Here is a 114428-nt window from a genome sequence, read left to right on the forward strand (position 1 = left end):
GAAAAAAGCCCTAAAAGAGCGAGAGGAAGTGAGTGAAACCAAGGAAATTAAAGTGAGCACCACAGATCCAGAGAGCGGCTATATGGTTCGTGACGGAAAGCCAGAAGGGTTCTTTTATCTCGACCACCGGACGGTGGATCTCAAATACAATCTCATTACCGATGTCCACATCACGCCGGGAAATGTCCATGATTCGGTTCCGTATTTATCTCGTTTAGACCGTCAGAGAGAACGTTTTGGTTTTCGAGTAGAAGCTGTAGCGCTGGATTCGGGTTATTTAACGACGCCGATTTGCCGTGGTTTACAAGAACGAAAAATTTTTGCAGTGATTGCACACCGGAGATTTCACCCCAAGCAAGGCCTATTTCCGAAGTGGAAGTTTATTTACGACGCCGAAAACAACACTTATATCTGTCCAGCAGAGCACCGTCTGACATACCGGACGACCGACCGAAAGGGTTACCGACAGTATGCGTCGGACCCGGAGCATTGCAAACAATGTCCTATGCTTGCGCAATGCACTCATTCCCGTAACCACCGAAAGGTGTTGACCCGTCACGTATGGGAGGACAGCAAAGAGTGGGTACGAAACAACCGGCTGAGCCGTGACGGCAAACAGTTGTACCGCAAACGAAAAGAAACGATTGAGCGAAGCTTCGCGGATGCCAAAGAGCTCCATGGGTTTCGCTATTGCCGTTTACGCGGATTGGCTAACGTCAAAGAACAAGCTTTGATGACGGCCGCTGTGCAGAACATGAAGAAGATGGCGATCCATCTGGATCGCCTGGAAAAGTGGGGATGATCCCCTCTTTATAAACCTTGAGAGTACACTGCAAATAAAAAAGAGAAACCCACCGTCTCAAAGACGTGGGTTTCTCGACAATCTGAGGTTGGACAAGAAACACTTGTCCAACCTTTTTTCTATTCGGATATCCGGCGCAAAACTTCCCATGCCTGCTCCGAGGCAAAACCTCGGGTCCAGGTGGCCACTCCGGCCAAATCCAGGGACTTCGCCAGATCCACACGCCGGGAAAGCGAATCGGCGTCCTCCAGCCAAATCCGGTTCAGCGCACCGTCCTCCTTGTACTCCACGTAATTCTGACCGGTTTCTTCCGACAATACCGGTGTAAGTTTTTTCTCTTTAATGATATCCTGGGCTTTCTTCATCCCTATGGCTTTGGACTTCACTTCGGTTTTACCGTCCTTCACGGTTTCCGTCCATACGCGGGTGTACAACGGAATTCCGAGAATAAGCTGGTCGGCGGGGACCTCATCCTCTTCGAGGATCCGTGTCACGGAAGAACGGGTCCATGGCAATGAGGCGACCGATCCCGACACGGGACTAGCAGCCCAATGTTCGTCATAAGCCATAACGATGATATAATCGACGGCTTGGGACAATGCCCTGCGATCGAGAAAAGCGGACCACATCTCGCTATTCGACTTTGGGGTTACGTCGATGGAAACGACGAGCCCGTACTCTAAGGCGAGCGGCCTTAATTCTCTCATAAACTGAGTTAAATTAGGCCCGTCTTTGGTATGGACGTTTTCATAGTCGATATTGATCCCGTCCAAATCGTACAATTTCGCATAATGCAGCATTTGCAGGATCGTCGTCATCCGGTTTTCAAAACTCGATAATGCCTCCGTTGTCAGGTCCGGCTCAAAGCTGTTATTGAACAACCCCCACACCTGCATACCTTGCCCATGGGCCCATTTCACGTAGGCGGAATCCGCCTTGCTTTTGACGTTTCCGCTTCCGTCAACCAGCGAAAACCAAGTCGGACTTACCACATTTACGCCGGGCAGTTTTCCGATCGACGATGGATTAGGTGCCACCTGATAGACGGCCTCCCAGGTCATGTTAATCTTTTTGGAGCTCCACTTCTCTTTGGCCGGTGACAGCACCGGTTCCAATTCCGGCACATCTCTGCTCTCTCCGGGCACGGTGTCTTCCTTTTTTACAAATCCTGTATAACCGTTATATAACTGTACATAATACCAATCATTCGCGTTTTCCATAATGCGGAGCTTCGTCCCCGGCTTCATATCCGCCAGAATCGGGGTATGAATGCTTTTTCCTGCCCGAAGAGGAACCGTGAAGTCCTTTTTGCGCGAAGAATCCCTGACCGTAACATGCTCCAGTCTTTCCCCCGGGTGCATCAACAGCACGGCCCCCGAAGCTGCATCTTCATGAACCTCCATCCCGTAAAGCTCTTCCAGCAGGTATGCGGGCAGATAAAGAACATCGTTTTTCTGTTCCGGGGCAATGCGCAAATTCACCGGCTTGTTGTTGATTTTCCCTGTTTTCTCATCCGTTTTCAGCAATACAAGCTTCTTAGGCGTCGTCAATATGACCGATTCGCTGTCCTCTTCATATCGAATATTCGGATCAACCTCGGACTGAATCACCGGAAGTGGCAGCTTGAGCCCCTCCCCCGTACCGATCGCGGTCCCCTCCAACAGGTTACCCTCCGCAAAAATAGGTTTATCGTATTGGCCCTTCCACTCCGGATCAATATGCTGGCGATTCGGCATCATTTCCGAGGAATACCAGTACCCCCCCGCCAGAATCAAAATCAATAATATCCACCAAGTCCTCCGACGTCTACGCCTTGTTTTTCCATAACGTGACTTTCTGCTGCTATTCAACGACTTTCCCTCCGTCACTAAAAAATAAAACGTGAAGAATTCCCGAAGGAATCCCGCACGTTTCCCAATACCCGCAGGTCGATCGAACTATAGATGACGACATGTTTCACACAAGCCATGGAGCTCCATCCGGTGCCCGTGAACGACGAACCCGGTCATTTCCTCGGCCTTTCGTTCCACTTCCAGCAATGAAGGATAAGCAAAATCCTTGATCTTCCCGCACTTTTCGCAAACTATATGGTAATGATCCGAAACATCTGCATCAAAGCGGCTGGAATTATCGCCATAAGTCAGTTCCCTGACCATTCCCGCTTCAATCAGCATCTTCAGGTTGTTATAGACCGTTGCAACACTCATATTCGGGAAACGGGGCTCCAAAGCCCGGTAGATTTCATCCGCGGTCGGGTGTCCCATCGATTCCAAAAGATAGGCAAGAATGGCATGACGCTGGGGCGTTATACGCACGCCATTATTCTTCAATTGTTCCAGCGCGTGTTCCACGCGAGTAGCCATCAAGTCCACCGCCTTCAAATAGTGCAAATAATGATCCTTTACAAAATTAATTGTACGGTTATAATAATTCTTTTGTCAACGAAGTAAAGTACTCACTGATGCTTCATCACGATCAAACTGCTGTTCCCGTCCACATGGAGCTTATGCTCTCCGCTGCCTGTAACGCCTTTGATCTCTTTGTTTTCAACAATAAATGGAAGATCGGTTTCAATGTCTCCATAGCCGCTCGAGCCGGCCAGCGTGTAGTCTCCCGTCTCCGGAATTTCCAGCTGCATTTCCCCGACCGCACTGTACACGTCCCAGTCACCGCCGATCTCTCCGGTCCGAATCAATATTTTACCGTTCAGCGACTCGGCTCGGAGCGTTTCGGGAACCCCGTCTATTTGGATGTTCCCGTTTTTGGTGTTGGCTTGGATCTTTCCCTGCGCATTCACGAGCGAAACATCGCCGACCAGGGTGGACAAGGAGGTATCTCCGCTAATGCCTTTCACCTTTATATTTCCGCCTTGGGTATCGATGGCGGCATCGCCGAAAATCCTGAACAGCTCAGCGTCCCCGTTTAATGTTTTGGCAGAAACGTCGCCGATGACGCTCCACAGCCGCAGATCCCCGTTACCGGTTTGCAGCTTGATCTGCTTCATGGCCTGAACGCTCGTTAAAATAATGTCGCCGCTGGAGGTGCTGACATCGATATCAAGGAACCGGTTCTCCGGTAATAGCACCGTCATATTCACGCGCGGATGGCGTTTTCCTGAAGCCCCGTAGGTTTGGTCTTTGACCGTAATATCCAGCGTTTTTCCGATGGAGGTATCGATGACCGTCTTTTCCGCAATCTTCTCCGCTTCTTCCTCGGAAATTTGATCTACCCAAACGGTCGCCCGAACCTGTACTCCTTCAATTTCAGCCCTTTTGATATCAATTTTTCCGTTGATGCCGTTAATGACGACTTGTTCCGTACCGAGATCGATCGGAATTTCCATGCCGGGTTTATCCACACGAAATCCTTCCTCGCCGCTAAAATCCGCACCGGTCGCCGCCAAGTCCAAACTGACGCGGTTCCATAAATGCAGGTAATGATCCTGCTGGGTTACCGCAAAGACGGACGCGCAGGCAAGTACCGATAAAATCAAGCCTTTCATATCGACGCGCAACCTGCGCCCGGGCCTAACGGTCTGCCTCCGGTTCCAGATCAGCACCGCAATATGCTCCGCCGCCCCGAGCATCAGAACAACCGGCCACCATTTAGGCAAGAATAGAATCAAATCCTTGCCGGAGTAACGGTCCGTGAATAATAACCCCCCAACCGTCATCAACAAAACCGCCGAAGTAAACCGGCCGGTTCTGATCAAACGCCGACGGCACTCGCGCCAAATAAGAAAGCCGCCCGTCACCAGCATCGCCGCGGATACGGCGTATCCGGCTGACCATTGAATAAACCCTTCAAGCCACGGCGGTTTTTGGCGTAAAAGAAGTATGGCCGCTCCTCCGAGAAGAAGCAGGACTCCCGATAAGATTCCTTTTCCTATTCCGGAACCGGGCTGCGTATCCTGCTCGGCGGAGTCCAACTCGTCATCTTCCGATCCAGGCCGCTTGATTCTCGCATTGATGGCATCCGTGGATTGCAGCACATCATAGACGCTATAAAAATATATGCATGGAATCATCAGTCCGAGCAAGATTAAAAACGGAACATTAATTCCGGAACGGACCGACGAAAAGAAAATCAATGCCGACGCGTCTAGCAGCATCAAGTAAATCAGTAATGCGCCTTTCAGAAACAGCTTTAAATAGAGATGGCCCAAACCGGGAAAAATAGCGGCCAACAAACAGGCGATTAATTTGCGCTTCCGCCGTCTCGGCCGAAATCGTTTGGGCCGTCCGGCCGTGGGCTGCCCCTGCCCCGGACGTAAATTCACAGTGGTTTTCAGGCTGTCCATCTCCTTTCCGACTGAATTCGAGTCAACGTTAGTTAGTATAATAATAACCTAACTTTCTTGTACTGTAATATGGAATGAGCTGGACAAATAATGAACCCCCCGGCCAGACGGCCGAGGGGAACGAAAAAAGGAACTATTCGCGATTATAACGGAACACCGTCAGATCTGCCCCCAAAGGGGAAGTTACGCTCGATTCGGGAACAAAACCGAATTTCCGGTAGAGCGACACTGCCGGAAAATTCCGGGTGCCCGCCGTGACAACAAACGATTTCGTATCGCTGTGGTTCGTGAGTACATAATCCATAAGGGAAGCGCCGATCCCTTGACGGAGATGGTCCGGATGAATCATGAGCCGGGCGATTTCCAGGGTTTTAGTAGAACCGGCAGGAACGGTTACGATGGCCCCAAGCAACTCTCCGTCCTCCGTAAGCTCTCCGTAAATTTGCACATCGCTGTCACGGATGGAATCAAACGTTTCCTGCAGCGGCGGGACCTCCGTCAGTCCGATCGCGGCAGCTTCCAGTCGATAAGCCGCGTGCTGCAGACTCCAAAGCTGCTCCACCACATCTTGGTTCTGCAAAGACAGACGCATGATCATACCGTTTCCTCCCGGATTACGATTCCACTACACATACAACTGGCCGATCAACGTACGGAGATTAGTCTTTCAGCACCTCAACCAGCAATTTGTTTGCCAGTCCCGGGTTCGCTTTGCCCTTGCTCTGCTTCATGACCTGGCCGACAAGGAAACCGATCGCCTTCTCTTTACCGGCTTTGTAATCCTGTACGGAAGCCGGGTTGTTCGCCACAACTTCCTTGACAATCGCCAAAATGGCCCCTTCGTCACTGATTTGCACCAAACCTTGTTCCTCAACGATTTGCTGCGGAAGCTTCCCGCTTTGCAGCATTTCCTTGAAGACGGTTTTTGCAATTTTCGAGCTGATCGTTCCTTTTTCGATCAGGTTGATCATCTCGCCGAGCCCTTGACCTGTCAGCTTCACTTCGGAAAGTTCAAGGCCGTTGGAATTCAAATATCCGAGCAAGTCGCCCATGATCCAGTTGGATACGGCTTTGGCGTCCGACGCATGCTCAAGGGCGCTCTCAAACAAATCCGCAAGCGACTTCGACGAAGTAATTACGCCGGCATCATAATCGGGAAGCCCGTATTCCGAAGCATAGCGCGCTTTGCGGGCGTCAGGCAGCTCCGGAATCGATGCGCGGATCCGATCCTTCCATTCCTGGTCGATATAGATTTTCACCAGATCGGGATCCGGGAAATAACGATAATCATGCGCTTCTTCCTTTCCGCGCATGGAGAACGTTTTGCCCTGGGTTTCGTCCCAACGGCGGGTTTCCTGAACCACTTCGCCGCCGTCGTCCAAAATTTCCGCCTGGCGGTACTGTTCATATTCCAACCCGCGCTGAACCCCGCGGAAGGAGTTCATGTTTTTCAACTCGGCCCGGGTACCGAATTCCTTCTGCCCTACCGGACGCAAGCTGATGTTGGCATCGCACCGCATGGAGCCTTCTTCCATCTTCACGTCGGAAACGTCGCAGTACTGCATGATTGCCCGCAGTTTCTCCAGATAAGCGCGCGCCTCCTCTGGCGAGGAAATCTCCGGTTCCGACACGATTTCGATAAGCGGAGTGCCAACCCGGTTAAAGTCAACCAGCGATGCATATCCGCCGTCAACGTGCGTCAATTTACCGGCGTCTTCTTCCAAATGGAGCCGGGTAATCCCGATCCGTTTCGTTACCCCGTCAACTTCGATATCGATGTATCCGTGCTGTCCGATCGGCTGATCGAACTGGGAGATTTGATAGGCTTTCGGGGAATCGGGATAAAAATAGTTTTTACGGTCGAATTTGCTGACATCGCCGATCTCACAATTCAGCGCCATCGCCGCCTTCATGGCATAGTCGACCGCCTGGCGGTTCAGCACCGGCAGAACGCCGGGATGGCCGAGACATACCGGACAAGTATGGCTATTGGGCGGAGCGCCGAATTCCGTGGAGCAGCCGCAAAATATTTTCGTTTTCGTATGCAGCTCCACATGCACTTCCAGCCCGATGACTGTTTCATATTTGGATGTTGACATGTTGACCCTCCTTAAATACCCGATTACAACGACGGGCGTTGTTTATGATGGTCCGTGTGAGCTTCAAACGCATGGGCTGTCCGCAAAACGGTGCTTTCGTCAAACGGTTTGCCGATAATTTGGAGTCCGACCGGAAGTCCGTCCGCAAAACCGCAAGGAACGCTAATGGCAGGAACTCCCGCCAAGCTGACCGGAATGGTCAAAATATCGTTAAGATACATCGTAAGCGGGTCGTCAACCTGCGATCCGAGTTGGAAAGCGGTCGTCGGCGCCGTCGGTCCGATGATGACGTCATATTTTTCAAAGGTTTGGTCAAAATCGCGTTTAATCAGGGTACGGACTTTTTGGGCTTTCAAATAATAGGCATCGTAGTATCCGGAGCTCAGCGCATATGTCCCCAGCATGATCCGGCGCTTCACTTCCGGACCGAAGCCTTGGCTGCGGGATTCCAGATACAAATCGAGCAGGTTGCCCGCATGGTCCGCGCGCACGCCGTAACGAACGCCGTCGAAGCGCGAAAGGTTGGAGGAAGCCTCCGAGGAAGCAAGCAGATAGTAAGCGGCAACGGCATATTCCGTATGCGGCAGCGACACTTCCTCCCATACCGCTCCAAGCCCTTCAAGCACTTTTAGCGCCTCCAGAACGGCGGATTTCACCTGTGGATCGATACCGTCAAGATATTCCTTCGGAACCGCGATTCTCAAGCCTTTGACGTCTCCCGTCAACGAAGACAAATAATCGGGGATCTCGACATTCGCCGAGGTGGAATCCTTTGGATCATGCCCCGCAATAGCCTGCAGCACATAAGCGGAATCTTCCACATTTTTCGTGATCGGCCCGATCTGGTCGAGCGAAGATGCAAATGCAACCAGACCGTACCGGGAAACCAGACCGTATGTCGGCTTTAAGCCAACGACGCCGCAATAGGAGGCGGGTTGACGGATGGAACCGCCCGTGTCCGATCCCAGCGTGAAATAAGCTTCCCCGGCTGCGACCGCCGCGGCCGAACCGCCGCTCGAGCCGCCGGGAACACGGCTTAAATCCCACGGATTGCGCACCGGATGGAAGCTGGAGTTTTCATTGGATCCGCCCATGGCGAACTCATCCATATTCAGCTTGCCGACCGTAACGGCCTCCGCCCGCTTCAGCTTCGTAACCGCCGTTGCGTCGTAAATCGGATCGTAATTGGAAAGAAACTGGCTGGCGCATGTTGTCCGCAGCCCTTCCGTCACCATATTATCCTTAATGCCGACCGGCAGGCCGAACAGCAGGCCGCGTTCTCCCCCTTCGGCCAGTTTATTGTCAAGCCGCGCAGCTTCCGCGCGTGCCCCTTCCTCGTTCAGCGTCAAGTAAGCGCCGACGCGCCCATCACGCTCCGTAATTTTGGCGAACGCTTCGCCGACCAAATCGGTGACGGACAATTCCTTGTTGCCAAGCCGATTATGTATTTCCTGTAAACGCAAATCAAAAAGACTCACTGCCGCATCCTCCCTTCATCTTGTACAACCTTTTCATTGTTCACGTCAGCTACTCCAACACGGCCGGAACTTTAAACTGCCCATCCTCTTCTTCCGGCGCATTGCGGAATACTTTCTCCTGCGGCAGGCTTTCATGCACTTCGTCCTCACGCATGACGTTGCTGAGATGAAGCACGTGCGTCGTCGGTTCCACGCTTTCCGTATCCAGTTCGTTCAATTTCTCGGCATATTGTAAAATAGCGTTCAGCTGTCCCGTGAACATTTCCTTCTCTGCGTCGGTCAGATTCAGGCGGGCCAGCTTGGCCACATGCTCTACGTCTTTAACCTCGATGCTCATTTGCTCTCCTCCTTCGTAATCCCTGGCTAGGGACCTGACTTGTCCATTCTAACATGACCCTTCGACTGAATAAAATTATATTGTAGAACGGGACTTAGTTCAATCCGTTAACGCGAAACATGACGAAAGCCGGTAAACCATGAAAACAAGAAACAGGCTGCCTAGCAAAACATGCCCGGCAACCTGCTCTCTTATTACGCGTCCCTTTTACGATTTGCCCCGTTGCGCATCATATTCGTCGGAAAGCTGTTTCAGCGATTTGATTTCGCCATGGGGCTGCTGCTCTTGCTTGCGGGACTTCCATGCCGCTTCCTGTCTGCGCTTTTGTTGACTCATCCTTGATCCCCTCCTCCCTTCGGTGACTGCTCGCTACAAGCACTAGGTTGCTGAAAACCGGCAAAATTCATGCGGGATCGACCGAAATGCTCGGGCTGGTTTCTCGGGGATATGGGGGCTGCAAAACATGGAACGGCTTTTACCAGAGTTGCACAACATACAACATTTGCCTACAAATCAGGTACACTTCAAGCCCAATGTTGCAAATTTTACAGTATTTTTGGGAAAACAAGGTCATTTTCGGGGATTCGAAGTCCAAATGCTGCATTTCGTACAACATTTTCTCTCTTAGTCCCTCATTTCTGCGTAAATGTTGTATCGAATACAACAATTGTCCGAACATGTCATGGATCGATCCTTGGAAACCCTGGATATGATTCAATACGCCATGAAAAAGGACCGGCATGCGCCGGTCCGTCCATCTTTATATCCATGCCCGCAAGTTCACTTGTTTGATGAACTCGGCCTGAGACATAACTTCCTTTGTTGGTTCCTTCTGTTCATCCGCATCGCTGTCTTCGCCGTTGAGAACCTGCCGAAACAGCTTTTCATTATACGTGGCTAACGCGTAATCAATGAGCGCTTCCTGCGTAGCCCGCTCCGCTTCATATTCCAGCAGCAACGCTTCGGATTCGATATCGTCCGCGGGGACATAATAATTGCGTCCTGTTTTCGGAGCGCGGACAACATAATCGAAGGCATTGTCCGGATTACGATCGTAAGCTATCACGTAGCCATATTCCCCAACAGGAAGATTCTGCTCAAAGGCATCACCGACGATTACAACTCTCTCTCCCAACTGCAGCATCGTCTTCCTCCCTGATCTATCAATTAGTTAAGTTATTTTACTATCCTACTAAAAAAATCAGAGAAGGGCAACTGGATGTACGCGGATTTAATCGGGAATGCCGCGCCGGCGCAAAAAACCGGCGGATAATGCGACAAAAAGAACCATGGCCGAGAAACTGACCGCAAGCGGAAACGCCGCATTCATGCGGCCATTCGACGATAGGACGCCGGCAGCCCCGGCCAAAAGACGCGCCGGATTCCATGCCATCCAAGAAGGAACCAAACTGTAGGCTACATACAATACGCCCAGCACGAGCAGGGAGACAACCGCCGCCGCTCCTCCACGAAGCAAGGTACTGCAGAAGAGAGTCAACGAAACCGCAAAAGAGAGCCAAACCAGATACAGCCCCCCCGCCGTCATCGCCTCCGCAAACGGCACGGTGCCTAGCAAAAGCTCCGTATAATACCAGGACGAAGCATAGCTGATGACAAAGGAAACAATAACCAGACTCATTTGCCCCGCCCATTTGGCCGCGATAAACTGGATCGATGCCACCGGTCGTACCAGTACCAATGCCGCCGTCCGGCCCGAAAGCTCCCCGGACACCGTATTCATCCCCGCAATAACCAGCAAAAGCACGCCGATCAAGGAATATTGGCTCAGCACCTTCACCATGACTTCGGCAGGCCCCGGGATCGGGAAACTGTCCAGCAGCTCTGCGGGAATCTCTCCGGAAGCCTTTAGCAGATCGGGCAAATAATAAGAAGACAAAGGCTGCATGACTCCTAACAGGATAAACACGACCGGAATCCACAACAGCTTATAGCTGCGGAGCATTTCCAGCATTTCTTTCCGGTACATTTGCAATGTCACTCTCATAGGTTCACCACCTTCACGAACAGATCCTCCAATGACGTGGTTCCGGCTTCAAACCTCTTAAGCGGTATGGACTGTGTCGCTGCCTCCCGCAAAATAACCTCCCGCGCTTCATTCACATCGCTGACCGTCAGCAAGGCCGTATCCCCCTTCAAATCGCAGGATTGAACAAACCGGCGTGTGCTCAGCGACTCCAACCATTCCGCAATCCGGCTACTATGCATATCCTCGACCTGGACAGTGAGAAGCGGCAGCCTGTATTTTGCCGCAATCGCGGCAAGACCGTTGTTTTCGACGATCTCCCCATCCTTCAGCATGATAATCCGATCGCAAATTTCTTCGGCATCATGAAGAACATGCGTCGAAAATAAAATGGTCGTTTCCTCCCGCAGCTGCCGGAGCAATTCCATCACTTCCCGCCGGCCGAGAGGATCCAAGGCGGATACCGGCTCGTCCAGCAAAAGCAGCCGCGGGCGGTGCACCAGCGCCTGAGCCAATCCAAGCCTTTGCTTCATTCCTCCGGAATATCCGGAGATCCGCCGGCCGGCCGCTTCCTTTAAACCTACGCGTTCGAGCAAGGCCATGGCCTCACCGTACGCACGTTTGCCGGTCATGCCGCTTAAACCGGCAACATACAAGACGTATTCCTTGCCCGTCATCCAGTTATAGAAAGAAGGATTTTGCGGCAAATACCCGATCAGGTTACGTGAAGCAAGGTCCGCTACTTCCTTCCCGTCAATTAGTACCCGTCCCGATGTAGGGATCGTCAGCCCGGCAAGCATTCGCAGCGTCGTCGTTTTCCCTGCCCCGTTGGGGCCGAGCAATGCGGTACATCCGCCGGGTTCGAGTTCGAACGAAATTCCGTTGACCGCGGTCCGCTGACCGTATTTCTTCGTTAGTTGGGAAACGCAAAGCCGGCTCATATTCTCTCTCTCCGACCGATCGCAAAATAAACGATGCTACCCAGAATATTGCCGAACAAAATCACCAAAACCCATACCCATCTCGGCCCTCTGACCGATCCCGGTTCGGCCTTGGCAAGAGATATAAATCCTACGATAGCCAATATCGCTTGCAGTACCAGAACGGGCAAAATAAGTCCCCACTGAATATCCATTTCATCCTCTCCCATCCGATTTTCTTCACGTTATTCCGATGATTGCGGCGGCCTCCCCGCTCTTTTTCTGCGGGCCTCCGGCCATACTACGACGAGCAAATATACGACGAGCGGTGTAGGGAAGTTAATCATCCCCCACATCCCCCAAAGCCAGGCGGACAGCCCCTTCCCCCGGCCACGCGCATTTTTGAATATCCATAGCCCTTGTGAGAGCACTAGCAACACTAACAGGGTCCAGGCCCAGACAGGCAAGGTTTCAGACTTCATGGCGCTTCTCCTTTCGGACAAACCGGGCCGATACGATGACGACCGCGGCCACGGCCAATCCGCCTCCCTGAATGAATGCAAACAGATAGGGATTTTGAAAGACGGATATGCCCAGGCTGCAAAGGATGAAAAGCGCAATCAGCAAAAACAGCAAGGTTTCCCTGCGGTTCTTTCGTTTGCGCCAGATCCATACGGTTCGGACATTTTGTTCCCAAGACTCTTTCGTCATATTGCCCGTGGACGGAACGGTCCGGTCCATCCGGTCCCATTCCTCCATCATTTCCCGGACAAGCTTATCGCGGGAGCCTTCCCGAAATTCATCGTTATTCATACCGTCCCTCCTCCTTTCTCAATTCGCCAAGGCCGCCGAATACGCGGGACTTGACCGTCCCGGACGGAATATTCAGCATCGCTCCGATTTCGTCGTAGGTATATCCGTAATAATGCTTCAGCAAAATGGCGATGCGCTGTTCGGCCGGCAACCGGGACATCTGCTCCAGCAAATCGGTCCATTCTTCTCTGTTGTTCTCGTAATGCCACTTCAGCTTTCTAGAACTCTCTTCGCGCTTCAGCCATTGCCGCTCCCTTTTTCGTCTCCGGGTCTTATCGATGAACAACCGGGTGGCGATCGTGATCAGCCAGGAGGAAAATGCGGACGAACCGTCATATTTGCGAATGTGCTCCATGCAACGCACCATTGTGTCCTGGGCCAAGTCCTCCGCGGCCTTCGGGTCCATCGTAATTTTCAGCGAATATTTAAAGACAAAGGTATAGTTCTGATGAAGGAGCGTCGCAAGCGCAGCCGAGTCCCCTTGCTGTGCTTGCCGAACCAGTTGTTGTTCCGTCTGCGACATGCCACACCTCTCTTGTTTCCGGTAAACATACATAATACGTCCAGGCATACAATATCGTTCAGATCATTTGCAGGAAATTTTTCGGAATGAATTGTGCGCGCTTCCGCTGACTGCTATTGTGATAATAGGACAGTCGATTCATTCAGAAAAGGAGGGAAAAAAGGATGGATTCGGGAAACGGCGGATTTCTTGCATCACTCTCCGCACCCGCCAGACGGGCGCTGGAAACGAACGGGATAACGACTTTGCAAAAGCTGGCGGAATATAGCGAAAAAGAAATATTGAAATTCCATGGAATGGGACCGGCTTCACTGCCGAAATTAAGGCTCGCTTTGGAGAAGGAAGGTTTGGCTTTCAGAGGGGGAAAATAAAAAGAACGCAAACCGGGATTATTCCTCAGCTTGCGTGCTTCGCAAAAGTTACAATTATTTAATGACTTGATTTTAGCAAAGTGAACGGAGCTTGTCCAGCATTTTTGCACTTTTTGTGCAAAAATTTGTTGTAAATGCGCTTAAATTGCGTGAACAAGACTTTTTGACGTCAGGAAACGTATGGATTGTTCTCCTTCTCGTAGCCGATTGTCGTCTTAGGGCCGTGTCCGGGGTAAACCTTGGTCTCCTCCGGAAGCTTGAACAAAATGCTGCGAATCGAATTGTAAAGATCGGCCTCGCGTCCGCCCGGCAAATCCGTTCGCCCGATGCTCATTTTGAACAGACAATCTCCAGAGAACAGGTCGTTTCCGCACAAAAAGCTTACGCCTCCGGGGGAATGCCCCGGGGTATGGTATACGGTAAAATCATGTCCGATCAAGCTCAGCTTTTGCCCCCCGGCCAAATCGTATTCGGCAGGTTCCGTCCGAATGGGCCCGCCTACCTCCGGCCACAGCTGGGAACCGTTCAGTTTCGGAGTCGTAAGCCAATCGCTCTCCAGCGGATGTACGTACACGGGACATCCTTTGGACTTACGGATTTCATCGACGCCACCGATATGGTCGAAATGGGCATGAGTAAGAAGAATCGCTTCAATCTCCAAATCCTTGATCCGGCGGAGCAGCGGGCCCGGATTCATGCCGGGATCGATAATGACGGCCCGCTTTTCGTCTTCTCCCATCAATAGATATGCATTCGTTTGAAGCGGTCCCAGGGAGAAACTTTCAATTTTCAACATCTGTCCGTTATATTCCGGAGATCAAGGACCGAAGTTCGGCGATCACCGAACCGGCCACCCCGGCTCCTTCCTCGTATTTTATGGCCATTTGCTTCCGGACCTCACCGATCTTCTCTTCATAATCCGAAGCTTCCCGGTCCGGATTTTCCCGTTTGAATTCGACCATCAATTGCTGAACGTGCGCCGGACGCGGTCCCCACTGACCGAGGACGTTTCCTCCCGTATCCGCAAAAATGATGATCGGAACCGAGCGTCCGCCCATCGTCAGGAAATGGTCCATCAAATCCTGATGGTCCTCGAGAATCAGCACCTCGGTCTTCAGCCCGGACACCTCTAGCGCCCGGAAAACGACCGGTACGCAGCGAACGACATCCCCGCACCACTCGGCAGCCAGAATAAGAACCCGAATATCGTCCCGGTAGTTCAAGCTTTCAAAAAAGGCACGATCCTCGTCGCTGACCCAGGCAAAATCTTCGTATCCTTTGGCGAAAGCATCTTTGTTCCGCTCCATGCCATCCATAAACTGCTTCGGTGAAATTCCCTTTCCAAACTTGTAAGCCACATTGACAGCCATGTTAAGCATCTCCTTTCTTTTTGGAAGATCCATACCATTTTACTAACACATAAATGATCAGCAGGGCAAGCGCCCCAAGCAAAATCGGCATGATATAGGGACCAGCCTTTTCGTCGATATGCTCCCAATTCTCGCCGAGCAGCATTCCCAAATATACAAACAGAACCGACCATGGAATGACCGCAAGCGTGGTCAGCACCAAAAACTTGCCGACGGGCATTTTGGCCATCCCGGCCGGAATCGAAATGGCGTGTCTGGCGACCGGTATGAATCTGGCCGTAAAAATGACGCCGGGGCCGTATTTCAGAAACCAGGCTTCGGAAACGTCGATATGTTTTTTTTGAATCAAAATATATTTGCCGTACCTCTCCAGAATGGGCCGTCCTCCGTACCGTCCGATCCAATAAATGAACAGCTGCGCAATGACGCCGCCCACGACGCCGAAAATCACGGCGCCCAGGAAATTGATATTTCCCGAATGAACAAGATACCCGCCGTAGGCGAGCACGATCTCACTCGGAATGACCTCGATCATGAGCCCAAGCATAATACCGAAATATCCCAATTGTTGAATCCATTGAAACAGAGTCGCAACTACATCCGAAATCCACTCCACCGCGAAGTCCTCTCTCCCCGAACCATATTGAACACGAATTAAAAAACATGTCCTTACTCCAATCTATTCTACCATAGCCGGGGACATGCGTTCTACTTACCGATGTTGACGCGGTGTCCGCCCCCGGCCCGCCCGCATATGTTGGGGTAAAGGAGGAGTCCCCATGATGAACAAGCCCGAAAATCACGCCGCAAAGCACGCTTCCAACTTGCCCACCCCGCGCAAAATTCGCCGGGCCTGCAGCAAAGAACTGTACCGCACCGTAAAACGGCTTGGCGTATACATTTCCGAGGAGCGGATCAAACAGGGCGAAACGTTGTATTACAAAAAAGTAATCGGAAATCTGCTGTGGATCGGCGAGAACAGCAGCAACCGCAAGCTGCTCTCCGACTGGTGGGATGAAGCGGTCAGCGCCGAGCTGGCCGAGCTCTGGGAGGTTGACCGGGAGGCGCTCTCACGGGCGTTCCGGGAGGCTTTCGGCGGTTAAGAGGATGTCTTTGGGGCCTCGATTCGCCGGAAGCATGGATTCAAGCTTTTCTGCTATGCCGACGGCCGCATCGGTGACCCGAAAGTCCCGGTCGTTGCGCCCATTCCACGGTTGCTTCGCTAGCCGGACAAATTCACGATATAGCTCAAGACCTGCGAAGGCGGCAACCGCGGAATCCGCGGTTCTTCCGTTTTGATGAAGGCGTGACGCCAGCCCCTCCAGTTCGCGTAAAGCCGTCGTTTGCACGGACCGGTTATACCGGTCCGACAGGACGGCCCGGCGAAGCGGAACCAGCGCGTCGAGCCGGTTTTGTTGTGCAAGGGCTTTGCCGTATGCCAGCATTAAGCAGGGATCGTTGGGTTCGAAAGACAGCGCTTGATGTAAAATAGCCGCGGCGGATTCGGGGGCAGACATGGCAGCAAGAGCAAGGGTCGCATCAGACCGCGCCGGGGCCAGAGCGACGGCGAGCTCGAGCCGCCGGGCGGACTCGGCCTGGCTGACGGCAGCGGTTTGGACGGCAGAGCGTTGGAGCCCAAGGCTGACAGCCTGCCCAAGCCCTGAAGCTCCAGCGGTCAGCAAAGCAAAGGACAATAGGCCGGCCATGAGACGTTTGGGTCCCGTTCCCGAACACGGGCTCGGGCTCGGGCTCGGGGCAGCCGAGGTGTTGACGGCGGCTTGAGCGGTCAGCCCAAAACCGCCTAGGCCTCCCCATGCGGCCAACCACAGGACAAGCAGCCAAACGAGGCCGTAGCTCATGTCAAAATCGGCCGCACTATGTACAAGCAGCACGGTTAGGGCGGGCAGCAGACGGCTGCGGGTCTTGAACAGGGGCCACATCAAGACGCCCAGCCAGCACAGCAGCACAGCCAGTCCGGCTAGGCCCAGGTCCAGCGCGATATCGAGATATCCGCTGTGTACCTCGCTGCCGACGTACGGGCCGCTCTGGATGCCGCGAAACAGCGTCCGCCAGGCATCTCCGCCGCGCCCGAACCAAGGCGCTTCGCGGAGCAGGCGCAGGGCGTCCGCGTACAGCGCGCCGCGGGCGTGCAGCGTCGCGGCGCTGGCCAGCCGGCCGCTAAGGCCGGCAATGGCCGCGAGCGCGCCCAGCGCTGCCGCTGCGGCGAAGGCCGGCGCGGCGAAGCGGCGCGCACGGGAAAGCCCGCCCGCGAGCGGGCGGAACGCGGCCGCGCGGAATGCGGCGCGGTGCGCGAGCGCGGCCATGCCGAGCGCAAGCGCCAGCCCGGCCGCGAGCGTGAGCGCGCCGGGCACCGCGGGCGGCGCCAGCTGCGCCGCAGCGAGCGGCCGCGCGAGCAGCGCCGCGGCGGCGAGGCACGCGCCGCTGTGCAGCGCGTAGCGCAGCCGCTCCTGGCCGCGCAGCAGCAGCGCGCCCGCGGCCCAGCCCACGGCTGCCGCGGCGAGCGCGCCGCGCGACTCGGACAGCAGCAGGCACAGGGCGAAGACCGGCGCCAGGGCGCCGGTCCGAACCCCCTGCCAGCGTGCCGTCCGGGAAAAAGCCGCGGCGGGCAAGCGGGCCAGGGCGGTCAGCCGCTCCAGCAGCGCGGCCGCCATCACAGCCCCGAACGTGTTCGGGTACTGGAGCAGACCGCCCAGGCGCGCCCCCGCCGCCGCCACTTCGCGATCCTCCGTCCGCAGGATCGCCTCCGGCACCGGCAGCCAGCCGATAACGGCCGCCAGCGCCGTCACGGCCAGCCCGCCGGCGAGCACAAGCCACCCCCGCTCCATAAAGGCTTTGCCGCTCCCGCGTCCGGCCGCAGACAGAAGCGCGGCCCCAAAGCAGCCGAAAAAACCCCAGCTTAAACAAGCCATCAGCGTCGCTTGAAACGAAGCCGGTTTACCCAACAGATGGACCCCGTATAATGCGGCGACAACAAAAGGCCCGGCGATATATATTGCCCTGAACGTTCTCCCAACTGTAAACCTTCCGACAAGCCTTCCCTTAAAAGACTCAAAAAGTGTTCTGGTTAGTGTTACGGTTTGTGCTCCGGTTTGTGCTCCGGTTTGTGCTCCGGTTTGTGCTCCGGTTTGTGCTCCGGTTTGTGCTCCGGTTTGTGCTCCGGTTTGTGCTCCGGCTAGTGCCCCGGTTAGTCCTTCAGTCCGTCCTCTCCCAACCTTTCCACTTCTTCTCCCGGCGCCGGCCTCACCTTTAGTTCCGAATCCGATCCATGCCGTTCCCCTGTAGGCGACAACCGCCCCTGTCCCCCAAAGCCAACAAGTAATCAACAGCAGGGACGCCAGAGAGTCCGCAAAAAACAGGCCTCCGTTCAAACATGCCAAAATGGCCGTCGTTAGTACCGCAGCCGCTCCGATTCTTCCGCGCTTCCCTCCAGTTCCGCCGTCCTTCATCGCCATCCGCCCCCTCCCCCACGATCACGCCCAAAATAAGGACATTTTTGGGCCTTATTCGCCTGATTTTTCACATCACGCGCAAAATAACGACTAATATATCCCTTATTTCACCGAAAAGTGATGAAACGCCATCATTATTCGCCTTGTAAACCGAAATAACGACTAACATGTCCCCTATTTTTTAATCCGGTCTATAATTCACGATAATAAGGCCCCTTTTGGGCTCTATTTTTCGCATTTAACGTAAAAAGGCCAACACCTCAAGTGTTGACCTCTTCCTGCCGATTCAAACGATACAAAGCCGCTTCACGCCGCCGAACCTTCCAAAATGCTGTTGTTGCTTCTCCCGCCAGACCTGCACGGTTACTCCGTCTTCTTCCCTCGTCTAACCGCCTCGCTTGTTTCTCGGCATTCTTACAACCGGCATGAATGGCTAACCGGCTCTTCCTCGCCGGAAGCCTGAACGCTCTTCGCTCCGGCTCCCGCCGGAAGCAGATCCCGGCACGCCCGTTCCAGATACGGGGCGGCATGAAGAAAATCGCGGAACTCCGTATACTCCTTCCACAGCTTGTCCCGCTCGCCGCTTTTGCCTTTCACCGCGCGGATCAATATATTTTTCGGCGTATGCTCCATGTCGATGAACTCCAGCAGCTGCGTCTTGTATCCCATGATGTCGAGCAATTTGGCCCGGATCGCATCGGTCGCGAGCGCGGAGAAGCGCTCTTTCAGGATGCCGTGGGATAGCAGCGGTTCCAGCACCGGGCTTGAAACCTGGTTAAACAGCTCATGCTGGCAGCACGGTACCGACAAAATGACGGACGCGTTCCAACGGACGGCCTTTTCCAACGCGGCATCGGTCGCCGTATCGCAAGCATGCAAGGTAACGACCATGTCGACGGCGCTCAATTCGTCATAGTCCGCGATATCCCCGACAAGGAACCGCAGATTGCGATAATTCAGCTTATTCGCCAGCGCTCCGCAGTGTTCGATGACGTCCGCCTTCAGGTCGAGCCCGACAACATTCAGCTCTCTTTGCATTTCCACCGACAAATAGTGATACAGCGCGAACGTCAAATACGACTTGCCGCAGCCGAAATCCACGATCGTAAGCGGACGGTCCGCAGGCAAATGAGGCAGCACATCCTGGACCATTTCAAGGAAGCGGTTGATCTGCCGGAACTTGTCGTACTTTTTGGCCAGCACCTTTCCTTCCGCGTTCATAATCCCGAGTTCCACCAGAAACGCGGCAGGCTTGCCCTCTTCCAGAATGTACTGTTTGCTGCGGTTATGCGCGAGAACGGCCGCAGGCTTCTTGGTCGGCGATTTCGTCAAGATCGAGACTTTATACTTCTTGCTGATCAATACTTGATAATCCGCTTCGGCAGTACATAGAAGCCCCTGCCTGAACGTCTCCTCGAACAGCCGCATCACGGATTCCTCAAGCAGGGAGGCCGGAACATTCTCATGAGTCACCTTGTTGCTGTAATGGTAGGTGAACTGATAGTGCAGACTCCCCTTTAAAAGAACCGGTTTGATGACGGTTTTGGTGTAACCGTCTTTATCGGCTTTGCGCCGTTGGCTTAACGTAGCGGATATCAGTCCCCCTTGCTCCGAAATCTGCCGGGCGAGCTTGCGTAATTCCTCCATCTATCTGACACTCTCTTTCAACTGTAAGTATTGTAGTTTACTTTCTATTTTTCGGAGCCTAACCAAGCCTCAAGCCCTTCCTTGACTTCTTCAACCGGAAGTCCGCCCCGGGCAAGCCGCTCTGGCTCCAGTGCAAGCAACCGTTCATAAAAGCGGGCGCCATCCTCCAATCCTGCCGCACCTCTGTTGCGAAGACGGTACAGGATGTTCTCCGCCTGGTCATAGTTTCCTTCGCTTTCCTCATAACGCAGCAGCAGCCACTCGGTCTCGTCGGGAAGCTTGTACTCCCTTACCCCGTGAAGCAGCTCCCGGATTTCCCGGTCGGCGTTCCATAAATTCTTATCGGCTCCGTATTCGACAGCGGCCAAATATAAATGCAATGCCTTCATTTGACGGAAGATCCCTTCATCGTACCGGCCCGATGCCGAAAGAAGCTCTCCTTCCTCTTTTAACAAACGGGCGAGGCTTTGCAGCTTATCCGCCTCCACGACTCCGCCCGACCGCATCATTTCCACGATATCCTTTGCCGAAAGGGAGCCGATAAGCGCTCCGTTCAGCCGAAACTGTTTCTTGTAGAGCTCGTCCAGCTCCCACAGTGCCTCCGTCCATTTCCTCTGCTGCTTCAGATTCAGCACGGTGCCGATGACCTCGGTCATTTCTTCGATCATCCGCACCAAATAGTCCTTTCTCAGCATTCGGCACCATCCTTCGGTAATCATTTAAGAACAAATTGTAAGCCATTTTTGCCTACTTTGCCAGTTTTGCCAAAAGGAGATGCCTTCCGATCCCATCAAAAAAACCGGAGTTCCGCCGAACTCCGGTTCAATCATCTCTTGCGATGGCCGTTGCCTTATTCCGCGCCTTCGCCGATACTGCGCATAAAATCTCCGATGACCGCGACAAGCTGATCCGGAGCTTCATACATGCTCATATGTCCGGCTCCCTTGATGACGGCCTTGGTTACATTTTGTCCTTCCGTAGTAAACGTCCGCTGAAGCGGGATCACCGCATCATTCTCGCCGGCTACAAGAAGAACGGGCAGTACGGAAGCCGACAGCACGTCCCTGCGGTCGACCCGCTCACGCATCGCCAACGCGGCTCCCGACGCGCCTTGCGGAGGCGTCTTGTATCCGATCTCCTTGGCACGGTTCACTTCGTCCGCAAGGCTGTCCCTCAAATCCGGAGCGAACAATCCGGGCACCAATCCGTCCACGAAGGCGGTAATGCCTTGGCTGCCGATCGTCGAAACGGCTTGAAGCCGTTTCTCCTTCGCTTCGTCGCTGTCCGGATACGCCGTGGAGTGGATCAGACCGAAGCCGTTCAGACGTTCCGCATAACGCTGAGCCAAAGATAAAGCGACGTAGCCACCCATAGAATGACCGAGCAGCGTATATTTGCCGACGCCCAAGCTTTCAAGAAGCGCAGCCACATCATCCGCCATTTGCTCTATCGTATAAGCGCCCAGCGGAGCGTCGGACGCCCCGTGCCCCCGCAGGTCCGGGGCAATGACGCGATATGATTCGGAGAGAAGCGGAATCACCTTTTCCCAATAGGCGGAGCTTCCGCAAAACCCGTGCAGCAGCACGAGCGTTTCCCCCTGCCCCTGTTCTTCATAAGCCATCGCGAATCCGCCGACCGTTACTTTATCCATAGATCTTCCCTCTTTCCCTTGTCTATTTCTATCTTGGCTGAATTATTAAAAATGAAATGAAGTGCTTTCGTCTAATTCTACTAGGTACCTTATCTGCTTATTAATCATTTTCATCATATTCTGAAACCCGAGACGATAGAGGCGGCCAAGACGTCCGCCATTTGCATGACGCGGTATAGCGAAGTCATTTGAAGCGTCCAATACGGTTTAGGGCCGTTGATGTTCACGACCGCGGCTACGCTGTAATGACCGGCGGCGGGAAGCGTTCCGCCCACCGATTGTCCCGGATAGAGCGGCTGGCCGGATACAAGATAACACCCCACGGAGGATGGGTTGCCAAGGCAGGCATCTATCGCCACGATCACATGATCCCCGGGGATGGCGGACATTCTCGCCTCCAGGTTGGACGCGTCACAGGGAGATGCGAGCGTTCCTACGACTTCCTTAAAGCCGTACTCTTCAAGACGGGAGCCGACAAGCGGACCCAGCGCATCGCCGGTCGAACGGTCGGTACCGATGCACAAAAAGGTGAATTCCCGCTTCGGGTGCCTGGCCCGGATTTCACGAAAAAAATCGGCGAGTTCGTCTTCTGCCAACTTTTTCCGGTTGAGGCCCGAGTCAGGGAGTACGCTGCTTTCTTCCACTACAAAGCCACCTCCTTTACTTCTTTCAGGTAACCTGATTGTACCAGAGCCTCCATTCCTCCGCAAAATGAGTGTGATTTCCTCCCCGCCGACATGGTACAATGACCAGGATACATATTCAGAAAGGGTGGGTAAAACATGGATTTGACCGTAAAAAGTCAGGAAAATGTGGAATATATGATCGAAGCCATCAAAACGAAGCTGAAAATGGCGACCGGAGCGGCGATGAACGCTTCCGCCTTTCATGTGGACCGATATGAGGATATTCTTGATATCTACGATCTCGTGATGAGCAAGGAACGGCTTAGCATTTCCGAAGTCGAGGCGTTGGCCCAGGAACTCGGCAAGCTGCGGAGCAAATAGAGAGCCTGCTTCATTGTTTCAGCCTCTTCCGTACCGTTTATATAGACCATAGAACCTGAATCCGAAAAATAAAGGAGGAAGCGACCATGAATAAAGCGGAAACGGAATATCCGGCACAAAGCGGCGGGACATTTACGAAGGGCCTTGTCATCGGAGCTCTGCTGGGTGCGGCCGCAGCATTGTTATATGCTCCGAAAGCGGGACGGGAGCTTCGAAGCGACCTGTCGGATAAAATAAGCGTTGCTACAGATAAATCCAAAGAGCTGGCGTCCGTCGCCTGCGAGAAGGGTTCCGACTTGGCGAAGACCCTCGCATCCAAAACGACGGAACTGGCAAAAACCGTGGGCAACAGCGCAAGCAACATCATGACCAGCGTCAAGGAAGCTTCGGCGGACGTATCCGAGGATATCAAGGACGAAGCGAAAAATGTAGTTAACGAGGCGGGTAAGACCTCGGATAACGTGAAGGATGAGATGAAGCAAGCATCTGACGAAGTGAAACGCGAATCCGGATCTTATCAAACCCCTTCGCTGTAATCGGAGCAGTCTTCTTTCGAAAATCGCCGGCTCGCGCAGCTGGCGATTTCGTTTTTCACCGCATTGTCTTTTTAGGTAAATGTTCAAAAAGTCAGGTTTTCAGCACTTTAAGGGAGGAGACGACATGGCCAGCATAAACCCTTATGACACGAAAGAGCATCCTTTTGAACTCAGGCATGAAGTCAAACGGCTGAACGGAAGGCTGGACTCGATTGCGGATATGCTTGAAAAATCCGACTTCAAAGACATTCTGGAAAATTACACGGATCCGAAGAGGCGGCTTCTGACCAATTTCACGGCCGGTTTGGCCCGCGGGCTGGGGCTCACCGTCGGCACGTTCGTGGTCCTCGGTTTACTCGGCTGGATCCTTAGCCTGTTTGTGGATCTCCCGATGATCGGCGATTATATCAAAAACCTTCAGAATTACATCAATTCTCAATAATCGTGGCACACTGTTTACCAATTCATGAAAATTGGAGGTCATGACCGATGAACCATGACAAGCCTGAAGCGGAGCAGCAGGAGTATGTAGAAAAGCAGATCCAAGACGCCAACAATGGGGAATATCCCGAGCACAAGGACATTTCCCGTGCGGAGAACGGATCCATGGTGAACGACATGGAGGATTTGAAACAGCTCGGCGAAGACATGGATGAAATGAAGACGAATAGCGAGGATCTTGAGGAAGGTTTGATTTCGGATCCAAAGCAGTAATCATGGCGTCCTACCGAAAACAAGAGCATCCGTCATGTTACGCGACTTCCGGTGGATGCTCTTGATCCATTTCGCCATTTCTATTACAGGTTCGTATCTTCCTTTCCCACTTCCAGCAAATCTCCCGTCCATCCCTTCGCCTTGATCCAGATATAAAATCCGATCGTCGAAATCAACGTCAGTCCGGTAATCAGCAAAAAGCCGGCAAATCCAAGTTTGACCCAAGGAAGGAAATCAAAGTTCATCCCCCAGATTGCTCCGATCACCGTTGCGGGAGTAAAGACGGCGGTCATAATCGTCAACGTTTTCATAATATCGTTGCCGCGGAATGCCGAAACGGCATCATCGATGGAAATTAAGGTGTCGATTTCTTTCTCGTAATGGGTCAGCAATTCGCCCATCCGCTCCGCGCGGTACACAAATCGTTTAAACGGCACGCTCTCATCCATTTCTTCCAAATAGGCTTCCCGGGCAGCCGTAACCAGCTCCAGAAAAGGAATAAACAAATTGGACCAGTAAACAAGCTCAAAACGCGCGTTCAAAATTTGATCCATCAAGTGCTTTCGGTTCCGTTTCTTCATGATCTCTTCCACCCGGCGTAAATTCCGCTCAAAGTGATCCATCCCGGTATGAAAATAATGCAGAATGGTTCGAGTCAACACGAACAAACCGTCGATCGGTCTCCGGCACGATCTCAACATTTCCATATGGTCCTGATGATTCAGAACGTCCCTTGTATTCGCGTCAAGATTGATCGTAACGAGACGTGTCGTTGTGATCAGAAAATGCATGATCGCGCAATCTTTCGCCCCTTCCTTGATTTCCTTCTGAACCGAATAAAGCAGGGAGCCGAATATAAGCGGCTCCCTGCCGTCCGGAAATCTTACGGACAAGTAACTGGCCTCGGCGTCCGGCAACATGTCGAGCCAGTCCGCAGCAGAAGGATGATCTTCAGCCAATTGCCGCATTTCCGGCCCGTCCCAATCTCCGATCTCGAAATCCGTCCAGGTCCATTCCGGATCGCTCCGCTCAACCCGCATCGTTCTCAAGTTGTTCACGGGACAGGCACCTCCATTTCATGCTCAAGCTATCCTTCCTTCGATTCATCAAGTAACCGAGTTGGAGTTGGACATAATCTGTTTCAGCTTCTCGGTTGCGCGCTTCTGGATCCGGGATACGCTCATCTGGGATACCCCCAGCTTTTGGGCGATTGCGCGCTGGGATTGCCCTTCCTGAAAGGCGAGCAACAAGACTTGCTGCTCTTGTTCCTTGAGCTGGCTCAAAGCCTGCTGCAAATCCATCCTTTTTTCGACGGTATCATAGTCATCGGCCTCCGAGCTGATCAATTCGCCGAGCGTAGCCGCGCTTTCCTCCTGCGACAAAGGAGAATCGAGGGACACGTAATGATAGCATTCCCTTCCCGCAAGCACCTCGACCGTCTCTTCGACCGACAGCTCAAGATAGTCCGCAATCTCCTTTACATCGGGCGAACGTTCCAGCTTGACGGTCAATTCGTCGATCGCCTGTTGTACTAGCGCGCCTTTTTCCTTAATTCTTCTAGGCACCTGGATATACCAGGACTTGTCCCGCAAAAAATTCTTCATATGACCGATCATGCTTTTCATCGCATAGGGTTCGAACGGGATTCCCATTTCGATATCGTACTGCTGCAGCAGACGGATTAGCGCCATTTGTCCTACCTGGTATAAATCCTCGTACAGGTCGGGGCGGTTGCGCGCGATTTTTCCGGCCGCCATTTTAACCATCGGCTCGTATTTCTGTATCAGGACGGTGGCAATTTCGTTGTCCTTGGTTTGTTGATATTCCCAGATCAGGCTGGTGGATTCATTCATCGACTCGGGGGGAGTCATTTTATCCGTCATACCTTCTCCTCGCTCTTCGCCAGACGGCGAGTCATTACCACCTTTGTTCCTTTGCCGGCTTCGTTCTCGACATGCACGTCATCCATAAGCGCCTGCATGAGATAGAAGCCAAGCCCGCCGATTTGGGCTTCATTCAATTCCTTATCGTGCAGTGCCTGGCGTTCGCCGGCCGCCCCCCACGATTCAAAGCTCTCCCCTTCGTCTTTGACCGTAATGGACAAAACGTCGCCGATGATCTCGAAGATGACTTCCATCATCCCGTTGGTTTCCTTGTAGGCATACAAAACCGAGTTGTTACAGGCTTCCGATACAGCCACTTTCATATCTTCAATATCTTCATAGGTAAATCCCATTTTGGAAGCAATCCCATAAAGATTTAACCTGACAATATCGACATACTCCGCATCGGCCGGCAAACTGATTACTACTTTCTGAACCTCGTCAATCATATTACTCTTTCCTTTCCTTATTGGGGATTCTCCTGTGGGGCAAAAAACTTTGCGATACCGGTCATTTCAAACAGCTTTTGAATTTGCTCGGGCACTTCCTTTACGGAGAAAGACGCTTGCATTCCGTGCCTTGTCTTCAGAATCGAAAGCAAAATCCCGATTCCCGTACTATCGATGTATTTCAAGTCTCTCAAATCGATCACCAGGTCCTGTTTCTCATTGAGCGCGAGCGGCTCCATCACCTGGCGGAAATCAGGAGCAACGGACAAGTCCAACTCACCGCGTAAATAGACTGTGCAAGTCCCGTTCTCCACTTGCGACGTAGCTGTAAACTTCTCATTTTTATTCGTATTCATAGACATTCTCTCCTGAAATATGTTTTCTTTATAAATAACCCGACAAAGGGGAGGTTGAATCAAATCAGTGAACTGAAGTTTTTGTCATAAGACCGGCTCCGTATTTGGATAAAATAGATTTCACCGACTCCAGCTTCAGCGGTTTGCTGATATAATCATCCATCCCCGCCTGCTGGCACTTCGTCCGGATTCCCTCCATCACATTGGCGGTCATCGCAATGATTCTAGGCCGTTTGCCGGCGCTCAGGCCTTCGCGAATCCGCCGGGTTGCTTCCAGCCCGTCCATTAACGGCATCTGCAGGTCCATAAAAATATAGTCATAATCATGTGCAAGAGCCATTTCCACAGCCTGGCTCCCATGCTCCGCTACCGACGTCTCCATCCCCAGCTTGCGGAGCATGCTGATCATCAGGCGCTGATTAACGGGGTGATCGTCGACCACAAGGGCGCGTTCCGTTTGTCCGGTATTCTCCGACAATAGCAGCTCTTGACTCGGGCATACCAACTCCCCGCTGCTATCCTCATATGATTTGGCGCAAATCGTGAAAACAAAAGTCGCCCCCTTTTCATCAAGGGGCTCCACGCGGATCGATCCCCCCATCATTTGAACCAGCGTTTGGCAAATCGCTAGTCCCAGGCCTGTCCCGCCATACTTTCGGGTCATCGACGAATCCAGCTGGGAGAAAGGCTTAAACAGCCGGTCCATTTTCTCGGGAGCGATGCCGATCCCCGTATCCTTAACCGTAAATTCCAATATATATTTTCCGACCTCATCCGCTTCCTTGCTGGTCACGACAAGATAAATGCCGCCTTGGTCGGTGAATTTCATCGAATTCGCAATTAGATTGATAAGCACTTGACGTAGCCGGCCCATATCGCCATACAATACGGCCGGAATATTCTCATCGATAAAAGATACAAGCTCAAGGCCCTTTTTGCCGGCGTCGAGCGAAAATAAACTGATGACTTCCTGGATCGTGGCACGCAATTCAAACGGGCTTTCCTCCAGTTCCATTTTGCCGGACTCCATTTTCGTGAAATCCAAAATATCGTTAATGATCGTCACCAGGGTATCTGCACTGCCGCGAATAATCTCCGCATACTCTTGCTGCTCTCCCTGCAGCTCCGTTTCCAGAAGCAGGTCGATCATGCCGATGACCCCGTTCATCGGAGTCCGGATTTCGTGGCTCATCATCGCCAAAAATTCCGTCTTGGCTTTTGCCGCAATTTCCGCTGCCTCTTTGGCCTTGACGAGTTCCTCGTTGATCCGCTCGAGCTCAAGCGTTTTTTGATGCAGCAGCATGCTTTGGGTTTTCAGTCGCTTGTTGGTCAGATACATGTCCACGAAGCCTTCGATTTTCGACCTTAAAATTTGCGGAATGAACGGCTTTACCATGTAATCGATCGCCCCGGCGGAATATCCCGCAAACAAGTGCTCCGCTTCTTTGCTGTTTGCGGAGATGAAAATGATCGGAATATCCTTGGTTTTATCCCGGGCTTTGATCAGCTTGGCGGTCTCGATTCCGTCGAGCCCGGGCATCTGAACATCCAGTACGATAACGGCAAAGTCTTCCTTCAATAAATATCTAAGCGCTTCTTCCCCCGAAGTCGCCTTGACCAGATTATATTGTTCACTTTCAAGCACCGCTTCCAAGGCCATCAGGTTCTCGGGACGGTCATCTACCAGCAAGATATGAATCGGTTCCTGGGCGTTCATCGAATCCTCCCGCATCCTTCATTTGATCTTACGATAAATCTTTTCCACCCGGTCCAAAGACTCATAGCAATCGGAATAATCCGTAAAATGTATCGACTCCTTGGCCCCCAGCACCAGTACGCCGAAATGGCTCAGGCTTCCGTGAAACAGGGAGTGAACCCGGTTTCGCAGCGTATCGTCGAAATAGATCATGACATTCCGGCAAAATATAACATTGAATTCATTAAACGATTGATCCGTCGCCAGATTATGCTCGGCGAAGATCATATTTTTACGCAAAAACGGCTGGAAGATCACGGAATTGTATTTCGCTGTATAATACTCGGAAAATGATCGGGTCCCCCCCGCTTCCTGGTAGTTTTTCGTATACAACTTCATTTTTTGTATTCCGAAGACTCCTTCTTTCGCCTGTTGAAGCGATTTTCCGTTCATATCGGTAGCGTAAATTCTTGATTTCTCATAGAGACCCTCCTCATGCAGCAGGATCGCCATGGAGTAAACTTCCTCGCCGGTTGAGCAGCCCGCATGCCAGATGCGAATATACGGATATGTTCTCAGAATGGGAACCACCTTCTCGCGGAAAGTCCGGAACAAAGACGGGTCCCGGAACATTTCCGTTACGGGAATCGAAATGCTGTATACCAGGCGCTCGAAGCAATCCCGGTCATGGAGCACCTTCTCTTGAAGCCCTGAAATGGACTTCACTTGTTCGGCGTGCACCTGGTTCCATATACGCCTCCGTAAGGAAGGCAGAGCATAATTGCGGAAGTCGTATCCGTACAACCGGTGAACTCCTTCAAGCAGCAGCTCGATCTCAAGCAGTTCACGCTCGCTTTCATCCGGCTGGTTGTACGCATCTATATCCGGTAAATCCGTATAATCGCTAGGTGTCATAAGTTCAGTTCAACTCCGATAAGATCATCTAAAAAAGCATTGCATTCGCCAACCCGGAGGGTTAATTATTTATACCCGTTCTTTCGGTTTACGAATACAACCAAACCCGCATTAATGACAGCAATTGCTCCGTCTGGATCGGTTTCTTCACATAATCGGATGCGCCTGCCTCGATACATTTCGAACGGTCGTCCTTCATCGCCTTGGCCGTCAGCGCGATAATCGGCAGTTTGGCGTATTCCGGCATTTGCCGGATCCGGCGCATCGCTTCGTAACCGTCCATTTCCGGCATCATCATATCCATCAAAACCATGTCGAAATCGCCATGCTCCTTCAGATATTCGATAGCCTCTCTTCCGTTCTCGGCATAAACCACGCTCATGCGGTAACCTTCCAAAACGCTGGACAAGGCGAACACATTTCTTACATCATCGTCAACGAGCAAAATCTTTTTGCCTTCGAACAGTTCTTCCTTATTATGAAGCTTTTGCAAAATCCGCCGTTTGTCTTCCGGCAAATCCGCCTCGACGCGGTGAAGGAAGAGCGTCGTTTCATCCAGCAGACGTTCCGGAGACTTCACATCCTTGATGATGATCGACTCGGCGTACTTCCGGAGCCGCATTTCCTCCTGCTTATCGAGGTCCTTGCCTGTATAAATAATGATCGGTAAATCGTTCAGTTCCTCATCATCCCGGATTTGATCCAGAAGATCGAAGCCGGTAATGTCGCTGAGCATCAAATCCAGCACCATGCAGTCATAATGGTGCTTGCGCAGTTCCTGAAGCGCCTCGGCGCCGGTGGAAACCGCGGTAATCACGACGTCGTCGTGACCGATCAGCTCGATGATCGAATTCCGCTGGACATCGTCATCTTCCGCCACGAGGAGGTGCTTGAGCGTCTTTTCCGTGAATGATTCGATTTGGGAGAACGCGCGCTCCAGGTGTTCCCTGCTCGAAGGCTTGCGAAGGAAGGCGATCGCCCCCATCATCAGTCCCTGTTTTGCCTCTTCCACGACGGAAATGACATGTACCGGGATATGCCGCGTTTTCGCATCGCTCTTCAATTCATTCAGGATCGTCCAACCATCCATAACCGGAAGCTGAATGTCCAGGATAATCGCATCAGGAATATACTCTCTTGCGAGCTGCAAGCCGATATCGCCTTGTACCGCGACCAATGTTTTGAAGTCATGGTTCCGGGACATCTCCAGCAGGATTTTCGCGAATTGAACATCATCCTCGATGATCAGCATGACCTTGTCATCCGGGCCGAGATTGGCCCGGTCATCCTCGATCGGATTCGGTTGCAAAACGGGCTCTTCCGCGGGATTCGCATACCCGCCCCTCGTAAAATACGGAGCCGGCGAAGCTTTTGTCACCGCCGCTTCCTGGTCGGCCACGAACAGGCCGAAAGGTGCGTGCTTCGGCAAATACAAGGTAAAGGTGCTGCCCTGTCCTTCCACGGAACTGACGTCGATCACGCCGCCAAGCAATTTCGACAATCCCTGGCTGATGGACAAGCCCAGCCCGGTTCCGCCGTACTTCCGGCTCGTCGTCCCGTCCACCTGTTGGAACGCTTCGAAAATAATATCCATTTTGTCTGCCGGAATGCCTATACCCGTATCCTTTACGGCGAATTCCAAATATTCTTCGGAAGGGTCGAGCCCTCGCGGTAAACGAGCCGGCGAAGCTTCTCCGATGGTCAGCGACACCTCGCCCTGATTCGTAAACTTGAAGGCGTTGGACAGCAGGTTTCGCAAAATTTGTTTGACCCGGTGGCCGTCCGTCATAATATCTTCCGGCAGCGATTCGTCAAGCTCGATTCGCAGGCCGATATTTTTGCTTTGGGCAACCGGACCGAAATTTTGTTCCACAAACCGGCCAAGCTCATCCAGCTTGACATGCTCCCGGTTAATTTCCATTTTTCCGGCATCCACTTTGGATAAATCGAGAATTTCATCGATCATTTTCAGCAAATCCGCGCCGGACATATGAATCGTTTGCGCATATTCAATCTGTTTCGGAGTCAGATTGCTTTCCTTGTTCTCGTAAAGCAGTTGCGACAAGATCAGCAAGCTGTTAAGCGGCGTGCGCAACTCATGAGACATATTCGCCAAAAATTCGGACTTATATTTGCTGGTGACCGCAAGCTCCGCCGCATGGCGTTCCAGCTCGCTTTTGGTTTTCTCAATCTCGATGTTCTTTTCTTCCACTTCCTGAACCTGTTCTTCCAAGGCCCGGGTTTTGGCGATCAGTTCGGTATTAAAGTGTTCCAATTCCTCCTGCTGCCTTTGCAGCAGCTCTTCGGAACGCTTGAGCGCGGCGGTTTGCTTTTCCATGCTTTCGTTGGATCTCCGTAATTCCTCCTGCTGCGTCTGGAGCTCTTCGGATTGTACCTGAAGTTCTTCGGTCAATGCCTGGGATTCCCGCAGGAGCTCTTCTACCCGAAGGCGGCGGTTAATATTGTTCAGGATCATGCCAAGGCTCGCGGCGAGCTCCGACATCAATTCCTCCTGAAGAGGCGTGAACGGATCGAAGCTTGCGAATTCGAGCACGCCCAGCAATTCGTCTTCAAAGGAAACCGGATAAATTTCGATATGCCCCGGCGTGGATTGTCCGAGAGCGGAGCGCACCGAAATATAATCGACCGGCGCCTCGCGCAGGGTAATCGGCTTTTTGTCCATCGCAGCCTGCCCGATCAGCCCCTCGCCGATTCTGAACGTTTCCGGAGTCTTCAGCATGCCGTTGCCGGCATAGCTTCCCGCGAGGTAAAGGAGATCCGGGTTTTGCTCCTCTTTACGGATATACATCGCACCGTACATCGCTCCAAGCACGGGCGTAAACTCGCTGATAAACTTCTGAGAGATTTCCTCCAGGGAATGGATTCCCCGCAGCAGTTCGGTAGTTTGGGCCAAATTGGATGCGACCCAGGACTGGTTTTTCTGCTGCTGCAAATATTGCTTCTCGGCTTCCTGCTTCTCCTGGAGGTCTTCGGCCAGCTCTTTAAAGACGGATGCCACCTCTCCGATCTCGTCCTTGGTCTGTACGGGAATCGAACGGATCCCTTCGAGATCGCCTTTACCGAACCGGCTCATCATCGCGTTGACCGTGTTCAGTCCCTTGGAGATGCTCGGAAGAACCCACAGCACGATTCCCAACCCGAGAACCAGCCCGGCCGTCATAATCAGGATCGTCAATTGAATGGAACGGTCGTAAGCTTCGCTCGCACCGGCCACGGTTTCCTCGATTTCGGTATTATAATAATCCCGCATTTCGTTGAGATTGTTGAGCAGCGCATCCTGCACGGCTTGACCTGTCGAAAGCCTGTAATCGTTAGCGGTTGCGAAATCCCCGGCATTGATCAGCTCCAAAGCCCGGTTATAATAGTTCTTAAACTCATAGATCGCACTATCCGTAACGCTCAGCATCCGTTTTTCCTCGGCTGTCACCGCTTTGCTTTTAATCAGCTCATAATAGTTTTCCGCCGATTCGTTAAGAGCGCTCAGATGCGCCTGCTGGGAAGCCGTATAATCGGCATCCTGTTTCTGCAGCATGTTGGTTACTATGCGGGCGATATCGTTATAATCTCCCCGCATGCCGGTCGCGTTTTTGATGATGAAATATTTATTCGCGGATATGTTATCCAGCTCATCTTTCATCAGCTTGAGCCGGTCGTAACTTGTCACCGTCAAAACCAGAAGGATTAACAGCAATGCGCTGAATCCGATCATAAGCTTGTTTCGGATTTTCATTTAGCGCCGTCCTCCCCTTTCAATGTAATCCATACCAGGCATCTGTCATCTTCCCGCTCTTGGGGCACTCCTTCGTCGAACAACAGACGCTCCATTTCATCCTTACGGAAATCATGATCTCCCGCCAGTTGGCGTTCCAACCAGTAAAGCTGCTCTTCCTGGGTTCCTTCCACCGCTTCCGTCAACCCGTCCGTATAAAGAACGAGGTGGCCGCTTCCTTCATAATTAATCGTCTGTACGGAAGCCTCGATTTTGTCGAACAGCCCGACCGGAGGACAAACCGAATTCAATCTGACCGGATCGCTCGTCCCTTGATAAAAAAGCGCAGGGGGGTGGCCCGCATTCACGTAATCGATTTTCCGGTAACGCGTGTCCACAACCAGATATATCGCGGTGAAATAATACTGGACCAACTGGCTGTCGATATACAACTGATTGAATCTCCGGTTTAATTCCTGGATCACTTTTTCGGGTTCGACATAGGTGCTGACGGTATCTTTCATGACGGAGGCGATAAACATGCAGAATAACGATGATGAGATGCCATGACCCATCATATCGAGGAGAATGATTCCGTACCTTCCCTCACCGAGCGGGTACCAGGAGTATAAGTCGCCCGCCAATTCATAGGAAGGCTTATATATGGCGTCAATTTCAAAAAGAGGATCCCGGATCGGAGAACTGAGCACGGCATTTTGAATCAACGCGGCGAGCTTCAATTCTTCCTGAATTCGCTGATCGCGCTCTTTGTGCCAGTCTTTCTCCTGCTTTAAGCGTAAAGCAAGACGGATCCTGGCCATAAGCTCCACCTTGTTGATCGGCTTCGTCACATAGTCAACCGCGCCTGCGTCCAGAGCTTCCGCAAGCTTCTTGGAATCCCCCACCGCCGTAACCATGATGATCGGGATATCCTTTAAATTTTCATACTGTTGAATATGCCGGCATGCTTCGATTCCGTCCATTTCAGGCATCATCATATCCAGCAAAACCAGATCGATGTCGGACACCGCCGATTCCGCGGCCTTCCCTGACGCATCGATTCCCAGCCTCTCAAACATTTGGTGCGCGGACGATACCGCAACGGTGTCACGATAATCTTCCTTTTTTAATATTTCCCGAATGATGATGATATTGGTCGGATTGTCGTCAACGATTAGAATTCTCATAAAACTCTCCTTAACCTCGTGAAATATGGCGAAATCCTTCTTTTAATATAGGATAACATTTTTTGTGCGTAGTTCACCGTCAAAAAATGACAAAATACCGGGTGATCAGTCAAGTTTTGCAATCGTTTCAAAAACATAGATAAGGAATGGGAGTCTTTGTCCCATTCCTTATCTATGTTTGAATGTACCCCGGATCATTCAATTGTCCAAGAGCGCCCAAAAGTCCGCATCAAGGCGTTCTTCGCGCGATAATCAATACTCTTCCGAGATCCAGCTCCTTTTCATAGAAAGCGGCCTCGGTTTCCGTAAAACCGAAAGAAACGATCTTCGCCCGAAGTTCATCGCCGCGCGATCTGAACAAGTTGGCGATCGCCGTAAAGAGACCTTCTTCCTTGATTCCGACCTCATGCGCATCCGCCGCTTCCGCGATCCGCCCGCTCCGGTCCTGATCGTGGGCCAAGACAAATATATTTTCAGCGGTATATCCGGCAGCATGAAGCTCATTTACGGCTTCAACGGCCTGAACCCCGTTTTGGACGATTTTGGCATAAGCTTTGTTATTCGTTTCCATGACACCGCCTCCTTGCCTCGTATTTATTACCCCGGTTCTCGGGGATTGAAACTTTTTAAATATAAAAGCTTATGGATTAATTTACGATACCGCGTCATCGAATAAATCCACTCCGGTAATTTGACCCGTACCCGGATCCTTATATACCTTCAATGCGGCGGATCCCCGAATATATACATCGCCGTCTTCAGCGATAAAATCCGGTTCGCCTACATATTTTGCAAGGCCGGTTTCTTCAAGCGGAACCGCAATTCCATTAAGCGTGACTTGCTTTATAGGCGGGTCCATATGCACGTAATAAACCAAATCTTCATAAATTCCCACCGTTAATTTTCCGTAATGAAGCTCGGTATAACCGGTATACCGATCTTTTTCGATAGCCTGAGGTTCGCCCTTTTTCGACAAAACCCGTTCCATATCGTCTTCCAGCGAGATTCCGCCCAGCGTGTCGAAAGTTTCGAGTCTTTCGACCGGAGCGAGCCAAAGAGCCGGTTGGAATGCGGACTGCAAAGGCAGTCCGTAAGTATCCTGGATCCCGACGGCAAAGGGATTTGTCAGTCCCAACAGCAACAGCAGCGTGTTTATCATCCGTTATCCCGCCTTTCCGATGATCCCTGCTCCCCGGCTCACCCGCTTGTCGTTAGGAGCGGTATTTCTGCCAGACGCCTGCGGCAATATCCACCCATTTCACCCATCCGGGGGACGGTTTATGCGAAGAGGCATCCCCGTCATGAACGGAAGCGAAGGTTTGTCCTCCTTCTTGCGGGTGAACGACCGCTTTTGGCGCCTGTACACCGGACGGCTTATTGCTTTTCGGAGCTTTAATCCGGTCGATCAGCGCCGTCGAAACCTGCTTGGCCGCAAGGGTAACCTCATTCAGCACATCTCCCACATTTTTAACCGTTTCCAGGGCCGGATCAATTTGTTCCATTTTATGCTGCAGGTCCCCCGTAATCCCGTTGACCTGTCTGACCACATTTTTCACCTCATAGCTTAGTTCATCGATCGTTTTCTGAACTTCTTGAAGCGTCTGGGTCGTTTTGTCCAGCGATTTTTCGGCAGCTTTCAAGGTTTTGATCAGAAAAACGACGAGTACCGCAAATGCCACGGCAATGAGTGCCACGCTCAATTCCCAAATCATACCGCTTCCCTCTCTTTCTGTACGGTTTACTTCGATATCTCATTCGATATCTCATAGTTACCCTAAGCAATTAGACCCGAAACAATGGCGATGGCCGCCCCGGCCACGGACGAAAAAGCCTTTGTTTCAAGCCAAAAGGCCCGGGTTAATGAAACCTACAAGCGACACCGCTCGCTGGGCTCCTCAATAACACTATACAATAATTAATTATGAAGGGAAGATGATCGCCATGTTAAAATGGTCTCTGATTTTTCTCGTCGTGGCTTTGATCGCCGGGATTTTCGGATTTTTCAATATTGTGGCGGCCGCGGCATCGATCGCAAAAGTACTGTTCTTCATTTTTCTCGTCCTGTTTGTCATCTCGCTCTTTACGGGCAGAAGACGATCATTATAAACAATCCATCTAAGACCAACGGACGAAATGATGGAACTGTCATAAAAAAGAACCCCGCATGAAGCGGGGTTCTTTTTTTGTGCCCTACTTTATAAAGTTTCGCAAATAATCGGAAATTCCCGATAAATGGATGGCCAGCTTTGCTTTGATCTCGTTTCCCGAAAACTGCATCCCTTCCACTTTCACCATATCCGGCAAAGCGCTGCCGAGATCAATGTCGATCGGTTCCAAGCCGAAACGTTCGGGAGGGAGTCGAATCCCGCGTACGGACATCGATTCGGGAGTCAGCGAGAGCCTCTCCGTTTCCGGAACAAATTCCATAATATATCCTACTTGTACTGCTGCTTCTATCGCTCCCCAGGAGACATTCAAATCGGCTTCGAGACGATTTCCGTCCAAATTGAAATTCGCCCCTTTAATCTCCACGGGTAATTCGTGTTCGGCAATACGTTCGCTTAATCCTTTTTTGGCCAATTGATTGAACTCTTGCTCGTTTATCGTTAATTCCGGATTTTCGTTCCGGATCATCTCGCGAACCTTCGCTCCCCAATCGATCTCGGTGTAGTCCAAGTCCAGACGCTCGGAAGGCCTGATATATAGCACTGCGGCGGTTACCAGTACGACCAGCAGCAGGAGGACAAATCCGAGGGCCAGCCTGCGTTTTCCCATCCACCCGTCACTCCTCTCAAATCATTTGTCAAGTATTTTTTGCAAAAAATGATTCTGGGCTTGCTTGACTGTTTATTAGATGTATACGAACACATTCTAATACTTTACAGGGAGGAAATAAACATGAAGAAAATTGCAGCTCTTTCCGCGTCCGTAGTGCTTGCCGCCGCATTCGCCACCGCCGCTTCGGCGGATCCCGTGACCGATCCGGTAGCTCCGGTCGTCGAGGAACCGATCGTCGAGGCCAGTGATGTCATCATTGCTCCAAACCCGATCGGACTGACTGAAATCACTTATTTTTATGACGGCCCGAACGGTAAAACACTAAGCGCGTTAGCCCCACAGGACGTTCATCCGACCGGACAAATCCTCGACAGCTGGGTAGAAATTTACACTTGGCTCGGAAAAGCATGGATTTATCTGCCGGGATATGTACCTACTTATCCATAATACACGCTGTTAAAACAAAATCGCTCCGCGGAAGATAACGAATTATTTTCCGCGGAGCGATTCGTTTCTGTGACGGGTGACCGTTTATTTCAAAACGCTTCCGCCATAAAGAAACCGGTGTACCCAGGAGCCGTCGAGCTTATCGACATGAACCCCGCCCGAGCTGTTGGAGTAAGTGTGCAACAATTCTCCTCCGCCAAGATAAATAGCGACATGGGTAATGCGCTCGTTATTCGGGTCTTTGCCTGCGTAAGCCGAAGCCGACGATCCTTTATAGCTCATAAAAAAGACCAGATCCCCCCGCTTCAGTTTCGCGATGTCGTAAACGGCCGTACCGTTGTTGCGAATATACGTCCCTTGCTGACGCGAATCCGGAGGCAAGACGATCCCAAGCGCATCTTTGTAAGCCTGGCGCGTGAAGTCGGAGCAATCGAACGTCGCTGTCGTACTGCGGCTCGAACCGTATTCATACGGTGTGCCGAGGTATTTCTTCCCGGCCTGAATCACCTTCTCCACCTTCGCCTGGAGAGATGCCGGCAATTCCGGAGCGGGAGCGGGCGATGTGTTGACCGGTCCGCCGGATGAAGGCACACTACCGTTAATCTCCAAATATTTGGATGATGTGCTGACGTAACCCGTTTTTCCGTTTTCGGTTACAACTTTATAAAAGGAAGAGTTGCTCTTTTCCAAAATCGTGAGTTTGGTCCCCTTCGAGAGCATGCCGAGCACTTTTCCGGAAGTGGACGGCTGTGTTCTGAGATTGACGCCATACTTGACGACCGCCGAAGTTCCCTGGCCTTGTCCGCCGTTTGCAACGGAAGTCCCTGCGCCAACGCTTAAGTATTGCGGCGAAGCACTGATATATCCGGTAACTCCTTCGGGAGTTTTTATTTTATAGAAATAATCGTTTGTCCGCTCAATAACCGTTACATCCGATCCCTTTTTTACATAACCAATAACGCTGCCGGATAGCGACGGCTTGTTGCGTAAATTCACCGTGCTTTCGATATGCCCGGAAACCGAGCTTTGTGAAGACGAGGCGGCTGCCGCCGTTTGTCCTTGCAGCGAAGTATAAGAAGTAAGTAGAATTGCACTCATTGCGATGATGGCCATGCTTCGTTTCATGATGGTACCTCCTGGTTGTCGATCTTGGTGTCAGTGGTGATTTTTGTTGCGTTCCTCCTTTCTCTGGACTTGTTCCCATTATAGCCCATGTCGAAGTTTGTCTAAATCCGTCGATCCTCACATTAAGCCATCCTTCTCGTACCATTTGCCTATGTACCTCTCTATGCAAAAAAAGGCCTATTTTCCTATGCAGGAAAATGGCCCTTACGTAAACTAACCGGCTTACAGTTCATCCGCCTTCGGTTCCACATGTACATGAACGTGCATGACATTCCGGATCTTTCGCATTTGTTCTTCTACCCTGTCGCTGATATGATGACTCTCGATTACGGACAATTGCGGATCGACCTCGATGACGACATCCACGAGCACATGATTGCCGTGAACCCGCGCTTTTAAGTCCTTAATTCCTTCAACGCCGTGGATCCTCGCAATCGTTCCCCGCAGATCCTTGAGCTCGTTCTCATCGAAGCCGTCGGTCAGATTGTGCGTGGAATCCCGAAAAATTTCCCAGGCCGTCTTGCAGATCAACAAGCCGACCGCTATCGCCGCAACGCCGTCAAGCCAGGGAATGCCGAACTGCGCGCCGATGATGCCTACCGCGGCTCCCACACTGACCAAAGCATCGGACAAATTATCTTTGGCTGCCGCCATCAGGGCCTGGTTATTGATCTGCTTGGCCAATTTCCGGTTGTACCAATACACGCCGCCCATGGCGACCGCGCAAATCAACGCCACGCCGGCGGATAAAATATCGGGCTCGGCATGATGCCCCGCAAAAAGCGAACGGACCGCGCCGATAATGACCTGGATCCCTACCATCGCCATAATGAATGAGGCAACAAGCGCCGCTATCGTCTCCGCCCGGAAATGACCATATGCGTGATCCGAATCCGGCGGTTTTTGCGAAATTTTAAGCCCGATCAAAACGGCGACCGAAGCCACGATATCCGTGAGATTGTTGAACCCGTCCGCCAAAAGCGCGCTGGAAGCAAAGATGTACCCGCTGATCAGCTTGAAAGCCGACAGCAGCAAATATGCCGCAATGCTGACCCAGGCTCCACGCTCTCCCTTTCGTATATCGTCATAAATATCCAACAGCCGCACCTCCAGAATCTCACCCATACGTAATATGTAGTTTCAAAGTCGTTACATCATCGTAGCAAATCCAAACCGTGTGAGTCCAGAGAAACAGTGTTGCACCAGGCAAAAGTGATTCAGGCTCATTATTCCCGTTGTACGTTCATTTAAAAACGATTAAAATGGGGGCATGCCCCCTTTACCTGTAAGCGCATGTTCGAATGACGACGGCTTTTGAACTGCCTATAATAAGGAGATGATATCGATGACGGAACAAAATGAAAAAGAACCGCGCAAAATTGACCTGGCCGAAGCGATGCGCCAGAAGCTGCAGCAAAAGAAAGAACAACAGCGGAACGCAAATAAGCCGGGCTCGCCGGCGAATCTGCAAACCAAAGCTCTAAAAAGCCAGAACAACAAAAAACCGAATAACCAACGCCGGCGCACCGGAGGATCATAGGAGTCACATCGGCCGGCGAACAAACATCCCTCCCGCGGGAACGTCTGCTTTGAATCGCGCAGCCCGTTCCCCAGGAGGGATGTTTTTGTTAGTCTGCCAATCCCAGTCCCCGAAGCATCCTCATGACGGTGACCACCGCTTGCGCTTTCGTCGCATCGGACAGAGGGTCGAGCCGTGAAGCGGAAACCCCGTTCATAATCCGCTTATCGATCATTTGCGCCAAGGATGGTTTGGCGTACGCCGCAACTTGGACGTGATCCTTATATTTCTCAAGCAGGCGAACATCCGCGCTGCTATCCCCGCCGGCGATTTTCATCGCCTTGTTCAGGATGACCGCCATTTCCTGACGCGTCACCAGACCGTCCGGGTCAAACGTATCCTTTGTTCGACCCTGAATGATCCCGAGGCTGGCAGCCGCTTCAATCTCCAGTGCATACTTCGAGCTGCCGTCCACGTCTTTGAAGGCCCTGAGCTCCGTTGCCGGGTCAAGCCCCAATCCCCTAACGATCATGGATACGAATTCGGCCCGGGTTACCTTACGATTAACCCCAAGTTCGCCGTTGCCCGCTCCGTCTATTATGCCTTTCGCCGCGGCGACCTTAACGTCCTTTTGCGCCCAGGCTGGACTCGAATCTCCATCACTCACGCTTGATCGGATGACGGTATAAATACTGTTACCGGTTCTTTTCAATTCCGCTTTCACCGTTCCGTCTTCGCCTACCGTAAATAGGGTCGGAACGTGCCGAACCGTTCGGGTTCCGGAATGATAGACGACCCCCGATACCAGATCGGTATCCGTCTCCGTCTTGCCAAGGTTGAACAACCTGCTTACATACACTTGGCCGAAATCGTTCACTTCCTTGGCCGCTTTCGCCGAATCCGTCACCTCGATCTTGAATTCAAGCGGAGGCACCAATACTTTGCCGCCTTTATTCTCCGCGGCTTTGACGATCAGATCGACGGTTTCCTTGCCGGGCTCCGAAATCGAGATGATGACTTCGGCTGCGTCGCTGCCAAGCTTCAACGCTCCGGCAGGAATACGATATTCCACCCGGTTCGTCACAATGGACAGTTCCGCGCCTTCGCCTTTGGCCGCGATCGCCTTGACGATTTCGGCCGATAGGATGACTTTTAGACTGCTAAAATCGCCGTCGATCACGATTTCGATTTTGCCGTGAGCCGAGCCTTGAATCGCTTTAAGACTTGCCACGGTGTCCAGCTTGGCAATCGTCATCTCCCCTTCCTTCGTGACCGAAGGCTTCAACCGGAGGGCATCCCCCGAATTTGCCGGCGGGGCCGGAGTTGCCGGTGCCGGGTTCGATGGCGAAGGGTTCGATGGCGAAGGCGTTGACGGAGATGGGTTCGTCGGGCTCGACACCTTCCCGGTTCGGGCACTGACAGCCGTGCTGAAATCGGATACCATCGTCGCTTGGCCCTCTTCATTTTTTTGAACCGCGAGCAATTGAATCTGATAGGCCGTGTCGGCGGCCAATCCCTTCACCGTAAACCGGGGTTCCGCCGTATATCCCGAAAATACATGATCGACGAACACCTCGTAACCGGTGGCTTCCGGTACCGGGTCCCATATCAGCCCGATGCTGCTCGCGGTTTGGGAACTTACCGCCGCATTCGCGGGTGCCGCCAGTCTGTCCGCATTCGGTTGTCCATGGGCCGGCAAATCGCGTTCCAGTTGGTTCGAGAGCGTTAACGTACGGTCCCCGTGCAGCTCCCAGCTCATGATTCCGCCAAGATCCAGCGATCTTACGAGGGACGCGGTGTATACCATGCTTTCCCGGTCATTGTAGGTGATAAAATCTCCGGTTTCTTCGTTGTATAGGTAAGGTACTTTGGAATACTCGTTCCAGTACCGCTTGAAGCCGTTTTTATCCACATAGTTTTTTTCCAGGTCCTGATAATCAAACGTGTAATTTTCCCATGTACCGAAAATACCTCCCCCTAGATCGCGTCCCTGGCTCGTGCCGTACTGACCGCCATCGGTCACATTGAGCCAGCCTTTTCCGTAAAACGGAACCCCGAGGTTCAATTTGTATCCCGGTATTCCCGCGTTCAAATTGGACCGGAGCGAACCCTGCACATTGTTGCGGGCGGCGCTGGCTTCCGGATGGTTCGGATCTTGGAACAGCGGGGAGTTGTGATGGGCAAGAGGATCCCAAGCGCCGCTGTAATCGTAAGTCATCACGCTGACGAAATCGAGGTACCGGACGGAATTCGCCAGGTCCGCATTTTCGATAAAATCGTCGGACTCCTTCGATGCGATCGTCAAAAGATAGTACCTTCCGTCCTTCGCCCCCGCGGTGTCCAGCGCTTCCCGGACGGCCTTCATCAGCAGGCCGAAGTTATGCTTGTCGTCGGGACTGTTCGAGTTGCCTTCCTCTCCTCCGGCGACGGGGTACTCCCAGTCGATGTCGATACCGTCCAGACCGAATTCCCGGATAAACTCGACGACCGAGTTGGCAAAGGCAAGCCGGGTCTGCTCGGTGGCCGCCATATTGGAGAAATTGTCGGACCAGCTCCAGCCGCCCACGGAAAGAATCAGCTTCAGCCCCGGATGATCGGCCTTGACTCTTCGGAAAGCTTCAAAATTTATTAAATCGGCTTCCGTATCCCCAAGCACGATTTCACCGTTAAATTTGTATTCTTCGTGAAGAGGGATACCCGGCTTTTGACAATCCGCGCCTTTGGATGTTTTTCCGTTCCAGCAAAGATCGGCAAAAGCATATTGGATGTGGGTGATTTTACCGGGATCAATATCCTCGGGCTTGTAGTTTCGGCCGTCCGCCGACCGGGACCAGGAAGTATAGTAAGATACGATATTATAATCGGCTCCGGGCACCACGGTCAGGCTTTCGCTCGCCGGGGAATCGTCCCAGGCGCCGTTTTTGGCGATGACCGTGAAGGTATAAGGCTTCCCTTCCGTCAGCCCCTCCGCGACGAACCGGTTAGAGTCGCTGCTTCCGAGAAATGTCCCGTCTTGGAAAATATCATAGCCGGTCGCACCGTCCACCCGGGACCATCCGAGCGAGACTGCGGATCTCGTGGCGGATACGGCCTGAAGATCCCGGGGCGCCTCGAGTTCCCCCCATTTCAATTGGATCACATGGCTGTCCGCGGAGACATTCGGCGACGCGCCGGGGTCAAAAGTCCGGATCAGAATGTCGTAAACGGCCCCCGTTACCGTTTCTTCTTCGGGTATCTCAAATTTGAAAGTATTGGAGCCGTCCCAAATATCCTGTTTCCACGCCCCGTTGACGTAAGCGGCAAACGCGGGCGCTTCAGGACCGGACCAGTTCACGGTCACCGACGAATACGTTACCTCGGTCACCGTAACATGGTGCGGGGGCGTCAAAGGCGGTTTTGGCAGTTGGTCCGGGTCGTACGCCGGGGTCGTGAATTCGATGACATTGCTTTTCAGCGAACGATTGTTGAGGTCCGTGAGATAAATCCGGTATGTCGTCTCCGGTTTGACCCCCAGGTCGGGGTTCCAGATGTTGAGGTATCCCCCGTTAATACTTCCGTTTTCATCCCATACATGAACTTCCGGGGAACCCTCCCACGATAACTTGACGCTGTTGAATTGCAAGGAGCCCTCGATGATGTTCAAATTTCTTGGTCCTTCTTCGGCCGCGGCCGCAGAGGAAAGACGGGCATTGGCATAAAGACCGAAAACCATTGCGATGCTGACGATGATGGCCATGGAATGCTTGATTTTTTGCATAAACATGATTGAAACGTCATCCTCTCCTCTTTTTTATCCACAAATTTGAAAACGCTTCCACCAAAAGGCCGCCTTCCTCCTTTCGTTTGGGAATAAATAGATTTGTCAGGCGGATATCCCCGCTGCCATTCATTATATTCGAGGAAAAAAAGGGCAAGTAGCGCACAAACCAATAAAATTTGATACATTTCAATCGGATTTGGGCAAAGGCCGGATGACATAAAAAAAGACCGCCCGCCGCGGGAGTCCCGCAAACGGACGGCCTATCTATTCGTTATACTTCATATCGCCGGCATAACCCGGTCATCAAGCTTCCTCCGGATACATGCTCTTGCGCAGGTTTTGAATCTCTTCGCTCTCCAGATATTCATCATAAGTCATGACGCGATCGATAATGCCGTTCGGCGTAATCTCGATGATGCGGTTCGCGATCGTTTGGATAAACTGATGGTCATGGGACGTAAACAGAATCGTTCCGTCAAAATCGATCAACCCGTTGTTGAGCGCCGTGATCGATTCCAAGTCCAAGTGGTTCGTCGGCTCATCGAACAGCAGCACGTTGGCGCCGTTCAGCATCATTTTGGCCAGCATGCAGCGGACCTTCTCGCCCCCGGACAGTACGCTCGCCTTCTTGAGCGCCTCTTCTCCGGAGAACAGCATCCGGCCCAGGAAGCCGCGCAGGAACGTCTCGTCCTGATCGTTCGAATATTGGCGAAGCCAATCGACCAGATTGAGTTCCACGCCGTCAAAATAACTCGAGTTGTCTTTCGGGAAATAAGCCTGCGAGGTCGTTACGCCCCAGCTGTATTCGCCGCCGTCCGCCTCAAGCTCGCCCATGAGAACCTGGAACAGCGTCGTTTTCGGTAAGGAATTCGGACCGACCAACGCGATTTTATCGCCTTTGTTCACGACAAAGTTCAGGTTATCCAGCACCTTCTCGCCTTCCAAGGTCTTGGTCAGGCCGTCGACGGTAAGCAGCTGCTTGCCGGCTTCACGGTCCGCCTTGAAATGCAGGAACGGATACTTCCGGTTCGAAGGACGGATGTCGTCCAGCGTGATTTTGTCGAGCTGTTTCTTACGGGATGTCGCCTGCTTCGATTTGGAAGCGTTGGCCGAGAAGCGCTGAATAAAGGCTTGCAGCTCCTTGATCTTCTCTTCCTTCTTCTTGTTCGCGTCCCGCTGCATTTGCAGCGCCAATTGGCTGGACTCGTACCAGAAGTCGTAGTTGCCGACGTACATTTGGATTTTGCCGAAATCGATATCCGCGATGTGCGTACACACCTTGTTCAGGAAGTGACGGTCGTGGGATACGACGATAACGGTGCCCTCATAATCCATGAGGAAGTTCTCGAGCCATTGGATCGATTCCAGGTCCAAGTGGTTCGTAGGTTCGTCAAGCAGCAGATTGTTCGGACGCCCGAACAGCGCTTGAGCCAAGAGCACGCGGACTTTCTCGTTGCCGCTCAGCTCCGCCATTTTCTTGTCATGCAGATCGCGCGGAATGCCGAGGCCGATCAGAAGCGCGGCAGCGTCCGGCTCGGCATCCCAGCCGTTCAGTTCCGCAAACTCGCCTTCCAGCTCGCCTGCGCGCATGCCGTCCTCTTCGGAGAAATCGGCTTTGGCGTAAAGCGCGTCCTTCTCCTTCATGATCGAATAAAGACGGGCATGGCCCATGATGACGGTCTCCAGAACCTGGTATTCGTCATACTCGTAATGGTTCTGCTTCAGCACGGCCAGGCGCTCGCCCGGCGTCATGCTGACTTCGCCCTGGTTCGGTTCGATCTCGCCGGACAAAATTTTCAGGAACGTCGATTTTCCCGCTCCGTTGGCACCGATCAAGCCGTAGCAGTTCCCGGGCGTAAACTTTATATTTACATCTTCGAAAAGTGCCCGTTTTCCGTAGCGGAGCGTCACACCGTTTGTACTGATCATTGAAATAATCCCATCCTTTATGAGTTATCACACCTACTGGGTCAATATTATAGCATATCTTGATTAGATATGCTCCCGGAAATGGTTGTTCGGGAGAGAGAATTGGCCATTTTACCGTAAAAAAGAAAAATAACCGGATTTTCTCCCCCTAAACCATCCGTTCACCGGCCTTTTGGGAAAATAACGGGAAAACCTCCCGCTAATGATCGCGAAGTCGGCGGTTGACAGCCTTTTTCGAGAAAATAGCAGGAGGTTTTCCTTTTAATTTCGATATAAAACTGGGTTATGCAAAAATAGCGGGAGATTTTCCGGTTAATTCGCGAACGCTGCTCGTAATCCCAAAATCTCCAATTATGGAAGGCCCCGCCCAACGTCCATCAGTCCATCAGTCCATCCGTCCATCAGTCCATCAGTCCATCAGTCCGTCCGTCCATCCGGCAAACCGCTTACGGCGATTCAACCTTCCGCAAGGGCGCCAACCAGGGCAATCTTCCGCTTACGCCTGCGGAAACCGCCGCGTCAACCGGGACAGCCTCCCGCTTACGCCTCCGGAAACCGCAGCGTCTCCCCGTGCATCAGCACCCGGATCGCCGATTCGCTGATGCCGCGCTTCTTCCGGTCCGCCTCCAGGCGGTCCAGCGCTTCCCGCGCCGTGTCATCCGCCAGGCGGAACGTGCCGTAGTGCATCGGCACCATCAGCTTGGCCTTGACGTCGACGAAAGCCTGAAGCGCCTCTTCCGGCGTCGTATGCTGGCTCGTCATAAACCACTCCGGCTCGTAAGCGCCGATCGGCAGGAGCGCCACGTCGATGTCGAATCGCTCGCCGATTTCGGCAAAGCCGCGAAAATATCCGCTGTCCCCCGCGAAATACACAACCTGGGATCGCGGTTTCCCCGCCTCCCGCGATGCTTCCGCCGGTTCGAGAACAAAGCCTCCCCAGTGGGAGGTGTTCGTATCGAACGGCGTGCGGCGCGTCCAATGCTGGGTCGGCACGAACGTGATTTTCGCATCCCCGATGCGCATGCTCTCCCACCAATGCATCTCTGTCGTTCGTTGAAATCCTTTACGGATCAACTTTCGCGACAAGCCCACCGGAACGATGATTTGAGTTCCGTCACCGTATAACCGGCGGATGGACGATACGTGCATATGATCGTAATGTGAGTGAGAAATAAGGATGACATCGACCTGCGGAACGTCGCCGATCGGCACGCCGGGCTGGCCAAGCCGCCGCTGGAACCCCATCCGCGAGGCCCATACCGGGTCGGTGACGATGTTCAGCCCCTCATACTGGATCAGAAAGGTGGAATGCCCGATCCAAGTTAGCGATACTTCCTCCCGGTTCGTCATCAAATAATCGAGCTGTGGCGGCGAATTCGGGATCACATAAGAATAATCCTTCTTTTTTCTCCGGCGTTCTTCCCTCCATTGCCTGAATTGCTTCAAAGTCTTGTCGGTGTTGACATTATCCATATTGCTGTACCGTGTTCTCGGCATACCGAGTATCCCCTCCTTTCACTTCCGGTCCACTACATCTTCATCCTATGGTTTTCGAAAAATATTTGCTTATTATTGTAATGCTTTCGGGCGGCAGATGCCACTTTCGGCTAATCCGCGGGATTATTGTAGCGTCCGGCGTATACAAACATAAACAGGACCGCGCATATGATCACCAGCTCAGGGGCAACCATCATCAGGAAGTGTTCCATCTTGCCTCACCCTCTCTTCGGCGACTCGCCGCGAACATATTTGGCATCAAACAGAAACAGCCGCAAGATCAAAATGAGCGAAGGAATCAAAATAACCAGGCCGAGCACAAAAGCCGTGATCAGCGCAATCGCCATCGTCTCGTTCGTGAAGCTTTCGTAAATGCTGACCTGGTCGTACAGGATATAGGGCAGATGCGATCTCCCGTAGCCGTACCAGGCAAATCCGAACTGAAACATGACCAGGATAAAGGACCAGCCGAAATGCTGCTTTTTCCATATAAAATACACCGCTGCAAGAAAACAAATCAGGGAAGCGATAAACATCCAGGCGATATCCAGCATTCTCGAGAAATGCTCGGGATTTTGACGGTTGATCTGAAAAAAAGCGAACACGCAGGCCAAAATCGTAGGACCGCTCCACATGAGCGCATATCCGCGCAGCACCTCGAACGCTCCCTGGTCCGCGGCCTTGCTTGCATAGAAGGTCAAGAACATCGCCGAAATATAAAGCACGGAGACGAGCGCCAACAGGATGACGGACCAGGTATACGGATTGCTTAAAAACTGGAACCAGTCCAGAACCACCTTACCGCCCGACTCCCGGATAATTCCGCCTTCGGAAATGGCCAAAACCGTCGATAAAGCCGCCGGAATCAAGAGACCGGTGGCTCCGTATATCCCCAAATAAATTTTATTGTTCTCCTTGCTGCTTCCGTAGGTATTATATGCATAATACGCGCCCCGCAGCGCCAGAAGCACCGTTGCAATGCTACCCGGCACGAGAAGCGCGGTTCCGTAATAATAAGCCGAATCCGGAAAAAAACCGACCAGCCCCACCACGAAAAAAATAAGAAACACGTTCGTCACTTCCCAGACCGGGGACAAATAGCGCTGGACAATGTGATGCACCTTGTTTTCATGGCCCGTAATGACGCTATAGTAGCTGAAAAATCCCGCGCCGAAATCGATCGACGCCACCAGCAGGTATCCGAACAGGAAGGTCCACAGCACGGTAATCCCGACAACCTCGTAGCTCATTTTCGTTCCTCCTTCTTAGCGATTCCCAGCTCCCGCATCTCCTCGGCGACATCCTTGTTGCGGAATAGCTTGGCCAATACGAAAACACAAGAAGCGCAGAGCACCAGGTACAGGAAGACGAACAAAACCAGCATGGATCCGACATGCTCCGAGGTCGTCGCCGCTTCGGAAACCTTCATATACCCGCGTACGATCCAGGGCTGCCGCCCGAATTCGGCAAACATCCAGCCAAGCTCGATGGCAACCGCCGCGAGCGGACCGAGAGCCAAAATGCCGAGCAGCAGCCATTTCGGATAACCTTTGCCCCTGAGCTTTGACGGCAGCCGGCGGCGGAACACGTACAGAAAAGGAATGAGCACGAGCAGCACCCCGAGCGTCACCTTCAAATCGAACATATAGTGAATAAAAAGCGGCGGACGTTCATCCTCCGGGAATTCCTCGAGGCCGATGACTTCCGTATTCGGGGAGCTTCCGGCCAAAATGCTGAGCGCGTAAGGCAGTTTGAGCGCGTATTTGACGTTCCCTTCCTCGTCAAGCATTCCCCCGTAAATGAGCGGCGCCTTTTTCATCGTTTCGAAATGCCATTCCGCCGCCGCCAGCTTCTCCGGCTGATACCGGGCAAGAAATTTCCCGGAAAAATCGCCGATGATCGCCGTGGACAGCGCGAATACGAACGAGGCCGTCACCGTCAGCTTCAGGGCCTTTTTGAAATAATCGTCCTTTCGCCCCCGCAGCATGCTGTATGCGGCGATGCCCGCAAGCACCCCGGCGCTGAGCGTATAGGAGGAAGCCAGCACGTGAGAAACTTTGGTAGGCGTAGCCGGGTTGAACATGGCCACCAGCGGCTGGATATCGGTAAAAATGCCGTTTTCAAGCGTAAAGCCTTGGGGCGTATTCATAAACGCGTTCACCGTCGTGATGAAAAACGCCGAGGCCGAAGAGCCGAGAGCTACCGGTATCAACAAAAGCAGATGCAGCATCGGTCTTTTAAACCTCTCCCAGGTGTAGAGATAGATTCCGAGAAAGATCGCTTCGATGAAAAAGGCGAACGTCTCCATGAACAACGGCAAGGCGATCGCCTGTCCGGCGACGCGCATGAAGGTCGGCCATAACAAGCTGAGTTGAAGACCGATCGCCGTCCCCGTCACCACGCCGACCGCCACCGTAATGACGAAACCGCGGGCCCATCTGCGGGCCAGCAGCGTGTAGTGCGGATCCTTCGTCCGGATTCCCCTCCATTCGGATAGTGCGATCATGATTGGAATTCCGACGCCGATCGAAGCGAAATTAATATGTACGAATAAAGTCAACCCCGTTAGTATCCGGCTCAGGGTGACTGGGTCCAAGGACAACATCAGCCATTCAGCTCCTCATTCAAGACGGTTTTTATTAGTACCGCATAAAGCGAATCGCGCTTTTAATGAACGCGTACAGCATCACGACGGCAACGGCCGCGCAGACGATGACCAGCTTTTTTTCCTGGTTTTTGAACAAGCCGCCTCCCCCTTCGACCTTCCATTTGTTTTCCAATGTTATTGTGTCGATCGCGTTCCTTTTTATTCCTTTAAAAATTGAGGTAAAATAGTAATCGGAAGGAGATGTGAACAACTTATGAAAATCGTATTTATCGAGCCGACACCGAGTCCCAATTCGATGAAGCTCCATTTGGACGAGTCGCTCCAGCCGGGGATTCGAAAAACATACACGCAAGACAACGCCCGCTCCGCACCGGCATGGATCCGGCAACTGCTGGATATACCGGGGGTAAAAAGCATTTTTCATACCGCCGATTTTATCGCGCTGGACCGTAAAGGAGGGGCCGATTGGGCGGCCATCCTGTCCGAGGTGCAGGCGCAGTTCGGGCAGGACCGGGTGGAATCCGCCTGGGATCCGGAAAGCGAGGAGGTTGCCGGGTACGGGGAAGCGCAGGTGTTCGTCCAGTTTTTCCGCGGGATTCCGATGCAAATCCGCGTGAAGTCCGGCGCCCGCGAGGAGCGGATCTCGCTCTCCCAGCGCTTTGTGTCCGCCGTCACCGAAGTCGCCAGCGCCACGCTTATCAAGGAGCGCAAGCTGACGGATTACGGCGTGCGGTACGGCGAGCTCGCGGACATCGCCCGCGAGGTGGAGCAAGAGCTCGAGGCGGCTTTCCCGCCGGAGCGGCTTGAGGCGATCAAGACGCAGGCGATCGCACACGGACGCAGCGAGGCCGAGTTTGTCGAGCAGCGCCGGACGCTTAGCCTGGACGAAGTCCGCGAGCATATGCAGCATGCGGACTGGCATGTCCGCTATGCCGGTCTAGAGGCGCTGCAGCAGCCCGGCCCCGAGGCCCTTCCGCTGCTCGCGGACGCTCTCCGCGATCCGCAGATGCAAATCCGCCGCCTCGCGGTCGTCTATCTCGGCGATATGCGCACGCCGGAAGCGATGGAACTGCTGTACGAGGCGCTGCGCGACAGCTCTGCCGCCGTCCGCCGCACCGCCGGCGACACGCTGTCCGACATCGGCGATTCCGCCGCGACGCAGCCGATGATCGCGGCCCTGTCGGACTCGAGCAAGCTCGTGCGCTGGCGTGCCGCCCGCTTCCTGTACGAGGTCGGCACGGATGACGCCCTGGAAGCATTGAAGGCCGCCGTCGACGACCCCGAATTCGAGGTCGGGCTTCAAGCGCGCATGGCCGTGGAACGGATCGAATCCGGGGAAGAAGCCGCAGGTACGGTGTGGCAGCAAATGGCCAATCGGGACCGATCTTAAACGGCTGATCCTCGTTTTCATTTGTCAATATTTAGACATTGTCCCGCCCCTTTTCTTGCTATATACTAGGGAACCGTAAGTCCATTAGATCATGTATCAGAATATGACTATTGGAACTTCTTCTAAAGACAATAGAATATGGTAACCTCATCATTCAGGTGAGGTAGAGGTCGCGATTGTGAAGAGTACACCGGAGGAGGCGTTTGAAGCCGCCAGCGAATCCGGTGAAAAGGCACCGTCGCCGAAGTTTGCCGCTGTTGCTTCAGTACGGCATGCTGGGGCTGTTTCCGAAAGGGACAGAACTGTCACGGTTTCCCTTCACCGGGGAAACCGTGTTGAGCTATCTTGTGTGAGTGGTGGGATGAACGGGTATTTAATAGGCCGCGGATTCCTTTCCGCGGCCTTTTTTGGGTTGATGCGAGGTTTGGCGAAATCCGGGCAACCTAAGCCCATCGTTGGTTTGAAATGTTACGTATTTAAGGAGTGTTTTTACATCATGAGCAAAAAAAATATCAGTACAGTACAATCCTTGAGGCCCGGGCTGAAAGCCCGGCATATGACGATGATCGCCCTCGGCGGCTCCATCGGAACAGGCCTGTTTCTCGCGAGCGGCGGAGCCATCGCATCCGCGGGTCCCGGCGGCGCCTTGCTCGCTTATGCGGCCGTCGGAATTATGGTTTATTTTCTGATGACGAGCCTGGGCGAGCTGGCCACATACATGCCGGATTCGGGCTCTTTCGAAACCTATGCCTCCCGGTTCGTCGATCCTTCCCTCGGGTTCGCCATGGGCTGGAACTTCTGGTACAACTGGGCCATCACGATCGCGGCGGAGCTGTCCGCGGCGACGCTAATCATCAAATACTGGTTTCCGGATAGCTCATCGTTTCTGTGGAGCTTCCTGTTCCTCGCCCTCATTTTCGGGCTGAATGTGCTTTCCGTCAAAGGGTACGGGGAATCGGAGTATTGGTTCGCGATGATCAAAATCGCCGTCGTCGTTATTTTTCTTGTCGTCGGCGTGTTGATGATCTTCGGCATTATGGGCGGCGAAGCGATCGGCTTCAAAAACTTTACCGTTGGAGACGCTCCGTTCCATGGAGGATTCTTCGCGTTTTTGGGCGTGTTTATGGCGGCCGGGTTCTCTTTCCAAGGGACGGAGATGGTCGGCGTTGCCGCCGGTGAGAGCCATAATCCGCGGGAACACGTCCCTCGGGCGATCCGGCAAGTGTTCTGGCGCATTCTGATTTTTTACATTTTGGCGATTTTCGTTATCGGTCTGATCATTCCTTATACGAACCCGAACCTGCTGGAGAGCGGTCTCGAAAGCATCGGCGTCAGCCCGTTCACGCTCGTGTTCGAAAAAGCCGGGATGGCGTTCGCCGCTTCCGTCATGAATGCCGTCATTCTGTCCTCCGTGCTGTCGGCCGGCAATTCGGGCATGTACGCGTCCTCGCGGGTGCTTTACTCCCTCGCGAAGCGCGGCAAAGCGCCGAAATTTCTGGCCAAGCTGAGCCGCCGGGGCCTGCCGCTCAACGCTTTGATCGTCACCGGCATGATCGGGATGGTTGCCTTTTTCGCCTCCCTCTTCGGCGACGGCGTCGTATACAATTGGCTGCTTAACGCCTCGGGCATGTGCGGATTTATTACCTGGCTCGGCATCGCGGTCAGCCATTACCGTTTCCGCCGCGCTTACGTCGCGCAGGGACGCGATCTTAACGATTTGCCGTATAAAGCAAGATGGTTTCCGTTCGGGCCGATTTTTGCCTTCGTTCTCTGCTTCGTCGTGATTTTGGGACAAAATTTGGCCGCCTTTTCAGGCGACCAAATCGATTGGTATGGCGTTGTCGTGTCCTATATCAGTATCCCGTTATTCCTGGTCGTCTGGCTCGGGTACAAATGGGTAAAACGCACGAAGGTCATTCCGCTTCAGGAATGCGACCTCGACACGCCGGGACGTCCGATGGAATAAAAGGCCGCTAAACGCAGCTCCGGGCTGCAAAGCTGAAAAATTTATTTTTTACCGTTTTCCCAGTGGATTTCAACCCGCAGGTCTCCGGTATCCTCCAGCGGCTCGGACAGATATTTCACATTTTCGATGGATAAATCGTAAAGGCTGGACAAATCCTCGAGCAGGCTGCGCTCGGTCCCCGAGTATCTGACCGTAACGGTAAGGCCGCCGCGGCTTATGGCTTGCTTCACCTGGCCTTGCAGTTCCGCCGCCGTGGCCACCGCCGCAGCCGGATCGTACAGGCCGAAGCCGAGCTGCTCCTGCAATTTTTTATAGTTCGCCGCCTCGGCTTTCCCGCTGTCGGCCAGCTTGCCCAGCACATCGCGATAAAGCGTCGTGGCCGCCGGGTATTTCAGGGTCCAGCGATGATCCTTGCGCATCTGTGCATCCGTAAGCATGTAATATTCATAACTGACTTGCAGCGGGCCGGCCGAGAGCGGGTCATCCCAGGTGGTATCGATATGATACCACCTTTTTTCAAGCTCAACGAGGTTCCAGGCATGAAGCTGGCCGCCTGCCGTTCCCTCCACGATCCGGCTGTCGAATCCGGCCCCCTGCAGCAATTTGTAGGTCATTAACGTATACCCCTGACAAACCGCCTCTCCTGTCCGCAGGCCTTCGTAGGCTGTATATTTTTGCAAGTCCGTATCATATTTGAGGTTTTGAACCACATAGTCGTGAATCGCTTTAATTTTCTGGTGATCGTTCATGCCGAGGTAAATAATATCCTTCAAAATCTCGGCAACCCGTTCATCGACATAGGCGGACTCTTCGGCGGTCTCCCGGTAAGTGACGTTAAGGTTAATCTTGGCCGTACCGCTCGTTCCCCTCCAGGTAAAAGAATATCTGTCCACGACATATTTGGTATACGGATCGCTATCCAGCGCCCCGTCAATCGCCTTTTTCAACATGGTCTCCAGATTTTTGGTCGGTCCCTTGTATTTCACAATCATTGAGGTTTTACGCGATTTCAGTCCTGCCGCCATCTTTGCCTGCAGTTCCTCAGCGGTCGTTACATAGGCGGAATCCGTGGCCGCAATGACCGGAACCGAATTCCAGTCGGCCGGAACCGCGCCCATCAGCAAGACTCCCAGCAGCCCTGCCGCCGCCCAGCGTATTGGCAAGCTATGTCCCATGGTCCTCATAACTCCCCTTCCAGAGAAATTGCGAATCATCCCGGTTGAAACAAGGTGAATCCGGTGCTTTTATGCTCATTGTAGCACAGGCTGTCCCGCAAAGGCCTTCTAGTTTTGTCGAAACGTCTTTGATATAATAAAACCCATAATGTTGTGATATAAATCATTGTGCATTTAAACCTGTTCAGAACGGAGAGCGGTCAAAAGTTATGACAATCGTCAATCTCTCAGATGTTTCTCTTGAATTGTTCGTTACCGTCATGTTCTTTCTGCTCATTATCGCTCCACTCGTAAGTCTCGGCATCATGCGTTTGTTCCAGGGGAGAAAAAAAGCGGGGTTCGGCCTGATCGGCGGCGGAATTGTCGGGTATTTCGTTTTTCAGTTTATTGCAGGATTTTTTATTTCATGAGAAAAGGCCTCGCCGGACGGCGAGGCCTTTTTAAGTTGATATTTAATGTGCTTGTTCCGCAAATACCGTTTCAAGCTGGGCTTTGTTCATGCCGAGAATGCGCACGTCCCCGATCAAAGTAACCGGAACCGCCCGAAGCCCCATCTCCCATACCTGCTTGGCGAATTCGTCGTTTTCATCCGTATTTCGCTCTTCGAAAGAAACGCCCTTTTCGTTCAAAAAGTTTTTGACTTGAAGGCAATGAGGACAATTATTTTTTGTGTAGACGATGATGTCGTTCATGATGTGTGAAACTCCTTTGTTATTTAGCGACTGCAACCGAAGCTTCGTGCTCCAGGCTCTCGATATATTTTTCGCAATCGATGGCGGCCATGCAACCGCTGCCCGCAGCGGTAATCGCTTGACGGTAACGCGTATCCTGAACGTCGCCGCAGGCGAATACGCCCGGTACGTTGGTTTCGGAAGTGCCCGGTTTGACGATAATATATCCGTTCTCGTCGGTATCGATCTGTCCCCCGAGGAACCCGGTGTTCGGATGATGGCCGATCGCTACGAATACGCCGGAAGCCGGAATGATCTCTTCTTCGCCGGTCGCATTGTTGAGTACCTTCAGACCGGTCACGCTCGTTTCGTTGGTGATAACCTCCAACGGCGTGCGGTTTAACGCCCACTCCACTTTTTCATTGCCGCGTACGCGGTCCTGCATGATCTTGGAAGCCCGCAGTTCGTCCCGGCGGTGCACCAGCGTTACTTTGGACGCAAACCGCGTCAGGAAGCCCGCTTCTTCCAAGGCGGAGTCTCCGCCGCCCACCACGATGATTTCCTTGCCGCGGAAGAAAAATCCGTCGCATGTCGCACACGTGCTTACGCCGCGTCCGACGTTTTCGGTTTCACCGGGAATCCCCAAATATTTCGCGGTCGCACCCGTCGACAGAACGAGCGTCTCCGTTACCAATTCCCCGAGCCCTTCCACTTGAAGCTTGAACGGACGGGAACTCATATCCACGCTATTTACCCAGCCTGTGCGGAATTCGGCACCGAAGCGTTCGGCCTGTTTACGCATATTATCCATCAATTCAGGTCCCATGATTCCATCCGGGAAGCCTGGGAAATTTTCCACTTCCGTCGTCGTCGTAAGCTGTCCTCCCGGCTGAGGCCCTTCGATCACGAGCGGTTTGAGATTGGCCCGTGCAAGATAAATGGCCGCGGTCAATCCGGCGGGGCCGGTTCCTATAATAATCGACTTGTACATTATATATGATCCTCCTTATAAGAGCTGCTTACCAGAAACTAGTTTATGAATTTAATTATGTGGATTGAGCTCTCCCCTGTCAACAAGCGTACCGGAAAGGTTACGTGAAGTTTGGATGAAGGAATGATGAACCGGTTTATCGCAGCAGGCGCAATCCATTCAAAATAACGAGGATGGTGCTGCCTTCATGACCGATCACCCCGAGCGGAAGCGGAAGCTCCTGAATGAAGTTGCCGATGATCAAGAGTAGGATGACGGCACCCGCAAACACCAGATTCTGCTTTACGATCCTTCTTGCCCGGACGGCCAGGGAGACGGTGTCGGCGATCCTTTCCAAATTATCATTCATAAGAACGACATCCGCTACCTCCAGAGCGGCTCCGCTGCCGCCGTCTCCCATAGCGATGCCGACGGTGGCGCCGGCCAGCGCCGGGGCGTCATTCACTCCATCGCCGACCATGACCGCATGACCGTATCCTGCACGCAATTCGCCCACGAGCCTGACCTTGTCTTCCGGCAGCAAATCGCCGTATACGAGATCGATGCCCGCCTCTTTAGCTACCGCTCTGGCCGTCTCTCCGTGGTCTCCCGTCAGCATGGCCGCTTTAATGCCGAACTTGTGCAGCCGGTCAATCGCCTGTCCGGCTTCCGGCCTGATCCGGTCGCGGAACGCAATCACGCCCGCATATTCTCCTTCACACTGTATGATGGAAACGGTATTTCCAGCGTCCGACAGACTTTGGATCGCTTCGCGCAGCTTTGCCGGCACCTCCGGATCAAGACGGCCGGCCTTGCCGATCCGCCACCGGACTCCGCGAATGGTCGCCTCGATCCCCCGTCCGGGCTCGGCCGTCAACTCCTCCGCTTCGAACAGCTGCTGTCCCTCCTCCTCGGCCTTTCGTACAATCGCCCGGGCCAGCGGATGTTCCGACAACCGTTCCGCCGAAGCGCAAGCCGCGAGCACATGATTGCGATCCCAGCCATCGGCCACGACCAGCTCCGTCACGACGGGGATTCCCAACGTCAATGTTCCCGTTTTGTCGAAAGCGATCACTTTCGTTCCGGCCAGCAGATCCATATAGGCTGCACCCTTAAACAGTACGCCTTTCCGGGCGCTGCGCGACATTGCCGACAGCATGGCCGGCATCACGGAAGAGACAAGCGCGCAAGGCGAGGCAACGACCAGAAAGACGCAGGCTTTATAAAAGGTTTGCCCCCAGGTCCATCCCAGCAAAAGCGGGGCGAAGACAAGCAGAGCTGCCGTTACCGCCACCACGCCTTTGGCGTAATGGCCTTCGAGACGCTTTATAAACCGCTGGGTTTGCGGCGCTTCATTTTCGGCCTGTTCGACCAGCGCGATGATTTTGGCGAATAGGGTACCTTCCGAAGGGCGGGTGACTTCAATATATAGCGCCCCTTCCCCGTTCAGGGTGCCCGCGAACACCTCATCACCGGCCCCTTTGTCCACAGGGATCGATTCACCCGTAATCGCCGCCTGATTGACTGCCGAGCCGCCGCTGCTTACCAGGCCGTCTACCGGAATGACCTCGCCGGGTCTGACGAGCACCAGATCGCCAATAACCAGTTCGCAGGCCGCCACCGTTCTCATTCCGTCTCCGTCCACCTTTATGGCCGTCTCGGGTTTAAGCGCCGCCAGCGCCGAAATATCCTTTCGGCTGCGTTCGCTCGCGAACGATTCCAGCGCACCGCTGAGCGCAAAAATGAAGATCAGCATAGCTCCTTCATTCCAGTAGCCGATCGACGCAGCGCCAACCGCCGCCGCGATCATCAGCAAATTGACGTCCAGGTCCCGGTCTTTGACCAGCGTCTGCAGCCCTTCTCGGGCTTTGATAAAACCGCCCGTACCGTAGGCGGCGATGTACAAAATGACCGACAGCGTCCCGGACCATGTTCCCACTCCCCAAGCGGCGAGCATAAGCACACCGCTGCCGATCGCGAGCAGCATTTCCCGGTGCCGTAGTAAACCAAGCAGGGACTTGCCCCGGCGAGGTCCCGGTTTCGGTTGTCCGGTTTTTTTCGCCGGAACGGATAAATTCTTGTAAATAGCTTTGGCTTCCATTCTAAATTCCTCCTTTTTGCAGTTCCCAATTGAGAATGAATACTATTGTTAACCCCCTAAAAATGGCACATGCTGCTCCGGGATTCCTCCCGAAGCAGCATGTAATTGAGAACGATAATCATTTTTGTATTTATGCAATAATATTGCTCTCGCGCAACTTTAAATACATATTAACCCCAATCCGCGCAAATGTAAATATGCTTGCGTGAATCGGGTCAAACCATGAAAAAGCCTCCATCCGGAAGATTCCGTTTGGAGGCCGTATTGATAAAATGGATGATTAAGCCTGGCTGGCGGCAATCGCCTGCTCCAGATCATAAATGATGTCATCGATGGACTCGGTGCCCACGGAGAGGCGAATGAGCTCCGGATTCACGCCGGCAGCAAATTGCTCTTCTTCAGTAAGCTGTTGGTGCGTCGTACTGGCCGGATGAATAATTAGAGACTTCGAGTCTCCAACATTGGCCAGATGCGAGAATAGCTTCACGTTCTCGATCAGCTTGCGGCCGGCTTCGATTCCGCCCTTGATCCCGAAAGTAAGGATAGCCCCCTGTCCTTTCGGCAAATATTTTTTCGCGAGCTCATACGATTCATGACTCGGAAGACCCGCGTAGCTGACCCACTCGACATCTTTGTGGTTTTCGAGATATTGGGCGACCTTCAATGCGTTTTGGCTATGGCGTTCCACCCGAAGGTGCAGCGTCTCCAGGCCTTGCAGCAGCAACCAGGCGTTAAACGGCGAAAGCGATGCTCCCATGTCCCGTTGCAGTTGGACGCGCGCTTTGATGATGTAAGCGAGCGGTCCCACCGCATCGGTGTAGACCACGCCGTGATAGCTCGGATCGGGCTCGGTCAGGCCCGGGAATTTGCCGCTCGCCTTCCAATCGAATTTCCCACCGTCGACGATGATTCCGCCGATGGATGTCCCGTGTCCACCGATAAATTTGGTTGCGGAGTGAACGACGATATCCGCGCCGAAATCGATCGGGCGAAGGAGATAAGGGCTCGGAAACGTATTGTCCACGATTAACGGAAGCCCGTTCTCATGCGCAATGGCGGCAACCGCCTCAATGTCGAGAACGTCTCCCTTAGGATTACCCAAGGTTTCGGCATACAGCGCTTTCGTTTTGTCGGTGATTGCCGCCCGGAAATTCTCGGGATCGGATGCATCGACGAATTTAACTTTAATGCCCAACTTGGGCAGCGTGATCGCAAACAAATTATAGGTTCCGCCATACAAGGTCGAGGAAGACACGATTTCATCTCCCGCACCGGCGATATTCAGGATGGAGAACGTGATCGCCGCTTGTCCGGAAGCCGTAGCTAGCGCTCCGACGCCGCCTTCCAGCGCGGCAACGCGTTTTTCGAACACGTCGTTGGTCGGGTTCATAATACGGGAATAAATATTTCCGAATTCCTTGAGGCCGAACAAATTCGCCGCATGCTCGGTATCGCGGAATCCGTAGGAAGTTGTTTGGTACAGCGGTACGGCACGGGAATAAGTGGTCGGATCGATTTCTTGCCCCGCATGAATGGCGAGGGTTTCAGGAGCGTATTGACGTTCTTCGGACATAGGGTAATGCCTCCTTTAAAATGGGGTTTGAGAGAAAACTCTCCTGTTTTTTTCCCTATTCTCTCACAGAAACCCTCTTTTGAAAATAGAAATCCGATAAATTTTATATGAATTATAAGAAAAAATCCTGGGATCCGCTTACTTCAACTCCGGCGGAACTTGCGATAAGGCCCAGTCTGCGCACAAAATAGGCGTCCTCCATATTCGGTTCCACCGCCGTAAGTCCCGGAAACGGCCGTTTTTCTCCAACAAGTCGTATATAGATCCCCTGCGGATGTTCCCGGAATAGAATCAAATTCCGCTCCGGACAAGAGCTGAATTGGTCCGCGGAGATGACCCCTTCCCATACTTGTAAAGGCAGATCCGCGGTCCATTGCTCCCTGTCCCCTTCAAAGCGTACCTGGCCTTGATCAAGCCAGATGATATGGTCGGCGGCGGACTCCCATTCATTCAGTTCATGTACCGCGGCGACCACGGTTCTTCCGGCGGCATAGCGGGTAATGAAAGCGATCGCCATCTTCCGTTCCGCAGAGTCCATCGCATTCATCGGTTCATCCAGGAACAGATAATGCGGGGCTGCAAGTAAAGACTGGACGAGGGTGATCCGCCGGCGAACCCCCTGCGAGAGCTGTCTGATTTTGACCTTACGAAATTCTTCAAGCCTGAATTCGCGAAGCAAGCCGTCAATCCGCTCCAGACGGTACATGCCCTTCAATTCCGCCAGGTAAGACAGGAAACGGTAAACGGTCATTTCCTCATATAGTTCAATCTCCGACGGAACATAACCGATCTGGCTGCGCAGCAACGGCAGGTCTTCCGCCGCATTTCGCTGCCGATACAAAATCGTCCCTCTGCTCGGCATTTCGAGCGTGGCCAGCAGCTCCAGCAAGGTCGTCTTGCCGGCTCCGTTGGCGCCGACGAGCAGCGTCAAGCCCCGGCGGATTTGCATCCGGCCGATATGCAGGGTAAAGCCGCCCAGAGGTTGGCGCACTTGATCCAGCGTAATCATCGGCCGCCTCCCCGGCGAAGATCGCTTGCCACGCTCATGCTACGGCTGCGGTAATAGGAACGGAGCAAAAAAATCGCTCCCGCAATCAGCATCAGTGCATCCACCGCGGTTCTTACGGACATCACCCATCCTTCCATCCGGGCCCGCTCTTCAAAAACGAACCAGAGCACATAAACCGCTCCCGCGCTAACGCAGGCCAGCGTCATGCCCTTGCGAAACATGACGTACATGGCCGCTCCTGCCGTGATCATGGAAATTCCCAGCCATTGCAGCAAAAAGGGGATAAAGGGCATGTTTGCCTCCCCGGCCGCTTCGACACGCAGCCCGACGATGACGGTGCTGACCAGCGCCCAGCCGACCACCAGGCCGATGACCATCAGCATGCGGCTGTATATGATTAGCGCAGGGGGATACGGAGTGATGCTTTCCACCGCCCTCATGCCGCGGTCCCAGGAACGGTAGCTGTACAACATGGACGCGATTAACATGATCGGGGTAATGACCGGAAACAGTCCGCTCGGGATCGCTTCTCCGAGGAATACGGTCCGGAAAGGCCTCGCCGGATCGACAAGCAAAATGAGCATCAGAAAAACGGCGGCTCCCGACAGGAACAGGGACTTGCGGTTCAAACGGAACTGGCTCCATAGCAGCCTGCGCAGGGATGGAGCCTCCACCTGTGGATTGAAATCAAGCACGGAGGTTGCGGCTTTGGCTTTCAGCGCGTTAAACTCCGGCTGAAGCGCTGCGATCAGCGCGGCGGTTTCCGACGGGGACGGCGGCGGCTGCACCGCTTGTTTGAGCGGTTCACGCAGCTCCCGTTCCAGCTGTTCCAACTCTTTATCAATGGAAGGGTTCATGAGGCGGCACCTCGCTTTCCTGTTTATGATTTAATCTTTTTCCAAGCTTAGGAACGGAATAATCCGCCTGTTTCGAAAGAATCCGCTTCAGTTTTCTGAGCGCCCCGTACAGATGGGACTTTACCGAGCTAAGCGGCAGATCCATCGTTTCCGCAATTTCCTGAAGTTTCAAATCATGAAAAAATCGCATGCGGACGACATCCTGCTGGACATCGGGGAGCCAGGCCAACGATTCGGCGATCTGCTCCACCGTCTCCTGACGTTCCATCAATTCTTCAGCGCCGGGAGAGGGATCCGGATCATCCGGCAGCTCATTCGCGGACGCATTCTCGGAGCGGTAAGGGGAGCTCCTCCAGTAATCCCGGCACAGGTTAAGCGCCACCTTATAGAGCCAGGGCCGGAGCTGTTCCAGGCCGCCGTGCTTCTCCAGATGCCTGATGAGCCGGATAAACGTCTCCTGGACGAGATCCTCCGCTTTTGCCCGGTCGCCGAGCTGCTGGGTAATATAGCTAAGCAGCGGTCCGTGATATCTGGTGACCAGCAATTCGAATGCCTCCTGTTCCCCCTGCGCCATGCGCTCCGCCAGCTGTTGATCGGAAATCATCGTTCTCCTTCTCTCCCCTTTCTCTTTCTATAAGTCAAACATGGATCTTTATTCTTCTTCCTCCATAATCCATCGTTCCCTGCGGCCGATCAGCCAAACCGAGCCGCCCAGAAACGCGGCGGCCGCCGCAAGCAGCACTCCCCGGTTGAGGGGAAAAGAAGCGCCTTCCGGGAGAAACGAAGCGTAAAGCGTCCATCCGGACAACCATTCCCCTCCGCTAACCGTGTCGAGCGTCCATAACGAAAATCCGAGCGCGAGTCCGCCGTACGTTTTACGGAATAATACCATACCGAGCAGCGTAACCGAAGCCAGGAGCATGAACGCCGGCATCGATTGCAGCAAGAGCGGAATGATGCCCGTGCTCCTTTTGATGCCTTCCGCTCCGTTCCACGGGTACATCAACGTCGAGATCCCGCCGAATTTGAGGATATAAACCGCCATCAAACCGCTATGAAACAGGGATGCGTAAATCAGCGCAAACACCCATTTCCGCACGGCGATCAGCCGGAGAGAAACGGGGTAGGTCGCTATCATTTCCATGCTTCCTCCGCCGATTTCACGTTGGAAGAGCAGCAAGGTCAGCATGATCACGATCGGATACATCCCCATCTCCGAGTAATAATAAACGGTTCGCGGTCTGGCTGGGTCCCCGGTCAGCATGCTGACCACAAAAATACCGAACAACACCAACGCCAGCAATGTCACGGGTTGCTTTTGGACTTTGAAATCAAAAAACGCCCCGCGACGGATTTGCTCAATGGCCGTTTTCATCGCCAAACACCTTCTTCCATTCGCGTTCCCATTCCGAATACGGAATTTTGTCCTCTTCCGAGCTTGCCGATGCCGTGTCCTCGATTTCTAAACCTTTTTTATAGAAAATATTCAGTACTTCCTTGACCTGCTCGTCCTTGCCTTCATCGATCGCCTTCGCCACTTGAGCAGTCATCCTTTTGCCCAATTGATCCGGATCGTTCTCGCTGTTCCCGGAATAAAGCTCCTGAAGCAAATAGTAGTCGCCCGCCCCTTCCATAATCTGCTGGTCGCTGTAGCCCTTTTCTTCCCGGAAGTACAAGTACCACATCAATCCGCGCAGTTGCAGGCGAACGTCCTCATTAACATGTTCAACCATATAGTCGCCTCTCCGGCTGCCAAGGAGCATTTGGTTCATGGCCATTTTGGCCGCATATCCCGAATCGGAGTCATAATTCATGACATAAGCCCGGTTTTCGAAGTTGTATTGAATATAGCCTTCCGTCGGAAGAAGCAGGATTTGCCATGGCCCCGGATCAAAATGATCCACCCATCCCGCAAAATAACCGTAAAGCAATTTCCACTGCTCCAGTATACTTTTTGCATGTTTGACATAATAGGGAGCTGCCACTATACGTCCAGGAAAATCAGGCAGGGCCATCTCCTTGTACTTGCCTCCGAACAAGGTCAGGCTATCCTTCGCCTCTCCTTCAAAAACCTGGGTTCCCTCTTCTCCGCCGGATATCGGTAAGCTCGTATAAACCGGCTGTTCAAAGCCTTCGGCGCTCAATTTAAACCGGGTCGCACGAGATTCCAGCGGAGAAAAAACCGACCCCAGTACGATGCCGGAGCGATCGGTCGACTCCTTGACATAGACCGGCTGATAGCCGATCAAGGGATACCATGCTATATAACCCGGAAGAAAGACGCTGCTTCCCTTGGCAAAAGCATAGTATGATCCTTCTCCCGAGAATCCCGGCGCATAGTCGGCCATGCTTCCGTCATACCGGATTTCAAGCTGCAGCGGTTCTTCCGCTTTCGGCGTCTCAGGTTGGGAGATAGAAATGAGCAGTTGGTCGCCTTTTCTCGTAAATTCCGCTTTCCGGTCGGCAACGAGAATGCTTCGGACGGTGAAGGCGCGGTTGAGCGTCATCTTCAATTTCTGGTCCGTTTTTAGGCCCTCTCCCGTAACGGCAAGCTTCGCCAGGATCTCCAGCTTGTCGTTCTTTTTCTTTGATATGCGGATATCATAACTTGTAACGCTAAACCGTTTCGCGGTTTCTAAATCCGGGGACACCTTGTCGATCGTTTGAAGGGTCGGGTCGTTCAGCTTCGCTTGGTACCCCTCGTAACGTTCCTGCCACATCCGCCCGTAAGGCACAAAAGCCAAAACCGCAAGCAGAACGGCCATTGCGCCCGCCGTCCAAACGGCCATTTTTCGTTTCGTCGGACGGATCCGGTTCAAAACGGTGACTCCCGCCACAAGAAGCAGCAACGTAAAGGACAGCACGAACAAGCGGGAGAACAGCAGTTCATCCGCGATGACGTCAAATCCCCAAGTATCGCGGGGCTGCCCGCCCATGAGAAACAATTGGCTTAAATGAAAGGTGCGGAGCGGATATAACCCGGCTTTATCGATTAGGAAAATATCCATAAAAAACGTGCCGAACATCCAGCCGCAAAATCCGATCAAATAAACGACCCGGTTCGGAATCGCAATCGCAAGCAGCATGGCGAGAGCCAATGTCACCATATATGAAATTTCATACGTTAAGGCAAAATAGCCAGAATACTCCCGCGTGATCTCCCATTCAACGCCCCGCTGCCCCGAAAACCAGGCAAAGACGGATGCCGCTACAAGTGTGAACAGGGAAAAGTACAGCAACCCGGCCAGGTACTTTGCAGCCACTTTCGTGCCGAAAGAAACCGGCAACACCGAGCTCCATTCATAGGAAGGACGGCGGATGTCCCGGCGTACCGTCAAAATGCCGAGAAGCATGACAAGTCCCAGCGTCATGGTCTGCACGAAAGCATGGAATGAATAGGCCTCGGCGAAAAGATTCCGTTCAGCGTCTACTCCCCCGATATTCCAAATATTCAGGACCGCAAACAGTACCGGCAAGGCAAGCAGCCAGGGATTGCGAAAAATCATTCTGAGCTCGAAACGCAGTTGGCACATCCATTTCATGATCACTGGAATGCACCCGCCTTATCTCCGCTCCTCAGCAAGGCCAGATAGCCGTCCTCCAGCGTCGGCCGGACCTGAACGGCGTCCGAACCGGCCGGTGGCGCGTCGCCGATAACGCGGCATAGTAATCCCTGTTCCGTGCGCCGCGTGGATACCACGGACATCGGATCCAACCGGGCAAACTGATCCTCGCCCACGATGCCCTCCCACACTTGGCCCTGCCCGAAATCCCTAAGCTCGGCCAAATCGCCCGACATTTTGACGCGGCCGCGGTCGAGCACGGCGATTTGGCGGCAGTTGCTCTCGATATCCCCCACAATGTGGGTCGATAGAAGCACGATCCGGCCCAGACTGAACCGGGTCAGCAGATTGCGGAACCGGACGCGTTCCTCCGGATCAAGGCCGGCCGTCGGCTCGTCGACGATCAGCACCTGCGGGGAGCCGAGCAGCGCCTGGGCGATGCCGAGGCGGCGCTTCATGCCTCCCGAGTATGCCTTCACTTTTTTACCGGCCTGATCCTGCAAATTGACCTCTTCGAGCAGCCGGCCGATTTCCGCCTTCCGCCGTTTCGGGTCGTTCATCCCCTTCATCGCCCCGACATAGTCCAAATATTCCGCGCCCGTCAGCCCCGGATATACCTGAAACTGCTGGGGCAGGTAACCGATCATTTCCCGGATGTCCTCGGCTTTATGCAAGGGGATTCCGTTAATCGTCGCCTCACCCGATGTCGGAGCGACCAGCGTCGCCAGGATGCGCATCAAAGACGACTTTCCCGCCCCGTTCGGGCCGAGCAAGCCCACCATGCCTTCATTCAGCGTCAGGGTGACGTCCTTTAGTGCCCACCCTCCACGCCGGTACTTTTTGGATAATTGGTTGATCTGTATCATAAACATCCTCATTCCCTGTCGATATTTTCGATAACTCCGCGCGGTTCGTATCTGTACCTGTAACGGAAGGGAGGCGAAAAAAGTTGAACTTGCGGAAAAATTCAAAAATATGGAGGAGGAAAGTGGTTATGGGGCTCCCCATCAACTACGGTCGATTCGATTTGCCGATTTCATCACGCCGGCATGTTGCCGGATCAACCGCCTATGTTGCATTTTATACAACAATTTCCCTTCTAAAGGCTACCTTATTGGCCCAATGTTGCATTTTATACAGTATTTTAAACGGAAAACGGTAAAAATGCCGGAAATGGACGGAGAAAACTGTAAAATATACAACATTATCTTACAGAGCGCTTATTTGGGCCCAAAATGTTGTATAAAGTGCAACATCTGCTGCGTAGGAAAGTGGTAAAAGGTGTGGGATTGGGATGTTGGGGGCTTAGTGCCGAGGAGTCGGCGCTGGGGTGTATGGTGTATAGTGTGCGGTGTACGGTGTGCGGTGTACGGTGTGCGGTGTACGGTGTGCGGTGTACGGTGTGCGGTGTACGGTGTGCGGTGCGCAGTAGGTGGTGTATCGTGTGCGGTGTATCGTGTGCGGTGTGCCATATGCGGAGTGTAATGCGGTGCGTGGTGCCTGTGGTGCGCGGTGTTCTGTGTGTGTGTGGTGTGCAATATGCGGAGTGTAATGCGGTGTGCGGTGTGCGGTGTGTCTAGATTGCCGGGGCACCTGGTTGAACTGATCCGATCCCGCATCGGAGGAGACATTACCACAAAAATAGACCCGGCCATCGGCCAGGTCTTTCCGCTCTTGCTGTTCAGTCCTTAATAGTCGCTTCTGCTGCTCAGTCCTTGAGCGATGGCCACGCCGGCGCTCGTGCCGAGCCGGGTCGCTCCGGCCGCCATCATCGCTTCCGCGTCGGCAAGGCTGCGAACGCCGCCGGACGCCTTGACTCCGATGCCGGGTCCGACCGTTTTCGCCATCAACGCGACCGCTTCAACCGTTGCGCCGCCCGTGGAAAACCCGGTCGATGTTTTGACGAAATCGACTCCCGCCGAAACCGCAAGCCGGCAAGCGCGGACGATCTCCTCCTCGGTTAGGAGGCAGGTTTCCAAAATGACCTTGACCAGCGCTTTGCCCGACGCGCTCTCCACGACGCCGACCATGTCCCGGACGACGGCTTCGTCGTCCCCATCCTTCAATGCGCCGATATTGATGACCATGTCCACTTCCGTCGCTCCGTCACGGATGGCCTGGACCGTTTCCAATGCTTTCACTTCAGGCGCGGACGCTCCCAGCGGAAATCCGATAACGGTGCAAACTTTGACGTCCGGCGCTTCCTTCAGCGCTTCCGCCGCCGTTTTCACCCAGTACGGATTGACGCACACCGAAGCAAAACCGTATTCCTTCGCTTCCGCCGCCAGTTTGAGAATCGCTTCTTTTCCCACATCCGCCTTCAAAAGCGTATGGTCGATCCGGCTCAATACAGACTTGGCACTCATGATGATTCCTCCAATTTCGATTTTTACGGTTTAATATAAACTGGAAATTTGAACTCCCGAAGGAAGCTTGAACGGATGCTCCTTATTGATCCGGTCATAGAACATGATCCCGTTCAAATGATCTAGCTCATGCTGCATCACGATCGCGTCGAAGCCCTTGAAGCGCAGTTTCAGTTCTTTCCCTTCCGCATCGTATGCCGAGATTTGCACCTTCTCGTAACGAGGTACAAAGCCTTGAACGACGCGGTCCACCGACAGGCATCCCTCGCTCTCCGGCAAATACACCATCGCCGCCGAATGGCTGACGATTTTCGGATTGAACAGGGCGATTTCCCGGTCATTCCCCTGATCATCCGTCAAAAGGGCGGCAAACATCCGCTTGTTGAGTCCGATCTGGTTCGCGGACAGTCCCACTCCGGCGCGAAGCTTATACTTTTGGGACAATTCCGGATCCTGGCTGTTTTTTAAAAAAAGCAGCATGGACGCCATTTCCTCGCGGTCTTCCTTTGTCGGCGGAATGCTTACCGGTTCCGTCACAACCCTGAGGATGGGATCCCCTTCCCGAACGATATCATCCATCGTAATAATATAATCGCTTGTAAATTTACTCATGAGTCTAACCTTTCATCCACCTTTTTATATAATCCAATTCCGAACAATTGCCTAAAGACCAGCATCAGCGTAGCATGACGCCGATACAATGTCAAAATCAGCGCCGGATCTTCATGCCCCAGACGCTATCCTTCCTGAACGAAGCGGATTCCCGCAGCTTTTCCAGCCGATCGTCCTCCGGAACATGCTTCTCCAAAAAGAGGACAAACGCCTCGCGAAGCCCGATCGCTTCATCCAATTTGTTGAATTCGTTCGGGTGCTCTTCAAGCTCCTTCAACCGGGTTTCCCAAACGGCCAAATCCGAAGCTTCAGCACGCCCCTCCCGGGTACGCTCCGCCAAATCCGTGAGCTCCCGATATGCCGTTTTTATTTTTGGGGAATACCTCTGCTTGTGATTCAACCAGCCAAACAAGACAATGACGAGAATAAACAAAATCCATAACAGGATCGGATTCAAAATGTCACCCCACTGCATAGTCTCACTGTTGATTCAAGCCTAAGGTATCATAGCGGGAAAAATAAAGTCAAACGGCATTTTGGGAACCCGCCGACGCTTTGGTTTTATAACCCGATCAGGGTCGTCAATAAAGTCCAGCTCCCCGAGACGATAATCAATGCCAGCACCAGCTTTCTGAACAAAGTCTCCTCCAGCTTGCTCCCGGCCCATATGCCCAGCAGTACCCCGGCAACCATGGCGGGAATGGCCCAAAGCAACGTACCCGCTATCGCTCCGTCCAACACCCCGTTATAAAAATAGCTCATTAGGGTGACCGCATTCAAAATGAGGGCGTAAAACGTCAGATTTGCTTTAAAGGCCATTTTGTCGGTACCCTGGTTGGACAGAAATAACGCGACCGGAGGTCCGCTCATGGATATGCTCCCGTTCAACAGGCCGCTGGTCAGGCCGACCGTTACAAATCCGAGCTTTTCGTTTCGGACGGGAAACGTTTTTCCCGAAAGCATGACCGCGGAAAAAAGCACGATCAGCCCGCCGGCCGCTATTTTCAGCACCGCTTCATCCACATAATACAACAAGCTCGAACCGACCGGAGCCGCTGCGATTCCCGATAAGACGAGCAGCGCGATTTTCCGGACCGCCAAGTGCTTGTAACTGTTCAACAGGATGGCAATGTTCGTAAAAAAACTGAGGATCACAATCAGCGGAACCACCTGCCGGAGCGGAAGAAAAAGGGATAGCAGCGGAAGCGAAACAAGCGCAAAGCCGAAGCTGGTCACGCCTTGAATAAACCCGGCGAAAAAAATGACCAGGATGCCGAAAATGAGCCAAGGGTGTATTTCCATAAGCATATGTATTTTCCCCCAATATATTTAAGCCGGCATCATTAAATGCCGGCTTTTCTTTATTCTTGCAAGATTATTTGTTCAGCAAGCGGTAAACCGCCTGAGCCGCTTCGGCCCGGGTGAGCGAAGCTTTTGGAGCAAATCGCCCTTCCCCGCTGCCTTGGATCATGCCTGCGGATTGCGCGGACGTTACGGCTGCCGCCGCCCAATCGGAGATTTCGGCCGCATCCTTAAAAGTTCCGGAAGCCGCCGCATTTCCGGATGCCGTTCCGCCTGCGTATGCATAGGCATTCATCAGCATGACGGCCATCTCTTGGCGGGATATCGCCGCATTCGGATCGAATGCCATGCCGTCCTTGCCCTTGACGAGTCCCGCTTCATAAGCGGCGTCCACGGCATTCGCGTACCATGCCCCCTCCGGCACATCCTTGAATCCCGAAGCCGCCTTGGACTCGAGCTTCAACGCGCGGGCCAGCATGGCGACAAATTCGGCACGGGTGACGGCCCGCCCCGGCTCGAACACGCCGGACGCCGTCCCCGTAAGGATCTGTCTGGCCGCGAGTCCGCTCACCGCTTGGTTGGCCCAATGCGCATCGGCCACGTCGCCGAAACGCTTGTCGACTTCAAGCAAAGCGTATTGCCCGAACCGGGTAATTGGTGATGCGAATTGCCCGCTAACCCATTGACCGCCGGCATAAATTAATTTCCCCTCAGGAATAACAGAGTAAATCCCGGCAATGTTTTGATCGATTTCCCCGCTTGGCTTCAGGGTCACGGTAATCGGAGTTTCGAGTGTGCTTACCTCTTTCTCCGCTCCTCCGGAAGTGATCGAGAGCTTCAAATGATAGACCGGGCCTGCAATTTTAATATCCGTAAATTCATCCTGAACCGCAACCCGATTCAGCGCCTGTTTGAAGGTTTCTTCGGCCTGCCGGTCAAATTTCAGGGAAATGCTCCAATCCTGTATGCCCGCCGAGTTCATGCCCCCTGCGTCCTCACCCCATTTTTTCAGAAGTTCGGCAGGGATGGAAATGGATAAGGAGCCGTTCGTCACTTCAAGGGCGTTTCCGCCCAGGGTGGAGACTACTTTCCCGGGTACGTTCACTGTATTCGCGTCTGCCGGTACGTTAACCGTTACCGTTCCGGATACCGCCGGCTTCAGCTGGTCGGATGTAATGGTCACGACCTCTTGCGAAGCATTGGCGTGATCCTTGCCGCCGGTTCCCGCGGTTCCCGATGTCGACGGCGTCGAAGTCGAAGGTGCGGATGGGGTCGAAGGGTTCGTTGGCGTCGTCGGATTTGTCGGCTCCGCCGGTTCTGTCTCGTTTTGAATCAGCTCGATATCATCGATCCAACCCCAAACTTGGGCAGGCGCCTCCACCTTGAATCCGATGGTCAACCGGCCGTCGGTTACCTTGATATTTTCAACCGAATATTGCTTCCAGGCATTCCAGCCCGTATTTACCATATCCGTCTTTTGAACGGTGCCTGCCGAATCCTTGGCAAACAATTGCAGAACCGTATCGCCGCCTTGACCGGATGCCCAGGCTTTAAGCGTGTACGTTCCGTTCGGCAGACCGGTTACCGTCTGGGTCAATTCGTAAGCAAAATCCTGATCGTACCAGTAATTGAAACCATGGGTCCCGGAATGAACATCGGCCGCTTTTTCAACGACTTTACCGGCCCCGCTCGTTCCCGTCAATGTCCAATCGGTCAAATCCCCGGATTCGAAGCCGTGATTTTTGGCGTAGTTGACGTGTTTCAGTACCGTAACCTCAATTTTCGCCTTTTGAGTATAACCTGTAACCGTTCCTTCCACCGTAAATTTTCCTGGCTGATGGAGTCGATCCTCCGGAATCGCGTCCCATACAACGCTTGCCGGCTTGATCGTGCCTTCGTTATAAAGGACGTTTACCTTCGCTGGGAGCTCCGGCGTTTCTCCTTTGGAGACTGTCACCCCTACGGATGGATAAACGAGAATCGGCTGGACGTCGGGGATGCTTCCCGGAACATACCGGAACGCATCCAGGGAATCCAAGGCATTGCCCTCAAAATCGAACATGGCCTGATTTTCCCAGGCGTTGCCTTCCCCCGCTTTCCAGCCTACCTGCTGCAGCCAGGCCGGTTCCCAATAAAATGCCCCCAGGCCGTTATGCCCGTTGACGCTGGCAACCGTGTTGAATACCGTTTCGGTCACCAGCTTCTGATTTTCTACCGAAGCGGCAAATCCGACGAGGTCCGTCTCCGCCGGGCTGACGATATTCCCGTGGCCGTCCGCGTCGTCATACGTGTACGCGTAGGCGGTTTCGGCCACAATCACTTGTTTCCCGTAACGCGCAACCAGGTCGTTCATGTTGCTCTTCAAGTCCTGGAAGGTGCCGTGCCAATAAGGATAATAAGACAAACCGATAATATCGTAGTCGACGTTCCGTTTCTTCACTTCATCAAAGAATGCGCGAAACTTCCCGTTGTCGCCGCCTTCCGCCAAGTGCAGCATGATTTTCGTATCCTGTCCCTGCGGCGTCGTATCGCGAACCGCCCGGCTTCCCTCGCTCAGAAGTTCGGCAAGGTTATCGAAATTGGAGGTCGAGCCTTCAGGGAAAATCATTCCGTTGTTGATCTCGTTGCCGACCTGAACCATATCGGGATAAGCATTCAGATGATCCAGTTCGGTCAGCACCTCATAGGTGTAATCATAAACCGCCTGCTTCAAGCCCGCGAAGTCCAGGTTTGTCCATGCCGCCGGTTTTACCTGTTGGCCCGGATCCGCCCAGAAGTCGGAATAGTGAAAATCGAGCAGCAGCTTGAATCCGGCGTCTTTCACCCGCTTGGCCATCGCGACGGTGTGCGCCTTATCGTTATAATAGCCGCCAAGCCGGGGATCGGCCCCCGCCTGGACAGGTTCGTTCCACAACCGCAAACGGATGTAGTTCACGCCGTGATCCTTAAGAATCGTTAAAAGTCCCTTTTCTTGACCTTCGTCGTAAAACTTGACGCCCGCATCTTCAAGCGCCTGCAATGTGGAAATATCGGCGCCCTTGATAAATTGGGACGGATCGTAAGGCTGGGTGTTGGTGTCGGCCTTGACGAGCTCAAATTCATCGACGGATCCCCAGAAATCGTCAGTGCCGGCATCGACCGAAAAACCGATCGTCACTTCGCCGTTCACGACTTCTATGTCGGTAACCGAATACTGTTTCCATTGAGCCCAGCCGTCATTGACAATATCAACGCTGAAATTCCGGTTTCCGCTTTCCGCAAACAGCTTAAGAACGGCATTTTCTTTCTCTCCTTGGGCCCAAGCCCGAAGTTCATATTTGCCGTCCGTAAGATTGCTTACTTTTTGCGAGAGCGTCACCTTGTAAGGATCTTGGTTCCAGTAATTAAAGGAATAGGTTCCTGCATAAACGTCTTGGGCCTTTACTCCCCCATACGTCGAATCCGTTACCGTCCATCCGGTCAGATCTCCGCTTTCGAAGCCCGGGTTGACCAAAGTAACCGGAATCGGCGAGGAGGCCGCCGCGGAAGCCCGCAAACCTCCCCCAAAAAACATATTGGGAACCGCCAATATGAAGATCAGAAATAGAATTGCTTTTTTCCGAACACTACCCGTAACCTTCATGATCATCCCCCATTATGCGCGTGCGCGCTTTAATACTATCGATCCGTGAAGAGGCAAATCTATCGTTCCGGCTTTCGGTTCCCCGCTCTCGAGCTCGACATACTCCCGAGCATCCAGAACCACGGACGCTTCCTTGCCGGAGAAATTCAGCAGGAATACATAATCATGCTCGCCGTCCGAACGGAGCTGTGCGGTTACGCCTTCCGGAAGCTTGACGTCCATCGCCCGCAGCACGCCGGCTTCATCGACAAGCTTACGGTACAGCTCATCATAGAATCCGTCTTCGCTGACGCGCGCCGCCAAATAATAGGCGCTCCCCCGGCCCCGCCGGTTAACGGTCAATGCCGGCTCCCCGGCATAGAAATCATCCCCGTAATTCGCAAGCACTTCCGCTCCCTCGGCATGAATCACTTCGCAAAGCTCGCGGATTTCGTAACTTCCTTCGATACCAAGCTGATTGCCGGCGTTCATCACGAGCGAATTGCGGTCGTGATCGTGAAGTCCGTCCATTTCTTCCGCCCAGATGCCGACCGTTTGACGAAGCGGCCCCGGGAACCCTCCAAGATAGCACAAATCGTTTTCGTCTACGACGCCGGACCAATACGTGACGAGAATCGTTCCCCCGTTTTCGACGAACCGATCCAAACGCTCGCCGGCCTCCTCGCGCAGCAAGTAAGCCATCGGCAGTACAATCAGCTTATATGGAGAAAAATCGTCGTTCGAGCCGATTACGTCCGTCGGCACCCCGTGCTTCCAGAGCGCGCGGTAATGCTGAACAACCGTTTGTTCGTAATGAAGTCCGCCATTGCGGGGTCCTTGGGCATCGTTCACCGCCCAGCGGTTATCCCAATCGAATACGATCGCCGCTTCCGCCGGGACATTCGTCCCGAGTACCTCGGTGATTTGCGACAAGGTCTTGCCCAGTTCGGAAACATCCTTGAATACGCGGGTATGCTCGTGGCCGACATGGTCGACGACCGCTCCGTGGAATTTTTCGCTGGACCCGCGGCTCTTCCGCCACTGGAAGTATTGAACCGTATCCGAACCGTGGGCAACCGCTTGCAAGGAAGACAGGCGATGCATCCGCGGCCGTTTCAGTTTGCTGACCGGCTGCCAGTTCGTCAGGCTCGGCGTGCTCTCCATCAGCATGAACGGCTTCTTTTTCAGCGTGCGGAAAATATCGTGATTGAACGCGAACCAGGAGGCGATCCCGATTTCCGTCTCCGCGTCATGCCAGGTCGGATAAGCGTCCCAGGAAATGACGTCGACCACCTTGGCAAATTCCCGGTAATCCAGCCCGTAAAACAAATCCATCATGTTGACCGTGCACGGCAGGTCCGGGTTGACCGCCTTCAAAGGCACGATTTCATGCTTATAGAAATCGATCGTCTGATCGGACACGAACCGGCGCCAGTCAAGGTTATGGCCGTGAACCATCGTTTCGCCGTGCGGGGCGGGCGATTCCACTTGGGACCAGGAGGTATACGTATGGCTCCAGAACGTCGTCCACCAAGCGCGGTTGAGGGCGTCGAGGCTTCCGTATTTGCGCTTCAGCCAGGAACGGAACGCCTCCTGGCAATAATCGCAATGGCATTCCCCGCCGTATTCGTTGGACACGTGCCAGCCGAGGACGGCCGGATGGTCAGAATACCGCTGGGCGAGCCTGCTGTTCATGAGCGCTACCTTCTCCCGGTATACTGGCGAAGAGAAGCAGTGATTATGACGCATGCCATGCAGGTTCCGGCGGCGGTTCGCTTCCACCCGCAGCACTTCCGGATATTTCTCGGACATCCAGGCCGGACGGGCTCCGCTCGGGGTCGCCAGCCAAACATAAATGCCGTTCGCCGCCAGGCGATCCAGGACTTGATCCAGCCAACCGAAATCGAATTTGCCTTCTTCCGGCTCCAAGGCCGCCCAGGAAAAAATCCCGACGGACATCACGTTGCAGTTCGCCAGCTTCATAAGCCGGATGTCTTCTTCCAGTACGGCCGGGTCATGCAGCCACTGCTCCGGATTGTAATCGGCCCCGTGCATAAATGCGGACAGTTTTGGACTAATCGGCGGGTATTTGTTTATTCTCATGTTGAATTCCTCCGTTTCCATTCACCTTATTTAAGAAAAATCGCCGGAGCCATGACTCCGGCGATCGAATTCCTTTTATTGCTGCGCCGCCAAGAAGGCGTCGATTTGGCTTTGAAGTTCTTGTTGAATCGTATCGATCCCCGCGGATTTCAATTGCTTGATCAGGTCCGCTTGACCTTTATCGAGGTCAGGAATCAGACCATATTCGAGAGGAATCGCGTAGCGAAGCATCACGTTGCCGACGTTGGAAACCTCGTTCTTCACTTTCGTATCGTCGAATACGAAGGTTTCCAGCGCGAAGTGATAAACTTTAGGTTCCCATTGCTTCAGAATGTCGTCCGCTTCCACCGGATAGGACGCATCTTTCCGGTTCAACGGCGAATTCCAGCCCCAGTTGGAGAAACCGGTATAGTTCGCGGAGCTCGGGCCTGCGGAATATCTGTCATCGCCAACCGGCTCGTAGTGCTTGCCGGAGATACCGTACATCGTCAAATCATGGATTTCCTTATCGTTTTGAAGCAAATCGATCAGCATCAAGGAACGTTCCACATTTTTGGATGTCGCATGGATCGCCATTCCGTTTTGCGTGGAAATCGCTCCGATTTTTTTGCTGTCCGGCGTCAAGTCCACGATTGCGCCTTCATATTCCGGCTTGTCGCGGCGCAGTTCCGCCAGATTCGCTCCCAGCGTGCCGAGCGTTTGGGCATAGGAACCGACCTTGCCCGCTTTCATGTCTTGCCATACGTCGTTTTTGTTGCTGACGATATTTTTCGACCAGGCTTTGTTGTCCGCCAGGTCCTTGTAATAGGTAAGCAGTTCTCTGAATTCCGGCGTATCGTATACGTTGAACAGTTGGGCCTTTTCGTCCGTCATCTTGTAAGCGAGCGGGAAGTTGTAATCGATCAGGTTCCAATCGTTTTTCTGTTCAAGCAAAATTTGATCGAGCTCATGCCATTTCCAGCCGTCGGCAGGTTTGGCGCCGAAGGCGCTCATGCCCTTTTCGTTCGCGCCTACGGTTTTCACGTAAGCCGCATATGTTTCGGGGCTGGTAACCGGCTCCAGATTGTATTTTTTGCGAAGGTCTTCGCGAATGATAACGACTTTATCGGTGACTTCCACGTTGTTGTTCGGTACCATGTAGAGCTTGCCGTCCACCTTGGCCTGGTCCCAGGATACTTGCGGCATCGCTTCCCAGGTTTGCGGCATGTATGTTTTCAGCATATCCTCCGTCAATTCCAGGAATCCGCCTTTGCGGGCCTGGTCATTATAGAAGGCCCAGTTCGCCGTGTAGGCGATATCGAAATCCTCATCCGCGGCAAACTTCAACGGATACTTTTGCGTCCAGTCGGCCCAGTCCAAAAACTCCGCTTCAACGGTCGCATTGATTTTTTCCTTCAGGAGCTCGTTCAGCTTCCCGAATACTTCATCGTAATCCGCCGGCTTGCCGCCGACCAGCAGCATTTTCAGCTTGACTTCCTGGGACAAGTCCACTCCGCCTTCACTCGTCGCGGCGGCGTTACTCGAACCCGCATTCGCGGATTTTTCTCCGGAAGCATTCTTTCCTCCGTTGCCTCCGCAAGCGCTCAACAAGGTCGACACGGCCAAAACCATGGCCAGCAGAAACATAAATCTTCTCTTCGGTTGTTTCATGACTCTTGCTTCCCCCTAATACATCATTTTTAATCTATCGATAACCAGGTTACCCTGAGGTCATCCTTTGACCGCACCGATCGTAAGCCCTTGCACGAAATAGCGTTGAATGAACGGGTAGGCCAGCAAAATCGGGCCGGTTGCCACAATCGTCATCGCCATTTTCAGGCTTTCCGTCGGCAAATTGACATTCACCACGGCGCCGGACGCCATCATCGCTTTACGCATGCCGTCCATATTGCCGAGCATCCGGTACAGATAGTACTGCAGAGGCATCAAATCTTCCTTCTGAATGAACAGAAGCGCGTTGTACCAGTCATTCCAGTAGGCCAGGGCGATAAAGAGCCCGATGGTGGCCAAAGCAGGCTTGGACAGCGGCAGAATGAACCGGACATAGATTTGGAAGTCCCCCGCCCCGTCGATCTTGGCGGACTCGATAATCGCTTCCGGAATGCTGCTCATGAATGACTTCATGACGATGATATAGAACACGTTCATCAGCATCGGAAGAATCAGGACCAGCAGCGTATCCTTCAGCTCGAGGTAGTTCACGATGAGCAAATACCACGGTACAAGCCCCCCGCTAAACAGGGTGGTGAAGAAAAAGAAGAAGGAAAACTTGTTTCTCCACTTGAAATCTTTCCGGGCCAGAACATAAGCCGTCATGGATGTAAGGAACAATCCGAGCAGCGTCCCGAGCAAGGTGACCGATATCGTCACCCCGTAAGCTTTAAGCATTTCGGCGGGATATTCGAACAAAATCTTGTAAGCTTCCGTGGAAAAGGCCGTCGGAAAAAGCTGAAATCCGTTTTCGATGATTTTGCTCTCCTCGGTTAACGAGGAAGAAACGACCAGCAAAAAAGGGAATATGCAAAACAGCGCCAGAATGGTCAAGGCCACATACCCGATCATTTCCAATAACAGCTTATCCTTAGATTTGGACTTGCGGGAAGCCGTCCGGACCCCCGGCCCCAGTTCCCCCGATGGAGTTGCAGTTGCGTTCATATCCGTTACCTCCGTTTATCAGAACAAAGCATGATCTTTGTCGTATTTGCGTACAGCATAGTTGGCAAGCATGATCGTTGCAAACCCGAGAACGGATTGGTAGAATCCGGCGGCAGCGGACATGCCGATTTCGTTGGACGTAATCAAGGTCCGGAACACGAAGGTGTCGATGACGTCTGTCGCCGAGAACAGCAGCCCGTTGTTGCCGACCATATTGTAGAACATCCCGAAGTCGCCCCGGAAAATGTTGCCGATCGCCAGCAGCACAAGGATTATGACCGTCGGCATCAGGTTAGGAATCGTAATTTTGCGAATTCGTTGAAAAATATTGGCTCCATCGATTTCGGCCGCTTCATACATCTCCGTATCGATGTTCGTAATGGCCGCCAGATACATCACCGTTCCGTAGCCCAGCGTTTTCCAAGCCGAGACGAGAACCAGAATGACCGGCCAATAAGCCGCCGTGTTATAAATATCGATTGATTCAATGCCGATTTTGTTCAACAGCATATTGATCGTTCCTACGTCGTAGTTGAACAGATTGTAAGCAATCGCCCCAACGACGACCCAGGAAATAAAATAAGGCAGGAACATGACCGTCTGGGTAATTTTCCGGAACCATTTGCCGGCAACCTCAAACAGCAGGATCGCCGCAAAAATTTGCAGGACGTTGTTGACGACGATAAACGCGATATTGTACAGCGCCGTATTTCTCGTCACGCGCCACGCGTCGCCCGAATCGAAGAAAAATTTGAAATTGTCCAACCCGTTCCAGGGACTTCCGAAGATTCCCCCGCTGTAGTTGAACTGCTTGAAAGCCAGAACGATTCCCCCCATCGGGATATACGCGAACAGAAGGAAAAACAATACGGCCGGAACCAACATCAGCAGCAGCGTTCTGTATTTCTTTACATCGCTCCAAAAGCCGTGGCCTCTCATCTAGCATCTCTACTCCCCTCTTAGTGTCTCTGCCTCCATTATAAGAGGGCCGCCTTAGTTCCGTGGATTCAGCCGGCCAACTAAAAGTAATACTTTTTCCACGATCGGGCGAAAAGACCGGGACAAAAAAACGGGACCTGCCGACAATACGGCAAATCCCGGCCACTTCCGGTTCGGATTTCCGGCCCGGCGGCTTCTACCTCTAAATTCTGTTCTTTTTTCGGTATTCGCCCGGCGTCATCCCCAGCGCTTGCTTGAACTGCCGGTTGAAATAGATAATATTTTTGTATCCCATACGCTCGGCGATTTCATATATTTTCAGCGTCGGGTCCGACAAAAGCTCGCACACCCGGTTCGTTCTTCGCTCATTGAGATAATCGCTGAAATGCATGCCGGTCTCCTCTTTGAACAAAAAGCCGAGGTAATTGGGCGTAAAATCAAACTGGGAGGCTACTTCCTTCAACGTAATCTTCTGTTCTTCCAAATTGCTCTCGACGTACTGCATAATTTCCTCGATCAGCTTGCGCTTTTGCCGCTGTTTCTTGACATAGAGCAGCTCGGACAGCTCGAAAAATCTTCTCCGCAACCAGGATTTGATATCATGAACGGTCTCGAACTGAAACAAAATGACCGGCTGGTAGGCGTCCCATTTCAACAGCTCGTACAAGCTTTCCCCCATTTGCCGCAAGTCCGCATGCAGCTTGGTCGTGATACGAAGGATCAAGTCGTAAACCTCGCTCTTCCGGCCGAGCGGCTGGCGCAGGTTGAACAGTTCCTCCAGGCAGTCATCCACGGCAACCAGATCATAATCCGTTATCGCCCGCAGCGTCTTTTCCAATATTCCATCCACGCTCGGGACGGGCAGGTGGCCGCCGGGCGCCCATTCGACCACATCCCAACGGATCAATCTGTCCTTCCCCAACAGCCATTTGACGCTCAATGCGGCCTGGGCTTGGTGATAGGACTCTCTCAGCTGCTCTTCGTCCCGCGCAGGCTTGCCGATCCCGGCAGTCACCGTAAAGGGAAAAGATAAACGCACGGCTTCGATCAAACCCTCCAGCAACACGGGAAAATCGCTTTCCGGTACCGAGGACAGCACCAGGCATCTCGTCTGTTGGCTTCTGAAAAATGCGCCCAGCATATTTTCCTCCACATACTGGCGGATAAAAGCGGTGAGCCTCTGAATCTGCTCCTGTTTTTCCTGCTCTCCAAGCTCGCCTATTTTCCATTCGACATCGTCGATCTCCACTAATGCGGCTACCGTTCCAAACCGGAGCAACGGCTCGAGAATGTCCGAGAGATGGTTCTCCACCTTGCCGGGAGACATTTCGTTCAACCAGCGGATCAGCAGTTCTTCGCCGACGAGCGACCAGGCCGCCGTGGCCGAACGCTTCGCCTCTCGCTCCCGTTCGACGGTTTCGCACAGCGCCTGCAGCGTCTCCTGAAGCTCCCCATCATCGACCGGTTTCAGCAAATAGCCCGCCGCGCCCAGTTCGATCGCCTTCTTGGCATATCCGAAATCCTCATGTCCGCTGATGAATACGATTTTGACCTGGGGATGGATTTCTCTGGCCCGCCGGGCAAACTCCATTCCGGACATGATCGGCATGCGGATATCCGACAAAATGATATCGATCCGTTCCTGCTCCAATATTTTGAGCGCGGCAAATCCGCTGTTCGCCGTCCCCGCCAAGCGAAGGGAATAATCCGATTCGCTTTGGAAAACGCGCCGTCGAAGCCATTCCAAGTCCACAGCTTCATCATCCACAAGTAAAATATTTATATCCATAAGTGCATTCCTCCGGATGCAATACTGATGCCGCAATATCTAATTTGAGCATAGCCTACCTCTACTGGTCCGAACATGGCGGTTTTCAATGAAAACCTATACTTTTTCACCGATTTGCTTCCGGCAGCCCTTCCTCGGGAATCACGATTCTGACCGTTGTCCCCGCGCCGTAAATGCTGCCGATGGAAATGCCGTATTTATCCCCGTATCTGAGTTTAATGCGCTCGTCCACGTTTTTTACGCCGTAACCCCCGGTCTGGCTTGGCGAGGACAGCAATTTCCTGACGGTTTCGGCCCGTATGCCGATCCCGTTATCAATCACTTTAAGCTCGATGCCTTCCGAAGTTCTTCGGCCGGTGATCCTGATCGCGATCGACTCGCCGAACCAGGCATGCTTAAACACGTTCTCCACGAACGGCTGCAATATCAGCTTCATGACCGGGACTTGGCTGATTTCATTCTCGATATCGACGTAAACCTTAAAACCGTTCGCGTATTTTACGCGTTGGATATCCAAATAAGTTTCGACTTGCCGGACCTCGTCCGCAAGAGTCGTGAACACTTTCCCCTGATTCAAGGTCAGCCTATAGAACCGGGACAACCCTTGAACCATTTCCGTCACCTTTTTCGTCTCGCCGAGATTGGCCAGACTGCTGATCGTCGACAGCGTGTTATACAGGAAATGCGGGTTGATTTGCGCCTGAAGAGCTTCCAATTCGGCCTGCTTTCGCTGCAGACCCTGGACATAGACGCTGTTGATCAACTCCTGAATATTGCCGGCCATGACGTTAAAGGCATCCGCAATGTGCACAAATTCATCATTGCCCGAAAAAGATATTCGCTTTTGGAAATTGCCATCCTGAAAGGAGCGTACCTGCCGCACGATCCTGGACATTCTTCTGCCCGAGATCCGTGCCACGACGGATCCGATGGCGGACATCCCGACAAAGCTGAGCGCACAAACGGCAAATATCGATTTTTGCAGTTTGGAGGTCTCCTTGGTGAGATAAGAGTACGGAACGAGCGTTTCGATCACAAAATCCGTTCCGGGAATCGCCTCCGAAAGGCTTAGATACGATTCCTCTCCCGCCCCGGGCTCGGCATTTCCCCGCTGGTAAAGCGTCTCCCCTTCGGAAGAGTTATCGATGAGACGCAGCGTAATGCCCTCCTCTACCGGAAAAGCGGCGAAATTGCCGAACAGGGCGTCCAAGGAGACCGTAATGCGCACGTATCCGATCACGGTTTTATAATCGCTGTACGACACCAGTCTGCGAATATGCGAAATGTTATCCAGCCGCTGATCCGTATCGATCTGCAGCCAAATGTTATCTTGTCTGGAATCCTTGTATTGCCGATACCATTCGCTATCCCGAATCTCATCCAGGGGCAGAATATAATAATCGCTGCCCTGGATCGGTTCATCCAGGTTATCTCCAGATACGAGATTCAGGTCACTGTTCAACGTGAATAGCATTAATCGGATGTCGTTGCCGAACAGTTTCAGGGGCGCCGTAATCTGAGGCACAAGTTCGTCCAGCATGACCAAATAGATATCGTACGGATCCCCTTTGGTTTGAAGCGCCCTTTGGAACGACAAGCTGCTGAACAGCGTATCCGACATCCGCTGGATTTCGTCCATTTGATACCTGATATTGTCGCGGGCCTGCTCCATGCCTGTCCGGATATTCGTCTCGGCCATCTCCGTCCGGGATTGAACAAGCATCGAATAGGAAATATAACCGATGATGACGTCCGTAATCAAAACGAGGAGCAAATAGGGAACCAGCATCTTATATGTAAACGGAATGTATTTTTTCATCGTGATCAGGAATCCTTATCTTGGGTTAGTTAGCGCTTTCAATCGAATTGGACAAAAAAACCGAGAAGCCCGCATCTTCCGCCGCGATCTCTCCCGGTTCATCCCTTACTTGAATTTATGCCAATCCAGTTTGCTCGTGTTCAGCAAATGCTCGAAATTGTTATCCAGCTTCTTTTGCTCTGCCTTGCGCGCTTCCTCGGCCTTGGTGCGCTCTTCTTCCCGGCGCCGGTCCTCTTCTTTCTTCAGTTCGGCGGCCTGGGCTTTCAGCTTGGCGATCGTGCTCTCACCGAGCAAATCTTTCAGCGTGGCGGGCTTATCCCCCGCAGCGGGAGCAGGATGGGAAGCATTTCTTTTCTTTTGTGCCATCTTTCCATTCACCTCGATTTCAAGCCTAAAGTATCACAGAGCAAAAAAAGTTGTCAACTTGTTTTAATTTGATGTAAAAATGTGTAATTCAGAGGTAGAACTGTTTACTAATGTCAACATGGAGGAGAACTCATGAATAATGATCGGGAACAGGATCTGAAGGAACGGAAAACGGAACGCCGCCCAAGCCATCCTCGAATCGAACAAGCGAAGCAGCGGAAAACGGAACAGATCCTTGCATGGATCCCGCTTAAGATCGAGATGGCCCATCATTGGATCGAACATGAAAAAACGCAAATGAAGCGGAACATGACGAGAGGAGCGGTCCACTTCTGCCATTTCGGGGAAAATATCGGATGCGAGCAAAATGAGGAGCGGCCGGTGGTCATCGTGTCCAATAATACCGTAAATTCTACGTCGGGCAATGTGCTGGTCGTCCCGCTCACCAAAAACCTGAAGGTCCGCACGGTGCCAAAAACGGGAGAACCGGTGCTGACCAAGGACGGAAAACCGATTCCGCGATTTCAAAGCCACTATTTTTTGTTTAAGAGCAAGTACGATTTCCTTGCCTTTGATTCGGCGGCCAAGACGGAGGAGACAACTTCGGTCAGCAAAATCCGCTTGAAGGAGCATTTGGGCAACCTGGATGAAGAAGATATCAACCGGTTGGAAAACCGGCTCAAATGGTCGTTCGGGCTTTAATGATTTAGGGGTTGACAATGCATAAGCGACAGGGTAGTATAAAAACAAAGAAATACTACGTCATCCACCTTGTCGTGGATAAACTCACACGTGCCTGCGTGTTATTGAGTCAAAGAGGAGCCTAGCGCTCCTTTTTTCCATTCTCCATCCGTTATAAAATGCTATGTCGCCCACCCTCGGTCGTGGGCAACTTCACCCCGCCGGGAGGCTCCCCGCGGGGTTTATATTTGCCCAAATGCCTCTTTGTTACCAATTACCCGCTGCAAGCATTTTTAACCAGATCTCCGCTTCAATCCGCGCAAAAAAAGCTGCAGGTTGAATGTCAGGCTCGCTTGCACATCCACCGGCATTCCGAATCCGCCTTGCCGTTCCAGCGTCGCAAAACCGTGGATAAGACTCCGTAGCCCCCGAACCGTATGAATCGCTTCTTCGTCCGAGAGCCTATAGGGTTCCAGGAGGGCAACGATAGAAGCAACAAGCCTTTGACTCGCTTCCTCCATCCGCCGGTCTTCCGTACCGGGAGCGAGCTGAATCAGTTCATACAACCCAGGATGCTCCCTAGCGTACCGAAGATAGGCATCGGCAAAAGCACGAACGGCATCTTCCCCTGCTTTGCCCTCCGTTGCCTTTTCAATCGACTCATTCAACCGGTTGAGCGCATGGACCGCGACCATGCTTCTCAGCTCGGCAAGGCCGCTTACATGATTGTATAGCGAAGGAGGGCGGATCCCCAGCCGCTGGGCAACGGAAGATATGGTGATCTCTTCGGCGCCTTGCTCATCCGCAATGGCTACGGCGGCTGAGAGTAACGATCCCGAATCAATGCCCGGTCTTCTCGGCATGCTTCTCATCCCCTTCCTGCGTAATGTCCCTTCTTCCGAGCTTGAGGTTGGCTTTCCTGATCGCATCCTCCATCGCCCGTCCGGGCTGCACGATCATGTTACCATGCCCGACGGCAAGCAGCGACGGCTTCAAAGCCGCCAGCTTGGCCGCGCTGTCCAGCGCGGCTTCCTTGTTCCATGTCGCCAATGCCGGAAACGGGAAGAAAGGGCGTAAATCCCCGCTGACAGCCGTTCCTCCCCGCGTTTGGAAAGCATCCCCCGCCACCAATGCTCCGCTGCGGGTGTCCAGCAACGAAATCGACCCGGGCGTATGTCCCGGCGAGGCAACCACGAGCAGCGAACCGACCCTGTCGCCTTCCGAGAGAAGAAGATCTGGCTTCGTCTTGACCTTCTTCGGGACGCCTCCGCGAATCTTCGTTTGCGGTTCTTCCGGATCAAGCGTGACATCTCCCGCAAGCAGCCTGGCATCTCTAGCGGAAATATGCACCCGGACTTCGGGAAGCCGGGATTTGAGCGCATCGAGCGCGCCTGTATGATCGTCATGTGCATGCGTGAGCACAATTCGGGTCAGCGCTTTGCCGGTTGCCTGTTCCACCGCCTTGATAATTCCGTCCGCACTGGAAGGGAGCGCGGCATCAATAAGGGTCACACCGTCTTCCTCTTCCACCAGATAGCAGTTTACCGGAAACACCCGGGGAAAAAATGAAACTTGTACGAGCTTGCCTTGACGAATCAACCGCATTATACCGCCTCCTCGTTTAACTAATACCATTAGTTAAATAATAAACTAATGGTATTAGTTTATCAAGCCCTATTTTTAGTCGTACAAGCGGACCCTTCTGAATAAGATGTACAAGGCATGAGTTAAACAAGCTATGTTCGCTTAATACGTTATTAGAATCATGGGAGGAATGCCTATGAACAGTTTACTCGGTTACGTCTTTCTGGGATTATCCCTGTCCGCGCCGATCGGTCCCGTGAATGCGGCTCAGCTGGACAAAGGGATCCGCGGCGGATTTTTGCCCGCTTGGCTGGTCGGTCTTGGCGCGATTGCGGCAGATATGGTCTATATGCTGCTCGTTTATTTCGGCGTCATTCATTTTTTGAATACGCCGTTTATGAAATCCTTCCTTTGGCTGTTCGGATTCTTCATCCTGATGTATACCGGAATCGACAGCCTGAAACAGGCCCGCAAACTGAGTCTGGGGGACATGCGGGGCGGCGAGCCGTTGATCAAGTCGTTCGCTTCCGGTTTCATGATGTCCATCTCCAACCCGCTGTCCATCCTGTTCTGGCTTGGTATTTACGGGTCGGTACTCGCACAGAGCGCAGCCGAATCGGGAACAAGGGAGCTCGTCATGAACAGCTGCGCCATCATTGCGGGGGTTTTGGTCTGGGATGTGACCATGGCCGGATTTGCGAGCATATTTAGAAAAATACTTACGGACCGAATCCTTAAAACCATTTCCGTTCTTTCCGGACTGTCTCTGATCGGATTTGCGCTTTACTTCGGATATGAGGCGCTCAAGCTTCTCCTTGAACGTCTTTAATCTAATCCAACCTAGGAAAACGGATCAGCACGGCTTTGCGCCGCTTCGCCTTGACTCCGGATTTCCCCTTTTTCCATACCGCGAATTGCATGATCAGCGTCACGACCCCGATCACTCCGATGAAAATCAAGCTTCCCCAAAACCCGGGACGGCTTGTCCCGTGCGTCAGCGTGCCGGAGACCGCAAGCAAAAGGAGCGCCATCCCGGCATACCGCTTCACTTGCCCAAAAACGGTAAGCTTCAGAAGCTTGCCCGAAGTCACCAGAATAAACAGCCAGTTGTACAGAATCAACAGCCCTGCGGCTGTGGTGATATATTCGTAAACTTTACCCGGCATCGCCAGCGATAAAATGACCGATGCGGCCATGCCGGTCGCCGTTAAACCGATCGCGTACACCGGGCGCTTGTTGAGCGCCCTTTTGGCAAACAGCGGCGGGGCGTCGCGATCTTCGGCCAACGTGACCAGCATGGTCGTGACGGCATAAAGCGAAGCGACCATGGTCGAAAAGCCGGCGATAATCAACACCGCGGTAAACACATGGGGGATGAACGCCATGTTTACGCCGTCAAGGGCGATAATGAACGGGCTTTTTTTCGGCACGACCGCATCCCAGGTCACCAGCGTCACAACGAGCCCAAGAGACAACAAATACATAAACGCCAGCGTCAGGAGCATGATTTTTCCGGCTTTAGGAGCTTCCTTCGGATCGGTCAACCGCAAAGCCATCATCCCCATGACCTCAATCCCGCCAAAGGCATAGAACGCAAAAATAAGTCCTGACCATAGGCCCATCCACCCTTTGGGAAAAAATTGTCCAAGCGTTCGGGGGAACGCCGCTTTTTCACCGCCGGGAAGCCATCCGAACAGGGCGGCTCCCGCAAGAACGAGGAACATGACAAGGGCGGCGATTTTGATGACGGACAGAACATTCTCGACGGAATCGAACCCTTTGTTTCCGATAAAAATGACAAAAAGGCCCAGTAAGGCGTACCCTGCGGCAAACAGCCACATCGGCACCCCCGGAAACCAAAACCTCGAAAACAGGGACAGCGCGGTAAGTTGGCTTCCCATAATCAGCAATTCAGCCGACCAGTACACCCAGCCATTGCTGAACCCGGCCCAGCGTCCGAACGCCTTCTTCGCATAGGAACGAAACGACCCTTTTACCGGACGCTGGGCGGTCATTTTGGCCAAGGCTTCAAACACGGTATAAGTGCCGAGAGCCGCGAGAACAAAGGCAATGAGAATTGCCGGTCCGGCCATTCCGATCCCGATTCCGGAACCCAAAAAATAACCGGTCCCCACCGTCGAAGCCACGCCGAGAAGCGAAAGCTGCCACCACTTCAAGTTGCCTTTCTCCTGTGCTTGCCCTTCCTTTTGGCTTCCGTCCATCGTTCCTTCCCCCATTCTTTGTGCATGTAGTGATAAGTACGATTGCATTGAGGTAACGCACCCGGATGATAAACTGCGCACTTTTCTTATCGTAACCTTTACCGTTCGTAATATTCGTTGTCGTTATCTCCGGCCTAATTAAAAGAGCCTCCCCCGCCGAATCAGCGGCGTATGAAGGCCCTTTTTACTAGTTCACAGATTCCGTTCTCTCCGCTTTGGAATTATTGCTTCCGGTCATTTTCCCCGGCCAAAATGCCCATTTCCCCAACAGCACCGTAATTGACGGAACGAGGAACGGTCTTACCACGAACGTATCCAGCAGAACCCCGATCGCCGTAATAATCCCGAACTGCACCAGCACTTGGATCGGCAGGGTCGCCAGTACGGCGAACGTTCCCGCGAGGATCAGGCCGGCTGAAGTGATGACGCCACCGGTCTCGGCGACGCCTTCGCGGATGGCCGCTTTCAGCGGCATCGTTTTCCGTTTTTTCCAAATGCTCGATATCAGGAAAATATTATAGTCTTCGCCGAGCGCAACCAGGAATACGAACGCATAAAGCGGGATTAAGCCTTGAATGGCGGTATCCCCCATAATGTCATGCACGACGACCCAACCGAGGCCCAGCGCCGAAAAATATGACAGCACGACCGTCAAAATCAAGTAAATCGTCGCTACGACGGAACGCAGGTACACGAGCAGCAGGATGGCGATCAAGCCGATCACGACCGGAATGACGACTTCCGCGTCCCGGTTGTTCGTCATTTCCGTATCATACTGGGTCGCCGGCTGCCCGCTGATCCACACTTTTGCGTCCGCTCCGCCGACTCCGGCGTCGGTCAGTACTTTTTCCGCCGCGTCCCTTAGATCGGGGACATGATTCACCGCTTCGATAGCATAGGGATTCATCGCGAATTCCGCATCCACGGCGACGATATCCGGATTGTTTTGGCCGTTGACGGGATCCGTTACTTTACCGATATACGGAAGCGCCTCGATCGCCTGCTTCAGCCCAGCATCCTTTCCTTCCGTATCGATCATAATTTTGACCGGGGCCAATTCACCCGGCGTAAATTTATCCGCGATAACCGTGAAACCTTCCCGGGATGGAGCATCTTCGGGGAATGAAGACAGCAAATCCACGGTATATTGGATCCGGAAGGCATTTAAAGCCGCGGCGACGAGAAGCACCAGCGTCACAATGACGACGAGCCAAGGCCGCTTCGTTACGACATTGCCGATCCGCTCCCCGAATTGAATGCCGCGTTTCGTTTTGGCGGCCCGCTTTGTTCCCTTCGTACGGCTGCGCTCCGCTTCCATTTCCGGCGTCCGGGGAATAAAGGGATAAAAGGAAGTACGCCCCATAATGGCCAACAGCGCAGGAACCAAAGTGAGACTGGCGAGCGCCATGATCAAAATCGACAAGCTGAACGGAACCGCAAAACGGTTCACGGATCCATACTCGGCGAGCAACAGAACGAGCAGCGCGATGACGACCGTAAAACCGCTCATGGCGATCGCTCCCGAAGAATCCTTAAATGCCGAGGTCAGCGCCTTGGCTTTATTGCTTTCAACGGTAAGCAGCTGCCGGAACCGGGAGATGAGGAACAGGCAATAGTCCGTTCCCGCGCCGAACAACAGGACCGTCATAATCGAGATGGCCTGCGAATCTACCGTGATCCAGCCTAGTTCCGCCATTTTGCCGAGAATGGGACTGGCCGCCCCGAAGGCAAACCCTACCGCGATCAAAGGGATCAAGGCGAGAATCGGGGAGCGGTAGATCAGCAAGAGAAGCACCAGTACCAGCAGCACGGTGGCGATCATCAGCGATACGTCCGCATCCGAGAACAGTCCGACCGCGTCGATGGATATCCCCGCCGGCCCGGAAACCCGTGCCGCAAGATCCCCGCTTTCCAGTTCCGCCGCGAACGGATCGGAACCGAGCTGCGTTTCCGCCTGTTTGCGGATCGCTTCGGTCCCTTCTTTCAACGTATCGGAATCCGACGTTTTCTCGAAAAAGAACGGAAGCACGAACGTCGTGCCGTCTTCGGAAGCTTGCTGCTTCAGTGCCTGTACAGGCATCTTGTCAAACGGAGGCAGCGTTTTCTGGCCTTCGGCTGGATGCTGCGTGAAATAGGCGGTCAGTTCCTGAATCGCGCCGAAATCTCCGTCCGTCAATCCTCCTTCCCGAGACCAGACGATCAGTGCAGGCAGCCCGCTGTCCGCCGGAAATTCGGCTTCGGCCAGTTTTCCGGCCACCACCGACGGCTTGCCGTCATCGAGATTGGCCGCATTGTTCTTTTCCATTTGATTGACTCCCGGCCAAATCGCGCTAAGGGCACCGACAACGATAATCCAAACCGCGAGGGTCACCCATTTGCTGCGTTTGCCTGAAACCAGGCTGCTTATTCGCTTAAAGATCTCCATACCCTCTCCTTTTCCTCCTATCGAATGTCCGTGATTTTTTTCATAATAATTATATATACCGGAAGGTTAATTATCAACATATCTCGTATGGTATAATATTTGGTTAGTAAAGTCGTTTGAGGTGATTCATGATGAAGCTGCCGAACAAGCGCCCCTTGGGGCGGCCCGTACAACAACAAGACAGCCAGCCGACCGCGCAGCATATATTGCAGTCGGCCTCCCGCCTGTTTATGGAAAAGGGCTTCAATCCCGTATCTATGAACCTGGTCGCCGAGCAATGCGGAGTAACCAAGGCAACGGTCTATTATTACTATTCATCCAAAACCGAGCTATTCGTCGCGGCCATGGTCGAAACGCTGGCCCAGGTCAACCGGCGAATCCGGGGGATGCTGGATGAAGCCGGACCTTTTCAAGAGCGGTTAACCCGCATTACGGAAAACTATTTGAAAATCCCCCAGGTCCATGTGAACGGGATGTTCGAACAGGTCAAGGATCACTTGAGCAAGGAACAGATGGAGCTGCTCATCCGGCATGAAAACAGCCTGTACGAGACACTTCGGGACGGGTTCCATGCGGCTGCGGCGAACGGCGAAATCAGCTGCGAGGACCCGATGCTCGTCACGCATTTATACGTGTCCATGCTGCGGGTCGGCGAACGGCAGTATGACCAATCCAACATGCTCTTTGCAGATAATCGGGAAGCGGCCGAGGCCATTGTCACTTTGCTGTGGAGGGGCATTCACGTATAGCTTCTGGCTTTGAAAGGAAGGTTGACCATGGCTTTCGGAATCAATAAAAGCGAGCTAAACGCATGGAAAGAAGCGGTATCCCGCGGGGAAATCGCATATTTGACCCATTACTGGCTGGATCCCCGGTTTCCGGGCATCAAGACCGTCACCAAAGTCGGTTGCAATGATATACAGCTTCTGGAAGCCTGGTGCGAATCCCACGGATTAGATCCGAAGTATATCCACCATCGTCCGCCGTTCCCGCATTTTGATCTTTTAGGTCCCAAACAGCGCGAAATTTTGGAGCAGGAACAGCTTTGGGAGCAGCTGGAGCGGTTTAAGATGCGTTGAAAGTCAATTAGTCTTGCAAAGTATAAGTATAAAGCCCTTTTTGGGCCTTATTTAGCCTGTTTGATCTTACAGAAGCTGTTTAGCGACTAATTTAGTCCTTATTCCCGGCTAACCGGTTTGAATGCGCCTCTTTTTCGTGTTGCGGACGAAAATAAGGCCAAATATGGTTCTTATTTTCTCGAAAGCTTGCCGTAAGAGTGAAATAAGAACCAAAATGGTCGTTATTTTTGTTGAGGCTGGTTCATAAAACAAATAACCCTCCTAAGACGCCTGCCAAAGGCGCTAAGAAGGGTTTTTCTATGTGAATCAGGACAGTCCGATACGTTCGACGAGATTCGTGCTTTCCTCGTTCAGCCCGGCGATGGTCACCTCTTTGTCCAACTGCCTGTATTTCGTCTTCAATTTGGAGATCGCATGAACCGCGGAGTGATCCCAGACATGCGAGCCGGAAAAATCGACCACGATGCGATCCGGATCCCCCGCAGGGTCAAATTCATTCAAAAAGTGCGTGACGGTGGCGAAAAACATTTGTCCCGTTACCCGGTACGTCTTGACCCCTTCCGCGTTCACGGAAGTATGGGTGCGGATCACCGCCATTCTCCAGGCAAATACCAGCGCGCTAATCAGCACGCCGATGCCGACGCCGATCGAAAGATTTTCCGTAACGACGACGGTAATGACCGTGACTATCATGACGAAGGCGTCGGTCTTCGGAATTTTGTGCAAGGAGCTCAATGAGCTCCATTCAAACGTGCTGATCGAGACCATGAACATGACGCCGACCAGCGCCGCCATCGGGATCTGCTTGACCACTCCGCTCAAAATGATGATCAGGAACAGGAGCCCCACCCCGGAAACCAAGGTCGAAAGACGGGTTCTCCCGCCGGATTTCATATTGACCATCGATTGGCCGATCATGGCGCAACCCGCCATGCCGCCGAAAAACCCGGTAACCGCGTTCGCAAGTCCCTGACCCTTCATCTCCCGGTTTTTGTTGCTCGGAGTTCCGGTGATATCATCGATCAGCGTAGCCGTCATCAAGGATTCCAGCAAGCCTACCACGGCCAGCGACAAAGATACCGGAAAAATCGTTTTCAGCATGTCCCACGAAATCGCGACATCCGGTAAATGAAAGGCCGGCAAAGCACTGCTGAGTTCGCCCATATCTCCGACCGTCTTCACGTCCAAACCGAGCGTAATCGTCAGAACGGAAACGACAATAATAGCGACCAATGCGGACGGAACGGCTTTGGTGATCCGCGGAAACAAATAAATGATCGCGAGCGTAAGCGCCACGAGCGCGTACATCAGCCAGCCTTGTCCCGAGAAATGCGTCAGTTGGGCCATAAAAATCAAAATAGCCAGCGCGTTCACGAATCCCGTCATGACGGAATGCGGCAGGAAGCTGATCCATTTCCCCAGCTTGAGCAGGCCCATAACGATTTGCAGCACGCCCGCCAAAATGGTGGCCGCAAACAGATACTCGATGCCGTGGTCCCTTACGAGACCGCCCATCAGCAAAGCCATCGCGCCTGTAGCCGCGGAGATCATCCCCGGACGTCCGCCGGCAAAGGAAATAACAACGGCGATGCAAAACGAGGCATAGAGCCCGACCATCGGGCTGACTCCCGCCAAAATCGAAAACGCGATCGCTTCCGGGACCAGGGCAACCGCCACCGTGAGCCCCGACAGGACGTCGTTCTTCGTGTTCGAGAACCAGGCCGTACGAATATTTGGTTTTAACAATTGCATACTCCCTCCTGTAAATCAAAAAATAGGTCCGGTGCAACGCCAACGTCTCAGATTATATGAAAAAGGACCGTGAACCCTCAAAAAGGTCCTCGGTCCATGAAAGCGTTTATTATAGGTCAATACTCCGGAATGCTATTCAATTCTCCGCTATTCGTTAAAATTGAAAGTATTTATTGATAACTTCCGCGACGACGGAGTTTTTGATCGGTTTGCTGATGTAATCGTCCATTCCCTCTCTGAGGCAGTTTTCCCTGTCTCCTTTTAGCGCGTTGGCCGTAACGGCGACAATCACCGGGCATTTGTCCGGAGGAACGGTGTTTTTAATGATGCGGGTTGCTTCGAATCCGTTCATTTCCGGCATATGAACATCCATGAAAATCATATCGAACGCTTCATAAGCGATCGCCTGAAGTACCTCAAGGCCGTTGCTGACGACGCGGGTGGTGTGGCCCATCTTTTCCAGCATTTTTTGAATGACGATCTGGTTGATGTCATTGTCCTCGGCAATCAAAATGTTCAGTTTCCGTCCCGAGGCTTGTTCTTCCAAGATTGCGGAAACCATGTCATCGGACTTCTGAATTTCCAGGAAGGGCAATTCAAACACAAACTTCGCTCCCGGTTCATCCTGCGGTTCTACCCAAATTCGTCCGCCCATCAAACCGACCAACCTTTTGGTTATGGCCAATCCGAGACCTGTTCCTTCATAGTTGCGGGTCATAAAGTGATCCAACTGGGAGAACGGCTCGAACAATAGCGGCATCTTCTCCTTCGGAATCCCGATACCGGTATCGCGGACCGTAAATCTCAGAGTTAGCGGATTCCGGGTATCGCCGACGCGTTCCACGTGTACCGTGACGCTGCCGGAGTATGTAAATTTCACGGCATTGCCGACCAGATTGAGCAGAACTTGCTTGATCCGCTCCTGATCCCCGAACAGTTTGTGCGGAACATCGTCGCCGACCAATACAGACATAACGAGACCTTTTTCACTCGCCCTGACCTTGACGATATCCAGCGTCTCTTCAACCGTTTTCCGCACATCGAACAGCTCTTCGTGCAGTTCCGTTTTACCGGATTCGATTTTGGCGAAATCCAGAATATCGTTGATAATCGCGAGCAGCGTGTCCCCGCTTTTGCGGATGATCTCGAGATACTCCTTCTGCGTTTCGGTCAATTCGGTCGTCTCGATCATCAAATCGGCCATCCCGATCACGCCGTTCATGGGAGTACGGATTTCATGGCTCATCATGGCAAGGAACTCGCTTTTCGCTTTATTGGTGCTCTCCGCCGTTTCCTTGGCGATGAGCAGCTTTTTCTGCTCGGAGATATCCTTGGCGATAATATAAAAACCGACGTTCTCGTTATTGATAATAATAGGGGCGATCGATGTCAATACCTCGACCTCCCCGCCGCTCTTGGTTTTGATTTTATCGATCGCTTTCTCGACGGAGGTGTCCGAGATCGCTTCCGACAATATGCTTTGAAGCTGACTCTCCTCGATGAGCATGGAGAGCCGGCGCCCCGTCATCTCCGGTATTTTGTACCCCGTCAATTTTTCGGCCATCGTGTTTGCGTTGATGATTCTCCCGTCCAAACCGAGTGAAATGACGGCGTCATGATTGTATTTTTTTAGCGAGTTGTATCTTTCGACCGTTTCCTGCAGCTTCCGTTCCACTTGCTTCCGGTCGGTAATGTTCTGCACAGTGCCGCTGATATTCTTGGGTTGTCCATGATCATCATAGGTGACGAGTCCGCGCAAATGAAAATATTGAAACTCCCTGTTTTCCAGTTCATGCCGGAATTCAAAATCAAGATGGCCGGTGTGCAACGCCTTCTCGATCGCCTCGACCAGCGGCTTCCGCTCCGACGGGTGTACCAAGTTAAGAATTTCCGACGAAGACACCGGTTCCTTTATTTTTTCTATTCCGATTAAATGATACAACTGATCAAACAGCGCGACCTGGTCCTCGGCCACGTTCCATTCCCAGCTTCCGATCCGGGCGATACGCATCGTTTCTTCCAGGATAAAAGCTTCGTATTTTTGTTTGGTTACCTCCCGCCCTACGGCGAGAATTTTGGCGTTCTCGTATCCTGTTCCTTCGGTCACGAGATGCAGCCTAAATTGAAACCATAAATAATGACCATCCTTATGGCGAAGCCGATATTCGGCCTCCGTTTTGCGATTTCGTATTAAATCCCGACGGACGGACAAATTCCGGTCATCGGGGTGACACCATTCCGCGTACCTGATTCCAATCAATTCTTCCGGGGTATAACCGAGCCATCCTTTTACCGAATTTGAACAATACAAGCCAAACCCTTCGAGATCACAGCAGTACAACAATTCGTCCATGTTCGAGAAAATAAAATTGCTCCAATCTTCCGACTGCCGATTTTCTTGTTCGCTCTTCATACCATGCCTCCGTCTAATGATTGTAAAATGTATAATCCGGAAGGAAGTGAATGAAACAGGTTATGGTTACCATTACCTTAATATCAAACAATCATATAATTGTCAAAATTAATTTAAATTAAATTTTCCCTATTCAAGCCCGGAGCTATCCATTATTGTTATATTGGGATATTTTCTTTATAGAGAGAAAACCATACGAGAGGTGATATAAAATATGTCTATTCAAGCCCATGCTTCACCCGCGAACATGAGTCTGTTTCGCAACCGTTTTTACCAGACGATCCTGATTTCCAACATCTTTTTGCAGATCGGGATCTGGGTCCGCAACTTCGCGATTCTGATGTTTGTCACGGATAAAACGAGCAATGATCCGCTCGCCATTTCCCTGATATCCGTAGTCGAATTTGCGCCGATTTTTGTCTTTTCGTTTATCGGGGGCGCGTTCGCCGACCGCTGGAAGCCGAAGCGAACGATGATCTGGTGCGACTTTTTGTCCGCCGTTTCCGTGTTTGCCGTCCTCGTGACCCTGATGTTCGAGTCCTGGGAGGCCGTTTATTTCGCGACCTTCATTTCGGCCATTCTGTCGCAGTTTTCGCAGCCTTCGGTCATGAAGCTGTTCAAGCAGCACGTGCATCCGGATAAGCTGCAGCAAGGCATGGCCCTGTTCCAGTCCCTGGTGGCGATTTTCATGGTGCTCGGTCCGTCGCTCGGTATTTTTGCCTACCACCAATTCGGCATCTATATTTCCATCGGCGTGATGGGCGTTGCCTTCTTGCTGTCCGCACTCGTTCTGTTCCGATTGCCGGCGGATGAAGAGACGGAAAAACAGCCCGCAGAACGCACCACAAAAATCAAGCAGGAGTTGGCGGACGGTTTCCGTTACGTTTGGCGCAGCCCGATTTTGAGGGTGCTCGGCGCAACGTTTGCGATCGCCGGTTTTGCGGTAGGTACGATCCAGACGCTCGGTTTGTTTGTCGTGACGGAAAATCTGGGCCAGTCAAAGGAGTTTCTCCAATTCCTTCTGATGGTGAACGGCGTGGCGATGCTGATCGGGGGAGGCGTCATCATGACACTTTCCAAAAAGATCCCTCCGCAAATGCTGCTTGCTTTCGGAATGGGGGTAAGCGCCATATGTATCGCCGGTATGGGATTCTCCACAAGCATACCGCTGACGTTGTGTTTGCAATTCCTGAATGGCCTCACGTTCCCGTGCATTCAGATCGGCATTAACACGCTCATCCTGCAATCGACGGAGCAATCCTTTGTCGGACGGGTTAACGGCGTACTGAGCCCGATGTTCATGGGGATGATGGTCATCATGATGTCTCTGTCCGGCGTGCTCAAGAAGCTATTCCCGCTGGTGGGGATTTACACCTTCTCCGGAATCGCGATGCTGATCGGAGCACTCATTCTCGTCCCGATCTTCAAGCACAAACCGGCTCCTACCCCTACCCCGGAAATGGCGGAAGCGGGCGGCTCGTAACGGATAGAACGCAAAAAGTCCTGAAGCAACCGATCGGATCGGTATGCTTCAGGACTTTTTTTCGAATCATGATTAACGATTGTTAAAAATGTCGGTAAGTACGGGAACGATTTGCGATTTCCGGGAGACAACGCCTTTCAGCACGGCCTTGTTGTTTTCCAGCTTGACGTTGTAGGCGGCTTCCACCGCATCGGCGGCTTTGCCGAGCGCAACGCCGACGGAGTCGTTGTTCAAAATATCGGTGACGACGAACAGGAACAAGTCCAGTCCCTTGCGGTCGATAATTCCGTTCAAAGCGGCTTCCAGTTCGGATTGGCGGTTCAACACATCATTCACGTCAACCGCATTCACCTGGGCGATTTCCACTTTCGCGCTGCCCATGGAGAACTCCTTGGCATCAAGGGAAATCAGCTGCTCGATCGTTTTGTCGCTGAGGTCGGCGCCGGCTTTAAGCATGTCCAGGCCATATTCCTCCGCATTTACGCCGGCAATGTCCGCGAGTTCGCGTGCGGCTGCGACGTCCTGGTCCGTGCAGGTCGGAGATTTAAACAAAAGGGAGTCCGAAATGATCGCGGACAACATCAGACCGGCAATGTTCGCAGGAACGGCGATGCCGTTTTCCTTGTACATTTTGTTGAGAATGGTCGCGGTGCAGCCGACAGGCTCGGCACGGTAGTAAAGCGGGCCGCTCGTTTCGAAGTTGGCGATCCGGTGGTGGTCGATAACTTCGGCCACGCGAACCTGCTCGATGTCCGACACGCTTTGTTGACGTTCATTATGGTCGACCAAAATGACATCCTTCACTTCTCCCGCAGCAGCTTCGATCACGCGCGGCGCTTGGAAGCCGAAGCGTTCGAGCGCAAACTTCGTTTCGCCGTTCGGCTCGCCGAGAGCGACGGCCTCAACGTTCCAGCCCAGCTTCGATTTCAGGTCGGCATAGGCGATTGCGGAGCAAATCGTATCCGTGTCCGGATTTTTGTGTCCGAAAATCAATACTTTTTCCATTCGTTTACTCTCCTTTTCGTCATTTCGCTTCCAAAAGTATATCTCAGAACCGGATTCACAATCAAGGGTTAAGCATGATAGGATCAGAGAAAACGGGGATTCCGGCCCAAGATTTCAGGCCTCCCTCAGTAGACGTTCAGCCAGCATTCAGCCTGACGGTGCATAATGGATGCATTAATTTCAATTGGAATCTTGTTTGGAGACACCCTTCATGAAAAACATAAAAGGCGTCAAAATTTTACTGGTCGACGATGAACCGCATATTATTCAGTTTCTGGAGCTCGGTTTGATGAATGAAGGATTCGAGACGCGCACCGCTACGGACGGCATGACCGCCGTAAACCTAGCGCTCGATTTCCAGCCGCAAGTCGTCATTCTGGACGTGATGATGCCCGGGATGGACGGCTGGGAGGTATGCCGACTGCTGAAAAAAAACCTCAGCAATGTGGCGATTATTATGCTGACGGCCAAAGACGAAGTGGAGGATCGGGTCAAGGGGCTGACGACCGGAGCGGATGATTACGTGGTCAAGCCGTTCAGCTTTGAAGAACTGCTTGCTCGAATCGGTGCGCGCCTCCGTAACCAGTTCCCCGCTTTGTTCGGCGAAGTGTCTTACGGACCGTTCAAGCTGGACGACCGCCGGAAGGAATTTCAATACCAGAACGAGGTGCTGGAATTGTCTCCGACCGAATATGAGCTTCTGAAATATCTCGTCATCAATCACGGCATTGTGCTTAGCAAGGCCACGATTCTCGACCAGGTATGGGGCTACGACTTCGGCGGCGAGGAAAATATTGTCGAGGTGTACATCCGGTCTTTGCGCGAAAAGTTGAATGACAAGGAGCACCGACTCATCCGCACACTTCGGGGCGCGGGCTACCGGGTGGATTTGCCATGAAGCCGCCGAAATGGACCTTCAGGACCGGCGGAAGACTGCGCAGATTTGCATTTCCGCGTTCGCTGCGTACGCAGCTTTTGTCCCGATCCCTGTTCATCCTTGCTTTGCTGCTGCTGCTGATCGGCGGCGTGCAATTTTTTGTGATGGAAAACTTTTTGTATAGCAACCAGGCGGAATCGTTGTTATCCCAAGTCCGCAGCCTGCCGAAAAGCCTGATGGCCGGAGAGGATGGCGCTTTTCCCGGTTCCGACGGGCCGGCCGGCAACATTTCCTTACCTCAGGCTCCGGGCGTCGGAGAACGCAGGCCTTTCTTCTTTCTGCCCGACACTTCTCTCGCGGTGATCAGTCAGGAGCAAGGATTCAATAACCTGTCGGTGGAATCCGGACTCCCTTCTCCAAGGCTCACGGATCAACAATATGAGGATATCCGGAAACATTGGAGGCGGGAAAACGCCCGTGCCTATAAAATCGCAAGCGATGAAAACGGAACCGAGCAGCTGTTGGTTTTCATGATCGGCGACGGCCCCCAAGGGCGGGACCGAATGATTCAGATGGGGGTTTCCACCGCGCCGCTGCAGGCAGTCGCCTTAAGGCAGCTCCTGATTTTCATCGTTTTATCCCTGTTGGCCTTAGGGGGCGGGCTCATGTTTTATTTGCCTGTGCTTCGCAAAACCTTGAACCCGCTGAACCAGATGGTTCGAACGGTGGAGGAGCTCGATGCCGGCAATCTGGACCGGCGCGTTCCTTCCTCCGTCGGGCAATCGGAAATCGACCGGCTGGCGGTATCGTTCAACGGGATGCTGGAGCGGCTGCAAACCTCTTTCGAAACGGAGCGCGAAGCCAAGGAACGGATGCGCAGGTTCATTGCCGACGCTTCTCACGAGCTTCGTACCCCGCTGACTTCGATTCACGGCTTTCTGGAAGTGCTGCTTCGCGGAGCCGCGGATAAGCCCGAACAGCTGGACGCCGCTTTGAACAGCATGCTCGGCGAAGCCAAACGGATGAAGAAGCTGGTCGAGGACCTGCTTATGCTGGCCAAGCTGGACCGCACGCCGGTAGCAAGCCGGAGCGAAACGGGTCTGGATACGCTGGTGGAGGAAATGGAGCCCCATTTGCGGATGCTGGCCGGCGATCGTACCGTCACGTTCCGGATCACGCCGGAAATCAAAGCGATGGTGGATTCCGACAAAATCAAGCAGGTCATGCTGAACCTGTTCCACAACGCGGTACAGCACACGGATCCGGTATCGGGAGAGATTACGGTCGCCCTGTTATCCCCGGAGCCGAAAGTCGCTCTGCTGAGCGTTCGGGATAACGGCCCGGGAATTTCGCAGGAGCATCTGCCGCATGTGTTTGAACGCTTCTATCGCAGCGACGCCTCGCGTACGCGCAAACAGGGAGGCGCCGGCCTCGGGCTTGCCATCTCCCAGTCGATCGTCGAAGCCCACCGGGGACGGATCGAGGTCCGGAGTACGCCGGGAGCGGGCGCGACCTTTGAAGTGAGGCTGCCGGCTTTGTAAGAGCGCGCGTTGTAATTACGCGGGCTGGCTGCCAACATCTTAAACTTTTCATCTAACGGTTGCCACAACGGTTAAAACGCTAAAATTGCCTCTTCCACCTTTTTAACGGTTGCAGTTAACGCTATTTGCCCAATAGGAACATATATTATGTAGTTTTTGAGAAATAACCGCGTCTGTAACCGTTAAAATCCATACTATTGAAATTGGTCACGAATAACCACTGTGGCAACCGTTAACCAAATGAAAGGGGCCCCTTCATCAACTTTGGGGCCCCTTTCGGGTTTATTATTTATTTTCCCTTGCCTCAGTTCGCTTCCAACGCATACTGCTTATACTTGCCGTAATCGCTCAGCTTGCACTCCATGGACAGCTTCGTGCCTTCGGGCTCGTAGCTGGTTTCGAAAATGTGGGCCCGCTCATTGAAATAAGAGACTACCGCCCCTTGATCATAAGGAATCAGCATTTCGCACCGGATATAGTCCTTGAACACCCGCTCGCGGATCAGCTTCACCAGTTCCTGGATGCCGATTCTCGGCTTGGCCGCAAGGTACACCTTGTCGCCCTGGATTTCCGGGATCGAACGGTCCGCCAGATCGGATTTGTTGTAAGCGTAAATCACCGGAATATCCGTAATTCCGATCTCCTTCAACGTCTGGTTCGTAATCTCGATCAGCCGCTCATATTCCGGGTTGGAGAAATCGACCACATGGATAAGCAGGTCGGCCTCCGCCACTTCCTCGAGCGTTGAACGGAAAGCTTTGATCAGATGGTGCGGCAGCTTGCTGACAAAACCGACCGTATCCGTCAGCAGAAACGTTTTGTTATCCTCGAGCGGTATGCTGCGGACCGAGGTTTCCAGCGTTGCGAACAGCATATCCTTTTCGAACACCTGCTTCTCCTGCTCCGGATTGAACAGGTCCATCATGGCGTTCATAATCGTCGACTTTCCGGCGTTGGTATAACCCACGAGCGAGACGACCGGCACATCGTTCTTCTTCCGCTGCTTGCGCTGGGTCTGCCGGTGAGCCACCAGTGTCTCGAGCTCTTTGCTCAGCGCGTTGATTTTCTCCTCGATCCGCCGGCGGTCGAGCTCCAGTCTCGTTTCGCCCGCGCCGCGGTTTTTGGTGCCGACCCCGCCGCTCTGCCGGCCGAGCGATTCACGAAGACCCACAAGTCGCGGCAACATGTACTTCAGTTGGGCGACCTCCACCTGGAGCTGCGCTTCCCGCGTTTTCGCCCGTTGATCGAAAATGTCCAGAATCAGCACCGTCCGGTCAATGACCTTGCAAGCCAGATCGCTTTCCAGATTGCGGATTTGCGAAGGCGACAGCTCATCGTTGAAAATCACGAGATTTCCATCGTTCGCTTCAAGCAGGGCCGTCACCTCCTGCAATTTACCGGTGCCGATATAATGCGACGTGTTTACTTTGACAAGGTTTTGCGTCAGCGTCGCCACGACCTCGATATCGCAGGCTTCCGCCAGATTCGCAAGCTCTTCCATCGAATATTCGAAATCGTCCTGATGGTTTAGATTGACGCCGACCAGAACCGCCTTTTGCTGCAATTGTTCCATAAACAAATTCCCCCTCGGAAAAAAATAAAAAGACACAGGCTGCCCTGTGTCGGTTCAAACGAAGAGATTGCAAAGCATCGCCAGGGTACGGCAAACAAACGTCCCCCTTTTAGCGGTGTCCGCAAACGTCGGATATTCTATTCAAAAGACACGAGTTCCCTTTTCATAGCATACCTATCCCGTTTGCCCTGCACAGGTGCAGAGCCTTTGAGCACTATTCAATTAGCCGCGCAAAGTGGAAAAACGGAATTTGATATTAATCACAGGGAACCCTCCGTTCATAAAAGATTATCTATACTTTACCATATATTTATTCGCAAAACAATTTGAATACGACATGTTATTTCACGACAGCATGCTTTGAACTCAAAGCTTGTGCAAGCACGGCCGTATCCTACGCTCTCACGAATGCCTTCCCGGAGACGTATACGAACCGCTCTCCCCGCGCCATCACATGGCATTTCTGTTCGGGGTAATGCTCGTAAAGATAGTCCACGAAATAACCCGGCTTTTCCGAATTACCCGGAAACATATCATAATGCAGCGGAATCACGGTTTCCGCGCCGATTCTGACGGCCAATTCGGCGGCTTCCCGATAATTCATATTACCGACGATGCCCTGCTCTCCACGGAAAAAATCCCGACCGTTGATAGGCAGCATGGCCACATCGGGCCCGATTTTCTCAAGCCGTTCCGCGAGCCCCGGATAAATTACCGTATCCCCGGCGTGAAAAAGCGTCACGCCATTCAGCTTGAGTACATAACCCACGCTGCGGTAGTATCCGTTCTTGTCTTGATCCAATTGTTCATGGGCGGCAGGGATGACCGTAATTTGCAGCTTCGAGAACAATTCGGTTTCGCGGCTGTCATCGGCCACCAAAATTTCCGCTTCCCTCACGCCCATCCGGATCAAAGGTTCTTTGCAGCAGGCCGGCGCCATAATGGGTGCGGATTCGTTTTGCCGATGAAAAGACGGCAGAGTTCCGACATCCATATGGTCTTCATGCTCATGCGTAATCAGGCAAAGGTCGGCCCCGCATATATCCTCAGGAGCAACCGGCGCAGGGTAGCAGCGTACCAGCCCTTTATCATCCAAAACATCCGATAAATACGGATCGATATAGACCGTTATGCCGTCCCCTTTAACAATGACGCTCTCTTGTCCAAGGAACCAAAGGGCCAACGTCCCGTAAGGGACTTCGGTTTGGTTCACTTCGCGAATAAGTTTGGCCCCTTTTCTCCATTGATTCATGGCCCGTTCCCTCCTCCTCAAGCCTGAAATTTTGTTTCTAAGTAATCCTTCCACTTCCCTTCCCGCATCTCCTTCTTTGATTCCTACTAATTACTATTAAATACAGCAACTCCCGTTCGAAACGGAAAACGCTTCGTTGGTCATCGCAAGATCAATGGAATGCGGAATATTCCGGAAAATGAAACAAATATGCCCTCTGTTGCGTAAAAAGTAAAAGATCGGCATCGAAAATAGGCCTCGCATCCGAAAGAGGCATCAAAAGGAGGGGTTCAAGTGGATTTCGGATTTAGTCCTTCCCCGTTCGGCGGCGGTGACGGAGGATTTAGCTTTATTTTTAGCATCTTTCCCGTTATCTTCGTGATCATCCTTGTCATTGTGGTCATCGGTTTTATCAGCAGCGGGGCCAGATATGTCAAAAATGCGAGTTCACCGAGGGATTCCCATTTCGTGAAGATCGTATCCAAGCGAATGGATGTCAGGCACCATTCCTCGCATAACAACATGAACGATTCGATCCATAATTCATCATCTTCATCGCACACCTACTATTACATCACGCTGGAATTTGAAAACGGACGCCGTCAGGAATATTTGGACGTAAAAAACCTGTACGGCCTGGTTGCCGAAGGGGATGTCGGATATGCGGCGGTGCAAGGAGATTGGATCGTCGCCTTTGAACGGAGAATGGAGCAAAGCGGGCAGGAACGCTCGCGCTTTTAAGAAAAAGCGGGGATCCCGGTAACTTTCGGGGTTCAACGGCTAGGCTAATCTCGGCTAACCGATTTACCGCCCCACGCCGCTAACGAAACTGGATCATCTTATTACGTCAATTTGAGTTATTTTTACGAAATAACGAAACTGAGTAACGCTATTTCCTCCATTTAAGCCCTCTGAGGCTCAAATGGAGGAAATAGCGTTCTATCGTTTCGTTACATTTTGAAACCTCCCTGTTTGGCCACAATTAGGTGCGTCTGTTTCGTTAGCGGAGGGTGAGCTCATATGAACGAGGGAGCTCCTAAGTCAAACAATGACTAAGGGGACTCGCTCGTTTCCTATTGATTAAAGCTTGTTCAGTTCACAGGCAGCCCTTTGCTCCTTGCATAGTTGCCCCAATGCGGACGTCGGCCGTCCACATCGCTGAAGCCATACTCGTCGGACAAGTCCCAGCTTGTGAAGGCCCGGCCCGCCTTATCCCGCACGTTCGGATCCGCGGCCAAACAGGCGACCGCCTGCCCGACGAAATAAGGCGTTTCCGACTCGATATAATGCGGCTCCTTTGCCACCGCATCCCGCCAGTTCTCCTCGCCGACGCCGAAATAGTCCAGCATTTGCTCGGACCGCAGGAACCCGGGGGTTACCGTCAACCCCGTTATGCCATGAGGCTTCAACTCCTCCGCTAGGGCCGCACCCAGGTGGACCGACGAAACTTTAGCCAAGCTGTAGTACAAATTGCCGCGGTAATTGTACGTGGAACCGTCGGTAATTTCCACGATCAGTCCCTCTCCCCGCTTCACCATCAAAGGCGCCCCGTAATAACTCGTGATCAGATGGGTCTTTACCGCACGCTCCTGCATGAGCAGACCGTCGGACAAAGGCTGCTCCCAAAACGGCGTGCCCCAATGCGTCAAGTTCTCTCCGCCCCAAATATCATTGACCAGGATGTCGAGCTGCCCTTGCTGCTCCTTCTCGACACGAGCGAACAAGGCCTGAACCTCTTCCTCCCGCGTATGGTCCGTGCGTACCGGGATTCCGATGCCTCCGCTGGCGGTGACCATCTCCGCGGTCTCGTCGATCGTTTCGGAGCGGTTCAGATCCGAAGCGCTTCCCCGGACGCTGCGCCCCGTACAATAAACGGTCGCTCCTGCCGCCCCCAGCATAACGGCGATTCCCCGCCCGGCTCCGCGCGTCGCGCCCGCCACGACGACGACTTTTCCTTTTAAAGGTTTTTCCGGAAAAAGTTCATTGAAATCCTTCACTCTCAATTCCTCCTCATCGCGCTCTTATTTACATTCCCAGTTTACCAATGATATATGACATCTATTGTCTTATATAAGTGATACAATGAGAACCAAGAAAAAGTAAATTTGCGAAAAGGAGAGATCGCGATGAGGGCGGATCGGCTGTTATCCATCCTGTTGCACCTGCAAAGCGGCGGAAAACAAAGCTCCCGGACGCTGGCCGAGAAGCTGGAGGTATCCGAACGGACGATCGTGAGAGATATGGAAGCCTTGAGTGCGGCGGGGATTCCGGTTTACGCGGAACGGGGACCGCAAGGCGGCTGGACGTTGGCTGAGAACTACCGGACCAATCTAACCGGGATGCGGAAGGAAGAACTGCTCGCCCTGCTGATGACGAGCCACAGCTCCCTGCTGGGTGATCTGGGCCTCGGCGGGGAGGCTTTGGAGTCCGCCCTCCAGAAGCTGATGACCTCCTCCCCCGCCCCTTATAGGAAAGACGCGGAAACGATCCGGGAGCGGCTTCATATCGACGGGGCCGGCTGGCATGCTTCGGACGAAAGCTTTCCTTGGCTACCCCTTGTTCAGGAAGCCGTATGGGCAGGCCGCAAGCTTGAATTCGTCTATCAAAAAGCGGAAGGGCAAGGAGAGGAAACGGAGGCGCGCCGCCGTATCGTTCACCCGCTAGGCCTTGTCGCCAAGCGGAATGTCTGGTATCTTGTCGCCGAAGATCGCGGAGAGCTCCGCACATTCCGGATTTCCCGGATTACGGAAGCTTCGCTGCTGGAGGAAGTGTTTCAGCGCCCGCCGGGCTTTTCCTTGAGCGGGTATTGGGAACGGTCCACCGCGGATTTCAAAGCGGGGCTGCCGCAGTACCCGGCACAGGTTCGCGTCGCAGAACAGCGGCTCTCCCGGCTGAAGCGGGAGCGCTATGCGAAAGTGCTCCGCACCGAGCCGGACGGGCCCGGCTGGGTCCGGGCGGAGGTGGAATTTCACACGCCGGAATCGGCCTGTGAAATCATCCTCGCCTGCGGCCGGGAAGCCGAAGCGCTGGGCCCGCCGGAGCTGAGGGAGCTGGTGCGCCGGGAAGCTGCCGCCATCGCCGCGCTTTACCGGTAAACGGGAAAACGCGCCGCGCTTATTCGGCAGGCTCGGGTGCGGTCGGCGCGGCCGCCGTGAAGTAAGCCTGCAGCTTCCGGTTCAGCCAGAGCGAAGCTGCGATAAACAACGCTACGCCCAACAATTTGAGGGGCTGTTCCGCAAAGTCGGACAGATGCGTGCCGATATAGGACACGCAGAACACCATGACCGCCTTGCCGAGAGTCACCGCCGCCGTAAACGAGGCGGCCGGCATCCGGGTCAGCCCGGCGGCCATATTGACGACGACGAACGGGCCGACGGGAAGCATGCTGAGCAGAAACACGAAGCTGAAGCCGTTCCTGCGGGCCCAGACCATCGCTTTCTGTACTTTCGGCTTGGCCGCCCAGCGCCGGACAAAGGGAGCATCCGTCGCCTTACGAACGATGAAAAACGTCAGCAAGCACCCGGATACAAGGCCGATCCAGGAATACAAAAATCCCAGCCACATCCCGTAAATCGCGGCATTGGCGCCGACGATCACGATCGTGGGAAGCGGCGGGACAAAGGATTTCATAAACGTGAGCAGGATTCCGGGCAACGGGCCCAAAGATCTGAAACGGTCGAGAAACTGCTCGATATTTTGTTCCGTAAAATAATCCATAATGCTTAGCTCAGCGCCGAACATGGGTTCACCTCATAAGTCCAAGTCTACTATTAATACTATAACAGACCAGGGCCTTATATATGGCGAAAAAATGACGATTCCTTGATCCAGCACGATAATCTCGTCGGCGGGCCGTAAGAGGAATTGGCTGAAGGAGCTAAAGCAGTAATCCTAGCGGCAAAATACAAAAAACCGGAGCCACGAAGCTCCGGTTAAAATGATGGCGGCGACCGCCGTATTATCTGATGATTCCTTTTTTCAGCGCTTGATCCAGCTTGGCCTCGAGCAGTTCCTGGCGTTCGAGTAAATCGAAAATCATTTCGTACAGCATTTCATTGGTTACCCCTGCTTGTTTAAGGAGCTCAAGGCGTTGTTCTTTTCTGCTTGCGTGCCGCGCTTGAAGCTCCTCCGATTTGACTCGGAGCGGGTCAGCCGGGATATGGAGATGCACCGTTTTCGGGAGCGGCTTCTTACTTGCCATCCGTTACCACCACCTTTAGCTCTGCGTTCCGGTCGAGTCCTAAAGTTCTGAGCCTGAATATACCCGGTTCATCACTGCTGATCGTCAAAGAGGCCCGCCCTTTGGAAAGGCTGATGGATTGCTGGATTCCGTTCATTTCCAGTTGGACTTCTTCGTGGAAATCCTCTTGAGGTTTCCCTTGCCAATCCAAAATGGTTAACTCGATCAATAACATATCGGAACCATTGGCCGAAATGCCGGCTTTATCCGCTTTGAAGTCGGCAATCGTACCAATAAAGGCCCCGTCTTCGTAGCGCATTCCAAGCAATAAGGGTGTGTTATACTGATCCTCTTCAATGGGGATTAAAAACGGGGACTCCACCTTCTCGGAAATGTCGCTTAACCCAACAACTCTTCCATTTTCGATTTGCGCATAAAAATTAGACATATTCGACGACCTCCCAGACGAACATGCTGAGTTCTGAAGAGCTTCCAATCGTGATTTCTATCTCGCTATTGCTAACGAATCGCCCTTTAAGTGAACCATCGTAAATGTATCCGTTATAATTTGGATCTCTCGGAGTGACTCTTAAAACAGCCTTGTCAATTTGTACTGGTGAAATCCAAAGACGTCTATTCTTTATATCGAATGCATTACTATCAGGAGGAATATGCGTTACCCCGCGCTGTACATTTTTGATAGCCCCTTGGATGTTTAACTCTGTTATCTTGTTATTTGATGTCTTATCATTTGACTGGCTCAAATTTAGAGCAGACCTTTTCTCTACGGTAGCCTTTATGATCGGATTAAAATAAAGTTTGGTACTGGAGCGAGTCATCAGAATCCATCGGTCCGGATATTCATAGGGTTTAATCGGGTCCATGAAATCCGCACTCTTCCCTACAGACGGATATATTCCTCCGTTTTGATTAGAAGAAAAATACTTGAAATCAATATAAAGATAATCACCATTAGCTAACGGATACTTCTTCGTTGCATCACCATATATACATATAGAAGCGTTCGTAACCGGGTTCACGATAAACCAATGTCCCGTTAATGTGACGGAATCTCCATAATCATAAAGAGGATAGTCCGTAATTCCGATAAATCCTTGCAGTCGTGCCGCTAATCCCCAGGGTCTACGGTCTTCTAATGGGTCATCTTCGTTTCCGATGAAATCCTGACTATAAACCGCTAACTCGGAAACTCTTAACTTGTAACTTTGCCACGTGGGTTGATTTACGGTAATACGAACATAGCTGTATTGATCGATGTCGGTAACAGGAATATATGGACTTTCATATGGGCCAAAGTCCCCCTCGGATACGACTTTCCAGCTATCGTCTGGGCCTCTGCCTATTTCAACTTTTAAATGAATGGGGTATGGTCCATCTGCCAAATAAAAGGATATCGCCTCAATGGTAAAAATACCCTTCAATTCAATCGTTAATGAAGCCGGGTAACTATCGATTTCTGAAAGAAGCCAGCAGTTCTTCTCGTCCCCTGCAAGCTGAGATTTCTGATAATAAGTCGCTGTCGGCATCCCCATAACGATTCCGCTGGTTACCTTAACAGGTTTGTACTTAGCAATATTCTCGCTTAATCTCCCTTTTCTTAAGTGGTTCCGCTCTATGGCTCCAATTTCTATTCCATCCTTGCCGATCTGCGGAGCATCCCCGTCTCTTCCCGAATGACGGTGACCGGTGCTGTCGCGAAACAACTTATCGATCGCTTCGATGTTTTCGTTTTGCGCGATTCTCCTAACCGTATCCGAGGGCTCAAACATTTTTAGCCCGGTTGGCAATTTATCCATCGTGTTCTCTCCTTTCAAAACTTATTCGGCTTCCAAACTTCCAACTGATCCCAGGTCATGTTCAACGCCTCTAGCTCATGCCAGGTCAAATTCACCGAGTCCAGTTCATCCCAAATCAAATACGTGTATCGGAACTCCAGTATCAGGTGTGCCGGGATAATTTCGCGCAGGACCTGCCTCATATCCGGTTCGTTCGGCGGCTTCCCACGCGTGCCGATAAACGTGATCACGACTTTGTACTCCGAAAAGATCTCCTCGACCTTGATCTCCCCGTTCTGATACGAATCCGCCACGTTCTTGATGACCTCAAGGGTTACCGTCCCGGCCCCCCTAAGCTTCGATTTGATGACAGAGCGCCTTTGATCATCAGGCTTGTTCTCTTCCACGGGAATTCCGCAAATGGATTCCCAATAGGCAAGCCCCCAGGTTGCGTATTCCACGAAAAATTGCTTGAGAACGTCTAATATCCGCTGATTGAGGTCAATGAGCTCTTTCGTTTCCAGGGCAATCAGATTGCCGGTAATCCCCGGCTTCCCTTCATTGCCTTGAAGTTCGTAGTATTTGGGCAAATAATCGTTCATATCTTGTTCGATATCGCGTTTCAATTCAAACAAATCGTTAGACAATGAAATCCACCGCCCCGGCGATCGCCACCTGATCTTCCTCGATTTTCAGGTTACCTTCCACCCCGTTGAGCTTCAGTTCCTTAAAATCGTCCACTTTTTCGATGTCCAGCAGCAAACCAAAAATTCGAATATAGGAAACGGTTGTCGTTTTAAAGGCGATGCTGGCTAAAAATTGTTCCAGTTTATCTTTGAATAACGCTCTAATTTCTCCCAAATCGGCTCCGGAAGCCAAGGTTAGGCGTGCCGATACCTTGATCTGGATGGGCTCGGCTCCGAACACCTCAACTTTTGCCCCTACCGGACGACGTTCTTCCACTGCGTCTTGTACTTTTTTGATGATTTCGTCATTCGGCTTCTGTTTGTCTTCGGACAGGATCGACAGTTTGACGGTTCCTCCGCCTTTCCAAGTCGGGAAAACCTTAACATCGCCTACTCCGGCAACCTCAAGCGCCCATTGGCGGTAATGCCAGGCATTTCCGCTCGTCGCCGGTCTTCGGACCCGATCATAATACCTTCCGAGAAGCGACTCGTCGGACTCCGTTTCAGCCCCGTTTTTAAACTCCTCCGGATTGGTTACGGAAACGACCCCGGTTAAATTCCCAAGCATCAGCTTTATTCGACCAGCATCTACATTTCCTCGTACGCCTCCAATGGTCGCTTCAGCCTTCACTTTCGCGGTCCCCTGTTTGATAACACCTTCTTCGCTAGTCACAAAAACAATGTTTTCCTCCTCGTCGGTGGAAACCAAGGTTCCTTTAGGAATGACGGTATCTTCATCCCCTTTAAAAACGACTTCTCCCGCAGCTTTCTCGCTGGGTCTTCGGGTAATCCCCATTTCGGCCGCTCTCAAATCCAAAAATTCGGACGGCTGTTCAGGACCCGCAAATCCAAATTTCAATACATTCTGGAGCGCAATATAAGCATGCGCCAATTCGATGGCGGCGGGAGACAGCAAATCATAGGTAATGGAGCCTTGCCGGGTGTCGATTCCTTCCGGCGATGCATTCCGCATCCGATCCAAAATGGCTTCCTTCGTCTGATTTTCAAACATGCTAAATACTCACCTCCTGCTCAATAGCTCCTTCCGCTGTTATCACTGTAAATGTGACGAACAGCTTATCGCTGTCCCTCTCGATTTGAAACTGCTCGACAGCCTGGATCCGGTCATCCTCTTTAAGCGCTTCGGTAATCACCCGGGTCAGTTCACTGTGCAGCAATTGAGGAGAAATGTCCTGCCCGAGCAAGGTTTCAATTTCACACCCGTACTGGCTGTTATAAATTAAATATCGATACCGGGCGGTTAATATCGCCTTTTGGATGGACTGTTTTATCGCCTCTTGGCCATCGATGATTTTTTCTTTGACCTGTCCCGACTCGAAATCAAACACGTAAGTCCGCGAAGGTAGCGGGACAGGCTTCACCTCCACAAACCGCTCTTCCCTGCTTTGCAGCGGAGACAGTGGCATCAGTACATCACCGCCCGATCCAAAATAATATAGGTTTGCCCTTGGTTGATGCCGACCACGATAACGCGGTCGTCTTTTTTGAGTAGGTCTGTGAATTCTAGCTCGGCCTGTTTAATGGTTTGATCTGCGGAAGCAAGCTTGATGGATGAAAATGACAATTCGTGGGTTTGACCATTTCCGTCTATTGGCAATTCAAAGCCGACGCTAGGGGAAGATGAACTGACTTCCGTGTTCCCTTCGCTCTTCAAATTAATCGTCCTCGTATGCTTCGTCAGCGACTGGGCCACGACCAGATCATCCTTCTCCAGCTCCACATTCATATGATCTACCTTGATTTTTAACTGAGGCGGGGCTGACGTTACTGTGGCCAGTTCAAAGGTTATCTCGGAATTGTACCCGATTGCCCGGATCAGCTGGACCAATTGGCTTGCCCCCGAGCCTTCGATGCGTTCCATTACTTGGCCCCCTTTTCTGCTTTATATTCCATTTTCGGAATGTCGTCCGTCGCGGAAAGGGTCAGAGACATCGTATGACTCCCTTTTTCAAACCGGTGTTCATCGGCGGAAATATAATAGCCGCCAAGAATCCCCGTCACCGTTTCTTTGACATACACGCAGGACCCGGAAACGACATCCGGGATGCCGAGACATTCGATCCGGGCCTGATCGTCAATGGTAGCCAAATCTTTGAGCAACTGCTTCGCCCGTTGCTCCATTTGGGATTTGGTCATATCCTTTTCCGGCTTTTCCAAATGCTGCATCACGCCGAACCGCTTAATTAGTTCCCCGTCTTTGGCAGTGGCCGAAAGCTCCTTTTTCTTCGAGTCTCCGCCGATCACTTTGATCTGGGTACGCGTCTCTTCAATGGATTGCGAGTAGCTGGCATCCAGCAAGTTCACTCCATTTTCCAAAACCCATTTCCCTTTCTGCTCTTTTCGTGACAGGAGCTGCAGCTTGCCTTCCTTGGAGGTGATCAAAAAGTACTGGCCGTTTTGCTTCTGAGTTTCGGTCAAAGCCATTACCATCATTTCAAAAAGCGTCTTTTCCCGGAAAACGAGCTTTGGAATGACGTAGCCCGTATCGTGAATTTCTCCGGTTGGTATGGAAAATTCATTGCATAGTCGCTTGATGATCGCGGAAGCCGATTGATTGCGGAATATTTTCGTATCCTTGCTTTTCGTCAAATACATATTTTCATCGTAGGCCGTTAAAGTCATTTGTCCTTTGGCGTTAATCTGGTCCGCAAACAAAACGCCACGGAACAACTCCTGCTTCTCGTTCAAAATCAGCCGTAATTCCGCGCCCTTTTCAAACATCATGTACAAATCCCGGAGATCTCCCGTATTGGAGATTTCCACAACGAGCTTTCGTGCCGCCTGTTTGATATCCCCGGACCAATTGACGGATTTTACGATCGGATCCAAAAATACATTTTGCTTCTCATCCTTATACGTAACGCTCCAGCTCATGAAGGGATCACCAGCTTTTGGCCGGGAACGAGCCTATCCGGATTTTTTCCGATGACCTTTTCATTGACCGCATAAATTTCCTTCCACCGGTCGCCGTTGCCCAGTGTGCGCTGTGCGATTTTCCAGAGCGTATCCCTGGGCACAACGATATAAAATGCAGGAGGTTCTTTGGTATCGGGGCGATGTTCGCCTGTGATCACCATCGCTTTCCCCGAACCGGACGTCTCTACCTGCCGGAATTCCACCTGCTTGTATTCCTTGAGTACCAGTTCATAGAACACGTCGCCCGGATTTCCGGCGCGCTCGCTGTACTGAAAAGAACGTATCGTAACCACCAATTCTTCGATCTTGGTTCCCGTGACATTGAAGCGAACCGGCTTCCTGTTGTTCATCCACTTTTCGATCTTCGCCACCGTATCCCACGGATTCAACAGATCCTCATACTCGCAATATCCGGGGTGATAATCCCGCGGAAAAAAAGAATCGAACGAGTATTCCCGCAATACCGCTTCACCGATTACCGTATATTCGCCAAGCTGGGTGACCTGTACGTCCTCATAGCCGTATGAGCTTTTGACCGTAATCTGTTCAGGGTTAACGGGCAATTGCAGCCGTTCCTTTTCGTCCAACGTCTTTAGCCAAAATTGCATCGACGCCATTATGCCATCAATCCTCCCGCCGCCTTGATCTCACGGGCCAACGCTCTGGCGATCGAGTCAATATCGGATTCCTGGCGGACATTAAACGTATTCCCCGTGATCGAAATCGAGGCTCCTCTACCCGCTCCGCTTGAAAACTCCCTGTTTTCACTCGCCGTCATGACGCGCTCGCCTTTATGCAGCCGGGCCATCATGCCGTCGTAAGGAACGTAGTCAAGACCGTGATATTTGCTCGTTGGAGGCCCCCCGTTAGAAGTGGTCTGGCTTGAAATAGCCTCATTCGCGGTAATCGTTGCCTTCATCTCATCGCCAAATCCTAATTTTTCCTTTAATGAATTAAATCCGTTCTTTACAGTATCAAATACCTTCATAATCGAATCCATATGCGTCTTGATCAAATAGGCAACCCCGGCGACAACAAGTCCGAGCACCACAGCGGCAGCAATAATTGGAGCAAAAGGAGCAGCTACGGCCAATGCCGCCGCAGCGGTAGCCCAAAGCGCCGGTCCAAACACGGTAAGCAGAAATGCGGCAACGGTTCCCAGGGAAATCAAAATAATCCCCGCATGCTCGGACAACACCTCGACTACGCTGACCAACGCATCCGCAAGAGGAAGCAAGGCTTCCCCGAGAGGCGCCATGGCGATCGTAATCCTGTTTTGGAGAATGCCCCACTGATCCCCGAAGCTTTGAAGATCTCCCGTTTGGGCTAAAATTCCGTTCTTGGATTGATTCATGGATGCAAGAATTCCGTTAAACTCAACCTTGCCCCCTTGCAATGCCGTTACCAAGTCACCGGTAAATTTATCTCCAAAAAACTCGGTGGCATAAGCGGCTGCCATTGTGGCGTCATTCGCATTCCTAATGTTTCCGGCAATTTCCGCCAACCCGCCAGCCGGAGCCAATTTTTTCAATGCGTCACCGGCTTCGCCTGCCTTTTTCCATTTAGCCATTAGATCGCCAATTGGGTTGGCACCCTCTTTTTGCCATTTTGTGAGTAAAACGAGGGACTGATCAAAACCTAAGCCCATTTCTTTCAACGGTTCGCCGAACTCGGCCATTTGCTTCATCAAATCGCCCATATTCACTTTTCCCGCTTGGCTAGCCGTAAAAAATTGCTCCAGCATGGCCTCTCCTTCTTTTGCCGAGAGTCCCCATGCGGACAGTGATTTGGCCGCAGACTCTGCAGCGGCGGCACTATCCGATCCCGTCAGCCTGGAAGCGTCCAGGAGCCGTTTAGTTAAACCTTCGAGTTCCTTTCCCGTGAGAGATGTCTCGCGATTCAGAATCCCCATCGTCTTTGCCACTACATCCAAACTATCCGGAACTTGGCCACCTACAGTCCTAAAGGATTGTGTAAGTTTACCCATATCCGCCTGGGTGGCCCCGGATGAGGAACGAAGAACTCCATAAGCGGAGCTGAACGTTTTGGCCGCCGTCAAAGATTGGTTGGTGAGAGCGACTAAAGCATTACCTGCCGTAGAGGCTATCGCCGATAACCGTTCTTTTCCCTCGTCCGATAGTTCGATCGGTTTATTTCCCGCGATATTCTGCAATTTTTTTATCCCATTTTTCCAAGGACTTTTTGCAACAGCCACCCCTGCAGAAGCCCCGCTTC

General features: G+C 52.7%; 108 protein-coding genes, 1 pseudogene and 1 riboswitch (2 of these 110 only partly in view). Of the genes and pseudogenes, 22 read left to right on the top strand and 87 right to left on the bottom strand.

Translation table 11 applies throughout. From position 1 onward, the window contains the following. Window positions 1-802, top strand: a protein-coding gene (locus ACSFXJ_RS21645) for an IS1182 family transposase (RefSeq protein ID WP_435921350.1) whose coding sequence is annotated in 2 segments (ribosomal slippage) — window positions 1-12 and window positions 12-802 — 1362 coding nt in all; it begins 559 nt to the left of the window's first position. Because the reading frame shifts where the segments join, the coding sequence is not laid out codon by codon here. Window positions 803-921: 119 nt separating this feature from the next. Here the strand turns inward: ACSFXJ_RS21645 and ACSFXJ_RS21650 are convergent. The 15 genes from ACSFXJ_RS21650 to sigY form a co-directional block, all read right to left on the bottom strand. After that, window positions 922-2541, bottom strand: a complete 1620-nt coding sequence (locus ACSFXJ_RS21650; RefSeq protein ID WP_435925831.1) for a glycosyl hydrolase family 18 protein — start codon at window positions 2539-2541, stop codon at window positions 922-924. 198 nt (window positions 2542-2739) lie between these two features. Next, a complete protein-coding gene (locus tag ACSFXJ_RS21655; RefSeq protein WP_435922405.1) occupies window positions 2740-3165 on the bottom strand; it encodes a Fur family transcriptional regulator in 426 nt (141 codons plus the stop codon). A 92-nt stretch (window positions 3166-3257) separates the two neighbouring features. Continuing rightward, window positions 3258-5102: a DUF4097 family beta strand repeat-containing protein gene (locus tag ACSFXJ_RS21660; RefSeq protein WP_435922406.1), complete on the bottom strand. Its 1845-nt coding sequence runs from the start codon at window positions 5100-5102 to the stop codon at window positions 3258-3260. A gap of 133 nt (window positions 5103-5235) precedes the next feature. Then, window positions 5236-5700 (bottom strand): GNAT family N-acetyltransferase, encoded by a 465-nt coding sequence (locus ACSFXJ_RS21665; protein ID WP_435922407.1) that lies wholly within the window; start codon window positions 5698-5700, stop codon window positions 5236-5238. A gap of 61 nt (window positions 5701-5761) precedes the next feature. Beyond that, window positions 5762-7201 carry an Asp-tRNA(Asn)/Glu-tRNA(Gln) amidotransferase subunit GatB gene (gene gatB / locus ACSFXJ_RS21670; protein ID WP_435922408.1) on the bottom strand — a complete coding sequence of 480 codons (1440 nt, stop codon included), beginning with the start codon at window positions 7199-7201 and terminating at the stop codon, window positions 5762-5764. A gap of 23 nt (window positions 7202-7224) precedes the next feature. After that, window positions 7225-8679: an Asp-tRNA(Asn)/Glu-tRNA(Gln) amidotransferase subunit GatA gene (gatA, locus tag ACSFXJ_RS21675; protein WP_435922409.1), complete on the bottom strand. Its 1455-nt coding sequence runs from the start codon at window positions 8677-8679 to the stop codon at window positions 7225-7227. Window positions 8680-8728: 49 nt separating this feature from the next. After that, window positions 8729-9016, bottom strand: a complete 288-nt coding sequence (gene gatC, locus ACSFXJ_RS21680) for an Asp-tRNA(Asn)/Glu-tRNA(Gln) amidotransferase subunit GatC (protein WP_435922410.1) — start codon at window positions 9014-9016, stop codon at window positions 8729-8731. A gap of 207 nt (window positions 9017-9223) precedes the next feature. Next, window positions 9224-9352, bottom strand: a complete 129-nt coding sequence (locus ACSFXJ_RS21685; RefSeq protein ID WP_435922411.1) for a DUF6254 family protein — start codon at window positions 9350-9352, stop codon at window positions 9224-9226. A 424-nt stretch (window positions 9353-9776) separates the two neighbouring features. Continuing rightward, entirely contained in the window at window positions 9777-10160 is a 384-nt protein-coding gene (locus ACSFXJ_RS21690; RefSeq protein ID WP_435922412.1) for an ATPase, read from the bottom strand. An 87-nt stretch (window positions 10161-10247) separates the two neighbouring features. Then, complete coding sequence (locus ACSFXJ_RS21695; RefSeq protein ID WP_435922413.1) at window positions 10248-11021, bottom strand: ABC transporter permease; 774 nt, start codon at window positions 11019-11021, stop codon at window positions 10248-10250. Then, the gene (locus ACSFXJ_RS21700; protein WP_435922414.1) at window positions 11018-11941 is read right to left on the bottom strand and encodes an ATP-binding cassette domain-containing protein; all 924 of its coding nucleotides are present in this window, start codon (window positions 11939-11941) and stop codon (window positions 11018-11020) included. The genes ACSFXJ_RS21695 and ACSFXJ_RS21700 overlap by 4 nt, the downstream gene beginning before the upstream one ends. Then, window positions 11938-12135, bottom strand: coding sequence for a PLDc N-terminal domain-containing protein (locus tag ACSFXJ_RS21705; protein WP_435922415.1), 198 nt, complete (start codon window positions 12133-12135; stop codon window positions 11938-11940). Before ACSFXJ_RS21705 ends, ACSFXJ_RS21700 begins: the two co-directional genes overlap by 4 nt. A 30-nt stretch (window positions 12136-12165) precedes the next feature. Beyond that, the gene (locus ACSFXJ_RS21710; RefSeq protein ID WP_435922416.1) at window positions 12166-12402 is read right to left on the bottom strand and encodes a hypothetical protein; all 237 of its coding nucleotides are present in this window, start codon (window positions 12400-12402) and stop codon (window positions 12166-12168) included. Beyond that, window positions 12392-12733 carry a DUF5345 family protein gene (locus tag ACSFXJ_RS21715; RefSeq protein ID WP_435922417.1) on the bottom strand — a complete coding sequence of 114 codons (342 nt, stop codon included), beginning with the start codon at window positions 12731-12733 and terminating at the stop codon, window positions 12392-12394. The genes ACSFXJ_RS21710 and ACSFXJ_RS21715 overlap by 11 nt, the downstream gene beginning before the upstream one ends. Beyond that, entirely contained in the window at window positions 12726-13256 is a 531-nt protein-coding gene (gene sigY, locus ACSFXJ_RS21720) for an RNA polymerase sigma factor SigY (protein WP_435922418.1), read from the bottom strand. The genes ACSFXJ_RS21715 and sigY overlap by 8 nt, the downstream gene beginning before the upstream one ends. Window positions 13257-13438: 182 nt before the next feature. Between sigY and ACSFXJ_RS21725 the strand changes: the two are divergent. Further along, window positions 13439-13627: pseudogene (locus tag ACSFXJ_RS21725) on the top strand (DNA-directed RNA polymerase subunit alpha C-terminal domain-containing protein); the annotation flags it as partial. Between the two features lie 169 nt (window positions 13628-13796). On the opposite strand, the gene ACSFXJ_RS21730 reads toward ACSFXJ_RS21725, so the two are convergent. From ACSFXJ_RS21730 to ACSFXJ_RS21740, 3 genes are read right to left on the bottom strand one after another with little or no spacing between them, the layout of a single operon-like run. Then, entirely contained in the window at window positions 13797-14423 is a 627-nt protein-coding gene (locus tag ACSFXJ_RS21730) for an MBL fold metallo-hydrolase (RefSeq protein ID WP_435922419.1), read from the bottom strand. Between the two features lie 7 nt (window positions 14424-14430). Beyond that, entirely contained in the window at window positions 14431-14997 is a 567-nt protein-coding gene (locus ACSFXJ_RS21735; RefSeq protein WP_435922420.1) for a thioredoxin family protein, read from the bottom strand. A gap of 1 nt (window position 14998) precedes the next feature. After that, window positions 14999-15613 carry a DedA family protein gene (locus tag ACSFXJ_RS21740; protein ID WP_435922421.1) on the bottom strand — a complete coding sequence of 205 codons (615 nt, stop codon included), beginning with the start codon at window positions 15611-15613 and terminating at the stop codon, window positions 14999-15001. Between the two features lie 163 nt (window positions 15614-15776). Here ACSFXJ_RS21740 and ACSFXJ_RS21745 point away from each other — a divergent pair, with 163 nt between their 5' ends. Then, complete coding sequence (locus tag ACSFXJ_RS21745) at window positions 15777-16100, top strand: dehydrogenase (RefSeq protein WP_435922422.1); 324 nt, start codon at window positions 15777-15779, stop codon at window positions 16098-16100. Here the strand turns inward: ACSFXJ_RS21745 and ACSFXJ_RS21750 are convergent. The 5 genes from ACSFXJ_RS21750 to yyaC all read right to left on the bottom strand — a co-directional run bounded on the left by ACSFXJ_RS21750 (window position 16068) and on the right by yyaC (window position 22409). Then, window positions 16068-17960 carry a hypothetical protein gene (locus ACSFXJ_RS21750; RefSeq protein WP_435922423.1) on the bottom strand — a complete coding sequence of 631 codons (1893 nt, stop codon included), beginning with the start codon at window positions 17958-17960 and terminating at the stop codon, window positions 16068-16070. The two genes, ACSFXJ_RS21745 and ACSFXJ_RS21750, sit on opposite strands and share 33 nt — an antisense overlap. Window positions 17961-18881: 921 nt before the next feature. Beyond that, entirely contained in the window at window positions 18882-20114 is a 1233-nt protein-coding gene (locus ACSFXJ_RS21755; RefSeq protein WP_435922424.1) for a class I SAM-dependent methyltransferase, read from the bottom strand. A 44-nt stretch (window positions 20115-20158) separates the two neighbouring features. Then, complete coding sequence (locus tag ACSFXJ_RS21760; protein ID WP_435922425.1) at window positions 20159-20809, bottom strand: DUF6483 family protein; 651 nt, start codon at window positions 20807-20809, stop codon at window positions 20159-20161. A 155-nt stretch (window positions 20810-20964) separates the two neighbouring features. Further along, a complete protein-coding gene (locus ACSFXJ_RS21765; protein WP_435922426.1) occupies window positions 20965-21765 on the bottom strand; it encodes an alpha/beta fold hydrolase in 801 nt (266 codons plus the stop codon). Window positions 21766-21878: 113 nt separating this feature from the next. After that, window positions 21879-22409, bottom strand: coding sequence for a spore protease YyaC (gene yyaC / locus ACSFXJ_RS21770; RefSeq protein WP_435922427.1), 531 nt, complete (start codon window positions 22407-22409; stop codon window positions 21879-21881). A 138-nt stretch (window positions 22410-22547) separates the two neighbouring features. Here yyaC and ACSFXJ_RS21775 point away from each other — a divergent pair, with 138 nt between their 5' ends. The 4 genes from ACSFXJ_RS21775 to ACSFXJ_RS21790 all read left to right on the top strand — a co-directional run bounded on the left by ACSFXJ_RS21775 (window position 22548) and on the right by ACSFXJ_RS21790 (window position 24022). Further along, window positions 22548-22772, top strand: coding sequence for a DUF1128 domain-containing protein (locus tag ACSFXJ_RS21775; protein WP_435922428.1), 225 nt, complete (start codon window positions 22548-22550; stop codon window positions 22770-22772). Window positions 22773-22858: 86 nt separating this feature from the next. Further along, a complete protein-coding gene (locus ACSFXJ_RS21780; RefSeq protein WP_435922429.1) occupies window positions 22859-23308 on the top strand; it encodes a YtxH domain-containing protein in 450 nt (149 codons plus the stop codon). A 124-nt stretch (window positions 23309-23432) separates the two neighbouring features. Further along, the gene (locus ACSFXJ_RS21785; protein WP_435922430.1) at window positions 23433-23750 is read left to right on the top strand and encodes a DUF5665 domain-containing protein; all 318 of its coding nucleotides are present in this window, start codon (window positions 23433-23435) and stop codon (window positions 23748-23750) included. A 47-nt stretch (window positions 23751-23797) separates the two neighbouring features. After that, window positions 23798-24022: a hypothetical protein gene (locus tag ACSFXJ_RS21790; protein ID WP_435922431.1), complete on the top strand. Its 225-nt coding sequence runs from the start codon at window positions 23798-23800 to the stop codon at window positions 24020-24022. 83 nt (window positions 24023-24105) lie between these two features. Here ACSFXJ_RS21790 and ACSFXJ_RS21795 read toward each other — a convergent pair whose 3' ends face one another. The 11 genes from ACSFXJ_RS21795 to ACSFXJ_RS21845 all read right to left on the bottom strand — a co-directional run bounded on the left by ACSFXJ_RS21795 (window position 24106) and on the right by ACSFXJ_RS21845 (window position 35950). Then, a complete protein-coding gene (locus ACSFXJ_RS21795) occupies window positions 24106-25062 on the bottom strand; it encodes a magnesium transporter CorA family protein (protein WP_435925832.1) in 957 nt (318 codons plus the stop codon). 66 nt (window positions 25063-25128) lie between these two features. After that, on the bottom strand, window positions 25129-25905 hold the full coding sequence (locus tag ACSFXJ_RS21800) for a sigma-70 family RNA polymerase sigma factor (protein ID WP_435922432.1): 777 nt from the start codon (window positions 25903-25905) through the stop codon (window positions 25129-25131). Then, window positions 25902-26354 (bottom strand): anti-sigma B factor RsbW, encoded by a 453-nt coding sequence (gene rsbW / locus ACSFXJ_RS21805; RefSeq protein WP_435922433.1) that lies wholly within the window; start codon window positions 26352-26354, stop codon window positions 25902-25904. Before rsbW ends, ACSFXJ_RS21800 begins: the two co-directional genes overlap by 4 nt. A gap of 17 nt (window positions 26355-26371) precedes the next feature. Further along, on the bottom strand, window positions 26372-26710 hold the full coding sequence (locus ACSFXJ_RS21810; protein ID WP_435922434.1) for an STAS domain-containing protein: 339 nt from the start codon (window positions 26708-26710) through the stop codon (window positions 26372-26374). Between the two features lie 64 nt (window positions 26711-26774). Next, the gene (locus tag ACSFXJ_RS21815; protein WP_435922435.1) at window positions 26775-28427 is read right to left on the bottom strand and encodes a response regulator; all 1653 of its coding nucleotides are present in this window, start codon (window positions 28425-28427) and stop codon (window positions 26775-26777) included. A gap of 18 nt (window positions 28428-28445) precedes the next feature. After that, entirely contained in the window at window positions 28446-29321 is an 876-nt protein-coding gene (locus ACSFXJ_RS21820; RefSeq protein ID WP_435922436.1) for a CheR family methyltransferase, read from the bottom strand. Between the two features lie 88 nt (window positions 29322-29409). Continuing rightward, on the bottom strand, window positions 29410-33072 hold the full coding sequence (locus ACSFXJ_RS21825; RefSeq protein ID WP_435922437.1) for a response regulator: 3663 nt from the start codon (window positions 33070-33072) through the stop codon (window positions 29410-29412). Continuing rightward, window positions 33069-34238, bottom strand: coding sequence for a PP2C family protein-serine/threonine phosphatase (locus ACSFXJ_RS21830; protein ID WP_435922438.1), 1170 nt, complete (start codon window positions 34236-34238; stop codon window positions 33069-33071). The genes ACSFXJ_RS21825 and ACSFXJ_RS21830 overlap by 4 nt, the downstream gene beginning before the upstream one ends. 229 nt (window positions 34239-34467) lie before the next feature. Next, a complete protein-coding gene (locus ACSFXJ_RS21835) occupies window positions 34468-34809 on the bottom strand; it encodes a general stress protein (RefSeq protein ID WP_435922439.1) in 342 nt (113 codons plus the stop codon). Window positions 34810-34890: 81 nt separating this feature from the next. Continuing rightward, window positions 34891-35397: a hypothetical protein gene (locus ACSFXJ_RS21840; protein ID WP_435922440.1), complete on the bottom strand. Its 507-nt coding sequence runs from the start codon at window positions 35395-35397 to the stop codon at window positions 34891-34893. Window positions 35398-35449: 52 nt separating this feature from the next. Beyond that, the gene (locus ACSFXJ_RS21845; RefSeq protein WP_435922441.1) at window positions 35450-35950 is read right to left on the bottom strand and encodes a DUF948 domain-containing protein; all 501 of its coding nucleotides are present in this window, start codon (window positions 35948-35950) and stop codon (window positions 35450-35452) included. A gap of 229 nt (window positions 35951-36179) precedes the next feature. Between ACSFXJ_RS21845 and ACSFXJ_RS21850 the strand changes: the two genes are divergently transcribed. Next, window positions 36180-36344 carry a DUF1328 domain-containing protein gene (locus ACSFXJ_RS21850; RefSeq protein ID WP_435922442.1) on the top strand — a complete coding sequence of 55 codons (165 nt, stop codon included), beginning with the start codon at window positions 36180-36182 and terminating at the stop codon, window positions 36342-36344. An 84-nt stretch (window positions 36345-36428) separates the two neighbouring features. On the opposite strand, the gene ACSFXJ_RS21855 is transcribed toward ACSFXJ_RS21850, so the two are convergent. After that, window positions 36429-37013: a hypothetical protein gene (locus tag ACSFXJ_RS21855; RefSeq protein ID WP_435922443.1), complete on the bottom strand. Its 585-nt coding sequence runs from the start codon at window positions 37011-37013 to the stop codon at window positions 36429-36431. Between the two features lie 123 nt (window positions 37014-37136). Between ACSFXJ_RS21855 and ACSFXJ_RS21860 the strand changes: the two genes are divergently transcribed. Beyond that, complete coding sequence (locus ACSFXJ_RS21860) at window positions 37137-37463, top strand: hypothetical protein (RefSeq protein ID WP_435922444.1); 327 nt, start codon at window positions 37137-37139, stop codon at window positions 37461-37463. An 84-nt stretch (window positions 37464-37547) separates the two neighbouring features. Here ACSFXJ_RS21860 and ACSFXJ_RS21865 read toward each other — a convergent pair whose 3' ends face one another. Together ACSFXJ_RS21865 and ACSFXJ_RS21870 are read right to left on the bottom strand one after the other, a co-directional pair. Beyond that, the gene (locus tag ACSFXJ_RS21865; protein WP_435922445.1) at window positions 37548-38588 is read right to left on the bottom strand and encodes an SH3 domain-containing protein; all 1041 of its coding nucleotides are present in this window, start codon (window positions 38586-38588) and stop codon (window positions 37548-37550) included. A 222-nt stretch (window positions 38589-38810) separates the two neighbouring features. Further along, window positions 38811-39713 carry a cation diffusion facilitator family transporter gene (locus ACSFXJ_RS21870; protein ID WP_435922446.1) on the bottom strand — a complete coding sequence of 301 codons (903 nt, stop codon included), beginning with the start codon at window positions 39711-39713 and terminating at the stop codon, window positions 38811-38813. Between the two features lie 220 nt (window positions 39714-39933). Between ACSFXJ_RS21870 and ACSFXJ_RS21875 the strand changes: the two genes are divergently transcribed. After that, a complete protein-coding gene (locus ACSFXJ_RS21875) occupies window positions 39934-40128 on the top strand; it encodes a hypothetical protein (RefSeq protein WP_435922447.1) in 195 nt (64 codons plus the stop codon). An 88-nt stretch (window positions 40129-40216) separates the two neighbouring features. Here ACSFXJ_RS21875 and ACSFXJ_RS21880 read toward each other — a convergent pair whose 3' ends face one another. From ACSFXJ_RS21880 to ACSFXJ_RS21905, 6 genes are all read right to left on the bottom strand, one after another. After that, complete coding sequence (locus ACSFXJ_RS21880; protein WP_435922448.1) at window positions 40217-43870, bottom strand: glycosyl hydrolase family 18 protein; 3654 nt, start codon at window positions 43868-43870, stop codon at window positions 40217-40219. Between the two features lie 300 nt (window positions 43871-44170). Further along, entirely contained in the window at window positions 44171-45796 is a 1626-nt protein-coding gene (locus ACSFXJ_RS21885) for an ABC-F family ATP-binding cassette domain-containing protein (RefSeq protein WP_435922449.1), read from the bottom strand. A gap of 540 nt (window positions 45797-46336) precedes the next feature. Beyond that, window positions 46337-47293 (bottom strand): MBL fold metallo-hydrolase, encoded by a 957-nt coding sequence (locus ACSFXJ_RS21890; RefSeq protein ID WP_435922450.1) that lies wholly within the window; start codon window positions 47291-47293, stop codon window positions 46337-46339. Between the two features lie 110 nt (window positions 47294-47403). Further along, the gene (gene cydS, locus ACSFXJ_RS21895; RefSeq protein ID WP_435922451.1) at window positions 47404-47505 is read right to left on the bottom strand and encodes a cytochrome bd oxidase small subunit CydS; all 102 of its coding nucleotides are present in this window, start codon (window positions 47503-47505) and stop codon (window positions 47404-47406) included. A gap of 6 nt (window positions 47506-47511) precedes the next feature. Beyond that, the gene (locus ACSFXJ_RS21900; RefSeq protein WP_435922452.1) at window positions 47512-48543 is read right to left on the bottom strand and encodes a cytochrome d ubiquinol oxidase subunit II; all 1032 of its coding nucleotides are present in this window, start codon (window positions 48541-48543) and stop codon (window positions 47512-47514) included. Next, window positions 48540-49898, bottom strand: coding sequence for a cytochrome ubiquinol oxidase subunit I (locus ACSFXJ_RS21905; RefSeq protein ID WP_435922453.1), 1359 nt, complete (start codon window positions 49896-49898; stop codon window positions 48540-48542). Before ACSFXJ_RS21905 ends, ACSFXJ_RS21900 begins: the two co-directional genes overlap by 4 nt. Before the next feature lie 256 nt (window positions 49899-50154). Between ACSFXJ_RS21905 and ACSFXJ_RS21910 the strand changes: the two genes are divergently transcribed. Together ACSFXJ_RS21910 and ACSFXJ_RS21915 are read left to right on the top strand one after the other, a co-directional pair. Beyond that, entirely contained in the window at window positions 50155-51291 is a 1137-nt protein-coding gene (locus ACSFXJ_RS21910; RefSeq protein WP_435922454.1) for a conserved virulence factor C family protein, read from the top strand. A 156-nt stretch (window positions 51292-51447) separates the two neighbouring features. Continuing rightward, window positions 51448-51642: riboswitch (Lysine riboswitch) on the top strand. A 145-nt stretch (window positions 51643-51787) separates the two neighbouring features. Beyond that, entirely contained in the window at window positions 51788-53257 is a 1470-nt protein-coding gene (locus tag ACSFXJ_RS21915) for an amino acid permease (RefSeq protein ID WP_435922455.1), read from the top strand. A 41-nt stretch (window positions 53258-53298) separates the two neighbouring features. On the opposite strand, the gene ACSFXJ_RS21920 is transcribed toward ACSFXJ_RS21915, so the two are convergent. After that, window positions 53299-54432, bottom strand: coding sequence for a transglutaminase domain-containing protein (locus tag ACSFXJ_RS21920; RefSeq protein WP_435922456.1), 1134 nt, complete (start codon window positions 54430-54432; stop codon window positions 53299-53301). Between the two features lie 209 nt (window positions 54433-54641). Here ACSFXJ_RS21920 and ACSFXJ_RS21925 point away from each other — a divergent pair, with 209 nt between their 5' ends. Beyond that, complete coding sequence (locus tag ACSFXJ_RS21925; RefSeq protein WP_435922457.1) at window positions 54642-54842, top strand: hypothetical protein; 201 nt, start codon at window positions 54642-54644, stop codon at window positions 54840-54842. 42 nt (window positions 54843-54884) lie between these two features. Here the strand turns inward: ACSFXJ_RS21925 and ACSFXJ_RS21930 are convergent, their stop codons facing one another. The 22 genes from ACSFXJ_RS21930 to ACSFXJ_RS22035 form a co-directional block, all read right to left on the bottom strand. Beyond that, window positions 54885-55124 carry a glutaredoxin family protein gene (locus ACSFXJ_RS21930; RefSeq protein ID WP_435922458.1) on the bottom strand — a complete coding sequence of 80 codons (240 nt, stop codon included), beginning with the start codon at window positions 55122-55124 and terminating at the stop codon, window positions 54885-54887. Window positions 55125-55143: 19 nt separating this feature from the next. Continuing rightward, window positions 55144-56094, bottom strand: coding sequence for a thioredoxin-disulfide reductase (gene trxB / locus ACSFXJ_RS21935; protein WP_435922459.1), 951 nt, complete (start codon window positions 56092-56094; stop codon window positions 55144-55146). A gap of 136 nt (window positions 56095-56230) precedes the next feature. Continuing rightward, window positions 56231-58174, bottom strand: coding sequence for a heavy metal translocating P-type ATPase (locus tag ACSFXJ_RS21940; protein ID WP_435922460.1), 1944 nt, complete (start codon window positions 58172-58174; stop codon window positions 56231-56233). Between the two features lie 280 nt (window positions 58175-58454). Beyond that, window positions 58455-59747, bottom strand: a complete 1293-nt coding sequence (locus ACSFXJ_RS21945; RefSeq protein WP_435922461.1) for a homocysteine synthase — start codon at window positions 59745-59747, stop codon at window positions 58455-58457. 112 nt (window positions 59748-59859) lie between these two features. Continuing rightward, window positions 59860-60756 (bottom strand): ATP-binding cassette domain-containing protein, encoded by an 897-nt coding sequence (locus ACSFXJ_RS21950; protein WP_435922462.1) that lies wholly within the window; start codon window positions 60754-60756, stop codon window positions 59860-59862. Beyond that, entirely contained in the window at window positions 60753-61613 is an 861-nt protein-coding gene (locus ACSFXJ_RS21955; RefSeq protein WP_435922463.1) for a hypothetical protein, read from the bottom strand. The genes ACSFXJ_RS21950 and ACSFXJ_RS21955 overlap by 4 nt, the downstream gene beginning before the upstream one ends. Beyond that, window positions 61597-62217 (bottom strand): RNA polymerase sigma factor, encoded by a 621-nt coding sequence (locus ACSFXJ_RS21960; RefSeq protein ID WP_435922464.1) that lies wholly within the window; start codon window positions 62215-62217, stop codon window positions 61597-61599. The genes ACSFXJ_RS21955 and ACSFXJ_RS21960 overlap by 17 nt, the downstream gene beginning before the upstream one ends. Window positions 62218-62265: 48 nt before the next feature. Next, window positions 62266-62988, bottom strand: a complete 723-nt coding sequence (locus ACSFXJ_RS21965; RefSeq protein ID WP_435922465.1) for a hypothetical protein — start codon at window positions 62986-62988, stop codon at window positions 62266-62268. Then, a complete protein-coding gene (locus ACSFXJ_RS21970) occupies window positions 62972-65161 on the bottom strand; it encodes a hypothetical protein (protein ID WP_435922466.1) in 2190 nt (729 codons plus the stop codon). Before ACSFXJ_RS21970 ends, ACSFXJ_RS21965 begins: the two co-directional genes overlap by 17 nt. After that, entirely contained in the window at window positions 65158-66042 is an 885-nt protein-coding gene (locus tag ACSFXJ_RS21975; protein ID WP_435922467.1) for an ABC transporter ATP-binding protein, read from the bottom strand. The genes ACSFXJ_RS21970 and ACSFXJ_RS21975 overlap by 4 nt, the downstream gene beginning before the upstream one ends. 822 nt (window positions 66043-66864) lie before the next feature. Next, window positions 66865-67542, bottom strand: a complete 678-nt coding sequence (deoC, locus tag ACSFXJ_RS21980) for a deoxyribose-phosphate aldolase (protein WP_435922468.1) — start codon at window positions 67540-67542, stop codon at window positions 66865-66867. Window positions 67543-67572: 30 nt separating this feature from the next. Continuing rightward, complete coding sequence (def, locus tag ACSFXJ_RS21985) at window positions 67573-68154, bottom strand: peptide deformylase (protein WP_435922469.1); 582 nt, start codon at window positions 68152-68154, stop codon at window positions 67573-67575. A gap of 97 nt (window positions 68155-68251) precedes the next feature. Then, window positions 68252-68611 carry a hypothetical protein gene (locus ACSFXJ_RS21990; RefSeq protein WP_435922470.1) on the bottom strand — a complete coding sequence of 120 codons (360 nt, stop codon included), beginning with the start codon at window positions 68609-68611 and terminating at the stop codon, window positions 68252-68254. 104 nt (window positions 68612-68715) lie between these two features. After that, window positions 68716-69462 (bottom strand): sulfite exporter TauE/SafE family protein, encoded by a 747-nt coding sequence (locus tag ACSFXJ_RS21995; RefSeq protein ID WP_435922471.1) that lies wholly within the window; start codon window positions 69460-69462, stop codon window positions 68716-68718. Window positions 69463-69529: 67 nt separating this feature from the next. Beyond that, a complete protein-coding gene (locus tag ACSFXJ_RS22000) occupies window positions 69530-73078 on the bottom strand; it encodes a glycosyl hydrolase 53 family protein (RefSeq protein ID WP_435922472.1) in 3549 nt (1182 codons plus the stop codon). 12 nt (window positions 73079-73090) lie between these two features. Beyond that, entirely contained in the window at window positions 73091-75160 is a 2070-nt protein-coding gene (locus ACSFXJ_RS22005) for a beta-galactosidase (protein ID WP_435922473.1), read from the bottom strand. 75 nt (window positions 75161-75235) lie between these two features. Further along, a complete protein-coding gene (locus ACSFXJ_RS22010) occupies window positions 75236-76810 on the bottom strand; it encodes an ABC transporter substrate-binding protein (protein WP_435922474.1) in 1575 nt (524 codons plus the stop codon). 60 nt (window positions 76811-76870) lie between these two features. Then, entirely contained in the window at window positions 76871-77722 is an 852-nt protein-coding gene (locus tag ACSFXJ_RS22015; RefSeq protein WP_435925833.1) for a carbohydrate ABC transporter permease, read from the bottom strand. Window positions 77723-77833: 111 nt separating this feature from the next. Further along, on the bottom strand, window positions 77834-78754 hold the full coding sequence (locus ACSFXJ_RS22020) for an ABC transporter permease (protein WP_435922475.1): 921 nt from the start codon (window positions 78752-78754) through the stop codon (window positions 77834-77836). A 202-nt stretch (window positions 78755-78956) separates the two neighbouring features. Further along, on the bottom strand, window positions 78957-80543 hold the full coding sequence (locus tag ACSFXJ_RS22025; RefSeq protein ID WP_435922476.1) for a response regulator: 1587 nt from the start codon (window positions 80541-80543) through the stop codon (window positions 78957-78959). Between the two features lie 106 nt (window positions 80544-80649). After that, window positions 80650-82362 carry a sensor histidine kinase gene (locus tag ACSFXJ_RS22030; protein ID WP_435922477.1) on the bottom strand — a complete coding sequence of 571 codons (1713 nt, stop codon included), beginning with the start codon at window positions 82360-82362 and terminating at the stop codon, window positions 80650-80652. A 105-nt stretch (window positions 82363-82467) separates the two neighbouring features. Then, window positions 82468-82728, bottom strand: coding sequence for a YqkE family protein (locus tag ACSFXJ_RS22035; RefSeq protein WP_435922478.1), 261 nt, complete (start codon window positions 82726-82728; stop codon window positions 82468-82470). Between the two features lie 132 nt (window positions 82729-82860). On the opposite strand from ACSFXJ_RS22035, the gene ACSFXJ_RS22040 reads away from it, so the two are divergent. Continuing rightward, entirely contained in the window at window positions 82861-83430 is a 570-nt protein-coding gene (locus ACSFXJ_RS22040; protein WP_435922479.1) for a type II toxin-antitoxin system PemK/MazF family toxin, read from the top strand. 272 nt (window positions 83431-83702) lie between these two features. On the opposite strand, the gene ACSFXJ_RS22045 is transcribed toward ACSFXJ_RS22040, so the two are convergent. Both ACSFXJ_RS22045 and ACSFXJ_RS22050 read right to left on the bottom strand, forming a co-directional pair. Continuing rightward, the gene (locus ACSFXJ_RS22045) at window positions 83703-84272 is read right to left on the bottom strand and encodes a WHG domain-containing protein (RefSeq protein WP_435922480.1); all 570 of its coding nucleotides are present in this window, start codon (window positions 84270-84272) and stop codon (window positions 83703-83705) included. Beyond that, the gene (locus ACSFXJ_RS22050; RefSeq protein ID WP_435922481.1) at window positions 84250-85014 is read right to left on the bottom strand and encodes an MBL fold metallo-hydrolase; all 765 of its coding nucleotides are present in this window, start codon (window positions 85012-85014) and stop codon (window positions 84250-84252) included. Before ACSFXJ_RS22050 ends, ACSFXJ_RS22045 begins: the two co-directional genes overlap by 23 nt. Before the next feature lie 175 nt (window positions 85015-85189). Here ACSFXJ_RS22050 and ACSFXJ_RS22055 point away from each other — a divergent pair, with 175 nt between their 5' ends. Further along, a complete protein-coding gene (locus tag ACSFXJ_RS22055; protein ID WP_435922482.1) occupies window positions 85190-85822 on the top strand; it encodes a LysE family transporter in 633 nt (210 codons plus the stop codon). A gap of 1 nt (window position 85823) precedes the next feature. Here the strand turns inward: ACSFXJ_RS22055 and ACSFXJ_RS22060 are convergent, their stop codons facing one another. Beyond that, a complete protein-coding gene (locus tag ACSFXJ_RS22060) occupies window positions 85824-87215 on the bottom strand; it encodes an amino acid permease (RefSeq protein ID WP_435922483.1) in 1392 nt (463 codons plus the stop codon). A gap of 187 nt (window positions 87216-87402) precedes the next feature. Further along, on the bottom strand, window positions 87403-89640 hold the full coding sequence (locus ACSFXJ_RS22065; RefSeq protein WP_435922484.1) for an MMPL family transporter: 2238 nt from the start codon (window positions 89638-89640) through the stop codon (window positions 87403-87405). A gap of 128 nt (window positions 89641-89768) precedes the next feature. Here ACSFXJ_RS22065 and ACSFXJ_RS22070 point away from each other — a divergent pair, with 128 nt between their 5' ends. Together ACSFXJ_RS22070 and ACSFXJ_RS22075 are read left to right on the top strand one after the other, a co-directional pair. Further along, entirely contained in the window at window positions 89769-90389 is a 621-nt protein-coding gene (locus ACSFXJ_RS22070; protein ID WP_435922485.1) for a TetR/AcrR family transcriptional regulator, read from the top strand. A gap of 27 nt (window positions 90390-90416) precedes the next feature. Further along, the gene (locus ACSFXJ_RS22075; protein WP_435922486.1) at window positions 90417-90719 is read left to right on the top strand and encodes a hypothetical protein; all 303 of its coding nucleotides are present in this window, start codon (window positions 90417-90419) and stop codon (window positions 90717-90719) included. Window positions 90720-91025: 306 nt separating this feature from the next. Here ACSFXJ_RS22075 and ACSFXJ_RS22080 read toward each other — a convergent pair whose 3' ends face one another. Continuing rightward, on the bottom strand, window positions 91026-92471 hold the full coding sequence (locus tag ACSFXJ_RS22080; RefSeq protein ID WP_435922487.1) for a SulP family inorganic anion transporter: 1446 nt from the start codon (window positions 92469-92471) through the stop codon (window positions 91026-91028). Between the two features lie 154 nt (window positions 92472-92625). Then, entirely contained in the window at window positions 92626-94884 is a 2259-nt protein-coding gene (locus ACSFXJ_RS22085) for a PAS domain S-box protein (protein WP_435922488.1), read from the bottom strand. Window positions 94885-95098: 214 nt separating this feature from the next. Between ACSFXJ_RS22085 and ACSFXJ_RS22090 the strand changes: the two genes are divergently transcribed. Continuing rightward, on the top strand, window positions 95099-96367 hold the full coding sequence (locus tag ACSFXJ_RS22090; protein ID WP_435922489.1) for an MFS transporter: 1269 nt from the start codon (window positions 95099-95101) through the stop codon (window positions 96365-96367). Between the two features lie 72 nt (window positions 96368-96439). Here ACSFXJ_RS22090 and ACSFXJ_RS22095 read toward each other — a convergent pair whose 3' ends face one another. Beyond that, window positions 96440-97372, bottom strand: coding sequence for a manganese-dependent inorganic pyrophosphatase (locus ACSFXJ_RS22095; RefSeq protein ID WP_435922490.1), 933 nt, complete (start codon window positions 97370-97372; stop codon window positions 96440-96442). A 211-nt stretch (window positions 97373-97583) separates the two neighbouring features. On the opposite strand from ACSFXJ_RS22095, the gene ACSFXJ_RS22100 reads away from it, so the two are divergent. Beyond that, a complete protein-coding gene (locus ACSFXJ_RS22100) occupies window positions 97584-98270 on the top strand; it encodes a response regulator transcription factor (RefSeq protein ID WP_435922491.1) in 687 nt (228 codons plus the stop codon). Continuing rightward, window positions 98267-99790, top strand: coding sequence for a sensor histidine kinase (locus ACSFXJ_RS22105; RefSeq protein WP_435922492.1), 1524 nt, complete (start codon window positions 98267-98269; stop codon window positions 99788-99790). The genes ACSFXJ_RS22100 and ACSFXJ_RS22105 overlap by 4 nt, the downstream gene beginning before the upstream one ends. 304 nt (window positions 99791-100094) lie before the next feature. On the opposite strand, the gene hflX is transcribed toward ACSFXJ_RS22105, so the two are convergent. Further along, window positions 100095-101363, bottom strand: a complete 1269-nt coding sequence (hflX, locus tag ACSFXJ_RS22110) for a GTPase HflX (protein ID WP_435922493.1) — start codon at window positions 101361-101363, stop codon at window positions 100095-100097. A 394-nt stretch (window positions 101364-101757) separates the two neighbouring features. Further along, window positions 101758-102615, bottom strand: a complete 858-nt coding sequence (locus tag ACSFXJ_RS22115) for an MBL fold metallo-hydrolase (protein WP_435922494.1) — start codon at window positions 102613-102615, stop codon at window positions 101758-101760. A 273-nt stretch (window positions 102616-102888) separates the two neighbouring features. Here ACSFXJ_RS22115 and ACSFXJ_RS22120 point away from each other — a divergent pair, with 273 nt between their 5' ends. Further along, complete coding sequence (locus ACSFXJ_RS22120; protein ID WP_435922495.1) at window positions 102889-103335, top strand: DUF2500 domain-containing protein; 447 nt, start codon at window positions 102889-102891, stop codon at window positions 103333-103335. A gap of 350 nt (window positions 103336-103685) precedes the next feature. Here the strand turns inward: ACSFXJ_RS22120 and ACSFXJ_RS22125 are convergent, their stop codons facing one another. Continuing rightward, complete coding sequence (locus ACSFXJ_RS22125; protein WP_435922496.1) at window positions 103686-104591, bottom strand: SDR family oxidoreductase; 906 nt, start codon at window positions 104589-104591, stop codon at window positions 103686-103688. Window positions 104592-104720: 129 nt separating this feature from the next. On the opposite strand from ACSFXJ_RS22125, the gene ACSFXJ_RS22130 reads away from it, so the two are divergent. Next, entirely contained in the window at window positions 104721-105689 is a 969-nt protein-coding gene (locus tag ACSFXJ_RS22130) for a helix-turn-helix transcriptional regulator (protein ID WP_435922497.1), read from the top strand. 19 nt (window positions 105690-105708) lie between these two features. On the opposite strand, the gene ACSFXJ_RS22135 is transcribed toward ACSFXJ_RS22130, so the two are convergent. The 11 genes from ACSFXJ_RS22135 to ACSFXJ_RS22185 all read right to left on the bottom strand — a co-directional run. Continuing rightward, the gene (locus ACSFXJ_RS22135; RefSeq protein WP_435922498.1) at window positions 105709-106335 is read right to left on the bottom strand and encodes a TVP38/TMEM64 family protein; all 627 of its coding nucleotides are present in this window, start codon (window positions 106333-106335) and stop codon (window positions 105709-105711) included. Between the two features lie 217 nt (window positions 106336-106552). Next, a complete protein-coding gene (locus ACSFXJ_RS22140) occupies window positions 106553-106795 on the bottom strand; it encodes a hypothetical protein (RefSeq protein ID WP_435922499.1) in 243 nt (80 codons plus the stop codon). Next, window positions 106785-107222 carry a hypothetical protein gene (locus tag ACSFXJ_RS22145; RefSeq protein WP_435922500.1) on the bottom strand — a complete coding sequence of 146 codons (438 nt, stop codon included), beginning with the start codon at window positions 107220-107222 and terminating at the stop codon, window positions 106785-106787. The genes ACSFXJ_RS22140 and ACSFXJ_RS22145 overlap by 11 nt, the downstream gene beginning before the upstream one ends. Continuing rightward, a complete protein-coding gene (locus tag ACSFXJ_RS22150; protein WP_435922501.1) occupies window positions 107215-108591 on the bottom strand; it encodes a hypothetical protein in 1377 nt (458 codons plus the stop codon). The genes ACSFXJ_RS22145 and ACSFXJ_RS22150 overlap by 8 nt, the downstream gene beginning before the upstream one ends. A gap of 14 nt (window positions 108592-108605) precedes the next feature. Further along, window positions 108606-109217 carry a putative phage tail protein gene (locus tag ACSFXJ_RS22155; RefSeq protein WP_435922502.1) on the bottom strand — a complete coding sequence of 204 codons (612 nt, stop codon included), beginning with the start codon at window positions 109215-109217 and terminating at the stop codon, window positions 108606-108608. Further along, entirely contained in the window at window positions 109210-110268 is a 1059-nt protein-coding gene (locus ACSFXJ_RS22160; protein WP_435922503.1) for a baseplate J/gp47 family protein, read from the bottom strand. Before ACSFXJ_RS22160 ends, ACSFXJ_RS22155 begins: the two co-directional genes overlap by 8 nt. Window position 110269: 1 nt before the next feature. Continuing rightward, window positions 110270-110683, bottom strand: coding sequence for a DUF2634 domain-containing protein (locus ACSFXJ_RS22165; RefSeq protein ID WP_435922504.1), 414 nt, complete (start codon window positions 110681-110683; stop codon window positions 110270-110272). Then, a complete protein-coding gene (locus tag ACSFXJ_RS22170) occupies window positions 110683-111138 on the bottom strand; it encodes a DUF2577 family protein (RefSeq protein WP_435922505.1) in 456 nt (151 codons plus the stop codon). Before ACSFXJ_RS22170 ends, ACSFXJ_RS22165 begins: the two co-directional genes overlap by 1 nt. Then, on the bottom strand, window positions 111138-112151 hold the full coding sequence (locus ACSFXJ_RS22175) for an XkdQ/YqbQ family protein (RefSeq protein ID WP_435922506.1): 1014 nt from the start codon (window positions 112149-112151) through the stop codon (window positions 111138-111140). The genes ACSFXJ_RS22170 and ACSFXJ_RS22175 overlap by 1 nt, the downstream gene beginning before the upstream one ends. Beyond that, a complete protein-coding gene (locus ACSFXJ_RS22180) occupies window positions 112148-112810 on the bottom strand; it encodes a LysM peptidoglycan-binding domain-containing protein (RefSeq protein ID WP_435922507.1) in 663 nt (220 codons plus the stop codon). Before ACSFXJ_RS22180 ends, ACSFXJ_RS22175 begins: the two co-directional genes overlap by 4 nt. Next, window positions 112810-114428: the 3' portion of a phage tail tape measure protein gene (locus ACSFXJ_RS22185; RefSeq protein WP_435922508.1), read on the bottom strand. The gene runs 382 nt beyond the window's last position; only the last 1619 of its 2001 coding nucleotides appear in the window; the start codon falls outside the window, past its right edge; its stop codon occupies window positions 112810-112812. The genes ACSFXJ_RS22180 and ACSFXJ_RS22185 overlap by 1 nt, the downstream gene beginning before the upstream one ends.

Source organism: Paenibacillus salivarius (assembly GCF_051307165.1).
GTDB lineage: Bacteria > Bacillota > Bacilli > Paenibacillales > Paenibacillaceae > Fontibacillus.

Excerpts from the sequence above, each read along its gene's own strand:
- ACSFXJ_RS21735 (WP_435922420.1), bottom strand. The coding sequence starts at position 14,997 with ATGGCTGTCAATGTGGCTTACAAGTTTGGAAAGGGAATTTCACCGAAG.
- ACSFXJ_RS21955 (WP_435922463.1), bottom strand. The coding sequence starts at position 61,613 with ATGAACCCTTCCATTGATAAAGAGTTGGAACAGCTGGAACGGGAGCTG.
- ACSFXJ_RS22175 (WP_435922506.1), bottom strand. The coding sequence starts at position 112,151 with ATGAGCTGGAGCGTTACGTATAAGGATGAGAAGCAAAATGTATTTTTG.
- gatC (WP_435922410.1), bottom strand. The coding sequence starts at position 9,016 with ATGAGCATCGAGGTTAAAGACGTAGAGCATGTGGCCAAGCTGGCCCGC.
- hflX (WP_435922493.1), bottom strand. The coding sequence starts at position 101,363 with ATGGAACAATTGCAGCAAAAGGCGGTTCTGGTCGGCGTCAATCTAAAC.
- ACSFXJ_RS21705 (WP_435922415.1), bottom strand. The coding sequence starts at position 12,135 with ATGGATATTCAGTGGGGACTTATTTTGCCCGTTCTGGTACTGCAAGCG.
- ACSFXJ_RS22045 (WP_435922480.1), bottom strand. The coding sequence starts at position 84,272 with ATGCCGAGAAGACCGGGCATTGATTCGGGATCGTTACTCTCAGCCGCC.
- ACSFXJ_RS21820 (WP_435922436.1), bottom strand. The coding sequence starts at position 29,321 with ATGACACCTAGCGATTATACGGATTTACCGGATATAGATGCGTACAAC.
- ACSFXJ_RS22105 (WP_435922492.1), top strand. The coding sequence starts at position 98,267 with ATGAAGCCGCCGAAATGGACCTTCAGGACCGGCGGAAGACTGCGCAGA.
- ACSFXJ_RS21825 (WP_435922437.1), bottom strand. The coding sequence starts at position 33,072 with ATGAAAATCCGAAACAAGCTTATGATCGGATTCAGCGCATTGCTGTTA.
- ACSFXJ_RS22130 (WP_435922497.1), top strand. The coding sequence starts at position 104,721 with ATGAGGGCGGATCGGCTGTTATCCATCCTGTTGCACCTGCAAAGCGGC.
- gatB (WP_435922408.1), bottom strand. The coding sequence starts at position 7,201 with ATGTCAACATCCAAATATGAAACAGTCATCGGGCTGGAAGTGCATGTG.
- ACSFXJ_RS21695 (WP_435922413.1), bottom strand. The coding sequence starts at position 11,021 with ATGAGAGTGACATTGCAAATGTACCGGAAAGAAATGCTGGAAATGCTC.
- ACSFXJ_RS21890 (WP_435922450.1), bottom strand. The coding sequence starts at position 47,293 with ATGCCGAGAACACGGTACAGCAATATGGATAATGTCAACACCGACAAG.
- ACSFXJ_RS21940 (WP_435922460.1), bottom strand. The coding sequence starts at position 58,174 with ATGGAAGCCAAAGCTATTTACAAGAATTTATCCGTTCCGGCGAAAAAA.
- ACSFXJ_RS22025 (WP_435922476.1), bottom strand. The coding sequence starts at position 80,543 with ATGGATATAAATATTTTACTTGTGGATGATGAAGCTGTGGACTTGGAA.
- ACSFXJ_RS21775 (WP_435922428.1), top strand. The coding sequence starts at position 22,548 with ATGGATTTGACCGTAAAAAGTCAGGAAAATGTGGAATATATGATCGAA.
- ACSFXJ_RS21710 (WP_435922416.1), bottom strand. The coding sequence starts at position 12,402 with ATGAAGTCTGAAACCTTGCCTGTCTGGGCCTGGACCCTGTTAGTGTTG.
- ACSFXJ_RS22090 (WP_435922489.1), top strand. The coding sequence starts at position 95,099 with ATGTCTATTCAAGCCCATGCTTCACCCGCGAACATGAGTCTGTTTCGC.
- sigY (WP_435922418.1), bottom strand. The coding sequence starts at position 13,256 with ATGTCGCAGACGGAACAACAACTGGTTCGGCAAGCACAGCAAGGGGAC.
- ACSFXJ_RS21715 (WP_435922417.1), bottom strand. The coding sequence starts at position 12,733 with ATGAATAACGATGAATTTCGGGAAGGCTCCCGCGATAAGCTTGTCCGG.
- ACSFXJ_RS21875 (WP_435922447.1), top strand. The coding sequence starts at position 39,934 with ATGACGGAACAAAATGAAAAAGAACCGCGCAAAATTGACCTGGCCGAA.
- ACSFXJ_RS22060 (WP_435922483.1), bottom strand. The coding sequence starts at position 87,215 with ATGGACGGAAGCCAAAAGGAAGGGCAAGCACAGGAGAAAGGCAACTTG.
- ACSFXJ_RS21815 (WP_435922435.1), bottom strand. The coding sequence starts at position 28,427 with ATGAACGCCCAGGAACCGATTCATATCTTGCTGGTAGATGACCGTCCC.
- ACSFXJ_RS21900 (WP_435922452.1), bottom strand. The coding sequence starts at position 48,543 with ATGAGCTACGAGGTTGTCGGGATTACCGTGCTGTGGACCTTCCTGTTC.
- ACSFXJ_RS21765 (WP_435922426.1), bottom strand. The coding sequence starts at position 21,765 with ATGGATAAAGTAACGGTCGGCGGATTCGCGATGGCTTATGAAGAACAG.
- ACSFXJ_RS21685 (WP_435922411.1), bottom strand. The coding sequence starts at position 9,352 with ATGAGTCAACAAAAGCGCAGACAGGAAGCGGCATGGAAGTCCCGCAAG.
- def (WP_435922469.1), bottom strand. The coding sequence starts at position 68,154 with ATGAGTAAATTTACAAGCGATTATATTATTACGATGGATGATATCGTT.
- ACSFXJ_RS21840 (WP_435922440.1), bottom strand. The coding sequence starts at position 35,397 with ATGATAAACACGCTGCTGTTGCTGTTGGGACTGACAAATCCCTTTGCC.
- ACSFXJ_RS21945 (WP_435922461.1), bottom strand. The coding sequence starts at position 59,747 with ATGTCCGAAGAACGTCAATACGCTCCTGAAACCCTCGCCATTCATGCG.
- ACSFXJ_RS21650 (WP_435925831.1), bottom strand. The coding sequence starts at position 2,541 with ATGATGCCGAATCGCCAGCATATTGATCCGGAGTGGAAGGGCCAATAC.
- ACSFXJ_RS21660 (WP_435922406.1), bottom strand. The coding sequence starts at position 5,102 with ATGGACAGCCTGAAAACCACTGTGAATTTACGTCCGGGGCAGGGGCAG.
- ACSFXJ_RS22065 (WP_435922484.1), bottom strand. The coding sequence starts at position 89,640 with ATGGAGATCTTTAAGCGAATAAGCAGCCTGGTTTCAGGCAAACGCAGC.
- ACSFXJ_RS22040 (WP_435922479.1), top strand. The coding sequence starts at position 82,861 with ATGAATAATGATCGGGAACAGGATCTGAAGGAACGGAAAACGGAACGC.
- ACSFXJ_RS21730 (WP_435922419.1), bottom strand. The coding sequence starts at position 14,423 with ATGTTGAAAATTGAAAGTTTCTCCCTGGGACCGCTTCAAACGAATGCA.
- ACSFXJ_RS21880 (WP_435922448.1), bottom strand. The coding sequence starts at position 43,870 with ATGTTTATGCAAAAAATCAAGCATTCCATGGCCATCATCGTCAGCATC.
- ACSFXJ_RS22150 (WP_435922501.1), bottom strand. The coding sequence starts at position 108,591 with ATGGATAAATTGCCAACCGGGCTAAAAATGTTTGAGCCCTCGGATACG.
- ACSFXJ_RS21905 (WP_435922453.1), bottom strand. The coding sequence starts at position 49,898 with ATGTTGTCCTTGGACCCAGTCACCCTGAGCCGGATACTAACGGGGTTG.
- ACSFXJ_RS22100 (WP_435922491.1), top strand. The coding sequence starts at position 97,584 with ATGAAAAACATAAAAGGCGTCAAAATTTTACTGGTCGACGATGAACCG.
- ACSFXJ_RS22010 (WP_435922474.1), bottom strand. The coding sequence starts at position 76,810 with ATGAAACAACCGAAGAGAAGATTTATGTTTCTGCTGGCCATGGTTTTG.
- ACSFXJ_RS21995 (WP_435922471.1), bottom strand. The coding sequence starts at position 69,462 with ATGCTTATGGAAATACACCCTTGGCTCATTTTCGGCATCCTGGTCATT.
- ACSFXJ_RS22000 (WP_435922472.1), bottom strand. The coding sequence starts at position 73,078 with ATGAAGGTTACGGGTAGTGTTCGGAAAAAAGCAATTCTATTTCTGATC.
- ACSFXJ_RS21760 (WP_435922425.1), bottom strand. The coding sequence starts at position 20,809 with ATGCTGAGAAAGGACTATTTGGTGCGGATGATCGAAGAAATGACCGAG.
- ACSFXJ_RS22075 (WP_435922486.1), top strand. The coding sequence starts at position 90,417 with ATGGCTTTCGGAATCAATAAAAGCGAGCTAAACGCATGGAAAGAAGCG.
- ACSFXJ_RS21860 (WP_435922444.1), top strand. The coding sequence starts at position 37,137 with ATGAAGAAAATTGCAGCTCTTTCCGCGTCCGTAGTGCTTGCCGCCGCA.
- ACSFXJ_RS21780 (WP_435922429.1), top strand. The coding sequence starts at position 22,859 with ATGAATAAAGCGGAAACGGAATATCCGGCACAAAGCGGCGGGACATTT.
- ACSFXJ_RS22140 (WP_435922499.1), bottom strand. The coding sequence starts at position 106,795 with ATGGCAAGTAAGAAGCCGCTCCCGAAAACGGTGCATCTCCATATCCCG.
- ACSFXJ_RS21790 (WP_435922431.1), top strand. The coding sequence starts at position 23,798 with ATGAACCATGACAAGCCTGAAGCGGAGCAGCAGGAGTATGTAGAAAAG.
- ACSFXJ_RS21830 (WP_435922438.1), bottom strand. The coding sequence starts at position 34,238 with ATGAGAATTCTAATCGTTGACGACAATCCGACCAATATCATCATCATT.
- ACSFXJ_RS22020 (WP_435922475.1), bottom strand. The coding sequence starts at position 78,754 with ATGAGAGGCCACGGCTTTTGGAGCGATGTAAAGAAATACAGAACGCTG.
- ACSFXJ_RS22115 (WP_435922494.1), bottom strand. The coding sequence starts at position 102,615 with ATGAATCAATGGAGAAAAGGGGCCAAACTTATTCGCGAAGTGAACCAA.
- ACSFXJ_RS21665 (WP_435922407.1), bottom strand. The coding sequence starts at position 5,700 with ATGATCATGCGTCTGTCTTTGCAGAACCAAGATGTGGTGGAGCAGCTT.
- ACSFXJ_RS21915 (WP_435922455.1), top strand. The coding sequence starts at position 51,788 with ATGAGCAAAAAAAATATCAGTACAGTACAATCCTTGAGGCCCGGGCTG.
- ACSFXJ_RS22180 (WP_435922507.1), bottom strand. The coding sequence starts at position 112,810 with ATGGCGTCGATGCAATTTTGGCTAAAGACGTTGGACGAAAAGGAACGG.
- ACSFXJ_RS21655 (WP_435922405.1), bottom strand. The coding sequence starts at position 3,165 with ATGGCTACTCGCGTGGAACACGCGCTGGAACAATTGAAGAATAATGGC.
- rsbW (WP_435922433.1), bottom strand. The coding sequence starts at position 26,354 with ATGATTGACGAGGTTCAGAAAGTAGTAATCAGTTTGCCGGCCGATGCG.
- ACSFXJ_RS22135 (WP_435922498.1), bottom strand. The coding sequence starts at position 106,335 with ATGTTCGGCGCTGAGCTAAGCATTATGGATTATTTTACGGAACAAAAT.
- ACSFXJ_RS21910 (WP_435922454.1), top strand. The coding sequence starts at position 50,155 with ATGAAAATCGTATTTATCGAGCCGACACCGAGTCCCAATTCGATGAAG.
- ACSFXJ_RS21810 (WP_435922434.1), bottom strand. The coding sequence starts at position 26,710 with ATGAATACGAATAAAAATGAGAAGTTTACAGCTACGTCGCAAGTGGAG.
- ACSFXJ_RS21755 (WP_435922424.1), bottom strand. The coding sequence starts at position 20,114 with ATGGAGGAATTACGCAAGCTCGCCCGGCAGATTTCGGAGCAAGGGGGA.
- ACSFXJ_RS21800 (WP_435922432.1), bottom strand. The coding sequence starts at position 25,905 with ATGACGGATAAAATGACTCCCCCCGAGTCGATGAATGAATCCACCAGC.
- ACSFXJ_RS21855 (WP_435922443.1), bottom strand. The coding sequence starts at position 37,013 with ATGGGAAAACGCAGGCTGGCCCTCGGATTTGTCCTCCTGCTGCTGGTC.
- ACSFXJ_RS22015 (WP_435925833.1), bottom strand. The coding sequence starts at position 77,722 with ATGATCGGGTATGTGGCCTTGACCATTCTGGCGCTGTTTTGCATATTC.
- ACSFXJ_RS21795 (WP_435925832.1), bottom strand. The coding sequence starts at position 25,062 with ATGCGGGTTGAGCGGAGCGATCCGGAATGGACCTGGACGGATTTCGAG.
- ACSFXJ_RS22070 (WP_435922485.1), top strand. The coding sequence starts at position 89,769 with ATGATGAAGCTGCCGAACAAGCGCCCCTTGGGGCGGCCCGTACAACAA.
- ACSFXJ_RS21690 (WP_435922412.1), bottom strand. The coding sequence starts at position 10,160 with ATGCTGCAGTTGGGAGAGAGAGTTGTAATCGTCGGTGATGCCTTTGAG.
- ACSFXJ_RS22035 (WP_435922478.1), bottom strand. The coding sequence starts at position 82,728 with ATGGCACAAAAGAAAAGAAATGCTTCCCATCCTGCTCCCGCTGCGGGG.
- ACSFXJ_RS21925 (WP_435922457.1), top strand. The coding sequence starts at position 54,642 with ATGACAATCGTCAATCTCTCAGATGTTTCTCTTGAATTGTTCGTTACC.
- ACSFXJ_RS22055 (WP_435922482.1), top strand. The coding sequence starts at position 85,190 with ATGAACAGTTTACTCGGTTACGTCTTTCTGGGATTATCCCTGTCCGCG.
- ACSFXJ_RS22005 (WP_435922473.1), bottom strand. The coding sequence starts at position 75,160 with ATGAGAATAAACAAATACCCGCCGATTAGTCCAAAACTGTCCGCATTT.
- ACSFXJ_RS21960 (WP_435922464.1), bottom strand. The coding sequence starts at position 62,217 with ATGATTTCCGATCAACAGCTGGCGGAGCGCATGGCGCAGGGGGAACAG.
- trxB (WP_435922459.1), bottom strand. The coding sequence starts at position 56,094 with ATGTACAAGTCGATTATTATAGGAACCGGCCCCGCCGGATTGACCGCG.
- ACSFXJ_RS22165 (WP_435922504.1), bottom strand. The coding sequence starts at position 110,683 with ATGCCACTGTCTCCGCTGCAAAGCAGGGAAGAGCGGTTTGTGGAGGTG.
- ACSFXJ_RS21850 (WP_435922442.1), top strand. The coding sequence starts at position 36,180 with ATGTTAAAATGGTCTCTGATTTTTCTCGTCGTGGCTTTGATCGCCGGG.
- ACSFXJ_RS22050 (WP_435922481.1), bottom strand. The coding sequence starts at position 85,014 with ATGCGGTTGATTCGTCAAGGCAAGCTCGTACAAGTTTCATTTTTTCCC.
- ACSFXJ_RS21965 (WP_435922465.1), bottom strand. The coding sequence starts at position 62,988 with ATGAAAACGGCCATTGAGCAAATCCGTCGCGGGGCGTTTTTTGATTTC.
- ACSFXJ_RS21950 (WP_435922462.1), bottom strand. The coding sequence starts at position 60,756 with ATGATTACGCTGGATCAAGTGCGCCAACCTCTGGGCGGCTTTACCCTG.
- ACSFXJ_RS21700 (WP_435922414.1), bottom strand. The coding sequence starts at position 11,941 with ATGAGCCGGCTTTGCGTTTCCCAACTAACGAAGAAATACGGTCAGCGG.
- ACSFXJ_RS22085 (WP_435922488.1), bottom strand. The coding sequence starts at position 94,884 with ATGAAGAGCGAACAAGAAAATCGGCAGTCGGAAGATTGGAGCAATTTT.
- ACSFXJ_RS21785 (WP_435922430.1), top strand. The coding sequence starts at position 23,433 with ATGGCCAGCATAAACCCTTATGACACGAAAGAGCATCCTTTTGAACTC.
- ACSFXJ_RS21870 (WP_435922446.1), bottom strand. The coding sequence starts at position 39,713 with ATGGGTGAGATTCTGGAGGTGCGGCTGTTGGATATTTATGACGATATA.
- ACSFXJ_RS21835 (WP_435922439.1), bottom strand. The coding sequence starts at position 34,809 with ATGGAAACGAATAACAAAGCTTATGCCAAAATCGTCCAAAACGGGGTT.
- ACSFXJ_RS21885 (WP_435922449.1), bottom strand. The coding sequence starts at position 45,796 with ATGATCAGTACAAACGGTGTGACGCTCCGCTACGGAAAACGGGCACTT.
- ACSFXJ_RS21930 (WP_435922458.1), bottom strand. The coding sequence starts at position 55,124 with ATGAACGACATCATCGTCTACACAAAAAATAATTGTCCTCATTGCCTT.
- ACSFXJ_RS22170 (WP_435922505.1), bottom strand. The coding sequence starts at position 111,138 with ATGGAACGCATCGAAGGCTCGGGGGCAAGCCAATTGGTCCAGCTGATC.
- cydS (WP_435922451.1), bottom strand. The coding sequence starts at position 47,505 with ATGGAACACTTCCTGATGATGGTTGCCCCTGAGCTGGTGATCATATGC.
- ACSFXJ_RS21845 (WP_435922441.1), bottom strand. The coding sequence starts at position 35,950 with ATGATTTGGGAATTGAGCGTGGCACTCATTGCCGTGGCATTTGCGGTA.
- ACSFXJ_RS21920 (WP_435922456.1), bottom strand. The coding sequence starts at position 54,432 with ATGGGACATAGCTTGCCAATACGCTGGGCGGCGGCAGGGCTGCTGGGA.
- ACSFXJ_RS21975 (WP_435922467.1), bottom strand. The coding sequence starts at position 66,042 with ATGATACAGATCAACCAATTATCCAAAAAGTACCGGCGTGGAGGGTGG.
- deoC (WP_435922468.1), bottom strand. The coding sequence starts at position 67,542 with ATGAGTGCCAAGTCTGTATTGAGCCGGATCGACCATACGCTTTTGAAG.
- ACSFXJ_RS22160 (WP_435922503.1), bottom strand. The coding sequence starts at position 110,268 with ATGTTTGAAAATCAGACGAAGGAAGCCATTTTGGATCGGATGCGGAAT.
- ACSFXJ_RS21865 (WP_435922445.1), bottom strand. The coding sequence starts at position 38,588 with ATGAAACGAAGCATGGCCATCATCGCAATGAGTGCAATTCTACTTACT.
- ACSFXJ_RS22030 (WP_435922477.1), bottom strand. The coding sequence starts at position 82,362 with ATGAAAAAATACATTCCGTTTACATATAAGATGCTGGTTCCCTATTTG.
- ACSFXJ_RS22080 (WP_435922487.1), bottom strand. The coding sequence starts at position 92,471 with ATGCAATTGTTAAAACCAAATATTCGTACGGCCTGGTTCTCGAACACG.
- ACSFXJ_RS21745 (WP_435922422.1), top strand. The coding sequence starts at position 15,777 with ATGATGAACAAGCCCGAAAATCACGCCGCAAAGCACGCTTCCAACTTG.
- ACSFXJ_RS22145 (WP_435922500.1), bottom strand. The coding sequence starts at position 107,222 with ATGTCTAATTTTTATGCGCAAATCGAAAATGGAAGAGTTGTTGGGTTA.
- ACSFXJ_RS22095 (WP_435922490.1), bottom strand. The coding sequence starts at position 97,372 with ATGGAAAAAGTATTGATTTTCGGACACAAAAATCCGGACACGGATACG.